The sequence below is a fragment of the Kribbella sp. NPDC050459 genome, from assembly GCF_040655315.1.
GTDB lineage: Bacteria > Actinomycetota > Actinomycetes > Propionibacteriales > Kribbellaceae > Kribbella.
Window position 1 is genome coordinate 449,498 of record NZ_JBFAJQ010000003.1, and the last position, 110,874, is coordinate 560,371.

General features: G+C 70.6%; 116 protein-coding genes (2 of these 116 only partly in view). 48 read left to right on the top strand and 68 right to left on the bottom strand.

All coding sequences use genetic code 11. From position 1 onward, the window contains the following. On the top strand, nt 1-521 hold the 3' portion of the coding sequence (locus AB0I12_RS13320) for an ANTAR domain-containing protein (RefSeq protein WP_359928808.1). The gene continues 412 nt to the left of window position 1, outside the view; only the last 521 of its 933 coding nucleotides appear in the window; its start codon lies beyond the left edge, outside the window; the stop codon is at nt 519-521. Then, entirely contained in the window at nt 514-1,236 is a 723-nt protein-coding gene (locus AB0I12_RS13325; protein WP_359928810.1) for a GAF and ANTAR domain-containing protein, read from the top strand. The genes AB0I12_RS13320 and AB0I12_RS13325 overlap by 8 nt, the downstream gene beginning before the upstream one ends. A gap of 161 nt (nt 1,237-1,397) precedes the next feature. Here AB0I12_RS13325 and AB0I12_RS13330 read toward each other — a convergent pair whose 3' ends face one another. Both AB0I12_RS13330 and AB0I12_RS13335 read right to left on the bottom strand, forming a co-directional pair. Continuing rightward, a complete protein-coding gene (locus AB0I12_RS13330) occupies nt 1,398-1,616 on the bottom strand; it encodes a hypothetical protein (protein WP_359928811.1) in 219 nt (72 codons plus the stop codon). Nucleotides 1,617-1,621: 5 nt separating this feature from the next. Further along, nucleotides 1,622-1,948 carry a hypothetical protein gene (locus AB0I12_RS13335; RefSeq protein ID WP_359928813.1) on the bottom strand — a complete coding sequence of 109 codons (327 nt, stop codon included), beginning with the start codon at nt 1,946-1,948 and terminating at the stop codon, nt 1,622-1,624. 326 nt (nt 1,949-2,274) lie between these two features. Here AB0I12_RS13335 and AB0I12_RS13340 point away from each other — a divergent pair, with 326 nt between their 5' ends. Then, the gene (locus tag AB0I12_RS13340) at nt 2,275-2,559 is read left to right on the top strand and encodes a hypothetical protein (RefSeq protein ID WP_359928815.1); all 285 of its coding nucleotides are present in this window, start codon (nt 2,275-2,277) and stop codon (nt 2,557-2,559) included. 10 nt (nt 2,560-2,569) lie between these two features. Here the strand turns inward: AB0I12_RS13340 and AB0I12_RS13345 are convergent, their stop codons facing one another. Both AB0I12_RS13345 and AB0I12_RS13350 read right to left on the bottom strand, forming a co-directional pair. Further along, nucleotides 2,570-3,271, bottom strand: a complete 702-nt coding sequence (locus tag AB0I12_RS13345; protein ID WP_359928817.1) for a CBS domain-containing protein — start codon at nt 3,269-3,271, stop codon at nt 2,570-2,572. A 16-nt stretch (nt 3,272-3,287) separates the two neighbouring features. Beyond that, entirely contained in the window at nt 3,288-3,869 is a 582-nt protein-coding gene (locus AB0I12_RS13350; protein ID WP_359928818.1) for a hypothetical protein, read from the bottom strand. Between the two features lie 164 nt (nt 3,870-4,033). Here AB0I12_RS13350 and AB0I12_RS13355 point away from each other — a divergent pair, with 164 nt between their 5' ends. The 4 genes from AB0I12_RS13355 to AB0I12_RS13370 all read left to right on the top strand — a co-directional run bounded on the left by AB0I12_RS13355 (nt 4,034) and on the right by AB0I12_RS13370 (nt 7,690). Next, nucleotides 4,034-4,480: a pyridoxamine 5'-phosphate oxidase family protein gene (locus AB0I12_RS13355; RefSeq protein WP_359928820.1), complete on the top strand. Its 447-nt coding sequence runs from the start codon at nt 4,034-4,036 to the stop codon at nt 4,478-4,480. Nucleotides 4,481-4,530: 50 nt separating this feature from the next. After that, nucleotides 4,531-6,273 carry a GAF domain-containing protein gene (locus tag AB0I12_RS13360; protein ID WP_359928821.1) on the top strand — a complete coding sequence of 581 codons (1,743 nt, stop codon included), beginning with the start codon at nt 4,531-4,533 and terminating at the stop codon, nt 6,271-6,273. An 89-nt stretch (nt 6,274-6,362) separates the two neighbouring features. Next, a complete protein-coding gene (locus tag AB0I12_RS13365) occupies nt 6,363-7,337 on the top strand; it encodes a hypothetical protein (protein ID WP_359928823.1) in 975 nt (324 codons plus the stop codon). Then, nucleotides 7,334-7,690, top strand: a complete 357-nt coding sequence (locus tag AB0I12_RS13370) for a hypothetical protein (RefSeq protein ID WP_359928825.1) — start codon at nt 7,334-7,336, stop codon at nt 7,688-7,690. The genes AB0I12_RS13365 and AB0I12_RS13370 overlap by 4 nt, the downstream gene beginning before the upstream one ends. A gap of 41 nt (nt 7,691-7,731) precedes the next feature. On the opposite strand, the gene AB0I12_RS13375 is transcribed toward AB0I12_RS13370, so the two are convergent. Continuing rightward, entirely contained in the window at nt 7,732-10,419 is a 2,688-nt protein-coding gene (locus tag AB0I12_RS13375; RefSeq protein WP_359928827.1) for a GNAT family N-acetyltransferase, read from the bottom strand. A 128-nt stretch (nt 10,420-10,547) separates the two neighbouring features. Between AB0I12_RS13375 and AB0I12_RS13380 the strand changes: the two genes are divergently transcribed. The 8 genes from AB0I12_RS13380 (at nt 10,548) to AB0I12_RS13415 (ending at nt 20,646) form a co-directional block, all read left to right on the top strand. Then, a complete protein-coding gene (locus tag AB0I12_RS13380) occupies nt 10,548-11,948 on the top strand; it encodes a cytochrome ubiquinol oxidase subunit I (RefSeq protein WP_359928829.1) in 1,401 nt (466 codons plus the stop codon). Between the two features lie 10 nt (nt 11,949-11,958). Then, on the top strand, nt 11,959-12,966 hold the full coding sequence (gene cydB / locus AB0I12_RS13385) for a cytochrome d ubiquinol oxidase subunit II (protein ID WP_359928831.1): 1,008 nt from the start codon (nt 11,959-11,961) through the stop codon (nt 12,964-12,966). Continuing rightward, nucleotides 12,966-14,594: a thiol reductant ABC exporter subunit CydD gene (gene cydD / locus AB0I12_RS13390; protein ID WP_359928833.1), complete on the top strand. Its 1,629-nt coding sequence runs from the start codon at nt 12,966-12,968 to the stop codon at nt 14,592-14,594. Before cydB ends, cydD begins: the two co-directional genes overlap by 1 nt. Next, complete coding sequence (gene cydC, locus AB0I12_RS13395; RefSeq protein ID WP_359928835.1) at nt 14,591-16,378, top strand: thiol reductant ABC exporter subunit CydC; 1,788 nt, start codon at nt 14,591-14,593, stop codon at nt 16,376-16,378. The genes cydD and cydC overlap by 4 nt, the downstream gene beginning before the upstream one ends. Continuing rightward, nucleotides 16,306-18,630: a phosphoketolase family protein gene (locus AB0I12_RS13400; RefSeq protein ID WP_359929756.1), complete on the top strand. Its 2,325-nt coding sequence runs from the start codon at nt 16,306-16,308 to the stop codon at nt 18,628-18,630. The genes cydC and AB0I12_RS13400 overlap by 73 nt, the downstream gene beginning before the upstream one ends. After that, a complete protein-coding gene (locus AB0I12_RS13405) occupies nt 18,627-19,448 on the top strand; it encodes a universal stress protein (RefSeq protein WP_359928837.1) in 822 nt (273 codons plus the stop codon). The genes AB0I12_RS13400 and AB0I12_RS13405 overlap by 4 nt, the downstream gene beginning before the upstream one ends. 69 nt (nt 19,449-19,517) lie before the next feature. Continuing rightward, nucleotides 19,518-20,096: a flavodoxin domain-containing protein gene (locus tag AB0I12_RS13410; RefSeq protein ID WP_359928839.1), complete on the top strand. Its 579-nt coding sequence runs from the start codon at nt 19,518-19,520 to the stop codon at nt 20,094-20,096. 175 nt (nt 20,097-20,271) lie between these two features. Beyond that, a complete protein-coding gene (locus tag AB0I12_RS13415) occupies nt 20,272-20,646 on the top strand; it encodes a VOC family protein (RefSeq protein WP_359928841.1) in 375 nt (124 codons plus the stop codon). Nucleotides 20,647-20,654: 8 nt separating this feature from the next. On the opposite strand, the gene AB0I12_RS13420 is transcribed toward AB0I12_RS13415, so the two are convergent. Further along, nucleotides 20,655-21,308: a response regulator transcription factor gene (locus tag AB0I12_RS13420; protein WP_359929757.1), complete on the bottom strand. Its 654-nt coding sequence runs from the start codon at nt 21,306-21,308 to the stop codon at nt 20,655-20,657. 228 nt (nt 21,309-21,536) lie between these two features. Here AB0I12_RS13420 and AB0I12_RS13425 point away from each other — a divergent pair, with 228 nt between their 5' ends. Then, a complete protein-coding gene (locus tag AB0I12_RS13425; RefSeq protein ID WP_359928843.1) occupies nt 21,537-22,178 on the top strand; it encodes a pyridoxamine 5'-phosphate oxidase family protein in 642 nt (213 codons plus the stop codon). Between the two features lie 26 nt (nt 22,179-22,204). On the opposite strand, the gene AB0I12_RS13430 is transcribed toward AB0I12_RS13425, so the two are convergent. The 5 genes from AB0I12_RS13430 to AB0I12_RS13450 are packed head-to-tail and all read right to left on the bottom strand — an operon-like array spanning nt 22,205 to nt 25,401. Then, nucleotides 22,205-22,444, bottom strand: a complete 240-nt coding sequence (locus AB0I12_RS13430) for an SHOCT domain-containing protein (protein ID WP_359928845.1) — start codon at nt 22,442-22,444, stop codon at nt 22,205-22,207. A 15-nt stretch (nt 22,445-22,459) separates the two neighbouring features. Next, a complete protein-coding gene (locus AB0I12_RS13435) occupies nt 22,460-23,011 on the bottom strand; it encodes a hypothetical protein (protein WP_359928847.1) in 552 nt (183 codons plus the stop codon). Nucleotides 23,012-23,025: 14 nt separating this feature from the next. After that, complete coding sequence (locus tag AB0I12_RS13440) at nt 23,026-23,946, bottom strand: universal stress protein (RefSeq protein ID WP_359928849.1); 921 nt, start codon at nt 23,944-23,946, stop codon at nt 23,026-23,028. Between the two features lie 10 nt (nt 23,947-23,956). Continuing rightward, nucleotides 23,957-24,835, bottom strand: coding sequence for a universal stress protein (locus AB0I12_RS13445; protein WP_359928851.1), 879 nt, complete (start codon nt 24,833-24,835; stop codon nt 23,957-23,959). Between the two features lie 5 nt (nt 24,836-24,840). Then, a complete protein-coding gene (locus AB0I12_RS13450) occupies nt 24,841-25,401 on the bottom strand; it encodes a hypothetical protein (protein ID WP_359928853.1) in 561 nt (186 codons plus the stop codon). 183 nt (nt 25,402-25,584) lie between these two features. Here AB0I12_RS13450 and AB0I12_RS13455 point away from each other — a divergent pair, with 183 nt between their 5' ends. From AB0I12_RS13455 to AB0I12_RS13465, 3 genes are read left to right on the top strand one after another with little or no spacing between them, the layout of a single operon-like run. Continuing rightward, the gene (locus AB0I12_RS13455) at nt 25,585-26,208 is read left to right on the top strand and encodes a hypothetical protein (RefSeq protein WP_359928855.1); all 624 of its coding nucleotides are present in this window, start codon (nt 25,585-25,587) and stop codon (nt 26,206-26,208) included. Continuing rightward, the gene (locus AB0I12_RS13460) at nt 26,205-27,170 is read left to right on the top strand and encodes a nitroreductase family protein (protein ID WP_359928857.1); all 966 of its coding nucleotides are present in this window, start codon (nt 26,205-26,207) and stop codon (nt 27,168-27,170) included. The genes AB0I12_RS13455 and AB0I12_RS13460 overlap by 4 nt, the downstream gene beginning before the upstream one ends. Before the next feature lie 13 nt (nt 27,171-27,183). Beyond that, nucleotides 27,184-28,059 carry a universal stress protein gene (locus AB0I12_RS13465; RefSeq protein ID WP_359928858.1) on the top strand — a complete coding sequence of 292 codons (876 nt, stop codon included), beginning with the start codon at nt 27,184-27,186 and terminating at the stop codon, nt 28,057-28,059. 72 nt (nt 28,060-28,131) lie between these two features. Here the strand turns inward: AB0I12_RS13465 and AB0I12_RS13470 are convergent, their stop codons facing one another. After that, the gene (locus AB0I12_RS13470; RefSeq protein ID WP_359928860.1) at nt 28,132-29,181 is read right to left on the bottom strand and encodes a zinc-dependent alcohol dehydrogenase family protein; all 1,050 of its coding nucleotides are present in this window, start codon (nt 29,179-29,181) and stop codon (nt 28,132-28,134) included. Between the two features lie 165 nt (nt 29,182-29,346). Between AB0I12_RS13470 and AB0I12_RS13475 the strand changes: the two genes are divergently transcribed. The 4 genes from AB0I12_RS13475 to AB0I12_RS13490 are packed head-to-tail and all read left to right on the top strand — an operon-like array spanning nt 29,347 to nt 32,264. Next, nucleotides 29,347-30,213 (top strand): universal stress protein, encoded by an 867-nt coding sequence (locus tag AB0I12_RS13475; RefSeq protein ID WP_359928862.1) that lies wholly within the window; start codon nt 29,347-29,349, stop codon nt 30,211-30,213. 1 nt (nt 30,214) lies between these two features. After that, complete coding sequence (locus AB0I12_RS13480) at nt 30,215-31,129, top strand: ABC transporter ATP-binding protein (RefSeq protein ID WP_359928863.1); 915 nt, start codon at nt 30,215-30,217, stop codon at nt 31,127-31,129. After that, complete coding sequence (locus tag AB0I12_RS13485; protein WP_359928865.1) at nt 31,108-31,911, top strand: ABC transporter permease subunit; 804 nt, start codon at nt 31,108-31,110, stop codon at nt 31,909-31,911. The genes AB0I12_RS13480 and AB0I12_RS13485 overlap by 22 nt, the downstream gene beginning before the upstream one ends. A 2-nt stretch (nt 31,912-31,913) precedes the next feature. Next, on the top strand, nt 31,914-32,264 hold the full coding sequence (locus AB0I12_RS13490; RefSeq protein WP_359928866.1) for a hypothetical protein: 351 nt from the start codon (nt 31,914-31,916) through the stop codon (nt 32,262-32,264). A gap of 11 nt (nt 32,265-32,275) precedes the next feature. On the opposite strand, the gene AB0I12_RS13495 is transcribed toward AB0I12_RS13490, so the two are convergent. The 13 genes from AB0I12_RS13495 to AB0I12_RS13555 all read right to left on the bottom strand — a co-directional run bounded on the left by AB0I12_RS13495 (nt 32,276) and on the right by AB0I12_RS13555 (nt 43,124). Continuing rightward, a complete protein-coding gene (locus AB0I12_RS13495; protein WP_359928868.1) occupies nt 32,276-32,767 on the bottom strand; it encodes a DUF2231 domain-containing protein in 492 nt (163 codons plus the stop codon). 69 nt (nt 32,768-32,836) lie between these two features. Next, complete coding sequence (locus tag AB0I12_RS13500) at nt 32,837-33,283, bottom strand: FMN-binding protein (RefSeq protein ID WP_359928870.1); 447 nt, start codon at nt 33,281-33,283, stop codon at nt 32,837-32,839. Next, the gene (locus tag AB0I12_RS13505) at nt 33,280-33,516 is read right to left on the bottom strand and encodes an FMN-binding protein (protein WP_359928872.1); all 237 of its coding nucleotides are present in this window, start codon (nt 33,514-33,516) and stop codon (nt 33,280-33,282) included. Before AB0I12_RS13505 ends, AB0I12_RS13500 begins: the two co-directional genes overlap by 4 nt. Before the next feature lie 319 nt (nt 33,517-33,835). After that, a complete protein-coding gene (locus AB0I12_RS13510) occupies nt 33,836-35,257 on the bottom strand; it encodes a ferredoxin reductase family protein (protein ID WP_359928874.1) in 1,422 nt (473 codons plus the stop codon). A 23-nt stretch (nt 35,258-35,280) separates the two neighbouring features. After that, on the bottom strand, nt 35,281-36,513 hold the full coding sequence (locus AB0I12_RS13515; protein WP_359928876.1) for a HAMP domain-containing sensor histidine kinase: 1,233 nt from the start codon (nt 36,511-36,513) through the stop codon (nt 35,281-35,283). Further along, on the bottom strand, nt 36,510-37,169 hold the full coding sequence (locus AB0I12_RS13520; protein ID WP_359928877.1) for a response regulator transcription factor: 660 nt from the start codon (nt 37,167-37,169) through the stop codon (nt 36,510-36,512). Before AB0I12_RS13520 ends, AB0I12_RS13515 begins: the two co-directional genes overlap by 4 nt. Then, a complete protein-coding gene (locus AB0I12_RS13525; protein WP_359928879.1) occupies nt 37,166-37,915 on the bottom strand; it encodes an FAD:protein FMN transferase in 750 nt (249 codons plus the stop codon). Before AB0I12_RS13525 ends, AB0I12_RS13520 begins: the two co-directional genes overlap by 4 nt. Before the next feature lie 61 nt (nt 37,916-37,976). Then, entirely contained in the window at nt 37,977-38,588 is a 612-nt protein-coding gene (locus AB0I12_RS13530) for a DedA family protein (protein WP_359928880.1), read from the bottom strand. 46 nt (nt 38,589-38,634) lie between these two features. After that, a complete protein-coding gene (locus AB0I12_RS13535; protein WP_359928881.1) occupies nt 38,635-39,300 on the bottom strand; it encodes a CBS domain-containing protein in 666 nt (221 codons plus the stop codon). Beyond that, entirely contained in the window at nt 39,300-40,148 is an 849-nt protein-coding gene (locus AB0I12_RS13540) for a universal stress protein (RefSeq protein WP_359928883.1), read from the bottom strand. The genes AB0I12_RS13535 and AB0I12_RS13540 overlap by 1 nt, the downstream gene beginning before the upstream one ends. A gap of 14 nt (nt 40,149-40,162) precedes the next feature. Further along, the gene (locus tag AB0I12_RS13545; RefSeq protein ID WP_359928885.1) at nt 40,163-41,056 is read right to left on the bottom strand and encodes a fructose-bisphosphate aldolase; all 894 of its coding nucleotides are present in this window, start codon (nt 41,054-41,056) and stop codon (nt 40,163-40,165) included. A gap of 126 nt (nt 41,057-41,182) precedes the next feature. After that, entirely contained in the window at nt 41,183-42,154 is a 972-nt protein-coding gene (locus tag AB0I12_RS13550; RefSeq protein ID WP_359928886.1) for a DUF2157 domain-containing protein, read from the bottom strand. 70 nt (nt 42,155-42,224) lie between these two features. After that, nucleotides 42,225-43,124 carry a universal stress protein gene (locus AB0I12_RS13555; protein ID WP_359928888.1) on the bottom strand — a complete coding sequence of 300 codons (900 nt, stop codon included), beginning with the start codon at nt 43,122-43,124 and terminating at the stop codon, nt 42,225-42,227. A 148-nt stretch (nt 43,125-43,272) separates the two neighbouring features. On the opposite strand from AB0I12_RS13555, the gene AB0I12_RS13560 reads away from it, so the two are divergent. Next, nucleotides 43,273-44,088 carry a sigma 54 modulation/S30EA ribosomal C-terminal domain-containing protein gene (locus AB0I12_RS13560; RefSeq protein WP_359928890.1) on the top strand — a complete coding sequence of 272 codons (816 nt, stop codon included), beginning with the start codon at nt 43,273-43,275 and terminating at the stop codon, nt 44,086-44,088. On the opposite strand, the gene AB0I12_RS13565 is transcribed toward AB0I12_RS13560, so the two are convergent. The 7 genes from AB0I12_RS13565 to AB0I12_RS13595 are packed head-to-tail and all read right to left on the bottom strand — an operon-like array spanning nt 44,063 to nt 52,000. Beyond that, the gene (locus AB0I12_RS13565; RefSeq protein ID WP_359928891.1) at nt 44,063-45,697 is read right to left on the bottom strand and encodes an NAD(P)-binding protein; all 1,635 of its coding nucleotides are present in this window, start codon (nt 45,695-45,697) and stop codon (nt 44,063-44,065) included. The two genes, AB0I12_RS13560 and AB0I12_RS13565, sit on opposite strands and share 26 nt — an antisense overlap. Continuing rightward, nucleotides 45,698-46,687, bottom strand: coding sequence for a thiamine pyrophosphate-dependent enzyme (locus AB0I12_RS13570; RefSeq protein ID WP_359928893.1), 990 nt, complete (start codon nt 46,685-46,687; stop codon nt 45,698-45,700). It abuts the gene before it with no gap. A 21-nt stretch (nt 46,688-46,708) separates the two neighbouring features. Next, nucleotides 46,709-47,884: a transketolase C-terminal domain-containing protein gene (locus AB0I12_RS13575; protein WP_359928895.1), complete on the bottom strand. Its 1,176-nt coding sequence runs from the start codon at nt 47,882-47,884 to the stop codon at nt 46,709-46,711. After that, nucleotides 47,868-48,458 (bottom strand): 2-oxoacid:acceptor oxidoreductase family protein, encoded by a 591-nt coding sequence (locus AB0I12_RS13580; RefSeq protein ID WP_359928896.1) that lies wholly within the window; start codon nt 48,456-48,458, stop codon nt 47,868-47,870. The genes AB0I12_RS13575 and AB0I12_RS13580 overlap by 17 nt, the downstream gene beginning before the upstream one ends. A 5-nt stretch (nt 48,459-48,463) precedes the next feature. Beyond that, nucleotides 48,464-49,429, bottom strand: a complete 966-nt coding sequence (locus tag AB0I12_RS13585; protein WP_359928898.1) for a PEP/pyruvate-binding domain-containing protein — start codon at nt 49,427-49,429, stop codon at nt 48,464-48,466. A gap of 20 nt (nt 49,430-49,449) precedes the next feature. Next, nucleotides 49,450-50,457 carry a type I glyceraldehyde-3-phosphate dehydrogenase gene (gene gap, locus AB0I12_RS13590; protein WP_359928900.1) on the bottom strand — a complete coding sequence of 336 codons (1,008 nt, stop codon included), beginning with the start codon at nt 50,455-50,457 and terminating at the stop codon, nt 49,450-49,452. A gap of 37 nt (nt 50,458-50,494) precedes the next feature. Then, nucleotides 50,495-52,000: a DUF4389 domain-containing protein gene (locus AB0I12_RS13595; RefSeq protein WP_359928902.1), complete on the bottom strand. Its 1,506-nt coding sequence runs from the start codon at nt 51,998-52,000 to the stop codon at nt 50,495-50,497. Between the two features lie 149 nt (nt 52,001-52,149). On the opposite strand from AB0I12_RS13595, the gene AB0I12_RS13600 reads away from it, so the two are divergent. Continuing rightward, complete coding sequence (locus AB0I12_RS13600) at nt 52,150-52,467, top strand: 2TM domain-containing protein (protein ID WP_359928904.1); 318 nt, start codon at nt 52,150-52,152, stop codon at nt 52,465-52,467. A 20-nt stretch (nt 52,468-52,487) separates the two neighbouring features. On the opposite strand, the gene AB0I12_RS13605 is transcribed toward AB0I12_RS13600, so the two are convergent. From AB0I12_RS13605 to AB0I12_RS13615, 3 genes are all read right to left on the bottom strand, one after another. Beyond that, nucleotides 52,488-53,099, bottom strand: a complete 612-nt coding sequence (locus tag AB0I12_RS13605; RefSeq protein ID WP_359928906.1) for a hypothetical protein — start codon at nt 53,097-53,099, stop codon at nt 52,488-52,490. A 107-nt stretch (nt 53,100-53,206) separates the two neighbouring features. Continuing rightward, nucleotides 53,207-54,169, bottom strand: a complete 963-nt coding sequence (locus AB0I12_RS13610; protein ID WP_359928908.1) for a hypothetical protein — start codon at nt 54,167-54,169, stop codon at nt 53,207-53,209. Nucleotides 54,170-54,192: 23 nt separating this feature from the next. After that, nucleotides 54,193-55,629, bottom strand: coding sequence for a DUF779 domain-containing protein (locus AB0I12_RS13615; RefSeq protein WP_359928909.1), 1,437 nt, complete (start codon nt 55,627-55,629; stop codon nt 54,193-54,195). 115 nt (nt 55,630-55,744) lie between these two features. Here AB0I12_RS13615 and ppk2 point away from each other — a divergent pair, with 115 nt between their 5' ends. The 3 genes from ppk2 (at nt 55,745) to AB0I12_RS13630 (ending at nt 58,235) form a co-directional block, all read left to right on the top strand. Next, nucleotides 55,745-56,539, top strand: a complete 795-nt coding sequence (gene ppk2 / locus AB0I12_RS13620; RefSeq protein WP_359928911.1) for a polyphosphate kinase 2 — start codon at nt 55,745-55,747, stop codon at nt 56,537-56,539. Between the two features lie 107 nt (nt 56,540-56,646). After that, a complete protein-coding gene (locus AB0I12_RS13625; RefSeq protein ID WP_359928912.1) occupies nt 56,647-57,456 on the top strand; it encodes a 2-oxo acid dehydrogenase subunit E2 in 810 nt (269 codons plus the stop codon). Further along, complete coding sequence (locus tag AB0I12_RS13630) at nt 57,453-58,235, top strand: universal stress protein (RefSeq protein ID WP_359928914.1); 783 nt, start codon at nt 57,453-57,455, stop codon at nt 58,233-58,235. Before AB0I12_RS13625 ends, AB0I12_RS13630 begins: the two co-directional genes overlap by 4 nt. Nucleotides 58,236-58,248: 13 nt before the next feature. Here the strand turns inward: AB0I12_RS13630 and AB0I12_RS13635 are convergent, their stop codons facing one another. Genes AB0I12_RS13635 through AB0I12_RS13650 form a run of 4 tightly spaced genes read right to left on the bottom strand, consistent with a single transcriptional unit; the run spans nt 58,249 to nt 60,819 of the window. After that, a complete protein-coding gene (locus AB0I12_RS13635) occupies nt 58,249-58,767 on the bottom strand; it encodes a DsrE/DsrF/DrsH-like family protein (RefSeq protein ID WP_355691002.1) in 519 nt (172 codons plus the stop codon). Nucleotides 58,768-58,777: 10 nt separating this feature from the next. Further along, nucleotides 58,778-59,095 (bottom strand): TusE/DsrC/DsvC family sulfur relay protein, encoded by a 318-nt coding sequence (locus AB0I12_RS13640; protein WP_359928916.1) that lies wholly within the window; start codon nt 59,093-59,095, stop codon nt 58,778-58,780. After that, the gene (locus tag AB0I12_RS13645; protein ID WP_359928918.1) at nt 59,092-60,336 is read right to left on the bottom strand and encodes an FAD/NAD(P)-binding oxidoreductase; all 1,245 of its coding nucleotides are present in this window, start codon (nt 60,334-60,336) and stop codon (nt 59,092-59,094) included. The genes AB0I12_RS13640 and AB0I12_RS13645 overlap by 4 nt, the downstream gene beginning before the upstream one ends. Before the next feature lie 57 nt (nt 60,337-60,393). Beyond that, nucleotides 60,394-60,819: an Hsp20/alpha crystallin family protein gene (locus AB0I12_RS13650; protein WP_359928920.1), complete on the bottom strand. Its 426-nt coding sequence runs from the start codon at nt 60,817-60,819 to the stop codon at nt 60,394-60,396. Nucleotides 60,820-60,970: 151 nt separating this feature from the next. Between AB0I12_RS13650 and AB0I12_RS13655 the strand changes: the two genes are divergently transcribed. Further along, nucleotides 60,971-61,981, top strand: coding sequence for a lysylphosphatidylglycerol synthase transmembrane domain-containing protein (locus tag AB0I12_RS13655; protein WP_359928922.1), 1,011 nt, complete (start codon nt 60,971-60,973; stop codon nt 61,979-61,981). Here AB0I12_RS13655 and AB0I12_RS13660 read toward each other — a convergent pair. Continuing rightward, nucleotides 61,936-62,682: a phosphatase PAP2 family protein gene (locus tag AB0I12_RS13660; protein ID WP_359928924.1), complete on the bottom strand. Its 747-nt coding sequence runs from the start codon at nt 62,680-62,682 to the stop codon at nt 61,936-61,938. The genes AB0I12_RS13655 and AB0I12_RS13660 overlap by 46 nt on opposite strands. Nucleotides 62,683-62,878: 196 nt before the next feature. Here AB0I12_RS13660 and AB0I12_RS13665 point away from each other — a divergent pair, with 196 nt between their 5' ends. From AB0I12_RS13665 to AB0I12_RS13685, 5 genes are all read left to right on the top strand, one after another. Then, nucleotides 62,879-63,784 carry a lysylphosphatidylglycerol synthase domain-containing protein gene (locus AB0I12_RS13665; RefSeq protein WP_359928926.1) on the top strand — a complete coding sequence of 302 codons (906 nt, stop codon included), beginning with the start codon at nt 62,879-62,881 and terminating at the stop codon, nt 63,782-63,784. Next, nucleotides 63,781-64,404 carry a glycerophosphodiester phosphodiesterase gene (locus AB0I12_RS13670; RefSeq protein WP_359928928.1) on the top strand — a complete coding sequence of 208 codons (624 nt, stop codon included), beginning with the start codon at nt 63,781-63,783 and terminating at the stop codon, nt 64,402-64,404. Before AB0I12_RS13665 ends, AB0I12_RS13670 begins: the two co-directional genes overlap by 4 nt. Nucleotides 64,405-64,523: 119 nt before the next feature. Beyond that, complete coding sequence (locus tag AB0I12_RS13675; protein WP_359928930.1) at nt 64,524-64,850, top strand: hypothetical protein; 327 nt, start codon at nt 64,524-64,526, stop codon at nt 64,848-64,850. A gap of 5 nt (nt 64,851-64,855) precedes the next feature. Continuing rightward, nucleotides 64,856-65,227, top strand: coding sequence for a hypothetical protein (locus tag AB0I12_RS13680; RefSeq protein ID WP_359928931.1), 372 nt, complete (start codon nt 64,856-64,858; stop codon nt 65,225-65,227). Next, nucleotides 65,224-67,815: a cation-transporting P-type ATPase gene (locus AB0I12_RS13685; protein WP_359928932.1), complete on the top strand. Its 2,592-nt coding sequence runs from the start codon at nt 65,224-65,226 to the stop codon at nt 67,813-67,815. The genes AB0I12_RS13680 and AB0I12_RS13685 overlap by 4 nt, the downstream gene beginning before the upstream one ends. On the opposite strand, the gene AB0I12_RS13690 is transcribed toward AB0I12_RS13685, so the two are convergent. Together AB0I12_RS13690 and AB0I12_RS13695 are read right to left on the bottom strand one after the other, a co-directional pair. Then, nucleotides 67,736-69,700, bottom strand: a complete 1,965-nt coding sequence (locus AB0I12_RS13690) for a heparinase II/III family protein (RefSeq protein WP_359928934.1) — start codon at nt 69,698-69,700, stop codon at nt 67,736-67,738. The two genes, AB0I12_RS13685 and AB0I12_RS13690, sit on opposite strands and share 80 nt — an antisense overlap. Nucleotides 69,701-69,813: 113 nt before the next feature. Further along, nucleotides 69,814-70,089, bottom strand: a complete 276-nt coding sequence (locus AB0I12_RS13695; protein WP_359928936.1) for a DUF1876 domain-containing protein — start codon at nt 70,087-70,089, stop codon at nt 69,814-69,816. A 160-nt stretch (nt 70,090-70,249) separates the two neighbouring features. Here AB0I12_RS13695 and AB0I12_RS13700 point away from each other — a divergent pair, with 160 nt between their 5' ends. The 5 genes from AB0I12_RS13700 to AB0I12_RS13720 all read left to right on the top strand — a co-directional run bounded on the left by AB0I12_RS13700 (nt 70,250) and on the right by AB0I12_RS13720 (nt 75,170). After that, nucleotides 70,250-70,426, top strand: coding sequence for a hypothetical protein (locus tag AB0I12_RS13700; RefSeq protein WP_359928938.1), 177 nt, complete (start codon nt 70,250-70,252; stop codon nt 70,424-70,426). Further along, the gene (locus tag AB0I12_RS13705; RefSeq protein ID WP_359928940.1) at nt 70,426-70,920 is read left to right on the top strand and encodes a flavodoxin domain-containing protein; all 495 of its coding nucleotides are present in this window, start codon (nt 70,426-70,428) and stop codon (nt 70,918-70,920) included. The genes AB0I12_RS13700 and AB0I12_RS13705 overlap by 1 nt, the downstream gene beginning before the upstream one ends. Nucleotides 70,921-71,160: 240 nt before the next feature. Beyond that, nucleotides 71,161-73,713, top strand: a complete 2,553-nt coding sequence (locus tag AB0I12_RS13710; RefSeq protein WP_359928942.1) for a LuxR C-terminal-related transcriptional regulator — start codon at nt 71,161-71,163, stop codon at nt 73,711-73,713. Nucleotides 73,714-73,793: 80 nt separating this feature from the next. After that, nucleotides 73,794-74,000, top strand: a complete 207-nt coding sequence (locus AB0I12_RS13715) for a hypothetical protein (protein ID WP_359928943.1) — start codon at nt 73,794-73,796, stop codon at nt 73,998-74,000. A 69-nt stretch (nt 74,001-74,069) separates the two neighbouring features. After that, nucleotides 74,070-75,170, top strand: a complete 1,101-nt coding sequence (locus tag AB0I12_RS13720; RefSeq protein WP_359928945.1) for a trypsin-like peptidase domain-containing protein — start codon at nt 74,070-74,072, stop codon at nt 75,168-75,170. A 15-nt stretch (nt 75,171-75,185) separates the two neighbouring features. Here the strand turns inward: AB0I12_RS13720 and glsA are convergent, their stop codons facing one another. From glsA to AB0I12_RS13760, 8 genes are all read right to left on the bottom strand, one after another. Beyond that, complete coding sequence (gene glsA / locus AB0I12_RS13725) at nt 75,186-76,166, bottom strand: glutaminase A (RefSeq protein ID WP_359928947.1); 981 nt, start codon at nt 76,164-76,166, stop codon at nt 75,186-75,188. A gap of 1 nt (nt 76,167) precedes the next feature. After that, nucleotides 76,168-77,964 carry an SLC13 family permease gene (locus AB0I12_RS13730; protein WP_359928949.1) on the bottom strand — a complete coding sequence of 599 codons (1,797 nt, stop codon included), beginning with the start codon at nt 77,962-77,964 and terminating at the stop codon, nt 76,168-76,170. Between the two features lie 9 nt (nt 77,965-77,973). Beyond that, a complete protein-coding gene (locus AB0I12_RS13735) occupies nt 77,974-79,641 on the bottom strand; it encodes an AbgT family transporter (RefSeq protein WP_359928951.1) in 1,668 nt (555 codons plus the stop codon). Between the two features lie 3 nt (nt 79,642-79,644). Then, complete coding sequence (locus AB0I12_RS13740; protein ID WP_359928953.1) at nt 79,645-81,153, bottom strand: leucyl aminopeptidase; 1,509 nt, start codon at nt 81,151-81,153, stop codon at nt 79,645-79,647. A gap of 25 nt (nt 81,154-81,178) precedes the next feature. Continuing rightward, nucleotides 81,179-81,661 (bottom strand): DUF1269 domain-containing protein, encoded by a 483-nt coding sequence (locus tag AB0I12_RS13745; RefSeq protein WP_359928955.1) that lies wholly within the window; start codon nt 81,659-81,661, stop codon nt 81,179-81,181. 107 nt (nt 81,662-81,768) lie between these two features. Then, on the bottom strand, nt 81,769-82,608 hold the full coding sequence (locus AB0I12_RS13750; RefSeq protein WP_359928957.1) for a c-type cytochrome: 840 nt from the start codon (nt 82,606-82,608) through the stop codon (nt 81,769-81,771). 8 nt (nt 82,609-82,616) lie between these two features. After that, nucleotides 82,617-83,105: a hypothetical protein gene (locus AB0I12_RS13755; RefSeq protein WP_359928959.1), complete on the bottom strand. Its 489-nt coding sequence runs from the start codon at nt 83,103-83,105 to the stop codon at nt 82,617-82,619. An 11-nt stretch (nt 83,106-83,116) separates the two neighbouring features. Beyond that, on the bottom strand, nt 83,117-84,394 hold the full coding sequence (locus AB0I12_RS13760) for an amidohydrolase family protein (protein ID WP_359928960.1): 1,278 nt from the start codon (nt 84,392-84,394) through the stop codon (nt 83,117-83,119). An 83-nt stretch (nt 84,395-84,477) separates the two neighbouring features. Here AB0I12_RS13760 and AB0I12_RS13765 point away from each other — a divergent pair, with 83 nt between their 5' ends. Then, entirely contained in the window at nt 84,478-84,996 is a 519-nt protein-coding gene (locus AB0I12_RS13765) for a DinB family protein (protein ID WP_359928962.1), read from the top strand. 146 nt (nt 84,997-85,142) lie between these two features. Here the strand turns inward: AB0I12_RS13765 and AB0I12_RS13770 are convergent, their stop codons facing one another. From AB0I12_RS13770 to AB0I12_RS13785, 4 genes are read right to left on the bottom strand one after another with little or no spacing between them, the layout of a single operon-like run. After that, nucleotides 85,143-85,544, bottom strand: a complete 402-nt coding sequence (locus AB0I12_RS13770; protein WP_359928964.1) for an arsenate reductase ArsC — start codon at nt 85,542-85,544, stop codon at nt 85,143-85,145. Further along, nucleotides 85,541-86,275, bottom strand: a complete 735-nt coding sequence (locus AB0I12_RS13775; RefSeq protein WP_359928966.1) for an MIP/aquaporin family protein — start codon at nt 86,273-86,275, stop codon at nt 85,541-85,543. Before AB0I12_RS13775 ends, AB0I12_RS13770 begins: the two co-directional genes overlap by 4 nt. Next, nucleotides 86,272-86,946 (bottom strand): helix-turn-helix domain-containing protein, encoded by a 675-nt coding sequence (locus tag AB0I12_RS13780; protein WP_359928967.1) that lies wholly within the window; start codon nt 86,944-86,946, stop codon nt 86,272-86,274. The genes AB0I12_RS13775 and AB0I12_RS13780 overlap by 4 nt, the downstream gene beginning before the upstream one ends. A 50-nt stretch (nt 86,947-86,996) precedes the next feature. Then, nucleotides 86,997-87,362, bottom strand: coding sequence for a metalloregulator ArsR/SmtB family transcription factor (locus AB0I12_RS13785; protein ID WP_359928969.1), 366 nt, complete (start codon nt 87,360-87,362; stop codon nt 86,997-86,999). Nucleotides 87,363-87,496: 134 nt separating this feature from the next. Between AB0I12_RS13785 and AB0I12_RS13790 the strand changes: the two genes are divergently transcribed. Beyond that, nucleotides 87,497-88,891: an FAD-dependent oxidoreductase gene (locus AB0I12_RS13790; RefSeq protein WP_359928971.1), complete on the top strand. Its 1,395-nt coding sequence runs from the start codon at nt 87,497-87,499 to the stop codon at nt 88,889-88,891. Between the two features lie 420 nt (nt 88,892-89,311). On the opposite strand, the gene AB0I12_RS13795 is transcribed toward AB0I12_RS13790, so the two are convergent. Next, nucleotides 89,312-90,043, bottom strand: a complete 732-nt coding sequence (locus tag AB0I12_RS13795; RefSeq protein WP_359928972.1) for an alpha/beta hydrolase family protein — start codon at nt 90,041-90,043, stop codon at nt 89,312-89,314. Between the two features lie 213 nt (nt 90,044-90,256). On the opposite strand from AB0I12_RS13795, the gene AB0I12_RS13800 reads away from it, so the two are divergent. Next, on the top strand, nt 90,257-93,547 hold the full coding sequence (locus AB0I12_RS13800; protein ID WP_359928974.1) for a hypothetical protein: 3,291 nt from the start codon (nt 90,257-90,259) through the stop codon (nt 93,545-93,547). A 56-nt stretch (nt 93,548-93,603) separates the two neighbouring features. Here the strand turns inward: AB0I12_RS13800 and AB0I12_RS13805 are convergent, their stop codons facing one another. Further along, nucleotides 93,604-94,980: an FAD-dependent oxidoreductase gene (locus AB0I12_RS13805; RefSeq protein ID WP_359928976.1), complete on the bottom strand. Its 1,377-nt coding sequence runs from the start codon at nt 94,978-94,980 to the stop codon at nt 93,604-93,606. A 71-nt stretch (nt 94,981-95,051) separates the two neighbouring features. Between AB0I12_RS13805 and AB0I12_RS13810 the strand changes: the two genes are divergently transcribed. Continuing rightward, nucleotides 95,052-95,960 (top strand): AraC family transcriptional regulator, encoded by a 909-nt coding sequence (locus AB0I12_RS13810; RefSeq protein WP_359928978.1) that lies wholly within the window; start codon nt 95,052-95,054, stop codon nt 95,958-95,960. Nucleotides 95,961-95,982: 22 nt separating this feature from the next. On the opposite strand, the gene AB0I12_RS13815 is transcribed toward AB0I12_RS13810, so the two are convergent. From AB0I12_RS13815 to AB0I12_RS13835, 5 genes are all read right to left on the bottom strand, one after another. Beyond that, nucleotides 95,983-96,843 carry a phosphotransferase gene (locus AB0I12_RS13815; RefSeq protein WP_359928979.1) on the bottom strand — a complete coding sequence of 287 codons (861 nt, stop codon included), beginning with the start codon at nt 96,841-96,843 and terminating at the stop codon, nt 95,983-95,985. Between the two features lie 16 nt (nt 96,844-96,859). After that, nucleotides 96,860-97,495, bottom strand: coding sequence for a DUF2461 family protein (locus AB0I12_RS13820; RefSeq protein ID WP_359928981.1), 636 nt, complete (start codon nt 97,493-97,495; stop codon nt 96,860-96,862). A gap of 31 nt (nt 97,496-97,526) precedes the next feature. After that, on the bottom strand, nt 97,527-98,504 hold the full coding sequence (locus tag AB0I12_RS13825; RefSeq protein ID WP_359928983.1) for a hypothetical protein: 978 nt from the start codon (nt 98,502-98,504) through the stop codon (nt 97,527-97,529). Further along, on the bottom strand, nt 98,501-99,751 hold the full coding sequence (locus tag AB0I12_RS13830) for an MFS transporter (protein WP_359928985.1): 1,251 nt from the start codon (nt 99,749-99,751) through the stop codon (nt 98,501-98,503). The genes AB0I12_RS13825 and AB0I12_RS13830 overlap by 4 nt, the downstream gene beginning before the upstream one ends. A gap of 62 nt (nt 99,752-99,813) precedes the next feature. Beyond that, nucleotides 99,814-100,665: an alkaline phosphatase family protein gene (locus AB0I12_RS13835; protein ID WP_359928986.1), complete on the bottom strand. Its 852-nt coding sequence runs from the start codon at nt 100,663-100,665 to the stop codon at nt 99,814-99,816. Between the two features lie 260 nt (nt 100,666-100,925). Here AB0I12_RS13835 and AB0I12_RS13840 point away from each other — a divergent pair, with 260 nt between their 5' ends. Together AB0I12_RS13840 and AB0I12_RS13845 are read left to right on the top strand one after the other, a co-directional pair. Continuing rightward, entirely contained in the window at nt 100,926-103,019 is a 2,094-nt protein-coding gene (locus tag AB0I12_RS13840) for a SpoIIE family protein phosphatase (RefSeq protein ID WP_359928988.1), read from the top strand. Beyond that, nucleotides 103,016-103,345: an STAS domain-containing protein gene (locus AB0I12_RS13845; RefSeq protein ID WP_359928990.1), complete on the top strand. Its 330-nt coding sequence runs from the start codon at nt 103,016-103,018 to the stop codon at nt 103,343-103,345. Before AB0I12_RS13840 ends, AB0I12_RS13845 begins: the two co-directional genes overlap by 4 nt. A gap of 46 nt (nt 103,346-103,391) precedes the next feature. On the opposite strand, the gene AB0I12_RS13850 is transcribed toward AB0I12_RS13845, so the two are convergent. After that, nucleotides 103,392-104,246 carry a hypothetical protein gene (locus AB0I12_RS13850; RefSeq protein ID WP_359928992.1) on the bottom strand — a complete coding sequence of 285 codons (855 nt, stop codon included), beginning with the start codon at nt 104,244-104,246 and terminating at the stop codon, nt 103,392-103,394. A 593-nt stretch (nt 104,247-104,839) separates the two neighbouring features. Between AB0I12_RS13850 and AB0I12_RS13855 the strand changes: the two genes are divergently transcribed. Beyond that, on the top strand, nt 104,840-105,724 hold the full coding sequence (locus AB0I12_RS13855; protein ID WP_359928994.1) for a phospholipase D family protein: 885 nt from the start codon (nt 104,840-104,842) through the stop codon (nt 105,722-105,724). A 914-nt stretch (nt 105,725-106,638) separates the two neighbouring features. Here the strand turns inward: AB0I12_RS13855 and AB0I12_RS13860 are convergent. From AB0I12_RS13860 to AB0I12_RS13885, 6 genes are all read right to left on the bottom strand, one after another. Beyond that, nucleotides 106,639-107,193: a vitamin K epoxide reductase family protein gene (locus AB0I12_RS13860; RefSeq protein WP_359928996.1), complete on the bottom strand. Its 555-nt coding sequence runs from the start codon at nt 107,191-107,193 to the stop codon at nt 106,639-106,641. Nucleotides 107,194-107,205: 12 nt separating this feature from the next. Continuing rightward, nucleotides 107,206-107,820, bottom strand: coding sequence for a thioredoxin domain-containing protein (locus tag AB0I12_RS13865; protein WP_359928998.1), 615 nt, complete (start codon nt 107,818-107,820; stop codon nt 107,206-107,208). A gap of 188 nt (nt 107,821-108,008) precedes the next feature. Further along, nucleotides 108,009-108,266 carry a hypothetical protein gene (locus AB0I12_RS13870; protein WP_359928999.1) on the bottom strand — a complete coding sequence of 86 codons (258 nt, stop codon included), beginning with the start codon at nt 108,264-108,266 and terminating at the stop codon, nt 108,009-108,011. Nucleotides 108,267-108,281: 15 nt separating this feature from the next. Beyond that, on the bottom strand, nt 108,282-108,668 hold the full coding sequence (locus tag AB0I12_RS13875; RefSeq protein WP_359929001.1) for a hypothetical protein: 387 nt from the start codon (nt 108,666-108,668) through the stop codon (nt 108,282-108,284). Then, nucleotides 108,638-108,925, bottom strand: coding sequence for a rhodanese-like domain-containing protein (locus tag AB0I12_RS13880; RefSeq protein ID WP_359929003.1), 288 nt, complete (start codon nt 108,923-108,925; stop codon nt 108,638-108,640). Before AB0I12_RS13880 ends, AB0I12_RS13875 begins: the two co-directional genes overlap by 31 nt. Further along, nucleotides 108,831-109,226: a metalloregulator ArsR/SmtB family transcription factor gene (locus AB0I12_RS13885; protein WP_359929005.1), complete on the bottom strand. Its 396-nt coding sequence runs from the start codon at nt 109,224-109,226 to the stop codon at nt 108,831-108,833. The genes AB0I12_RS13880 and AB0I12_RS13885 overlap by 95 nt, the downstream gene beginning before the upstream one ends. 43 nt (nt 109,227-109,269) lie before the next feature. On the opposite strand from AB0I12_RS13885, the gene AB0I12_RS13890 reads away from it, so the two are divergent. Both AB0I12_RS13890 and AB0I12_RS13895 read left to right on the top strand, forming a co-directional pair. Continuing rightward, nucleotides 109,270-110,592, top strand: a complete 1,323-nt coding sequence (locus AB0I12_RS13890; protein ID WP_359929006.1) for an MBL fold metallo-hydrolase — start codon at nt 109,270-109,272, stop codon at nt 110,590-110,592. Further along, on the top strand, nt 110,592-110,874 hold the 5' portion of the coding sequence (locus tag AB0I12_RS13895) for an MFS transporter (protein WP_359929008.1). Its footprint extends 959 nt past the window's final position; the window shows 283 of its 1,242 coding nt (coding positions 1-283); it begins with the start codon at nt 110,592-110,594; its stop codon lies off the right edge, out of view. The genes AB0I12_RS13890 and AB0I12_RS13895 overlap by 1 nt, the downstream gene beginning before the upstream one ends.

Below are 110,874 nucleotides of genomic sequence, written 5' to 3' on the forward strand. Positions count from 1 at the left end.
AAGGACCGGTGCACGATTCCACCACCACCGGCAGACCGGTGGTGGTGGCCGCGCAGTCGCTGCGGCATCGCTGGCAGTACTACTCGCCCGCGATCGCCGCTCTCGGCGTGCGCTCGCTCGCGGTCGTTCCGCTCGGGCCGCCGGAGCGGTGCATCGGCGCGCTCGCGGTGTTCGATCCGCCGGGGCCGGCGTCCGCGGAGCCGCTGGTCGGCGAGCTCGAGGAGTTCGCCGACGCACTCACCCATACGATGCTCCTGACCGAGGAGTGTCTCGCCCGGCTGCTCGAGGAGGGAGAGACCGCCGGCGCCGCGAACGTACTCGACTCGCCCAACCACCGGCTGGTCCTCCATCAGGCCGTCGGGATGGTCGCCGCTCAATGCGACTGCAGCGTCGACGACGCGCTGATCCTGATCCGGGCCCGCGCCTTCGCGCACGACGAGCAGGTCACCGACGTGGCCCGGCGGATCGTCGAGAAGCGCCTGCGGCTGGACGTACGGGAGGAGAGAACCTTCGATGAGTGAAGCCGAGTACGCCTCCTGTGTGACGGTGCACGACCTGGTCGCCCGCTTCGTGACGGACGACAATCTGGTCGACGCCCTCGCCTGGCTCACGGCCAGGTGCGCGGAATCGCCCGGCGTGACGGCCTCCGCGCTGATGCTTGCGGACCGCGACGGCGCCCTCGACGTCGTCGCGGCCTCGTCCGCCGCGGCACGCCGCCTGCAGGAGCTGGAGTCCCGGGCCGCCGAAGGACCCGCTCATGACAGTTACGGCAGCGGTGCGCGGGTGGACTGCCCCGATCTGACCGATGCCGACAACCGGTGGCCCCGCTTCGCGCCCGCAGCCCGGCACGGGGACATCCGGGCGGTGCACGCCTTCCCGATGCCGTTGCCGGGGCGGACCATCGGGTCCTTGACGATGTTCCTGAGCCAGCCCGGCGCGCTCTCCGACGGTTCGCTTGAGGCCGGGCAGATGCTGGCGAGCACAGCCGCGCTGGGCGTCGAGGCGCATCACTCGACCCAGCACGAGACCCGTGCCGACCAGCTGCAGGGAGCCCTCGACAGCAGGGTGCTGATCGAACAGGCGAAAGGGCTCCTCGCCGAGCGGCTCGGCCTCGGCCTCGACGACGCCTTCACGGTGCTCCGACAGTATGCGCGCAACAACGGACGCCGCCTCGCCGACGTCGCGGCCGCCGTACTCGACGGCACGCTGGCACTCACCGCGGCCCGTTCCCACTAGTCCCACGCAGCCGAGCCCCCGTTCCGCCGCACCTGCGCCGTTTGCTGTGCAGCGGAACGGAAGCCGACCTCGCCGGGCTCCCCTCCGTTGCCGGACGAAGAGAGGAGCCTCGTCCGGCGACCCGGCGTACCCGCACGCTCAGTGCGGAGTTCAGTGGGACATCACCCGCTCTCGTCGGCAGCGCGTTGGTCCAGCTCGCGTTGCAGGCGCTGCCGGTAGATCTGGAGCCGGATGTTGAGGACCCTCGGCCCGCCCTGCCGCGGCGACCATCGCTCGTCGATCTCCGCGTCCAGCGACGCCAGCGCGGCCGTCAGCTCTTCGGTCCGCCACGCGTCGAAGCGGGTCGAGTGCGCCAGCCGGTCCAGGTACACCGAGGTCATCGTGCTCACCCCTGCCCGTCGTCGCGGCGGCCGGCGGCCAGGTCGAGAGCCAGGTTGAGGGTGGCGATCGCTCGCGCCTGGCGAACGGTGCTGCGATGCCGGGTGACGCTGCGCAGCTGCGCGTGGGCACGCCGGAGGACGGCCGGGTCCGGGATCCGCTCGACCAGCTCGGCGGCTGCCGACGCCGGCATCCAGTCCGGATCGACGACCGATCTCAGGACCCAGACGACGACCCATTGCGGCGACCGGGCCGGGACCATCCGACGGCGCGTCCCGCCGAGCGGGAATGCCGCATTCGCGGGAAGCAGCGAACGATCGGACGAAACGAACATAGGACCCCCTGTGCACGCAGCAGGTGCCGGGTCCAGGGCCCCTAGATAGGGCCTGACAGTACCACCTCGCACTGGGCCCGAACAGGCTGTGACTTGCTGCCTGCGCCGGTCGTTCGCCGCCTCCGATCACCAACGAACACAGGCGAACACAGGCACTCTCAGGCACTCTCAGGCGATCACGGAGGTCGGGACCGATGCCCGGCGATCTCGGGACTTTCGGCCCACCGCCCGGCGGCGACGATGTTGCAGAGTGCTGGTGAGACCCCGTCGATCCCCTCTGGCCCGGTCTGGGGCTGCGTCAGAACTCCGGTTTGGAGACCAGGCCCATGACCACGCACGAAGCCGCCGCCCCCGAACACGGCACCGAACTACACGCGGATGTGGAGACGTACTACGAGAACGGCGCATGGCACACGCGCCGTTGTGACTCACCGGATCCGTTCGCTTCCGGCCCCAGCCGGGTCCGGCTGATCGCCATCGGCGTCGAGGTCGCCCGTTGGAACGGGCTGTGCCACATCATCCGCGACATCGACGGCACCGTCGCCGAGGTCAACCGGTACGCCACCGGCCCGTATCCGAGCCGCTCCCCCGTTCCGACCGGGCGCTCCTGAGCCTGACGCGTCAGGGGCGGCTTCGGTGCTCCGGTGAGGGCGTGATGCCCGGCGTCGACTCGGTGTCGTCGTACGCCCACGTCAGCTGGTTGTCGAGGCCGATCACGCCGTCCACCTCGGCCGTCAGTTTCCCGGCGAGCTCCGCGGTGCTGCGCCGGTCGACCTGGCCGGACAGTGTCACGACTCCGTCCCGGACGGCGAGCTCGATACCGGACGCGGCGTCACCGAGGGTGGTGACGACGACCTCCCGCCGGACCCGCTGCAACAGGTGGTCGTCGGGCTCGAGGAAGATCTTCAGCAGGTCGGACCTGGTCACGATCCCGGTCAGCACCTCACCGTCGGTCACCACCAGGCGGGTGATGCCCCGCGCCGCCATCAACTTGGCCGCCTCGGGAATCGTCGCGGTCTGATCGATCGTCACCGCCGGACGCGACATCAGCTCCGCAACCCGCACACCGGTCGCCCGCGAACGGGCCCTACGCTGCCGCCGGCGCAGCACCCACTGACGCCTGCGGGCTCCCTGGAACTCCTCCTTGCGGACCAGATCCGTCTCCGAGACCACGCCGCCGACGCCGCCGTACGCGTTGATCACCGGCACGGCGGTGATGTGATGCGCGGCCAGCACACCAACGACGTCCTTGTACGGCGTGTCCTCGGTCACCGTGACGACCTCGCGGGTCATCACGTCGGACACCTTCAACGGCTGCGTCATCGCTCCTCCAACGCGCTCACTCCGGATGGATCGAGGTGCCCATGCCGGCCTGGCGGATCAGGTCGGACACCAGGTCCTGGGCCTGCCCGATCGTGGTCTCGAGCGTCTTCAGGCCGTCGTCGGGCCGGCCGGCCTCCAGCGCCCACCGGGCCGCCGCCATGCCTTGGACCAGCGAGTCGTTGATCTCGATCGCCTCGCGGTACAGCAACGCCCCGGACTCCAGCTTGCGCCGCTCGGCCTCGGCCAGGCGGAGCCGGTCCGAGGCGTCGCCGAGCAGGAACCCGAGCAGCAGTTCGGGCAGGCAGCGAGCGATCCAGCCCACCGGGCTCAGTGCCGTGCCGGTTGTCAGGACCCAGGTCACCACCATCAGCACCGCCAGAATCCCCGCGGCCAGACCGGCGCGCCGTCCGAACGCGACCGCGATCAGCGCGACCGGCAGCGTGAACAGCAGCATCGACGCGTCGACGGCGTCACCGTCGGCCAGGCGCACGACCCAGACCGAGGCGAACAGCATCCCCGCGACGACCAAGGCCGCCGCCGGGTGCTGCCGGAACCACGGCTCCCGGGCCAATGCTGTCGATCTGCCGAACACGCTCATTTGCCCAGCGTGCGCCGCACCCGCCGCGCGCACACGGGCCGAAGGTCACCTGCCGCGGTGACAAGTTCCCGACCGCGAGGTCCCGGTGGTCCGGGACCTTCGGCCCTACTGCACACCGTGTGGTTCTGGCGACAGTTGCTTCACGCTGTCAGGAAGGCCCCCCGATGACCATGACCCACCACTTCGATCACTCACGGCTCGAGATCGTCGACCGGGCCGAGTGCCTGCGGCTGCTGCAGTCCGTGCCGATCGGACGCCTGGTCTACACCTCCGGCGGCCTGCCCGCCGTCCGGCTGGTCAACTTCCTCATGGACGCCGACACCGTCGTGTTCAGCTCGGGTCGCGGCGACAAGTTCCGGGCCGCGGAACGGGGCGACGTGGTGGCGTTCGAGGCGGACGAGGTGGATCCCGAGCGGCACGTCGGCTGGACGGTGACCGCGATCGGTCACCTGTCCGTGGTCAGCGACGACGAGGCCGCCGAACTGCGGCGCACCCTGCCGGTGCGCTCCTGGCTGCCGATGGAGGATCCGCGACTGGTCCGGGTCGGCGTCGAATCGGTGCACGGGAGGCGCCTCGTGCCCTGGGGGAAGCGGCCGCGCGACGGGGCCTAGACCGCAAAGAGCTTCCCATGACACCCACCATTCCCTAGGCTGAGCGAGTGGTGGGCGACTCGCAAGCGGGACGTGGAACCTGGGACGAGGGGGCGCTGGAGTACGCCGGGCTGTCCCGGGTACGTCTTGATGCGCTCTTGCAGGAGCTGCTCGGCCGGGTCGACGAGATCATGGAGTACCAGGAACGCCTGCGCGCGCTCCTCGACGCGGTCGTCGGCATCGGCGCGGATCTCGACCTGAACAGCACGCTGGACCGCATCGTCACGGCGGCCTGTGAGCTCGCCAACGCCCGGTACGGCGCACTCGGTGTCGTCGGACCGGACGGCAGGCGACTGGTCCGGTTCATCACGCACGGCGTCAACGACGAGGAGATCGCCGCGATCGGCCCGTATCCCGAGGGCCACGGCATCCTCGGCCTGCTCATCGAGCACCCGGAGCCGATCCGGATGCACGATCTCGCCGAACACCCGCGCTCGTACGGCTTCCCGTCGAATCACCCGCCGATGAAGAGCTTCCTCGGCGTCCCGATCCGGACCCGGGAGCATGCCTACGGCAACCTGTATCTGACCGAGAAGAACGACGGCGCCGACTTCACCGAGGACGACGAGCGCACGGTCACCGCGCTGGCCGCAGCCGCCGGTGTGGTGATCGACAACGCCCGCCTGTACGCCGACACCGAGCAACGCCGCCGCTGGCACGAGGTGAACGCCGAGATCACCCAGCTGATGCTCGGCGAGTTCGACGCCGACCAGGCGCTCCAGCTGATCACCCAGCGAGCCCGCGAGATCTCCCGTGCGCAGGTGTGCGCCGTCCTCATCGCCGATCACGACGAGCTCGTCGTGCGGGCAGTGGACGGTCCGCCGGACTACGGCCGGTACGTCGGCCGCCGGCTGCCGGCCGATCTGCCCTTGCTGCGCCAGGTGGTCTCCGACGACGGGCAGGTGGTCGTGATCGAGGACCTCGCTCAGGTCCTCAAGGACGTCGGCGGCCTCACCGGCTTCCCGGAGGCGGCCACGCTCGGCCGGACGACCATCGCGCCGCTGCCGGCCGGAGGTGGGGACACCGGCGGCCTGCTGGTGGTGGCACTGGAACAGGGGGCGAACAGCCGCCTGACCGAGGGCGCCGACCTGGTCCGGATGTTTGCCGGCCAGGCCACGCTGGCACTCGAGCGGGCCCAGGCACAGCACGACCGGGACATGCTCGCCGTCCTCGAGGACCGCGACCGGATCGCCCGCGACCTGCACGACCTCGTCATCCAGCGGTTGTTCGCGACCGGCCTGCAACTGCAGGGCATGCACCGGATGGCCCGCCCCGAGCATCAGGAGCGCCTCGGCCGCGCGGTCGAGGACATCGACACCACCATCCACGACCTGCGGGCCGCGATCTTCGAGCTGCAGCAGGCACCGGAGTCCAGCTCGCTGCGCAGCGACCTCCAGGCGCTCGTCTCGGAGTACGCCGAAGGTCTCGGCTTCCGTCCGCGGCTGATCTGCACCGGACCGATCGACACCGGCGTGCCGGCCTCCGTCCGCCCGCAGATCCTCGCGGTGGTGCGGGAATCGCTGTCGAACGTCGTCCGGCACGCCAACGCCCAGAATGCGCTGGTGGAGGTCACCGTCGGGAACGGCCAGGTCGTCGCGCGCGTCTCCGACGACGGCACCGGCATCGGCTCCAGTACCCGGCGCAGCGGCCTGCGCAACCTCACCGAACGGGCCCAGTCCCTCGGCGGCACCGTCCGGCTCGCCGGCAACGACCCGCACGGCACGATCGTGGAGTTCACCGCACCCACTGACTAACGGCCTGCCAGGTCGGGACTCTTGCCCGCAGCGCCACTCGCCTCCCACCGGCGAACCTGAAGGAGGAGAACCAGTGGGAGGAGCCTCCGGTGTCCGATCAGCTGCCGGCGAAAGACGTCGACGTCCTGCTCGCGGCGGCCGTGGCCGCACCGAGCATGCACAACACCCAGCCGTGGCGGTTCGAGGTCGAGGGCCACGTGATCGACGTGTACCTGGACGGCTCCCGCACACTTCCCGCCGAGGACCCGACCGGCCGGGCGATGCGGATCGCCGCCGGCGCCGCCACCTTCAACCTGCGCTGCGCGGCCGAAGGCCTCGGGTACGGCACCTGGTTCGGGCTGGCGCCGTACCCGCGGGAAGAACCCGACCTGCTCGCCCGGATCGTGCTCGAACCGACCGCCGCCCGGGACGAGGAGCTCCGCGACCTCGCCGTCCAGATCCCGTACCGGCACACCGACCGGAACCCCTCCGACGCGATCCCACTCACCGAGGACGTCCGCGTGCGGCTCCTGCGAGCGGCGTACGCCGAGGGCGCCGAGCTGACCTGGCTGGGCGAGGACGACGTCCGCGCCGTCCTCGACCTGGTGCTCGACGCCGACCTGCGCGAGATCCACGACTGGCAGCGCCGCGCCGAACGCGCGCACTGGGTCGGCGGCCGGCGCACCGGCGACGGAGTGCCCAGCACGGCGCTCGGACCTCGCGCCGCCAGCTACCCGTCCGCCGTCCGCGACCTCGGGACGCGGCCGACCGACCGGAGCCGCGCCGAGCGGTCCTTCGAGAAGCATCCGGATCTCGCCGTCCTGTCCACCGAGTTCGACGCCCCCAGCGACCAGGTGGCGGCCGGCGCCGCGCTCGAGCGGGTGCTGCTCGCCGCGACCCGCGACGGGGTCAGCGCGTCGTTCCTGAACCAGCCGCTCGAGTACGACGACCTGCGCCGCAAGGTGCAGCGCCTCACCGGCGCCCCGGGTCATGCCCACATGATCATCCGCTTCGGCCACAGCCGCTCCCACACCGGGACCGACCGCCGCCCGGTCGCCGACTTCCTCCCGAAGGAGCAGTCATGACCACCACCCTGCGTCAGGAGATCGACCGGTGGGAGACCGAGCTCAGCAACATCGCGGACTCCAGCCAGACCGACAACTGGTTCCTGGAGGAACGCCGGCTGGCCGAGGCCCAGCACACGCTGGTCGCCTTCCGCGGCCACATCCTGCCGATCCTCGCCGGCGGGGCGGACGCGGTCGTCGTCGACGAGATCGAGCATCTGCTCGATGCCCTCGAAGACTTCCGCAACGACCTGTTCCGCACCGTGCACCCCATCGACTCGCACCGCCGGATCGCGGAGACGGTCGCCGCCCTCCGCGCGCTGGCCAACGTCGCCCTGCGGTTCGAGCAGATGCCGGCACGGCAACCGTCCTGACCTTCCTCGGCTTTCCTCGGCCTTCCTCGGCCCTGCCCCGATCAGTCGCCGCGCATCCGGCGGGCATGCCAGTCGGGCTCGGGAACGGCCGGCGTCAGACGCATCCGTACGTCGACCGCGAACGCACCGGCCGGACCGGCGACGAGCGGGTTGATGTCGAGCTCGGCCAGCTCCGGGATTTGCTCCGCGAGCCAGGCGATCCGGTGGATGACATCGACGACCGCGGCCTGGTCGGCGGCGTCCGCGCCGCGGTAACCGGCCAGCAGCGGCGCACACCGCAGCGAGCGCACCATGTCGGCCGCGTCCAGGTCGGTCAGCGGCAGACCACGCCACTGGCGGTCGGCCAGCAGATCGGTGAGCGTCCCGCCGCTGCCGGCCATCACCATCGGCCCGAACAGCTGGTCGCGCACTGCCCCGATGACGAGTTCCGTGCCGCCCGGCGCCATCGGCTGAATCACCACGTGCGGATCTTCCGCGGCAGCCGCCACATCGTCGTACGCGGCGGCCAACTGCGCCGCGTCCGCCAGGTTGATCCGCACGCCGCCGATGTCGGTCTTGTGCACGACACCCGGCGCGGCCGTCTTCAGGGCGACCGGGTACCCGGCCTGCTCCGCGGCCGCGATCGCCTCCGGGCGGGAGGAAGCGGTCAGCACCGGAATCACCGAGATTCCGGCACGACGCAACAGCTGGTTCGCGTGGCGCGGGTCCAGCCATCCCCCGTCCGGTGACTGCTCGAAGAACCGGCGCACCACACCCTGAGCGCCGGCGACGTCCACGCGCCCCAGTACCGGTACGACGCCCTGCGGCCGGGCGCGCCACTCGGCGTACCGAACGGCGTGGGCCAGGGCGCGGACCGCGCTCTCCGGGAACGGGAACACCGGCAGTCGCCGCCCATCGGGCAGCGCGATCTCCGGCGTGGCGTGCGGTGAACCGACGCAGTTCACGACGACCGGCAGGTCGGCCGGCGCGGCGACGGCGGCGATGGTGTCGTAGATGTCCTCGACCCGGCCGGCCCTGGTCACGGCGTAGTTCACCACGACGCTGTCGGCCTCACCGCTGTCGATGATCACCCGCAGCGCCTGGGCCAGGCTGTGCGGCGACGCGGCCGCGCCGAGGTCGACGGGGTTCCCGCTCGCCACGGCGCCGGCCTCCCCCAGCTGTCTTTGCACGCTTTCGCTCAGCTCGGGTAATTCGAGTCCGAGCCGGCCGGCGGCATCGGCCGCCAGGATCCCCGCGCCGCCCGCGTTGCCGACCACAGCGACCCGGCGGCCCCGTGGCAGCGGCGGCACCGCCAGCACGCGGGCCGTCTCCACCAGTTCCTCGATGGTGTCCATCCGCAGGACGCCGGACTGCGCGAACAACGCGTCCACGGCCGTCTCCGGTGTCGCCGCCGCGGCCGTGTGCGAGGCACCGGCACGCCGGCCACCCGCGGACCGCCCGCCTTTCACGACCAGGATCGGCTTGGTCCGCCCGATCATCCGGGCCAGGCCGCCGAACTTGCGCGGGTTCCCGAAGGACTCCAGGTACAGCCCGATCACGGACGTTCGCGGCTCGCCCCACCAGTGCAGCAGGACGTCGTTGCCGCTGACATCGACCTTGTTGCCGAGGGAGACGAACTCGGAGATGCCGAGCCCGGTCCGGCCGGCGTGCTCGAGCACGGCGATACCGACCGCGCCCGACTGCGCCGCGATCGCCAGCGCGCCGGGCCGGGGCGCGACCTCGGCGAACGTGGCGTTCAACCTGATCTCCGCCGCGGTGTTGACCAGGCCCAGGCAGTTCGGCCCGATCAGCCGGATGCTGTGCCGGCGGGCGACCGCGAGCATCTCGCGCTGCAGCTCGCGACCGGCCGCGCCGAGCTCGGAGAACCCGGCGGTCAGCACGACCGCGCCCCCGACGCCCGCCGCGCCGCACTGCGCCAGTACGTCGGTCACCTGCTCGGCCGGGACCGCGATCACCGCGAGATCGACCGTCCGGGGCACCGCCGCGATCGTCGGGTACGCCGCGACATCGGCGATCCGCGTCGCCCGCGGGTTCACGGCGTACGCCGTCCCGGTGAAGCCGCCGGCGACGATGTTGCGCAGTACCTCGTGCCCGATACCGCCAGGCGACCGGCCGGCGCCGATGACCGCGACCGTCCGGGGCGAGAACAGGCGCTGCAGCGAGCGGTTCTCGGCCGCCCGCTCGCGATCGGCCATCCGCTCCAGGGTCGCCGGGTGGTACGCCGTGTCGAGCACGAGCTCCACCACGCCGCTGTCGAGCCTGCGGACCTGCTCGAACCCCGAGTCGGCGAGCACCCGCAGCATCTTCGCGTTCTCCCCCAGCGTGTCGGCCCGCAGCCGCTGGATGCCGTTCTCCCGGGCAGTCGCGACGAGCTGCTCGAGCAACAGCGTCCCGATCCCCTTGCCGTGCACGGAATCCTGCAGCAGGAAGGCCATCTCGGCCTCGCCCGCCCGGAGGATCTCGTAGCTCGCAATCCCGACGACGTCCTGGCCGTACTCCGCGACCAGTGCGACGTGGCCGTCCTGCTCGGCGGCGAGGTGATGGGTGTACTCGTCGGCCATCAGCCGGCTGATACCGAAGAACCGCAGATAGATCGACAAGTCCGACACGCGGCTGTTCATCGCCTTCAGCGCCGGCTCGTCGTCCTCGCGCACCGGCCGGATCCGCACCACCGACCCGTCCGACGCCAGCACGTCCCACCCCGCGCCCGGGTGCTCCACCGCCGTCATCGCGGCTCCCTTCGACACTCCACCAGCTCACCGCGGGACCCGGGACCGGATCCAGTGCCGTTGGGTCCCGGGCCGCCGGGACCTTTGCCTCTACGGCAGCACCGCCGATTGCCGGGACGCTGAGGGCCATGGATGCGATCGACCTTGCCCGATGGCAGTTCGGGATCACCACCGTCTACCACTTCCTGTTCGTGCCGATCACCATCGGCCTGTCGGCGCTCGTGGCCGGCCTGCACACGGCCTGGTACCGGACCGGGAAGGTCAAGTACCGGCAGCTCACCCAGTTCTGGGGCAAGCTGTTCCTGGTCAACTTCGCGATGGGCGTCGTCACCGGCATCGTGCAGGAGTTCCAGTTCGGCATGAACTGGAGCGCCTACTCGAAGTTCGTCGGCGACATCTTCGGCGCCCCGCTGGCGATCGAGGGACTGCTCGCCTTCTTCCTCGAGTCGACGTTCCTCGGCCTCTGGATCTTCGGCTGGGACCGGCTGCCGAAGAAGGTGCACCTGGCGTCGATCTGGCTCGTGGCCATCGGCACCCAACTGTCGGCGTACTTCATCCTGGCCGCCAACTCGTGGATGCAGTGGCCCGTCGGCTACACCTACAACCGCGCGAGCGGCCGGGCCGAGCTGCAGGACTTCGGCGCGGTGCTGACCAACAAGGTCGCACTGGTCACCTTCCCGCACACCGTCGCCGCCTGCTTCCTGACCGGCGGCGCCTTCATGCTCGGCATCGCGCTGTGGCATCTGCTGCGCAGTGACAAGCACGGGGGGCAGGAACGCCGGGAACTGTTCCGCCCGTGCGTGAAGCTCGGCGCGATCACGGTGCTCGTCGCCGCCGCCGCGGTCTTCGTGACCGGCGACATCCAGGGCAAGATCATGACCGAGACGCAGCCGATGAAGATGGCCGCGGCCGAGGCGCTGTACGAGACGTCGCAGCCGGCCGGCTTCTCGCTGCTGACGATCGGATCGCTGGACGGCCAGCGTGAGGTGTGGTCGGTGACCGTGCCGCACGGGCTGTCGTTCCTCGCGACCGGCACCTGGAGCGGCAAGGTCGAGGGCATCAACAACCTCCAGGCTGCGTACGAGCAACGCTTCGGCCCCGGCAGCTACAAGCCCAACATCCCCGTCACCTACTGGACGTTCCGGTTGATGATCCTGTTCGGGCTGCTGTCCGCGCTGGTCGCGGTGATCGCGCTCTGGTACATCCGCAAGGACGGCCGCAAGCCGTCGCGCTGGCTCGTCCGGGCCGCGATCGCGTTGCCGCTGCTGCCGCTGGTCGCGAACAGCTTCGGCTGGATCTTCACCGAGATGGGCCGGCAGCCGTGGATCGTGTTCGGCCTGATGCAGACCCGCCACGGCGTCTCGCCGACCGTCGGCGCCGGATCGGTGCTGACCTCGATGATCACCTTCACGCTGCTGTACGCCGTTCTCGCGGTGATCGAGGTCCTGCTGCTGCTCCGGTTCGCCCGGACCGTGCCGCAGACACCGCGCGCCGACGCACCCGAGCCCGACACCGCCTTCCTGTACTGAGGAGTCGACCGTGGAACTCACCGACATCTGGTTCCTGCTGATCGCGGTCCTGTGGACCGGCTACCTCGTGCTCGAGGGCTTCGACTTCGGCGTCGGCATGCTGCTGCCCGCAGTCGCCAAGGACCCCGTCGACCGCCAGGTCACGCTCCGGACCATCGGCCCGGTCTGGGACGGCAACGAGGTCTGGCTGCTGGTCGCCGGCGGCGCCACCTTCGCGGCCTTCCCGTTCTGGTACGCGAGCCTGTTCTCCGGCTTCTACCTCGCCCTGCTGGTCATCCTGGTCGCGCTCATCGTGCGCGGCATCGCCCTGGAGTACCGCAACAAACTCCACGACGAGGCCTGGCACCGGCGCTGGGACCTCGCGATCGTGATCGGCAGCGCCGTACCGGCCTTGCTCTGGGGCGTGGCCCTGGCCAACATCGTGCGCGGAGTACCGCTGAACGCGAACCACGACTTCACCGGTACGTTCTTCACCCTGCTCAACCCGTACGCACTGCTCGGCGGGCTGACCACGCTGGTCCTGTTCGCCCTGCACGGCGCGATCTTCCTCGCGCTCAAGACACACGGGCCGGTCCGCGACCGCGCCCGCGCGCTGGTGCTGCCGCTGGGCGGCGCGACCGTACCGCTGGCCGCGCTCTTCCTGATCTGGACCCAGTCGTACGACGGCTCGTGGATCACCTGGGCGCTGGCGCTGCTGGCGGCGGTCTGCCTGCTCGGCGGCATCCTTGCGTCGCGGGCAGGACGCGACGGTCTCGGCTTCCTCGGTACGGCGGCCACCATCGTCCTCGCCGCGGCGACACTGTTCGTCACGCTCTACCCGGACGTGCTGCCCTCGACGACGAACGCGGCGTACAGCCTCACCACGACCAACGCCGCGTCCACGCCGTACACGCTGAAGATCATGACCTGGGTCGCGGTGGTCTTCACGCCGATCGTGCTGCTCTACCAGGGCTACACGTATTGGGTCTTCCGCCGGCGGCTCACCCGTGACGACATCCCCCGCGTGAAGGTGGCCTGATGCCGGCCGTCGATCGGCGATTGCTCCGGCACACCCGCAGCACCAGGGCCTTGATGCTGCTGTCGGTCGTGATCGGCACCGCGCAGGCCGTACTCATCCTGCTCCAGGCCTCTCTGCTCGCAGGAATCATCGCCGACGCCTTCCTCGGCGGGCTCGACATCGATGGGCTCCGCGGTCCGCTGGCGGTGCTGGCCGCCACCTTGCTCAGCCGGGCGGCGCTCGCGTGGGTCGCGGAGGTGGTCGCGCAACGGTGCTCCGCCGCGGTCAAGTCCGAGCTGCGGATGCGATTCCTCGACAAAATCGTTGCTCTGGGCCCGCGGTGGCTGACCGGCGAGCGCAGCGGTGAGCTCACCACGCTGGCGACTCGCGGCATCGACGCCCTGGACGACTACTTCGCCCGGTACCTGCCGCAACTCGTGCTCGTCGGCATCGTCCCACTCGTGGTCGCGGCCCGCATGCTGGCGGCGGACTGGCTGAGCGCCGTCATCGTCGTGGTGACGCTGCCGCTGATCCCGGTCTTCATGGTCCTGGTCGGTCTCACCACCAAGGCCGCGACCGCCCGGCAATGGGAGACCATCCAGACACTCGCGCATCATTTCCTCGACGTCCTCGCCGGCATCGGCACGTTGAAGGTCTTCGGCCGGTCCCGCGCCCAGGTCGAGACGATCCGGCGGCTCGCCGACCGGCAACGACGGACGACGCTCGCCACCCTGCGGATCGCGTTCCTGTCCTCCCTGGTGCTCGAACTGGTCGCGACGCTGTCCGTCGCGCTGGTCGCGGTCTCGGTCGGGCTCCGGCTCGTGGACGGCCGCCTCGACCTCGAAACGGCACTGCTCGTCCTCATCCTCGCGCCGGAGGCCTACCTGCCGCTGCGGCTGCTCGGCACGCACTACCACGCCGGCGCCGAAGGACTCGCCGCAGCCGACCAGCTGATCACGGTGATCGAGCAGGAGACCCCGGAGCCCGGCCACGAGTCGGCCGATCCCGCGGCCGGGATCACCCTCCGAGGTGTCACGGTTCAGGGTCGCGAGGAAGCTGCCGGTCCGGGCGCGCTCGACGACGTGTCGCTCGTCATCGCGCCCGGCCGGGTCACCGGCATCGTCGGGCCCAGTGGCGGCGGGAAGTCCACGCTCCTCGGCCTGCTCCTCGGGACAGTCCGGCCGGATCGCGGCCAGGTTCTTGCCGGGAGCATCGATCTCGCCGGCGCCGACCTCGAGCGCTGGCGGCAGAACGTCGCCTGGCTGAGCCAGGACCCGACCCTGTTCGCCGGAACGGTTGCCGACAACATCGAGCTGGGCGCCTCCTCGGACGAGGCCGCCGTACGACGGGCGGCGCAGGCAGCGCGGGTCGACGTACCGCTGGACCTCGTGCTCGGCGAGCGGGGCGCCGGTGTCTCCGCCGGGCAGCGCCGGCGGATCGCGCTCGCCCGGGCGATCCTCCGCGACGCTCCCCTGCTGCTGCTCGACGAACCGACCGAGAGCGTCGACCCGGCCACCGAGCAGGCGCTCCTCGAATCGCTCCCGGCAGCATTCGCGGGACGCACCGTCGTTCTCGTCACGCACCGCCCCGCGCTGCTGGAGCTGTGCGACCACGTCGTCCAGCTCGACCGTACGGCGGTAGCGGCATGACGACGCTGCGGTGGCTGGCGACCGTCGCACGCCCCGAGCTCCGGCGGCTCAGCGCCGCCGCGCTGCTCGGCGTACTCGCGATGGCCTGTTCGATCGGCCTGATGGCGACCTCGGCCTGGCTGATCTCGCGCGCCGCCCAGCATCCGCCGGTGCTGTACCTGACCGTCGCGATCGTCGCGGTCCGCGCCTTCGGCATCGGGCGCGGCGTGCTGCGGTACGCCGAACGGCTGGTCGGGCACGATGCCGCCTTCAGGGTCCTCGGCCGGACCCGTGTCCAGGCCTGGATCGATCTCGACCGCGCCGCGCCCGCGGGCCTCGGCGGGTCCCGCGCCGGCGACCTGCTGACGCGGGTGACGCGGGACGTCGACGCGATCCAGGACCTGCTCGTCCGGGCACTGCTCCCGATCGCGATCAGCCTGATCACCGGTATCGCCACCGTCGCGTTGCTCACCGCACTCCTCCCGGCAGCGGGTGCGGTCCTCCTGCTCGGGCTCGTCGCGGCCGGAGTCGGAGGCCCGGCGGCCTCGCTCCTGTTGTCCGCCCGGGCCGAGCGCCGTTACGCGCCGGCCAGGGCCACACTCACCACCAGCGTCCACGAGTTGCTGACCGGCCTCGCCGACCTGACCGCGTACGGCGAGACCGACGAACGACTGCAGCGGATCCGGCAGCAGGACACCCGCCTGACGGGCATCCTGCGGCGCTCGGCGTCGTCGGCCGGAGCCGGCGCGGCCGTCGCGAACGCGGCACTCGCCTGCACCGTCACGGCCGAGATCCTCGTCGGCGTCCCCGCCGTACGCGACGGACGACTCGCAGGCGTCCTGCTCGCCGTCCTGGTCCTCACACCGCTGGCGGCGTTCGAGCTCGTCACCCCGCTGCCCGCGGCGGCGCGCTATCTGGTGCGCGGCCGGCAGGCGGCGGACCGATTGCGGGCACTGAGCGATCTCCCGGTCCCATCTGTTGCCTGGGGCACCGAAAAGGCCGACACCGTGGCCGACACCGTGGCTGACACTGCCGCCGGCACGCTGTCGGCCCGGCAGGTCACCGTGCGCTGGCCCGGCGCCGCCGCTCCGGCGCTCAGCACGTTCGACCTCGACCTGCGGCCCGGACGGCGGATCGGGCTGATCGGGCCCAGCGGTTCCGGGAAGAGCACGCTCGCCGCGACGTTGATGGGCTTCCTCGCGCCCGAGTCCGGCCAGGTCACCTTCGGCGGGACAGAGCTCGCCGCGCTCGACGAAGCGTCGTACCGCCGGCAGGTCGTGCTGTGCGGTCAGGACGACCACGTCTTCGACGCCACCGTCCGCGCGAACCTGCTGATCGGCGATCCCGGCGCCACCGACGAGCAACTCCTCGACGTGCTCGACCGAGTCCGCCTCGGGCCCTGGGTCCGACGCCAACCTGAGCGGCTGTCCACCACCGTCGGGGAACGCGGCACCCGCATCTCCGGCGGCGAACGCCAGCGCCTGGTGCTCGCCCGCGCGCTGCTCGCCGATCCCGCCGTGCTCGTCCTCGACGAACCCACCGCCCACCTCGACGGCCCGACCGCCGACGCCCTGATCCAGGACATCACCCACGCCACCGAGGGGCGGACCACGCTCCTCATCACCCACCGGTACCGCGATCTCGAGGCCGTCGACCAGATCGTCGACCTCGCGGAGGAGAACTCGTGCACGAACTCACTGGAAAACCCCTGTCCGCCGAGGAAGTCGCCGACCTGGACGCCTACTGGCGCGCGGCCAACTACCTCGCCGCCGGCCAGATCTACCTACTCGGCAACCCGCTCCTGACCGAGCCGCTCCAGGCGGAGCACATCAAGCCGCGGCTGCTCGGCCACTGGGGTACGACGCCCGGCCTCAACATGCTCTACACCCACCTCAACCGGGTGATCCGCCGCCGCGAACTGACCATGATGTACGTCATCGGACCCGGCCACGGCGGTCCGGCGATCGCGGCGAACACCTGGCTCGAAGGCAGCTACAGCGACACCTACCCGGACGTGTCCCGCGACGCGGCCGGCATGGCTCGCCTGTTCCGCCAGTTCTCGTTCCCCGGCGGCATCCCGAGCCACGTGGCGCCCGAACTGCCCGGCTCGATCCACGAGGGCGGCGAGCTCGGATACTCGCTCAGCCACGCGTACGGCGCCGCACTCGACAACCCGGACCTCGTCGTCGCGTGCGTGATCGGCGACGGCGAGGCCGAGACCGGCCCGCTCGCGGCGTCGTGGCACTCGAACAAGTTCCTCGACCCGCGGACCGACGGCGCCGTCCTGCCGATCCTGCATCTCAACGGGTACAAGATCGCCAACCCGGCGGTGCTGGCGCGGATCGGCGACGACGAGCTCACCCGGCTGCTGGAGGGGTACGGCTACCGGCCGTACCTGGTCGACGGCGCGGAACCCGAGCACGTCCACCAGTCCCTCGCCCTCACCCTCGACCAGGCGCTCGACAACATCGCGGCGATCCAGGCCGAGGCGCGGACGCACGACGGGGTGGCCCGCCGTCCCTGGCCGATGATCGTGCTGCGGACGCCGAAGGGCTGGACGGGTCCGCGCGAGGTCGACGGCGTACCGGTGGAAGGGACGTGGCGGTCGCACCAGGTGCCGCTGTCCGGCGTACGGACGTCGCCGGAGCACCTGCGGATGCTGGAGGACTGGCTGCGCAGTTACCGGCCGGAGGAGCTGTTCGACGCGGACGGCAGACCGGTGGAGCGGCTGCTCCGGCAGGTACCGCAGCCCACGCGGCGGATGGGGTCGAGCCCGCACAGCAACGGCGGCCTGCTCCGGCGCGACCTCGATCTGCCCGACGTCGCGCGGTACGCCGTACCGGTCGAGACGCCTGGTCAGACCGACCACGAGCCGACCCGGGTGCTCGGGGACTACCTGCGGGACGTGATGCGCGCCAACCTGCCGCACCGCAACTTCCGGGTCTTCGGGCCCGACGAGACCGCGTCGAACCGGCTGGACGCGCTCTACGAAGTCACCGGCAAGGCCTGGAACGCCGAAGTGCTGCCGACCGACGAGCATCTCGCCGTCGACGGCCGCGTGATGGAGATCCTGAGCGAGCACACCTGCCAAGGCTGGCTGGAGGGATACCTGCTGACCGGACGGCACGGCTGGTTCTCCTGCTACGAGGCGTTCGTGCATCTCGTCGACTCGATGGCCAACCAGCACGCGAAGTGGCTCAAGGTCACCCGTGCCCTCCCCTGGCGCCGGCCGCTTGCCTCACTCAACTATCTGCTCACCTCGCACGTGTGGCGACAGGACCACAACGGCTTCTCGCACCAGGACCCCGGCTTCATCGACCACGTCGTCAACAAGAAAGCCGAAGTCATCCGGGTCTACCTGCCGCCGGACACCAACACGCTGCTCGCGACGGCCGACCACTGCCTGCGCAGCAAGGACTACATCAACGTCGTCGTCGCCGGGAAGCAGCCGCAGGCCGACTGGCTCGGGCCCGAGGCCGCCGCGCTGCACTGCGCCCGTGGTCTCGGAGTCTGGGAGTTCGCGAGCAACGACGACGGCACCCCCGACGTCGTGATGGCCTGCGCCGGCGACGTGCCAACAATGGAGACGCTCGCCGCCGTCGGCCTGCTGCGCGAACACCTGCCGGCGCTGAAGATCCGCGTCGTCAACGTCGTCGACCTGATGCGGCTGCAGCCCGCGAGCGAACACCCGCACGGCCTGGCCGACGCCGACTTCGACGCGCTGTTCACCACGGACAAGCCGATCATCTTCGCCTACCACGGCTACCCCTGGCTGATCCATCGGCTCACCTACCGGCGGTCGAACCACGAGAACCTGCATGTGCGCGGCTACAAGGAGGAGGGCACCACGACGACGCCCTTCGACATGGTGGTGCGCAACGACCTCGACCGGTTCCACCTGGCGCTCGACGTGATCGACCGGGTGCCCGGTCTCGGGCAGCGCGCCGCCGACGTCCGCCAGTGGCTGATCGACCAGCGGGCCCGGCACCACGCCTACATCCTCGAGCACGGCGAGGACCTGCCCGAGATCCGCAACTGGCACTGGAGGACGCCATGAGCACCAAGAAGGTTGTCGCCGGCATCGACGGCCGGCCCGACTCCGACAACGCGATCCGCTGGGCGGCCGCCGAAGCCGCCGCCCGCGGAGCGGCCCTGCACCTGGTGCACGCGTTCGTCTGGGCGGAGTTCCGGGGCGTCCCCCTCGGCTCGAGCGACATGGCGCCGGGACTGCGGGCGCAGGCCGCCCAGATCGTCGCGGACGCGGTCGAGCTGGCGCGGAAGTTCGAGCCCGGCCTGGAGGTCGTCGGAGAGCGCGTCGACGGCTTCCCGGCCGCCGTACTGCTGACGGAGTCGCGGCACGCCGATCTCATCGTGATCGGCAGCCGGGTCACCGGACGGCTGCTCAGGCTGATCGTCAGCTCGGCCGGTACCGAACTCGCGGCGCGCGCACACTGCCCGGTGGTCGTCGTCCGGCCCACCGACGACGCGCTCGCCGGCAGCCGCGTCGTCATCGCGTACGACGGCTCGCGGGCCGCCGACGTCGCGGTCGACTTCGGGCTCGACTACGCGCGGCGGCGCGGGCTGCCCGCCCGCATCGTCGCGGTCCTCGAAGCGGACGAGGACGACGACCACGAGCTGCTCGCCGGGGTCCGGCAGCACGCGCTCGCCGCCGACACCGAACTCGTCGAGGTGACCGGCCATCCGTCGGAACTGCTGCTCGAATGGTCCGCCGACGCCGAGTTGCTGGTGGTCGGATCCCGCGGTCGCGGCGGCTTCCGCGGCCTCGTGCTCGGCTCGGTGAGCCAGACCATGCTGCACCAGGCGCCCTGCCCGGTCGCGGTCATTCCGCACGCGGCGATCGAACGTCCCGCGTAGCCGGGTCGTTCGGCACTGCCACGCAGCCGGCGCCGGCTGGTGTCCTTGGAGTGACCGAAGGAGGTCCTGATGTCCAAGAACGTACTCGTCGCGTACGCCAGCAAGTCAGGCGCGACCGCCGGCATCGCCGAGGCGATCGGGGCCGAACTGCGGGCGCACGGGCACGACGTCGACGTGCTCGACGTCAACCGCGTGCAGGACCTCGCCCGGTACGACGTGGTGGTGCTGGGCAGCGCCATCTACATCCGCCGGTGGCGCAAGGAGGCCGTACGGTTCCTGCGCCACAACGTCGACGCGCTCCGCGAGCGTCAGGTGTGGCTGTTCCACAGCGGCCCGGTCGGACCCGACAAGGATCAGGACCAGGACATGCCGCCGGCCGTCCGCCACCTCGCGCACGAGATCGGCGCGACGCCCGCCATGACGTTCGCCGGCCGTCTCGAACCGGACACCGCCAAGGGATTCCTGGCCCGCCGCCTCGCCACCGGCAACCTCGCCGGCGACTCCCGCGACTGGGACAAGATCCGTGCCTGGGCAGCCGACATCAGCGCCGCCGTCGAGGCCACCGAACGCAGCACCTGGCACCGTCCCGCAACCAGCCAGTCCCCGAATCACGCCGCCCGTCCCCCGGCCGGGCACTTCCTCGACTGACCGGAGCCGAGGCGGGCACGCCGTCACCATGCGGTCCCCGGTGACGGTGGCCGGTCACGACATGTTGGAGTGGGATGTGGGGCTGGGAGCTCCCGGCTCTGCGCGGGGCGGGGCCGGCGCTGGACGTGTGAGGGTGCGGCGGAGGAGAGTCAGCAGGGGGGGAAGGAGTCAGGTCATGAAGCTTCACGCCACGTGTCTCGACCATGTTGTGCTGAACGTGTCCGACGTCGATGCGAGCCGGCGGTGGTGGTCGGCGCTGACCGGCGTACACGCGACGCTGGACCATGAGGGCGAGGTGTCGTTCGTCGTCGGCGGGCAGGCGATCCGGCTCCGCGCGGGTACGCCGGCACCGCGGGGATCGATCGGCGTCTGCCTGATCGCGGACGCCTCGATCGACGCCCTGTACGAGCGCGCCGAGCAGTTGCACGCCGCCCACGGCTCGGTCCATCCACGCACGACAGCCACCGCGCCCGCGCAGGCGCTCACCCTGGAGGACCCCGACGGCTACCAGGTGGAACTCGCCACCTTCACCCCGGAAGGTCCCGGTTGAGTCGTGCCCTAGCTGCGGTTCTGTTTCTTCGCGTGCTCGACGGCGAAGACGGCGGCCTCGGTGCGGCGTTCCAGGTCGAGTTTGCGTAGCAGTGAGGACACGTAGTTCTTCACGGTCTTCTCGGCCAGGTACAGCGACTGGGCGATCTGGCGATTGGTCTTGCCCTCGGCGATCTCGGCGAGGATGCGACGCTCTTGCTCGGTCAGCGACGCGTACCGCGGGTCCTCGGCCTCGGCCGGGTGCCGCAGCCGCTCGAGCACCTTCACCGTCATCGACGGGTCGAGCAGCGACTCACCGGCCGCCAGCCGGCGGACGGCGTCGATGAGTGCCTGGCCGTTGATCTGCTTGAGCAGGTACCCAGCCGCGCCGGCCATGATCGCGGTGAACAGCGCCTCGTCGTCGGAGAACGAGGTCAGCATCAGGCAGGCGGGCGGATCGTCCATCTGCGAGCGCACCTCGCGGCACACGCTGATGCCGTCGCCGTCGGGCAGCCGCACGTCCAGGACCGCGACATCGGGCCGGACAGCGGGGATGCGGGCGACCGCCTCCGCGGCCGTCGCCGCGTCGCCGACGACCTCGATATCCGGCTCCGCGTCGAGCAGCTGGTGCAGGCCGAGCCGCACCACCTCGTGGTCGTCGAGAAGGAACACCTTGATGGTCATCATCGTCTCCTTGGCTTCACGCCGTATCCCGCCCCAGCCGGGCGCTCGCTTCAGCATGCCGCTGGCTCCACCGTACTGCCAGGGACCTCGGACCCGACCGCCCCGGGACCTTCGGCGCGTGCCGTCCGGCCCGTCCGGGAGTGACCTCGGACCCTGCCCGCACGGACGTCCGGCTGATTGGCTGGACCTGTTGGGTGGAACTGACAGTTCGACCGGAAAGGCAGACCGATGGACACACAGACCGCAGGCGGGCCGAGCAGCCTCGGCACCCGGATCCGGCACCGCCGGCAGGCCCTCGGTCTGAGCACCGCGGAGGTCGCCGAACGCGCCACCCTCACCACCGACCGCATCGACCAGATCGAGACCCGGCCGTTCGCGCTGACCGGAGCCGAGCTGCTCCGGCTGGCCCACGCCCTCGACTGCACGGTCGAGGAGCTGACCGGACCGCGGCACCCGGCGACCTCGCACCAGCCGCCGATCGCCCCTGTCCTCGAGCCGATGCGGCAGGAGGAGTGCATCGTCCTGATCCGGTCCGGCTCGGTCGGGCGGATCGCGTACACCGGGATCGACGAGGTCGTCGTGATCCCGGTCAACTACTGCTACCGCAACGAGCTGATCATCTTCCGCACCGCGGCCGACAGCGCCGTCGCACAGTTCGACCTGGAGCCGATCGCGTTCGAGCTCGACCTGTTCGACGAGGGCATGCGGGACGGCTGGAGCGTCCTGGTCAACGGCCATGTCCGCCCGGCCACCGACGCCGAGACCGACGCCGCCCGCGGCCACGTCGACCCCTGGGCCGGCGGCGCCCGCGAGACCTACATGGTCATCGACCCGCGCCGGATCACCGGCCGCCGCATCCGCTCCTGGTAGTCGCGGGCCCCGCCGGACGGTCGGGGTCACACGTCCAGCTCGTGCTCGCGGAGGCGGGCGCGGGCTTCGTCGAAGTCCTCGCGGGTGATCTCACCGGCGGCGTACCGGCGTTCGAGGATGTCCAGCGGCGACGGGAGGGCCGGCGGCCGGCGGGGTGGTTGCCGGATCATCCGGACCGCCGCCACGGCCGCGACGCCCACCACGAGGATCCACAGGACGAGCACCAGGACCGACCAGAAGGCCGCGTCCGCAGTCGAGTAGTGCATCAACGTCGGTCCCTCCTATCCGGCAACCCGCGCCGAACCGGTCAGCAGCCGGCCGAGTTCCTCGCCCCAGCGCCGGGCGCGCTCGAGCTCGACGTCGCGGATCGGCCCGGTGGTGTCGCTCACGAAGAAGCTCTCGGACGTGCCGAGCATCCGGTAGCCCATCCGGCGCAGCAGCTTCGCCGCCGACCGCGCCGCCGAGCCCGGCAGGTGCCGCACCTTGGCGATCCGGGTGTCGAAGGTCGTCACCCGCAGGCTGTCCGGGCGGCTCCCGTCCGCGCGCTCGAGCGCGCCGAGCCACTCGCGGATGCCGACCTCGATCGGCATCACCACATCGGCCTGCTGCACCGCGCCCTGGCGCGTCGACAGCCGGCTCATCGAGAACGCATGCGTCGGTCCGCCGACGACCAGCAGCCGGACGTCGCCGGGGACGACGTCGGGCGCCCGGTTCACCGGCACGGTGTCGGCCGCGACGTAGCGCCGCAGCCCGTCGCGGATCGCCCGCGCGATCCGCTCGGTGTTGCCGAACATCGTCTCGTACACGATCAGCGCACGACCACGCTCGGACATGACTCCTCCTCCTGTCAGGTCGCCGGAACGACGGAGCCGACCCGCCGGGCCACGACCGGGTGTTCCTGCTCCGCCTCGGTCAGGTGATGCGGGACGATCGCGACCGGGCAGGTCATCGCAGCCGTCGACCGGCGCGCGACCGGGTCGATCGGCAACGGGCCGCTGTGCGCGCCGACGACCACCAGACCGACCTCGCTGCTCTCGTGCACCAGCGCCGCGGCCGGCGGCCGGCTGCTCAGGAACCGGGTCACCTTCACGGTCGGGAACCGGCTGGTCCACGGCGCGAGCCGCTCCGACAACACGTACTCGGCCCGGCTGATCCACGAGCATTCCGGATCCTCGTCGACGAACGGGCGCTCGGCCGGCAGCCCGGCGTGCACCACGATCAGGTCGCCCTCCCGGGCCGCCGCCTCGCCGAACGCGAACTCCAGCGCCTCCGCGGACAGCGCCGTACCGTCGATGCCGACGGCAACCTTCCGGTCGAGCAGCGACGGCTTCCAGGACAGCGGTACGACGACCACCGGGCAACCGGCCCGCGCCGTCAGCGTGAGGTTCGCCTGGGTGTGCACCAGTCGCTGCGGACCGCGGCTCCGGGATCGTCCGACCACCAGCATCCGCGCGTTCCGCGCCGCGTGGGCGAGCACCCGCGAGCGCGAGCCCTCACCGGCGACGGCGGCCAACTCCAGCCCGTACCCGTTGCGGTGCCGCAGGTGGGCGACCGCCGTACGCAACGCCGCGTCGGCCATCTCGGCCGGCGGCTTCGGTGCGTACGCCGTCATCGGCGTGGCCAAGCCGTGCGCGGAGTACGGCGCCACCAGCACCAGCTCGGCGCCGAACCGCAATGCCTCCGCCGTGGCGTAGTCCACCACCCGGAGGTTCTCCGCGGTCCCGTCGACCTCGACCACAACGGGCCCGGTCCGGTTCCAGGCATTCATCTGTCTCACCTCATACTTGAACGGGTACGACGGCCAGGGGGCACGTCGCGTGATGCAGGGCGCCGCGGGTCACCGAACCGAGCAGGACGGACATCAGCCGCGTGCGGTGCCGGCTGCCGACGACGAGCAGCTGCGCGTCGGCCTCCTCGGCGCCGGTGACGACGCCGTCGACCGCATGGCCGCGCCGGGCCTCGATCTGGACGGGCGTGTCCGGGTACTTGTTCTGCCACTCCGCGGCAAGGTTCTCGAGGTGCCGCTGCGCGTTCTCCGCCCATTCGGCACCGGCTCCGGAGGAATTCATCGCGTCCCAGCTGTAGACGGCCGGCAGGTCCCACACGTGCAGCAGACGAACCGGCAGGTTCCGTTCCGCGGCGGCCTCGATCGCGAACTCGATCACCGGGGTGTTGTCGTCCGCGTCGTCGACGGCGACGACCACCGGTCCAGCGTGGTCGGTGGGCTTCCAGCCCGGCGGCACGATCACGACCGGCATCATCAGGTGGGCCGCATGGGTCACGACCGCCTCCGAGGTGGAGCCGATCAGCAACCGCTTGAACGTCCCCAGTCCGCGCCGGCCGACAACCAGCATCCGGCTTCCGGCGGCCGCGTCGACCAGTGTGCGGGCCGGCGGGCCGACCAGCAGGCCGGCCTCGTGGTCGAGCGCCCCCGGGGTGTCGTCCAGGTAGGTCTGGACCTGGCCGACGAGTTCCGTCGATGCGTCGTCCACCGCGTCCGGCTCCCAGCCACGGGCGTGCCGCAGCCGGTCGTCGATCACGTGCACGGCCTGGAGGGGCTCCTGCCGGAGCAACGACTCCTGCAGGGCCCACTCCAGTGCACCGGTGTCACGCCAGGAGCCGTCGACCCCGACCTGGACGACCGGCCGCGCGGTCATCGTGTTCACTGCAGCCACGGGTACTTGCGAACGAAGTTCAGGCTGCTCCACCACCTGCCCAGACCCCACCAGCTGCCGGCGGCGACCAGTGCGAGGGCGACCAGGGTGATCGCGCCGAGGATGTGCTCGTCCAGGGCCGGGTTGTTCTCCGGCGGCAAGTTGGCCGACCACATCAGCAGGTACAGCAGCGCGCCGCTGACGGCGGCGATCCGCATACCGATCCCGAGGGTCAGTGCGAAGCCGATACCGGCCAGGCCGACCATGAACAGCGGGGTGACCCACCAGTCACCGACCAGCGACTGGTAGAAGTCGGCCAGCGGCCCGGAGGTGCCCTTGCCCAGGAAGCCCGCGGTCGGGTCGCCGCCGTCGATCCAGCCCTTGCCGGACGGGGTCGCGTAGCCGAAGCCGAACAGCTTGTCGAAGAACGCCCACAGGAAGGTCAGGCCGAACGCGATCCGCAGGACCGCGAAGGTCCGGCCGGCCGCCGTGGTGATGATCGGGTAGCGATCACCGTCGGGCTCCATGCTCGGAGCGGGGATGTGACGCCGTTGCGTCGTGGTGCTCATGGTCTCGTCCTTTCCATCGATCCTTCATCTCGATCGTGGGCGATCGCGGGCTCGACGTTCAGAGTCGTGACACCCCAGCCGCCGGTGCCGAACGGCCCGTGGGTCCCGGGACGTATGCCGCTGCCCGGCGGGAGGCCCGCGGGCAGACGCTGGAATCCCAGAACCGCAGGCACGGAGGTAGCGATGCTGACCGACCAACTGACGTCCGCCGCACTGGGCGTACTGCTGCACGCGGCCGGGACGGCGCCGGGTCTGCACGTACCGAGCCCGTGGCGCGCCGAGGTCGACGGCCACCTCGTCGACCTCTACCTCGACGACGAGCCGGCGACCCCCGACGTGGTCGCCCGGGTACGCCGGATCGCGACCGGCGCGGCGGTCTTCAACCTGCGCTGCGCCGCCGCGTCGCTGAGCTTCGACAGCTGGGTCAGTCTGTATCCGTACCCGCACGATCCCGGCCTCGCCGCCCGCATCCTGGTCGAGCCCACCGGCCTGCCGGACCGCGAGCTGCAGCAGCTCTACACCGCGATCCTGTCCCGGGACGTCGCCCGCCCGGCGACGCCACCGGACGAGCAGCTCCGCCGAATGCTCGCCCGCGCCGCCGCGATCGAGGACGCGCAGCTGATCTGGCTTCCGGTCGACTCGCTGGCGGTCGTCGTCACGAACGGCGCCGAACCCGCCGACCAGATCCGGGCCGGGATCGCCCTGGAGCGCGTCCTGCTCACCGCCACCGCACACGACGTGCGGGCCGACTGCCTGAACCACACCCTGATCCGCTTCGGGGAGCGGACCGGAACGGACCGGAGATGATCGCCGAACTGACCGAGGACGAGGTCGGCATCCTGCTGACCGCCGCCGTCCACGCCCCGTCCATGCACAACACCCAGCCCTGGCGTTTCGAGGTCCACGGCCCGGTCGTCGACGTACTGCTCGACGAGGAACGTGGCCTGCCCTTCGAGGACGTCTCCGGTCGCGGCGCCCATCTCGGCATCGGCGCCGCGGTGTTCAACCTCCGGGTCGCGGCCGCCATGCTCGGCCACGAGACCCGCTTCGCGACGTCTCCCGATCCGGCCCGGCCCGAGATCAAGGCCCGGGTCTACCTGGACGGCCGTGGGACGCCGGTCCCCGATCTCAGCTGCCTGTACGGCGAGGTGGCGCAGCGACACACGTACCGCGGGCCGTTGCTCGATCACCCCGTCCACCCGGCCGTACGGCGCGAACTCGACGAGGCCGCCCGCAGCGAAGGAGCCGAGCTGCACTGGCTCGAGCCGCCGGACATCTCCGGTCTGCGAGTCCTGCTCCACCAGGCCGACGCCGAGGACGGCTACGACGAGGACCGCCGCCAGGAGCGGGAGACCTGGATCGGCGGCGACCGGTCGGGCGACGGAGTCCCCGAGCGCGCGCTGGGCCCGCAGCCGGTCCGGCAGTCCTTCGTCCGCGACCTGTCCGCCGGCTTCGACAGCACGCATCGCAGCCAGGCTGTCTACGAGACGGCTCCGGCCATCGTCGTACTCAGCACTCACGACGAGGACACCGACGCCTGGACACGGGCCGGTCTGGCCCTGCAGCGGGTGCTGCTCGTGGCCACGTCGTACAACCTCAGGGCGTCGTTCCTCGACCAGCTCCTCGAGCGTCCGGCACCACGCGCCCAGGTCCGCGAGCTCATCGGCGGCCGGTGGCCGCAAATGGTGCTGCGGATCGGTTATCCCGCACAGACCGACGGCCACGCCGGCCGCCGGGACTGGCACGAGTCCTTCGACCGGTGGTTCTAGACAAGGAGATCCCATGACCACGCAGCCCGCCCCGATCGTCGTCGGGTACGACGGTTCGACCGGCAGTCAGAGCGCCCTTCGCTGGGCCACCGCGGAGGCCGTCCGGACGATGGCACCGCTCCGGCTCGTCGAAGCGTTCGAACTCGTCATCATCACCCGGCCCTCACCCGGTCACGTCGTACCGCTTGAGGCGGTCCGGACGGCCCGCCAGACGGGCCTCGACGCCGTCGCCGAGAACGTTCGTCTGCACCATCCCGGTCTCACCGTGGAGACACGGCTCGAGGGGGGACCCGCGGCGCGGGCCCTGATCGACGCCGCCGAGGAGGCCCGCACGGTCGTCCTCGGCTCGCGCGGACTGGGCGGCTGGAGCGGTCTCCTGGTCGGCTCGGTCGCCGTTCAGGTGACCACGCACGCGCAGTGCCCGGTCGTCGTGATCCCGCACGAGCAACAGCAGCGCGCGCCCCGGGCAGCGACCGTGGTCGTCGGCGTCGACGGCTCGAAGGCCTCGGCGAAGGCGATCGACTTCGCGTTCGACCAGGCCGAGGCCATGCACGGCGAGGTCGTCGCGGTGCACGCGTGGACGAGCCCGTTCCTGACCTACGACGACGGCGCGTCGATGCTGCAGTTCGACGAGGCGAAGGTCCGCGAGGAGGCCCGGTTGCTCGTCGCGGAGTCCGTGGCGGGCGCGGCGGCCGACCATCCGGACGTGCACTGGACCACCGAACTGACGATGGGCGCCGCCGCCCAGGCCCTGGTCCGGCGCGCCGAATCCGCGGACCTGGTCGTCGTCGGCTCGCGCGGCCGGGGCGGCTTCACCGGCCTGCTGCTCGGGTCCGTGGGCCAGACGGTGCTGCACCACGCCCACTGCCCGATCGCCGTCGTGCGCTGAGTGCTCCGCAATGAACCGCGGTCCGCGACGACTCGTCGCGGACCGCGGTTCGTTGTGGTGTCAGTTGTGCTGTCAGAAGCCTTCCTCCCCGAACAGCGCGACCTTCAGCGCGCCCGTGGTGGCCGGGTCGGCGAACACGTCGTACGCGTCCTGCATCTCGTCGAGGCCGAACCGGTGGGTGATCAGGCCGGGCAGCTGCAGCCGGCCGGCAGCCAGCATCGACAGCAGACGCGGCGTGGAGAACGTGTCGACCAGACCGGTCGTGATGGTCACGTTCCGGATCCACAGGTCTTCCAGGTGCAGCGTCGCCGGAGCGCCGTGGACACCGACGTTCGCGACGGTGCCGCCCGGGCGGACGAGGCGGGTGCAGAGCTCGAAGGTGGCTGGTACGCCGACCGCCTCGATCGCCACGTCGGCGCCGAGCCCGCCGGTCAGCTCGCGAACCTTCGCCTCGACGTCCTCGTCCGGACCGAGCGCCAGATCGGCGCCGCGGTCGAGCGCGGCCTTGCGCCTGGAGTCGGCGGCGTCGACGACCACGACCCGCGCGGGGGTGAACAGCTTGCTGGTGGCCAGCGCCGCCAGTCCGATCGGCCCCGCGCCGACGATCACGACGGTGTCGCCAGGAGCGACGCCGCCGTTCAGGACGCCGACCTCGTACGACGTCGGCAGGATGTCGGCCAGCAGCACCGCTTCCTCGTTGCTGACGTTGTCCGGCAGCTTGTACATCGACCGGTCGGCGAACGGAACGCGGACCTGCTCGGCCTGGGTGCCGTCGATCAGGTGGCCGAGGATCCAGCCGCCACCGCCGAGGCACTGCCCGTAGTGGCCTTGCCGGCAGTACTCGCACCGGCCGCAGGCCGTGATGCAGGAGATCAGGACCCGGTCGCCGACCGCCACGCCGCGGACGCCGTCGCCGACGGCCGTGATCGTGCCGACCGCCTCGTGCCCGAGGATCCGCCCGGGCTCGACGGTGGGCACATCGCCTTTCAGGATGTGCAGGTCGGTGCCGCAGATCGTCACCGCGTCGACGCGCACGATCGCGTCCTCGGGATCCTGGATCACCGGATCCGGCACGTCGTGCCAGCTCCGCTTGCCCGGACCGTTGTAAACCAATGCCTTCATCACGAACCTCCCTGAGCGTTACGTCCCACCCTCGACTCTGGCGCGCGGGCCGGACGCGGACAGCGGCCGAACAACACGTCCCGGCGGGACCTTCGGCCCTGCCCCGCCCACCGGCGTCCGGCTTGACTGGGACTGCGGTGGTACGACCCCGAGGAGGCGCCCGATATGACCAGCGAACTGCCGGTACTGGCCGGGATCGACGGATCCCGCGACGGCCTGATCGCCCTCACCTGGGCCGCGTCGTACGCCGTCCTGCACGACGCGCCGCTGCACGCCGTGTACATCCTCGACGACGACCAGCAATCGCCTCCCGGCGCACCGATCGAAGGCCCGGACGACGGCACCGAGGTGCTCGACGACGCACTGCGGGAGCTCGAACGGATCGGCTTCCGGTCGGCGTCGCTCGAGGTCCGGCACGGGCATCCGGCGCAGGTGCTGCTCGAGCTCGCGGAGCGGTCGATCGCCCTGGTCGTCGGCCGCCGCGGCATGGGCGGCTTCGCCGAGCTGGTCCTCGGCTCCACGTCCCAGGTCTGTACGGCGCTGAGCACCGACGTGCCGCTGATCGTCGTACCGGACACCTGGGACCCGGCCGCACCCGCGCGCGGCCGGATCGTGGTCGGCATCGACGGATCCGTCGAGGGACAGGACGCCGTGCGGTACGCGTTCGAGCTGGCCGCCGCCACGCACGCGGGGATCGTCGGCGTGCACGCCGTCGAGCTGCGGGAGAACTACCCGGATCCGCGCGTGTGGCTCGACCCGGACCGGCAGCCGTGGATCGACCAGTCCGACGAACTCCTGGCCCAGACGCTCGACGGCTGGACCGCGAAGTACCCCGAGGTCGCGGTGCGGCGGCACGGCGTCACCGACCATCCCGTCCTGGTCCTCGCCCGCGAGTCCGCGGCCGCCGACCTGGTCGTCGTCGGAGGCGTCGGGCAGACCGCGTTCTCGGAGCTGCGCCTCGGATCCGTCGCGCGCGGACTGCTCTACCACTCGCAATGCCCGGTCGCCGTCATCCACCATCGGGAGCCGTGAGATGGACACCGTCATCAAGACCCGCGGGCTGACGAAGCGCTTCGGCCGGCGGACCGCCCTCGACGGGCTCGACCTCGACGTACCGCCCGGTGTGATCGTCGGGTACCTCGGGCCGAACGGCGCCGGCAAGACCACCACGATCCGGCTGCTCGCCGGGCTGATCCGCCCGACCGCCGGCTCCGCGATCGTGTTCGGCTTCGACGCCGCCGACCAGTACGACGCCCTGCAGCGGCGGATCGGCTACCTGCCGGGCGAGTTCGCGGCGTACCCCGACCTGACCGGCACGCAGTACCTGGACTACTTCGCCCACCTGTACGGCGGCGTCGACCGGGCCCGGATCGACCTGCTGGCCAAGCGGTTCGACCTCGATCTCGGTGTCCGCATCGCGGCGTTGTCGCGCGGCAACCGGCAGAAGATCGGGATCGTCCAGGCGTTCATGCACGAGCCGGACCTGCTGATCCTCGACGAGCCGACCTCAGGCCTCGACCCGCTGATGCAGCGCGAGTTCCGCACCCTGCTCCGCGAGACCAGCGACGCCGGCCGGACGGTGTTCCTCTCGTCGCACGTGCTCTCGGAGGTCGAGGCCGTCGCGGACACCGTCGCGATCCTGCGGGCCGGCCGCCTGGTCACCGTCCAGTCGGTGCAGGCCCTCAAGGACCGCGCCCGGCGCCGCCTCGACCTCACCTTCGCCGACGTACCGCCGGCTGCCACGATCCACGCCGTCCCCGGCGTTCACGACGTCACTGTGGACGGCCGCACCGCTCGCGTCACGGTGACCGGATCCACTGCCGAGCTGATCCGGGCGGTCGCGCCGTACGAGGTCACCAACGTGCTGAGCCACGAGGCGGATCTCGAGGCCGCGTTCCTCGACTACTACGACGGCCAGGGGGAACCATGTTCCGCAACGTCTTCCTGAAGTCGCTGCACGACGCCCGCCGCGGACTGATCGGCTGGTCGATCGCGATCGCCGTCCTGGTCCTGCTCGAGTGCGCGCTGTGGCCCTCGGTGCGGGACATGCCCGACCTGAAGGAGCTGTACTCCTCGTTCCCCGAGCAGCTGCGCAAGTTCTTCAACCTGGAGGCGATGACGACCGGCGCCGGATTCCTCAACGCGGAGCTGTTCACGCTCCTGCTCCCGGCGCTGTTCCTGGTCTACGGCATCGGGCACGGCGCCCGGGCGGTGGCCGGCGAGGAGGAACGCGGCACGCTCGAACTGTTGCTCGTGACACCGGTCTCGGGCTCGCGGATCGTCGTCGACAAGGCAGCGGCCCTTGCCGTGTCGGTGACCGTGCTCGGCGTCGCGCTGTTCGCGGCGACGACGGTCGGCAGCCTGGTCTTCGACCTCGGGATCTCGGTGCCGCAGGCCGCGGGCGGCGCGCTCGCGCTGACCCTGCTCGGCATCGAGTTCGGTGTTCTCGCACTCGCGGCCGGTGCGGTCACGGGCCGTCGCGGCACCGCTGTCGCCATCGCGGCGACGGCCGCCACCGCGGCGTACGTCGTCTACGCGATCGGGTTGATCCTCCCGCGGTTCGAGGCTTGGCAGCCGTACTCCCCCATCTACCAGGCCTTTCACGGCGGACCCCTGGGCGCGGGGCTCCAGCTCAGCTACCTGTGGCTGGCCGCCGGGGCGGTCGTGGTCACGCTGTTCGCCCTGCCGGCGCTCGACGGCCGCGACATCTCGACCGCGCACGCGGGCTGACCATGGCCACCGTTCCCCGCCGCGACGTCCTCGCCTCGCTGCTGATCGCCTTCCTGCTGGCGGTCCAGTTGCCATTCGTTGCACTGAGCAACCGTGCGGGCGCCTGCCTGTCGCTGATGGCGATCGGCGGCGTCGTCCTGCTGCTCGGCGGCGCGCTGCGCCAAGACCTCGGCGGATGGCTGGCCCTGTCCCTCGCCGTCGTGTCCGCGGTGACCGGCACGCTGGCGATCCCGCTGCCGTCGGCCCTGCTGTCCACGATCTCGATCGGCTCGATTCTGGTTCTGTGGTCGGTCACGCTCACCACACATCTGACCTTCCGCGCCCCCGAGCTCGACCCAGCCACCCGCCACTGACGGACCGCTGGTCAGGGGCGCGCGGCCCAGTTGCTCCAGCTCGCCTTGGCTCCGGAGTCACCGATCTGGACGACGTCGTACACCGCGGCAACCGAGACCACGACCGCGAGCACCGTCAGCGTCACGGTGACGGCGTTCGAGGACGGAGCGAGAAACGTGCGCCGCGCCGGCGTCCGCCCGGAGCTCTCCCGCTGCCGCCACCAGACCACCAGCGCCAGCGCCGCGACGCCGATCGCCGCGTAGATGGCGGTGTCGCCGAGCTCGGCGTGCCGGTGGACGAGAGGGTTCGCCGCGACCCGGTGCTCCAGCCATTCACCGGCGCTCGTGGTGATCGGCACCAGCACGACGACCAGCACCGACAGCGCCGCGTTCGGCCCGGCGAGCCGCCTTCGGCCCGCGGGCCAGACCGCTGTCAGCGCCAGGAGTGCCGCCGACAACGGAAGCAGGACGACGATGGCGTGCACGAGGAGCACGTGGGCGGGGAGACCGTTGACAGTCTGCATTCAGGTTCCTTCGACTCGACTCGGAGGCCCCACACTGGCAGCCGGATCTTGGGGAATTCTTGGAACCCGTCAGCCCGCCGCACGGAAGTGCGCGGCGTCCAGGGCCGACTGGAGCGACCGGCGGTACCCGTCCGAGGTGAACGTCGCCCCGGACACCGTGTCGATGCGGCCACTCTGGGCGGCGACCGCCTCCTGCTCGAGTCGTGGCAGCGCGAACGAGCTGATCTCGCGATCACGCCCTCCGGACGACGGGTAGGTCACCGCGGTCACCGCCACCAGCCGCCGCCCGCGGATGGTGACCCGCACCTGCACCGGCCCGTACCGGGTGCCTTCGGACGTCCCGTTCACCGTCACCTCACCGGAGCTGGTGCTCACGATGCCTGGTGTCGCGACGGGATGCGCGGGAGTCGACACGTGGTTCCGGCTGGACGGGTAGAGGAACAGCAGCACCAGCAGTACGCCGGTGCTGCCGCCGACCACGATGTTGCGTCGCAGCCGTTGCGAATGCGCCGTCATCGGGCACCGGCCTGGTGCGCGGCGTCGAGCGCGGACTGCAGCGATCGCCGGTAGCCGTCCGAGGTGAAGGTCGCGCCGGACACCGTGTCGATGTGTGCGCTCTGCGCCGCCGTCGTCTCCTGGTCGAGGCGCGGCACGGCGTACGCGTTGATCTGGTCGGTCTGCCCGTCGCCGCTCGGATGCTGCAGCGCGCGGGCCTCGGCGATCCGCCCGCCGCGGACGGTGATCTCCACCTGTACGGGACCGTACTGCGTGTCGGCCACACCACCAGCGACAACAACCGACTTCGTCGGCGCGCTGGTGCTCGGCCTCGCCGACCTCGTCGACCTCGCTGGCTTCGTCGGCTTCGTCGACTTGGTCGGCCTGGCCGGTCGCGGTGCCGAGCGGGGCGTTGCCGCCGGCCGGGTCCGTGGTGCGGCTTCGGGACTGACGATCGCTGCCCCTGGAGCGGTTGCCTGCGGCTGCAGGCTCGACCGGAAGGCCACCGCCACCACGGCCGTTGTCGCGATCGTCATCAGCAACCTGATCCCGCGCCTCACCCGCGCTCTCCTCTCACCACGAGAACCGTTCCTGGTGCAGTTGTCCGGCGGGCAGCCCGGCGGCGAGCACAGCCGCGCAGGCCGCATCCATCCAGCGGTCCGGACCGCAGACATAGACGTCGTACTGCGGGAGTCCCGGCACCAAGCGGCGTACGGCGTCCGCGTCGGACCAGGACGCGGCGCTCTCGGGCAGCCACGACGTACGCCCGCGCAGCCGCGGGCCGAGCAGATAGTGCAGCGTGATGCCCCGGCGGCGGGCGAGCTGCTCGAGCTCGTCGCGGAACACGAGGTCCTCGACGCTGTGCGCGCGGTACACCAGAACCGCGTCACCCGGCGCGTAGTCGAGCTCCTCGAGCAGCGCCCGCAACGGCGTGATACCGATGCCGCAGGCAAGCATCGCGACCCGGTCGGTGGCCCGCCGCTCCGCGGTCAGCCGACCGTACGGCCCCTCGACCGCGACCCGCGTTCCGGGCCGTAGCCGGGCGAGCCGGCTGCTGCCGTCGCCGGCGGCCTTCGCGGTCACCCGGAGCCGGTCCGGGGCGGGTGACGCCGACAACGAGTACGGGTTGCCCCGTGACCAGCCCGGACCGTCGAGGAACCGGAACACGAAGTACTGCCCCGCCCGGACCGGCATCCGGTGCAGTCCCCGTCCGCCGAGCGTCACAGTCACCACTCCCGGCGCTTCGTGGACGACCTCGCGCACCGTGAGGCCGTGCCGCAGCGTCCGCCAGAGCGGCAGCAGCACCCGGTACAGCACGATCGCGCCGAGCGCGGCGCCGTACGCCGACCACCAGTACACCTGCGCGAGCCGAGAGGTCGTGAAATCCGCACCGGTCCAGATCTCGTGCGGAATCGACAGCCCGACGCCCACGTACGCGTAAAGGTGCAGCAGGTGCCACGACTCGTACCGCAGCGCCCGCCGCGCGACCTTGATCGACGTGAGCACGACCACGGTCAACGCGACACTCGCCGCCGCGGCCAGCAACATCCCGCCGTACGTCGTGACCACGGTCCACGTCTCACGCAGGACGTTGTTGTGATCGCGCATCGTGTAGCCGACGAGGATCGCGGCGATGTGGACCAGCAGGAGGTTGAACGACCAGAAGCCGACCAGGCGGTGCCGCCGCGCCAGCTCGTCCTGACCGTAGCTCCGCTCGATCATCGGCACCCGCGCCATCAGGAACACCTGCACGAGCAGCAGATCCGCGGCCACCAGCCCGGACAGCCGCCCGAGCGACGTGAACAGATCAGCCGGACCGTTCAGGAGCGTCTGGACGCCGCGCCCGGACACCCACAGCGCCACGACCACCAGCACGCTCGCCCAGCAGAGCACACCGGTCAGGTCCCGCCACCAGGACGGCGTCCGTCGCGGTCGCCTGCGGACATGCGCGATGCGCGGCCGGTTCGCCACCTGTGCAGCACCGCGGTTCGTCATACTGCGACGATGACCGCGGAATCTTAGACCTTCCTTGGACCGTCGTCCGCGAGCGCGGGCAGCACGAGTTCGAAGGTCGCGCCGATCTCGCTCGGAACGAGCCGGAGCTGCCCGCCGAGCCGGTTCGCGACGTCGTGGGCGAGCGCCAGCCCGAGGCCGTAGTGTTTCCGGCCGGACCGGTGGCCACCGGAGTCGAAACGGCGCAGGACACGCTGCGCGGCCTCCGGACCGATCCCCGGGCCGGTGTCGCTCACGGCGAGGATCACCTCGCCGCGCCGGCGGCGGACGTCGATCCGGACGTCGCCGTCGCGTGGCGTGTGGTCGATCGCGTTGTCGACGAGCGCCATCGTGGCCCGCCGGACCGCGCTCGGCGACCCCAGCGCGGCCGCAGGGCCGTCCTCCGCGGTCCACCGCAGCCGCACCCCGGCCTGCTCGGCGTGCGCGCCCGCCGCCGCGGCGACATCCTGCGCGATCCGTGCCAGGTCGACCGGCTCGTGGTCCTCGGCGCCGCGCGGATCGGCCGCGGCCAGCAAGTCGTCGACGACCTCGGCGAGCCGGCGCGTGTCACCGACCACGCCGCGCGCGTCGTCGAGCAACTGGTCCTCGGCGCCGTTGCGTCGCAGGGCTCTCTCGAGGACCTGCGCACGCGTGCTCAGCAGCGTCAGCGGCGTCCGCAGCTCGTGCCCGGCGTCGGCCACGAACGCACGCTGCAGACTGAGGGCCTGCGCCAACGGCCGGACGGCGCGCCGCCCGATCAGCACGCCCAGCAGGCCGGCCAGCAGCAGCGCGAGGACGGTCGCGAGCCCCATCGCCTGCAGAAGGCGGGCGCGCTCTTTGTGGGCCGTCGCGAGGTTCAGTACCGCTTGCACCGGCCGGTCTTTCACGAGACCGGTGGCGATGCGGTACTCGCCGTCGTCGTTCTCGACCGTGATGACCTTGATCTGTTCCGTGGCCTGGCCCCGCAGCGCCTCCAGCTCCGGCGCCAGCTCGTCGGGCAGGCCTGGTGAGCTCGACGTGCCGGACGGCCCACTCATGACCAGCCAGGTCCCTGCCGGTGGATCGCCTACGTCGTCGGCGGTCGTGATGGCCGACCGGAGCAGGTCGTCCGCCGCGCCGGCCTGACCGCGCACGACGACCACGGTGACAAGGGCAATCAGCAGCAGCATCGCCAAGGCGACCAGAGCCGCTGCTTGGACGGCGACGCCGCGACCGGCCCGGCGTACCAGGACCTCGTCACCGATCGGGCTGCCGCTCACAGCTTCCCCAACCGGTAGCCGAGCCCACGTACGGTCTTGATGACGTCACGCCCGAGCTTGCGGCGGCAGTAGTGCACGTAGGTGTCGACGACGGTCTCCGACTCGGCCGCGTCGAACACGCGGTCGAGCAACTCCGCCCGGCTGAACACCGCCGCGGGCCGCGCCGCCAGCAGCCCGAGCAACGTGGCCTCCCGCTCCGACAACTCCACGGATCCGCCGTCGGTCCGCCTGACCGACCGGGCGGCCAGGTCCAGCGCACCACCCGGTACGGCGAGCTCGACGGCATGATCCAGATGACGCCTGAGCAACGCGCGCACGCGGGCCAGCAGCTCCGTCAGCTCGAAAGGCTTCGTCAGGTAGTCCTCGGCGCCCGCGTCGAGGCCGTCGACCCGGTCCGCGGTGCTGTTCCGTGCCGACAGCACGAGGATCGGCGTACCGACGCCGCGGCTCCGCAACCGCGCGATCAGGTCCAGGCCCTCCACAGCGGGCAGGCCACGGTCGACGATCATGGCGTCCACCGGCTGCGTCAGCGCCAGATGCAGTCCCCGTTGACCGTCGGGCGCCCACGTGACGGCGTACCCCTCGTCGGTGAGCACCCGCTCCAGGAGGCGGGCCAGGTCGGCGTCGTCCTCGATCACCAGGATCCTCGACGTCACACCTGCCCCCAGCCCGCCGTGGCGAACAAGTTGCCGTCAGCAAGAACACCGAGCCCCTCGTAGCCCGGCGGCAACACGGTGGGCCAGTCGTCACCGGCCACGAAGGCCGCCGTCGCGAGCACGTCGGCGCACTCCAGCGACGGACCGGTCACCGACACCGACAGCCACCGCGTGCCGGCCGGACGGCCGGTCCTCGGGTCGTACAGGTGCGCGCCCCGGGCAGCCGTCCCACTCGTCGCGACCGCTCCCCCGGTCCGCGGCACCCCGGCGATCACCTGGCCGGGATCACGCGGATCCTGGATGCCCACGGTGAACGGCTCGCCGCTCGGACACACCACGAGGACGTCGCCGCCGGCGTTCAGGCACCAGTCCACCCCGCCGGCCACCCGCAGTCGTTCACCGGCCCGCTCGACAGCCCACCCTTTCACCAGCCCCGAAGGGTCCCAGGCGGCGCCGGGCACCTGCGCGTCGAACAATCCACCGGTCGCCTCCCGCGCGGCCAGGCACCGCTCGGCGACCTCTCGCACCACCGCGTCGACGGAGTCCCAGCTCACCTCGCCCCGCGCCAGCAGACTCACCGCACTGTCCTCCCGGTACGGCGAGAACACGCGATCGATCTCCACCAACTCCGCGAACACCTCTCGCGCCGCGGCCTCCGCCCGCGCGGACCCCGCCGCCCCGCCGCGCGCGAGCACGCTGATCGGCAGTCCCATGATCTGCTCGACCCAACTCCGACGCGGCACCATGACGCAACGGTACGACGGTCACCGAACGCCCGGCGGAACCCGATCCTCCCGCGCGGCGTGCTCAGGGGTCACGCCGGCGCCGACGGCGACGGTGGGCCACGAGCAGGGCAACGGTCACGGCGACGACGAAGGTGCCCAGCAGGAGCCCGCTCACGAGGCCGAGGCGTTGTTCGAGGGCGCGGTACGAGGCTCCGGCGAGGTAGCCGCCGGCGGCGACGAGGACGGCCCAGGCGACGCCGCCGATCACGTTGGCGACGGTGAAGTGCGAGCGCCGCATGCGACTCATGCCCGCGATTCCCGGCACAAGTGCGCGGAAGGCCGCGGTCCAGCGCCCGAGCACGACCGCGGCGGCGCCGCGGCGGGCGATCAGTGCCAGCGTTCGATCGATCTGCTCACGACGGCGAAACCTGCCCGGCAGCCGGCCGAGCAGCGCCGGGCCGTGACGTCTGCCGACGACGAATCCGATCTGGTCGCCGACGACCGCACCGACCGCGGCGGCGACCATCACCGCCCACAGCGGCAGGGCGCCGGAGTGGGCCGCGACTCCGCCGATGATGACCGCGGTCTCACCAGGGACGACCAGGCCGAGGAAGGTCGATGCCTCGAGCGCCGGCAGTAGACCGGCCACCGTGATCACCAGCCACGGCGGAAGGCCGGCCAGCCAGTCGAACACCGCGTTCAGCGTCGGGACCGCCTCCTTCCGCCCGGCTCCGGATATGTCAGTAGAACGGTCCGGCCGCGCGGGCCGTGTCGTCGAACTCCCAGGTCAGCTCGTTGCGAACGCCGACCACGCCGTCCACGCCCGCGACCAGGCTGCCGGCCAGCGCGGCGGTGCTGCGCTGCGGGACCTGTCCAGACAGCGTCACGACACCTTCGAGTACGTCGATCTGGACAGCCAGCGGTTCGTCCCACAGTTGCCGTTCGACGACATCGCGGCGGACCCGGGCCAGGATCTCCTGATCCGGAGCGAGGAAGGCGCGCAGCAGATCGGACCGGGTCACGATGCCGGCGAGCTCGTCGCCGTCCATCACGACCAGCCGGGTGATCCGGCGTGCCGCCATCAACCGGGCGGCCTCGTCCAGCGTGCAGCCGCCTTCGATCGTCACGGCCGGGCTGGACATCAGCAGCTGGGCCGTCGTCGCGTCCGCCTTGGTCCGCGTCCCGCCGCGCTGCCAGGGTCGGCGCGGCCGGCGCTGGAACTCCTCCTTCCGCAGCAGGTCGGTCTCGGAGATGATGCCGACGACACCGCCGAACGTGCTGCGCACGGGCACCGCGCTGATGTGGTGCTCGGCCAGGACGGCGGCGACGGTCTTGAAGGGCGTGTCCTCGGCAACGGTGACGACGTCCTTGGTCATCACGTCCGAGGCCGTCAGGTAGTGACGCATCATGACTCCTTGGCCCGGCGGACGATCGCGACCGGCGACGCCGCATGGTGGAGAAGACTCTGACTGACCGAGCCCATCAGCAGCCCGGCCACGCCGCCGCGGCCCCGGGAGCCGACCACGACGAGCGAGGCGGTCGCGGACCACTCGATCAGTCGCGCAGCGGCCCGGCCCGCCACGACGGACGCGTGCACGGTGACCGTGGGGAACTTGTCCCGGTACGGCTCCAGGCTCTCCGCGAGCCAGTTCGTCAACAGCTCCTCGGTGCTGTCGATCGACGCCGTGTGGTCGGCCTGCGGCTGCCAGCAGTACACGACCTCCAGCCGCTCACCGGTCCGCGCCGCCTCCTCGAAGGCGAAGCTCAGGGCGTTCTCCGAGTCCGGCGACCCGTCGTTGCCTACGACAACGGGTCCGGCGCGGCGTTCGCCGCGGACGACGACAACCGAGCACGGCGCCTTCGCCGCGACCGCGGTCGCCACCGAGCCCAGGAACGCGGCCGACATCTTGTTCCGCGAGCGGGTCCCGACGACCACCAGCTCGGCGTGCTCCGCCTCGGTCAGCAGCGCGTCCGACGGATCGGTGTTCGCCAGCCATCCCGAGCCGCGCTCGTACCCGAGCCGGTCGCGGGCGTACCGCACCGCGGCGTTCAGCTCGTGCTCGAACCTGTCGAGCGGCATCGGCGGCGGGAGATACCCCTCGGCCCCGACAGCCGGCCAGCGGCTGGCCTCGTCCAGGTACGCACGGACCACCCGGACCGGCAGATCGCGCTCCGCGGCGGCCTCCACGGCCCAGTGCAGCGCGATCTGCGCCTCGGGCGAGTCGTCCACACCGACGAGGATGTACTTCGACATGACGGGAATTCCTTTCATCGACTGGGGTGCTGGACGAGGATTTCCTTGAGGCCGTCGACGAAGGCCAGCGACTCGTCGTACCCGCGCTGCCAGACGTTGCGGCCGAAGATCAGCCCGAGCCCGCCGGCGTCCATCGCCTGCTCGGCCTTGCGGTACATCGCGTCGTCGCCGGCCCGCTCGCCGCCGGAGACCAGCACCAGCGTGCGGTTGGCGGAGCGGACCACGCCGTCGATCGCCTGCTGCGGCGAGAAGATCTCCTCGTACGGCGGCTTGACGGCGTCGCGCTTGTCCGGGTGCGGGAAGTTCACCTTCACCACATCCGCGCCCAGCTCGCTCGCGACCCGCGCGGCGTAGTCGACGGCGTAGAACGAGTCCTTGCCGCCCTTCGCCTCGATCGCCGAGCCCCGCGGGTACGCCCAGACGACGAGCGGCATGCCGAACCGCTCGGCGTCGGCACGGATCGTCCGGTACTGCGCGAAGTCCGCCTCCTGCGCGGGCGATCCGACGTACAGCGTGTAGCCGACCGCGTCGGCGCCCAGCCGGACGGCGTCCTCGACACTCGCGTGCACCGGGGACAGCGCGGCGGCGTCCGGCGGGATGTCGGTCTTGCCGTTCAGCTTCAGGATCAGCGGGATCTCACCGGCGTAGTCCCAGAAGAACTTCTCCGCCAGCCCGATCTGCAGCGCGACCCCGTTGAACTCGCCGGCGATCGCCAGTTTCATGATGTATGCCGGGTCCGACGCAACCGGGTTCGCGAAGAAGTCGCGCGGCCCGTGCTCGAGACCCTGGTCGTACGGAAGGAACAGCGCCGTACCGTTGCGCAGGCCGTGGTCGAACAGGATTCGCCGCAACCGCGCCTTCTTGCCGGCGTTCAAGCCGAGTTCGTTCAGAGCCGGCCTGGTCTGCATGATGCTTACCTCCACTCACTCAGCCCCACGTCCACTGTCGTCCCGCCGCATTCCGGACGGCAGAGGCGACGGGCCCGGTTCCGCCGGGACCTTGGACCGATGGGCAGTCGACGTTGATCGAGGGGCTCAGTCACGGTTGTGGCCCTTCCCTCGCTTGGCTGTGTAGACCGCGGCCGTGACGAGCAGGGCGCCGACGACCAGCAGCACCAGCGGGGCCGCGAGTTCGCCCGGGAACCACTCGTTGACCACGACCGGCAGGACGTTCAGGGCGCCGAGCGCACCCACCGCGAGCAGCAGCAGGTCGCGGACGACCACTGCCAGCACCACGACGGCCACGACAGTGCACAGCGCGAGCACCATCCCGACGGTCGTCGGCAGTGTCATCAACGCGCCGATCAGCGCGGCGGCGGCCGCCAGCGCCTGGACCTCGCGGCGCGGCTGCACCGTTCCGAACCACCCGAGCAGGAACCAGATCCCTCCGGTGGTCCAGACGGCCAGCCCCGGGAGGTGAGGGTCGGTGGTCAGCTGGGCGACGGTCGCCCCGGCCGCGACCATCGTGGCCACGAAGAAGGCCGCCTGCTGCGCGAGGCCGGGCAGGCGCCACCAGAGCACCGCGGCGAGCACGGCAGCTCCCCCACCGGCGACCATTCCGATCGCGCTACCGTCCAACTCCAGGACGAGATCGGCGAACAGCGCGAGGAACGCCCCGGTACCTGCGGTGCACAGCAGCCACAGCACGGACCGCAGCCGGACACCAGGAGCGCTGTGGACCGGGACCAAGGCTCCGGCCAGCAGCAACGCGGCCGCGGCACCTCCGACGACGGCGAGTTGACCTGTGTCTCCCAGCTCGCTCCAGTACTGCGCACTGATCAAGCCGGCGGCCACCATCACGATCACGCCGCCGAGGTACGCGAGGGCTTCCACCACCAATGACGTACGGCCGCGGCCGTCGGCCGGAATGTCGTGCGCGACGGGGTGCGGACTACCGTCGAGTTCGGCGCGCATCCGGTCGGCCTGCGCGGACGTGATGAGGCCATCGGCCAGCCAGTGGTCGACGAGATTCGACATCGACCGTCGATCGCTGGCGGATGTCTTCATATGTCCAGCGTCTGTCGTACGGTCCGCGCTCGGCAGGGCCGAATGTCCTGTGCTGGGTAGGGCCGACGGTTCAGCGCACGACAGCTACCGGGCAGGTCGCGTGGTGCAGGACGGCGCGGCTCACAGATCCGAGCAGGAAGCCGCGGATCCGGCCTCGGCCGCGCGATCCTACGACGAGCAGGTCGGCGTCGCGAGACTCGTCCTCCAGCACCCTCGACGGCGCCCCGTGCACGACTGTCTCGGTGACCTTGACGTCCGGATGGTCGACCGTCTGACCGGCGACCGCCTCGCTCAGCAGGACGGCGCTGTCCTCCTCCAGTGCGTTGAGGTCGTGGACCGGGAACAGCATGTCGCCGGGGCCGGTGCTCTGCGGGTCGTGCCACGCGAGCACGGCCGTGACCGAGGCGTCGGTCTGCTCGGCGAACTCGAACCCGAACGCGACCGCGTTCCAGCTCTCCGCCGATCCGTCGACACCGACGACGACCTGGCGCGGGCCTTCCGGCCGCGGCTGCCAGTCCGCCGGTACGACGACGACCGGGCTGGTCGCATGGGTGGCGATATGAGCCATCACCGAGCCTCCGGCGAGCTCACGCAGTTCGCCCAGACCGCGGGAGCCGAGCACCAGCAACGAGGCGCCGGCGGCTTCCCGCAGCAGCACCGGAACCGGGTCGCCGATCACGACCTCGGCGTCGATCAGCACACCGGGGTATGCGTGACGGATGTCCCGGCAGGACTTGTCCAGCAGCCGCTCGGCCGCGCGCCCGAGGGCATCCGTGCCGAGCGCGACCGCGGCGCCGCCGCTGCCGCGCAGGGCCGGCCAGGGCATCACATGGATCATCCGCACCCGGCGCCCGACCCGCTGCGCCGCCCCCGCGGCCCAGCGCGCCGCCGCGTCGCTCGCCGCCGAGCCGTCGTAGCCGACCACGATCGGCCGCCCCTCGAACCGCCGTACCTTGCCGGACCCGTCCACGGAAGCTCCTCTCGCCGTGCCCCCGATCCTGACCGCCGGAACGCCCGTCGTGGCAGGGACCAACGGCCCTGTTTCGGGGCCCAACGGACCTGCCCTCCGGGCGGGCACGGTGCGACCGTGGGGGCTGTGGCCGAGATCAGGGGGGACGATGAGCACTGAGAGTCATGGCGCGGTGCCGTTACGCGTGGTACCGCTGCGGGCGGTCGCCGCGATCTCGGTCAGTACGGCGGGGATCCTGCCGACCGACGCCGCGGCGGTGGTCCGCGAGCACCTGGCTCCGATCCTCGGGACCTGGGCGCCGCACAGCCGGGTGCGACTCACGCGCTTGACCGAGCCCGGTCTGCTCCGGCCGCTGGTCGCCCAGATCGACGTCCAGCTGAGCGGCGGTCATCGCGTCCGCGCGCAGGTCGCCGCCGCCACGATGTCCGACCTCGTCAGCCTGCTCGCGACCCGCACCATCGAGCAGTTGCACCTGTTCCCGTCCGTGCTCGCCGAGTGCCTGCGGCAACAGGTCACCACCCTGCCGCCGCCCTCGCCGCCCGAGCTGCTGCCGCCGGCCGGCCGGCGCGTGACCCGTCACAAGGGCTGCCACCCGACGGCGATGACGGCGGCCGAGGCGATCACCGTTCTGGAGGCGATGGACTACCGCTTCCACCTGTTCCGCGAGAAGTACAGCCGCCAGGACAGCATCGTGATGCGCTCCGGCCCCGGCCGCTACCGGATCTTCCAGTCCCGGCCGAACCCGCTCGGCCTCGAGGCCACCTCACCCCCGATCGCGCTCGCCGTCGCCGAGTGGAGCACCATCCCGCAGGCCGTCGCCCGGCTCGACCTCACCGGCGCGCCCGTCGACATCTTCACCGAGAAGTTCACCGGCCGCCTTCACGCCCTGTACGCCCGCTTCGACGGCCATTACGCCCTGCTCGGCTCCACCGCGCCCGTCACGAACGCTCACGGACCATGGTGATGGCTCCGCTCGGGCACTCGGCGGCACAGAGGCCGCAGCCCTTGCAGAAGTCCAGGTCGATCTCGTAGAGCTTGCCGGGCCCGAGCTTGATGACGGCGTTGTCGGGGCAGACGCCGAAGCAGTTGTCGCACTCCAGGCAGTTGCCGCACGACAAGCAGCGCCGGGCCTCGAACAGTGCGGTCTCGGCGGTCAGTCCGGCGGTCACCTCGTCGAACGTCGTGATCCGGCGCGCGACGTCCAGCTGCGGCCGTACGGTCGCCGGCGCGTCCGAGTAGTACCAGGTGTTCAGCCGCTCGTACGTCGCGAGCTCCGGCCGGTCCGGATGCGTGTACGCCGTACCCCGCAGCCACGCGTCGATGTTCCGCGCGGCCTGCTTCCCGTGGCCGACGGCCACCGTGACGGTCCGTTCGCCGGGCACCATGTCGCCACCCGCGAACAAGCCCGCCCGGCCCGTCATCATCGCGGAGTCCACCTGCACGACGCCGTCGGCGACGGTCACCTCGGGAAGGTCCGCGACGAGCGCCAGGTCGGCCTGCTGCCCGAGGGCGAGCACCACCGAGTCCGCGTCCAGCTCCTCGAACTCGCCGGTCGGCTGCGGGAACCCGGACTCGTCGAGGCGCATCTTCTCGATCCGCACCCGGTCGTCCCCGGCGTACACGATGGTCGACAGCCAGCGCATCCGAACGCCTTCCTCGAGCGCCTCCTGGACCTCGATGTCGTGGGCCGGCATCCGCTCGCGGGTCCGCCGGTACACCACGACCGCGTCCGCGGCGCCGAGCCGCCGCGCGGTCCGGGCGACGTCCATCGCGGTGTTGCCGCCGCCGTACACCGCGACCCGGCGACCCAGCAACGGCCGCTCGCCCTTCTCCAGGCCGGCCAGCATCGACACCGCGTCGACGATGCGCGCGGAGTCGCCGGCCGGGATGTCGGCCCGGCGGCCGATGTGCGCGCCGACCGCCAGGAACACGGCGTCGAACGCGTCCAGTTCATTGTCCAGGTCGGTGACCGCGCGGCCGAGCTCGAGCCGGACGCCGAGGTCGGCGATCCGGCGGATCTCGGCGTCGACGACGTCCCGCGGCAGCCGGTACGACGGGATGCCGTACCGCATCATGCCGCCGGCGTCCGGCGAGTCGTCCCGCACCGTCACCTCGTGACCGAACCGCGCCAGGTGGTACGCCGCGGAGAGCCCGGACGGGCCCGCACCGACGATCAGCACCCGCTTGCCGGTCGGCGCGGCCTCGACCGCGACGGACCAGCCCTGCTTGATCGCCTCGTCGCCCAGGAAGCGCTCGACCGAGTTGATCCCGACCGGTTCGTCGAGCGTCGCCCGGTTGCAGGCGGTCTCGCACGGCCGGTAGCAGACCCGGCCCATGACCGCCGGGAACGGGTTGTCCACCATGATCCGGCGCCAGGCGGCCTCGTAGTCGCCTTCCTCGGCGTGCGCCAGCCACTCCTGGATGTTCTCCCCGGCCGGGCACGCGTCGTTGCAGGGCGGCATCCGGTCCAGGTACACCGGCCGCTCGGTCCGCCACGAACCGGTCTTGTTGGCCAGGCTCGATCCGACGTCCAGCGTGATCGCGTACGGGTGCACGCTGTTTGCCTCAGGCATCTACATCACCTCGTCGGGTTCGGTCAGGCCGAAGGTGCGGACGGTGCGGTCCGCCTCGGCCTGGATCCGGCTGATCAGGTCGTCGCTCGGGGTGTCGCCGAACAGGTGCGCGAACCGGCCCTGCGGCCGCAGGTAGTCGACCACCGGGCGGAGCCTGCGGATCCGCGTCACATCGGTCACCTCACCGTCGACGGCCTCGAACACCGGGAAGATCCCGGTCTCGGTGGCCAGCCGGGCGATCCGGATCGTCTCGTCGGACGCGGTCCGCCAGCCGAGCGGGCACGGCACGAGCACGTGCAGATAGCGCGCGCCGTGATACCCCATCGCCTTGGTCACCTTGTACTCCAGGTCGCGCAGGTCGGCGACGGTCGCGGTGGCGACGTACGGGATCCGGTGCGCCATCGCGATCAGCGGGAGGCTCTTGCCCTGGCCGAACGAGTTCCCGGCCGGAGTCGTGGTGGTCACGGCCCCGTGCGGAGTGGCCCCGGACCGCTGGACACCGGTGTTCATGTAGCCGCCGTTGTCGTAACAGACGTACAGCACGTCGTCGTTGCGCTCGAACATGCCGGACAGGCACGCCATACCGATGTCGACCGTGCCGCCGTCACCGCCCTGGCCGACCACGCGGACGTCGGTGCGGCCCTTCGCCTTCAAAGCGGCGGCGACACCGGTAGCCACCGCGGGCGCGTTGCCGAACAGGGAATGCAGCCACGCGACCCGCCATGACGACTCGGGGTACGGCGTGGAGAAGACCTCCAGGCAGCCGGTGGCGTTCACCGTCACCGCTCGGCTGCCGGCAGCGCGCATCACGGCGTCCAGCACGTACCGTGCGCCGAGCGCCTCACCGCAGCCCTGACAGGCGCGGTGGCCCATGGTCAGCGAGTTGGTGCGGTCGGCGTCGGCCTGTACCGCGCGCTGGTCGGGGGCGAGCAGCCGGTTCCCGACCGCGAAGCTGCCGGTCTGGTAGAACTTGATCCGTTCCGCAGGCATGATGCCTCCTCCGATCGCTGCTCAGCCCGTACGGCGCAGTTCGCGCTCGACCACGTCGTCCTTGAGATCCAGGAAGGTCAACGGGTCGAGACGGCCGGCGGCGGCATCGGTCAGCATCGCCCGCAGCGACGCCTTCGTCACCGGCCGCCCGCCGAGACCCGCGATCACCGTCGCGATCGACGCCTCCGGCACGCTCCCCCGGACGTCCGCGGCGACGATGCCGCCCATCCCCACCGCGAGCGCCCGCTCGAGCACGACCACCCGGCGAGCGCCGCGCAGCACGGCCCGCACGGCACTCGACGGGAACGGCCGGAACGTCGTCACACCGAGAACCCCGATGCTCAGACCTTCCGCGCGGAGCTCGTCGACGGTGTCCTTCAGCGTGCCCAGCACCGAGCCGAGCGCCACCACCACCGTGTCCGAGCCCAGGCATCCGTACGGCCGGACCAGACCGCCGGAGCTCCGCCAGAACTCCTGCGCGAACTCGTCGGCGATCCTCGGAATCACCGTCAGCGCCTCCCGGTGCCGCTGGTGCGCGAGGTAGCGGACCTCCATGAACGCGTCCGGCCCGACCATCGCGCCGATCGTCATCGGGGCGTCGGGATCGAGCACCTGCCGCGGCCGGTACGGCGGCAGGATCGCGTCGACCTGCTCCTGCGACGGTACGTCGACGCCCTCGACCGCGTGCGTCAGCACGAACCCGTCCATGCACACCATCACCGGAAGCGACAGCTCCTCGGCGATCCGGAACGCCTGCACATGCAGGTCGGCCGCCTCCTGGTTGCTCTCGGCGTACAGCTGGATCCAGCCGGAGTCGCGTTGCGACATCGCGTCGCTGTGGTCGTTCCAGATGTTGATCGGGGCGCCGATCGCCCGGTTCGCCACCGTCATGACGATCGGCAGGCCGAGCCCCGACGCGTTGAACAGCGCCTCGGCCATGTAGAGCAGGCCCTGACTGGCGGTCGCGGTGTACGCGCGGGCGCCGGTCGCCGACGCGCCGATCGCGACCGACATCGCGGCGAACTCCGACTCGACGTTCACGAACTCGCACGGTGCGAGCCGGCCGGAGGCGACCAGCACGCTGAGCGCCTCCACGATATGGGTCTGCGGCGAGATCGGGTACGCGCAGATCACCTCGGGACGGCAGCGCGCGACGGTTTCCGCGACTGCGCGCGAGCCCTCAATCTGTGAGCGCATGAGCTGCCTCCTCGAGGGTCGCCCGGGCCAGGTCGTAGGCCGCGCGAACGGCCGCGACGTTGCCCTCGGCAACCTGTCCGGTGAAGCGTTCCCGGACGACGGCGACGACCGACTCCGGCCGCACCTGCCCGGTCAGCGCGGCGAACGCGCCGAGCAGGACGGCACCCGGCAACGGACGGCCCAGATGGGTCAGGGCCAGCTCGGTGGCCGGCACCGTCAGCACCCGTCCGGGACGGAACCGCCGGACGAAAGCATCCAGCCCGAGCTCCGCGAGCGAACAGGACGTGTTGATCAGCAGGTACCCGTCGTCGCCGAGACCGCCGAACACGTCGATGTGATGGATCAGCGTGGCGTCCTGGACGATCAGCGCGTCCGGCTCCGCCACCGGTTCGTGGGTCCGGATCGGACGGTCACCGATCCGGCAGAACCCGACGACCGGAGCGCCCGTGCGCTCGGAGCCGAAGGTCGGGAACGCCTGCGCGTGCCGGCCCTCGGTGAACGCGGCGACCGACAACAGCTCGGCGGTCGTCACCACTCCCTGGCCGCCGCGGCCGTGGATCCGGATCTCGAACACGGCCGTCACCCGCGCCGCGGGACGGCGGCGGACCGGCCGCGCGCGGCGATGGTCACCGTGGGCACCGCCCACGGACGGACCTCGACCACGAAGAGGCTCCCGGTCACCCCGTCCTTGGCCCACTCCAGCGCCATCGGGCGCCGGAAGTGCTGGTCGGCGGCCACCGACCAGGCGGCGATCTGCTGCAGCTCGTCGTCGGTCAGCACCAGAGCCATCCGCTCGTCGTACGTCGTCGGAACGGTCCGCGTCCCGCGCGGGTCGCCATACACGACCTTGGTCAGCTTGGCGCCGCGGTGCCGCACGATCAGCGGCCGGCCGCCGGGGTGGACCGAGTACAGGTCGGCGTCACCGGCGGGCGGCTCGCCCAGACCCCAGGTCGCCCGGATCCGGACGAACGTGCTCTCGCCCCGCGCCGTACCGGAGGCGCCGAGGTCGGCGCGCACCATGGTCTGCACGGTCACCGGCATCACGGCGTCGAGGTGGTCCAGGCCCATGGCCTCACGGTTGCCGACGGCGACCGTGCCGAACAGCGACGCGAAGCACCGCCGGCAGGCCGCGACCACGTCCGCGCCGGTGCGCAGGTGCAGGAACACCTCGTCCTGCACACCGTCCGCCCCGTCGACGGGGCTGCACCGGACCGCGACGTCGGTGCCGTCGCCGCCCAGCTCGTCGTACGCGGTCAGGATCTCCTCGGCGAGCGCCGGCGGCATCGGCGCGTCGCGGAACGCCGTGCGGATCTCCGCGGCGGCCACGACCAGATCGCAGCCGGCCCGGAAGCGGCGGATCCACTGCGCGATCAACGGGTCGAGCCGGGTCTCGCGGACGAACTCGCGGTACGCCGCCGCGGTCAGCGCGAACCCGTCGGGCACGCGGATGCCCTCGCCGGCCAGCGCAGCCAGCCGGGCAGCCTTCACCCCGACCCGCTCCGATCCGACGTCGCCGTCGAGCCGTACGACGTACTCGGTGTTCATCTCTCCTCCAGAGCTGCTGGTCAGAGCGAGGCGGCGACGAGCTCGGTCAGGTCGACCAGACGGCTCGTGTAGCCCCACTCGTTGTCGTACCAACCGAAGACCTTGACCAGGTGGTCCTGGACCTGGGTGAGCTGCGCGTCGAAGATGCACGACGCCGGGTCGCCGACGATGTCGCGCGACACGATCGGATCCGTGGTGTAGCGCAGGATCCCCTTCAGCGGACCGGCCGCGGCCTCGGCGAACGCCTGGTTCACCTGCTCGACCGTGACCGGCCGGGAGACCTCGGCCGCGAGGTCGGTGAGCGAGCCGTCCTCGATCGGCACCCGGACCGCGACGCCGTCGATCTTCCCGGCCAGCTCCGGGATCACCAGCCCGACCGCGCGGGCCGCGCCGGTGCTGGTCGGGATCAGGTTGACGGCGCCGGACCGGCCGCGCCGCAGGTCCTTGTGCGGGGAGTCCAGCAGCACCTGGTCGTTGGTGTAACTGTGGATCGTCGTCATCAGCCCGCGCTCGACGCCGAACGCCCGGTGCAGCACCGACACCATCGGCGCCACGCAGTTCGTCGTGCACGAGGCGTTCGAGACGACGTCGTGCGCCGCCGGGTCGTAGTCGTCCTCGTTCACGCCGAGGACGACGGTCGCGTCGACGTCCTTGCCGGGCACCGACAGGATCACCTTGCGGGCGCCGGCGATCAGGTGCGCGCCGGCGCCGTCGCGGGTGCGGAACTTCCCGGTCGACTCGATCACGATGTCGGCGCCGACCGCGGCCCAGTCCAGCCGGGCCGGATCACGCTCGGCGGTCGCGCGCAGCCGCCGGCCGCCGACCGTGATCGTGTTCCCGGTGTGACCGACCTCCACCTTCAGGGGGCCGTACGTCGAGTCGTAGCGGAGCAGGTGCGCGAGCGTCTCCGGTGCGGCGATGTCGTTGACCGCCACCACCTCGATGCCGCTGGATCCGCGCTCGAGCACACAGCGCAGGTAATCCCGCCCGATCCGCCCGAACCCGTTGATCCCCACTCGTACGCTCATGATCGGCCCCTCCGTCGGTCGGCTGTGTTCCTCCTTCTCATTGCATCGGCGAAGGCGGCGGTGCTTGCAGGGCCGAAGGTCCCGGCTGCGGCCGCCGGACGACCGCGAGCACCACCATGGCCAGCCCCAGCAGCAGCGTCAGACCGGCGCTCACGAGCACCACGATCCAGACCCACTCCAGCGCGGGTGCGGTCGCGCCGGCATCCGCGCGGACCGTGACGTTCCCGCTGCCGTCGGCGGCCATCACGACGAGCGTCCACTCGCCGTTGTCGATCGGCCAGGTGATCGACTGCTCCCCCGGACCGGAGGCCTGGACCCGCCAGATGCCGGCCTCGGTCGGCGGCACCGGCGGCGGACCGCCGGCGTGGTCGACGTACGCCGGCCGGTTCATGCCGATCGACCGGACGGTCGCGTAGCCGACACCGTTCAGGTACGTCCGCACGTCGGCCGACCTCGCCAGGCCGACGAACACCGGGATGCCCTCGGTCGAGGCCACCCGAACCCGTGCGTCACCGAACCAGTCCCGTGGGACGTTCGTCGCGCCGGCGTCGATCGTGATGTTCTCGCTGACCAGCGCGTAGCCGCTGGTGCTCAGCGTCACGTGGCCGGAGTTGACGAAGCCGGCCGAGTCCCGGCGGCCCTCGTCGAGCCAGGCCAGCGTCCCGCCGACGGTCAGGCCGAGGACCGAGGCCAGCGTCACGACGATGCCGAGGACCAGCGCGACGACCCGTCCGGCTGTCATCCGCGGCCCTGACTGCCCGGGCGGCGCCGGCGGCGGCCCTGACTGTCCCGGCGGGCCTGACGGCCCGGACTGGATCGGCCGGTCCTGCGGCCGGTCGGCGAGCGGCGGGCCGCCGGGCGGCGGCTCGTGCAGCCTTGTGGTCCCGGGGTCGTCACCGCCCATGTCGAGGCGGAACGGCGGGTACTGGTCGACCATCAACCCGGCGTACGCCGCCACCCGCAACACCCAGCGGTTCATCCCGAGCACCAGGTCGAAGACCGAGCGCGGGTACTGCCCGGTGAACAGCAGCACGATCGCCGCCACCAGGACGAGCAGACCCACCAGCCCGCCGCTCCAGGCCCAGAACCGGTCGTCCGCCTGCGTCGCGAACCAGGTCCCGCTGCCGACGAAGAAAGCGACCACGATGTACTGCGGGATCGCCAGCAACCACCACTTGACCAGCACCAGGCCGCGCGACAGGTGCTCGGGGTACTTCACCTCGAGGTGCGCCGGGTAGTCCGGCACGTCCTGCAGCGTGAACGGCGGGTACTTGTCCGTGCCCAGAGCGCCGTACGCGTAGAACTGCACCCGCCACGACCAGCGCAGTACCCCGACGTTGAACTCGAAGATGCCCCGCGGGTACCGGCCGGTGAACAGGATCGCGAAGAACGCCACGAAACTCAGCAGCGCGAACGCGATCCACAACACCGCCAGCACGAACAGGTGCGGGATCACCAGCACCCACTTCACCAGCCACAACCAGCGATTCAGCCGGTCGTCGAGTGCCCCGTCCACCCGGACCGGGTACGTCGTCGTACTCATCACGTCCTCCCCTGCGTCCGTTGTCTGTGCGTCATCCGTCCCTGCCAGCGTCGAACCGGATCGGGCCGGACCAGCAGGGCCGAAGGTCCCGCCGAAGGCACGTCTTGCTCCCCTGACCGCCCACCCGGCGGCAGCGCACGGTGGAGATGATGAGCAAGGAGGCAGTGATGGACGAGAAGGTCGTCGATCGGCCGCTGCCGGCCGACGCCGACGAGAAGTTGCGCGAGCAGGCGGTCGAGGAGCTGCACAAGCGTCGTGACCTGGCCGGTCACGTCCTCGCCTACCTGATGGTGAACACGTTCCTGGTGGTCATCTGGTACCTGACCGGCGCAGGGTTCTTCTGGCCGGCCTTCCTGCTGTTCGGCTGGGGCATCGGCCTGACCTTCCACGCGTGGGACGTGTTCTGGCCGCAGCCGAGCGAGAGCGCGGTGCGGTCCGCGATGGACCGGATCCAGCGCCGCCGCTGACGCCGCTCATTTCTGGCCGCCTATTTCTGGCCGCGCAGCCAGCGTGGGGCGATCGTCCTCCACTCGGCGTCCCAGGCCCGCAGGCGGCGACGGTCCAGCGGGACCCGGGCAAGGCGGAACAGGCCCCACAGCAGCAACCACGAGCCGAGGACGGTGAACGTCCCCGCGGTGGCGCCGTACGCCGCGTCGTCCGACGTGGAGCGCGGCGCGGCGACGATGGCGCCGGACCGGTCGAGCCACACCGTCACGCCGGCGCCGGACTTGGTACCGCGGACGACGGTCGTGTAGCCCTCGCGTTGGGCGCCTTGGGCGTCGACGTACCCAACCTTGATGACGGTCAGTACGTCCCCGGGCACACTCGGCACGTCGTGCTCGGCGCTCTCCAGGGTCTGCGCCCGCACCTCGTGCAGCGCCGCCCGCTGCCGCTGCGACGAGGCGTCGAGCGTGTTCCGTACGGCGTTGCCGGTCGCCGCTCCGATCGGAAGCATCAGCAGCGCAGCGATCAGCGCACACCACAGCAGCGTGCTCTCGAGCCTGTCGGACCGACGCCGCATGGCGTTGCGGCCGATCCCGAGCCGACGCGTCTGCATGAGCACCCACAGTTCCCCGGACCGTTGCTTGGCGGCACTCATGAACACACCCCTCCTGGCTGCGGCTCCCCCTGCACACCAGGTTCGGCCTTCCGGGCCCCCGTGGTCAGGGCCCAAGGTCCCGACCTTGGCGGACCACCGGGCCCACCTCAGTCGCCGAGCAGTACGTCCTCGGCCGGGCGCCTCGGCGTCGGCCGGACCTGCGTGCCGTAGCCGAACCGGATCACCGACTGCGGACGCTGCCACGGCCCGAGGGGATCGTTGATCTCGCCGCGGAGTTCCTCGTGCTCGATCGCCTGGTTCAGCATCGAGGTCGAAACCCCGCGGGCGGTGGCCTCCAGCAGGACGTGTTCCAGGGCCTGTCCGGCGCGCAGCCACTCGATCGGCCCGTCGAACCGGGTCGCGAGCACCGCCAGCTGCGGCTCCCGCTCGAAGTCGGCCGCCGGCCGCGCCGCGTCCGCCTCGGTCGCGGCCAGGTCCCGGACGACCGGGGCGCCACCCGCGGCCCGTGAACCCAGCGCGCTCGACGGGACCCCGTCGGCGGTCCGGTCGCCACCGACCCAGCGCCGGCGCTCGGCCGTCCGCGCCTTGTCCTCGTCGTCCGCGGTCACCGCCTCGTTCGTTGCCATCTGCAACCACCAGCGCCGGGTCGGCTTGTCGATCCACTGCAGGACCGCGCCCTCGACGCGGGCGCACAGGTCGAGCTCGACCCGCAGCTGCGCCGGCAGCCGCTGCTCGGTGAACGGCTCCCGGTTCGTCCGGCGCTCGGTCAGGTACGGCGCGAGCGCCGCCATCGGATCGTTCGGCGCCGCCTCGAGCTCCACGACGGCGACCAGGTCCGGCCGCCGCTGATCGACGAGATGCCTGACCACCGACCCCATCCCCCGGGCGGCCGCGGCCACCCGGAGGTTGAAGATCGCCGCGCCGAGCGACACGAACAGCATCCGCCGCGACGGATCCTCCGCCGGCAGCTCGCGCTCCCGGTCCCGGTACACCTCGACCGCCCGGTCCGCGAACCGGAACCGCCACGGCTGCGTGTTGTGCATCGACGGCGCCAGCACCGCGGCCGCCAGCAGCGCCTTCCGGTCCTGCTCGCTCAGCATCTCGTCCATCCCGACCACCTTCGTCAGCAGGTTCAGAACCGGAACACCACGCGGGCCGGGATGTCGCCGGCCAGGACGGCCTCGATCGACTGGTTGACGTCATCGAGCGTGCGGTCGACGGCGATCACCTTGGTCCGGCCCGCCGCGTGCAGCGCGAAGACGTCGGCCAGATCGTTGCGGGTACCGACGATCGAACCGATCACGGTCTTGCCGTTCAGCACCGTGTCGAAGATCGGCAGGCTCAGTGCGCCGTCGCCGGCCGGCAGCGCGACGCAGACCAGCCGTCCGCCCCGGCGCAGCGACCGGAACGCCTGGTCGAACGACCGCGGATCAGCCGCCAGAGCGACCGCGACGTCGGCGCCGCCGAGTGCCTGGATCGCCTCGACCGGATCGGTGGTGGCCGCGTTCACCAGGTGATCCGCACCGAGTTGCTTGGCCATCTCGAGCTTGCTGTCCTCGATGTCGACGGCGACCGTCACGCCGCCGGCGATCCGCGCGTACTGCAGCGCCAGGTGCCCCAGTCCGCCGACGCCGAAGATCGCCACGGTCTCGGCCGGCGCGACACCGGCCACCCGGATCGCCTTGTACGTCGTCACGCCGGCGCAGGTCAGCGGCGCGGCGTCCCGGGAGGAGACCTCGTCCGGCACCGGGTTCGCGAACGCGGCGGGCAGGACGGCGTACTCGGCGAAGCTGCCGTTCACGGAGTAGCCCGAGTTGCGCTGCTCGAGGCAGAGCGTCTCCCACCCGCCGATGCAGTAGCGGCACTTCCCGCACGCGTAGCCGAGCCACGCGATCGCGACCCGGTCACCGACCGCCCGCTCCGTCACGCCGTCGCCGAGCTTCTCGACGATCCCGACGCCCTCGTGTCCGGGCACGAACGGCGGACTGGGCTTCACCGGCCAGTCACCGTGCGCGGCGTGGATGTCGGTGTGGCAGAGCCCGCTGGTCTCCATCCGTACCAGCACCTCACCCGGCCCGGGCTCGGGAATCGGTACCTCCTGGATCTCCAGCGGTTTCGTGAAGTCGGTGACGACAGCTGCTTTCATGACAGTCCTTTCAGACCTTTCGGACGGACGGGAATCGGATGCGCGCACACGACCGGCCGGCCGGGTGACGAAGTGGCCGCCGAGCCCGGCGGGAAGCGAGAACCCCGCCGGACCGCCGGACGCGATGTCGAGCAGGACCGCGTCCTGGCCCCAGGCCTGGTCGAGCCGCCGGTCGATGTAGAACGGGCTGCCCTCGATCTCGCCGAGCAGCACGTCACCCGGACGGACCGGGAACTCGTGCTCCGGGTAACACATCGGGGTGCTCCCGGCACCGCGGTCGGCGAACTGGACGAACATCACCGGCGCCCCGCGGGTGTCGGTCAGGTGACGGATCGCTTGGCGGGCAGCCTCGGTGGCGGTGATGCGACCGGCCGGCCTCAGGGACTCGGGGGCCTCAGAACGGTTGGGTGCGACGTACTGCATGGCCCTGCTCCTTCGGATCGGCGCGTCGTGCCCTTCGAGCGAACAGCCGCCGGGACGTCGCTCGTAGGGCCGAAAGACCTGTCCGGCGGGTGCCGGAATGCGGCATTGTTCAGGGATGGAGAAGTTGCCGAAGAAGGCCTACGAGCGCGAATTGCTGCGGCTGCAGGCCGAGCTGGTGAAGTTGCAGGAGTGGGTGCGCGTGGAGGGCGCCCGGCTCGTGGTCGTCTTCGAGGGGCGCGACGCCGCTGGCAAGGGCAGCACGATCAAACGCGTCACGGAGTACCTCAATCCCCGCGTCGCGCGGATCGTCGCGCTGCCCGCCCCGACCGAGCGGCAACGCACCGAGTGGTACTTCCAGCGGTACGTCGAACACCTGCCGGCGGCCGGCGAGATCGCCCTGTTCGACCGCAGCTGGTACAACCGCGCCGGGGTGGAACGCGTGATGGGGTTCTGCACCAACCAGGAGTACGCCCGGTTCCTGCACCAGTGCCCGATCTTCGAGCGGCAACTGGTGGAGGACGGCGTCCTGCTGCGCAAGTACTGGTTCTCGGTCAGCGACAGCGAGCAGGAACGGCGGTTCCGCAGCCGGCTCGAGGACCCGATGCGGCGCTGGAAGCTGTCCCCGATGGACCTGGAGTCGATCACCCGCTGGGAGGACTACTCGCGTGCCAAGGACGAGATGTTCGTCCACACCGACATCCCGGAGGCGCCCTGGTACGTCGTGGAGAGCGAGGACAAACGCTCCGCGCGGATCAACATGATCGCGCACCTGCTGTCGACGGTCCCGTACCACGAGGTGCAGCGGCCGCCGCTCGCGCTGCCGCCGCGGCCGCCGTCGAAGGGGTACGAACGTACGCCGCGGGAGATGCAGACCCAGGTGCCCGACCACGCGGCCCGCCTGCGCGACTGAAGATCCGTCTGAGAGTCCAAGGTCCTGCACGGAGAGGACCGACGGCCGGTGCGGACGGCGGCCCCGGAGGCCGATGCTCGGGTCAGATCGGCTCCAGGAGGTGGACCGTGGGCGCACAGATCAGAGCTGTGCCGTGGGTACGGCAGTTGGTCATCGATACCGGGCGCGCCGCACGGCGCAGGCACGCCATCCACGGCCTGTTCGAGGTCGACGTCACGTCGGCGCGCGACGCCTTGCGCCGCGAGCAGGCCGACCAGTGGTTCACCGCCTTCGTGATCCATTGCGTCGCCGCGGCGGTCGCCGCGGATCCGGGCATTCAGGCGTACCGCAACCTGCGCGGCCGGGAGGTCGTGTTCGACCAGGTCGACGTGGGGCTGCCGATCGAGGTCGAGGTCGACGGGCAGCCGTTCGCGTTCACGCATGTGCTCCGCGACGCCGGCCGCCGCGCGATCAAGGACCTCCACCAGGAGATCCACGCGGTCAAGACCGACCCGCATCTCAGCCCGTCGGTGCACAAGGCGCCATGGGTGCACGCGTACCTGTTGCTGCCCGGCTTCGTCCGGGTTCCCCTGCTCGGAGCCCTCCACCGGCTCCCCCACCGTCAGCAGTCGCTGGCGGGCACCGTGGGTGTCACGGCGGTCGGCATGTTCGGCGCCGGAGCGGGCTGGGGCATCGGCTTCCAGCTGCACACCCTGAGCGTCGTGGTGGGCGGAATCGCCCGGCGGCCGATCGTCTTCCAGGGCACGCTGGTGGAACGCGAGTTCCTGCAGCTGACGGTCAGCGTCGACCACGACGTCGTCGACGGCGCGCCGGCGGCGCGTTTCATCGGCCGGTTGCGGGAACTGCTCCAGGCCGGCGACGGCATCCCCACCGGCCGCGCGGGCACCGCGCCCGTCCACTCCCGGAGGATCGGATGAAGCACCTCCCGGTCGTCGTCGGCATCGACGGCTCCCCCGCGGCGGACGTCGCGATCAAATGGGGCACGCAGGAGGCCGCGGCGCTGCGGAGCCCGCTGCATCTGGTCTACGCCCTCGCCCCGGGCAGCGCGCCGGCGCAGGCCGGGGAGGTCGTCTACAAGGCGGTCGCCCAGGCCCGCGGGCTGATGCCGGGGATCGTCATCGACTCCCGGATCGAGAGCGGCTCGCCCTCCGCGGCGCTGGTCAAGGCGTCCGGCTCGGCGGCGGTCGTGGTGATCGGCAGCCGCGGCCTCGGCCTGATGATCGGCGCCCTCGTTGGCTCCACGGGGCTCGACCTGGCCGCGAACGCCCGCTGCCCGGTGGTCGTCGTACGGCCCGATCTCGGCAGCATGGCCGGCGTCCGGGTGGTCATCGGGTACGACGGTTCGCCGGCCAGCGACACTGCCCTGGACTTCGGGCTGGAGCACGCGCGCCGGCACGATCTCGCCGTCCGGGTGATCGCCGCCGAACCCGCCGGGACCGCGTTGCACCGGATCAGCGAGAACGAACTCCGCGAGGCCGTCCACGCCCGCGGCGGGCACGACGCCGAGCTGGTCCACATCACCGGCCATCCCGCCGAGCACATCCTGCGCCTGTCGTCCGACGCCGCGCTGATCGTGCTGGGCGCGCGCGGCCGCGGCGGCTTCGCGGGCATGCTCATCGGCTCGGTCAGCCAGACCGTTCTGCACCACGCCGACTGCCCGGTCGCCATCATCCCGGCCGCCGCGGCCGGCGGCTGACACCTCCGGGTACTCAGATGAAGATGATCTGGGCGCCGTCGGTCTTCTCGATGAAGTCGGCGGCACTGATGATGCCTTCGACGTCCTCGGACAGGTCCGACTCGTCGAGGTGCATCATGTCGGCCGACATCCGGCACGCCCAGAGGTGACCGCCGGAGGCGACGATCTGCTCGAGGAACTCGGGGACGTCGGGGACGCCGATCTCCTGGATCTGCTTCTTCATCTGGTGCGTCGCCATCGCGGTCATCCCGGGCAGGCCGCCGAGGCCCTGCGGCAGGTGCGTCGCGGTGTTGCCGAGCATCGTGAACTTCAGGTCGTGCATCCGCGACTTGGTGATCATGTCGAAACCCCAGAACGTGAAGAACAGGTGCGTCTCCACGCCTTCGCCGAGCGCGGCGTTGGCCAGGATCAGGCCCGGGTAGGCCATGTCCAGGTTGCCCTTGGAGCAGATGATGGCCAGCTTGCGGCCCTCGGTCGCCGCGTCGCCGAAGTCCGGCGTCACCAGCGACGAGGTGTCAATGGTCGTGGTCATGGTGTCCTCCTCAGACACAACCGCGGGGTTTCGGCAGGCCGGCGACGTACGCCATCTTCTTGGCCGGCTTGCCCGGGAACAGCACGAACAGTTGCTTCACGGGGATGCCGGCCAGGGTCGACACCCGGCGCAGCGTCGCGGTCTCGCCGTGCGCCGGGTAGTCCTGACGCAGGAACCGGATCGCCTTCCAGTGCTCGTCGGTGAGCTCGATGCCGATCCGCGCGGCGAGCTGTCCGGCGAGTTCCTCGGTCCACTCGTCGTACTCGGTGAGGAAACCTTCCGCGTCGGTATGGATCGAAGGGTGGATCGAAGGCTGCACGGTGGTCATGGTCGGACCTCCTCGTCCGGTCGGTGTTTGCCGCTCATCGACATCCGGGTGGGGACCGGCAGGCGGTGCCCCGGGAGCAGCAGGTTCCAGTAGATCCAGCGGAACGCGAGCTTGCCCCAGTGGTTCGCCTTCGTCTCGCGGAGCAGAGACAGCGGCCCGAGTCCGCCCAGCGGGTAGCGGCCGGGCAGCGGTTCGGTGTCGTAGTCGAAGTCGATCAGCAGGCCCTTGCCGTCGCCGGTCTCGACGAAGCAGTTGGCGTGTCCGTCGAAGCGGTGCGTCATCGCGCGCCCCTCGACGTACTGGCAGAAGTTCGCCACGAACACCTCGGCGGAGAAGTGCGCCACCGAGCCGGCCTTCGACGTCGGCAGGTCGTTGGCGTCGCCAACCGCGAAGATGTCCGGGTGTGCCGTGGACTGCAGGGTGCCCTTGTCCACCGGGACGTAGTTCAGCTCGTCGCCGAGCCCGGAGGCTCCGACGAAGTCCGCACCCATGTTCAGCGGCACCGTGACGAGCAGGTCGTACCCGATCTCACGCTCGTCGTAGCTGACCAGTACCTTCCGGTCGGCGTCGACCCGCTCGACCAGGAAATCGGTCTCGACCGCGATCTTGCGGTCGTCGAGCAGCCCGCCCAGGTACCGCGCCGCGATCGGCTTGGTGAACGCGCCGTCCAGCGGTGTCACGTAGACCAGCTCGACCTGGTCGCGCATCTCCCGCCGGCGGAAGAACGCCTCGGCGAGGAAGGTGAACTCCAGCGGCGCGACAGGGCACTTGATCGGTTGTTCCACGACGTGGACGACGAGGCGGCCGCCGGTGAAACCCTGCAGGGCGTCGCGGAGCGCGAAGGCGCCGTCGTAGGTGTAGAAGTCGTGGATCGTGCGATGCCATTGGCTGCCCAGCAGGCCGGGAGTCTGGTCCGGCCGCGGGCTGGTGCCGGTGGCGACGACCAGGTAGTCGTAGCAGACCACCTCGCCGTCGGACAGCCGGACGGACTTCCGCTCCGGGTCGACGGCGGCGATCTCGCCGATCAGCAGCTGGATCCCGTTCCGCAGCAGCCGGCGGCGCGGTTTCAGCAGATCCTCCCGCCCGCCGAAGGGGACGAACAGCAGACCGGGCTGGTAGAGGTGATCGCGTTGGCCGTCGATCACGGTGATGCGCCAGTCGTCGAGCGGCAGGCGGCGGCGCAGCTTGTTGGCCACCATGGTGCCGGCCGTCCCGCCACCGAGGATCACCAACCGTCTCATGGTCAGGTCCTTTCTGGGCCCGGCCCGGTGCACCGGGCCGGGCCGGGTCGGAGGGCTTCAGTCGGTGTGCTCGATCGTGATGGTGCGGGTCTCGGCGGCCTTCGCCGAGATCGGCACGGTCACTTCGAGGATCCCGGCCCCGTACTTCGCGACGACGGCCTGCTCGTCCGCGCCCTCCGGCAGCAGCACCCGGCGGGTGAGCGTGCCGTAGTGGAACTCCGAGCGGGTACCTTCGCGCTCTTCCTGCTGACGGGTCGCGGTGACGGTCAGCATGCCGTTCGCGACCTCGACCTTGATGTCCTTGTCCGGATTCAGGCCGGGCAGCTCGGCACGGACGACGTACTTGTCGCCGTCGGCGAACTCCTCGATCCGGACGCCGCGCAGCGTCGCCGGCATCGTGAACAGGCTCGGCAGGCCCTCGGCCCAGTCGAACAGTTCCGCGAACTGCCGGCGGTTGTCCCTGTGCTGCAGCGTGCTCGCCATGGTGTCTCCTTCCTGTCGCCTTCACTTGCACTTCCACCACACCTCGCGGACGGTCACCGGAGCAGGGCCCTCCGCACCGGAACGCCCCGGACCTTCGGCCCTCCCCCGGCGGCGTTCGGAGAACGAAGCTGCGGAGAGGAAGGAGCGACGCATGCGCAGCGCGACGGGGACCGTGCCGGTCCGGTACCGCCGGGTCTGGTCCGCGGTCTCCCTCGTCCTGCTGGTCGCCCTGATCGAGTACGTCGTCCTCCCGAAGCTGGCTCCCGCGCGGGACTCCCTCGATCGGGTCACGCGGCTCGGGCCGCTCTGGATCGTCGCCGCGGTCGCACTCGAGGCCGCGAGCCTGGTCAGCTACTCGCTCGTGACCCGCGCGCTGCTGGGTGGGAGCCGGGTCCGGTTCTCGTGGATCCTGCGCTCCGACGTCACCGGGTACGGCGTGAGCCACGTCGTACCCGGCGGCGCGGCGACGGCGACCGCGCTCCGCTTCCGGCTGCTCCAGTCGGGCGGGGCGCGAACCACGGACATCACCGCGACGATCACGGCCGAGGCCATCGGTTCGTACCTCGCGCTGCTCCTGATCGCCTGGCTGACCTCGATCCCGGCCCTGTTCCTGCGCGACGCGACGCCGGCGTACCTGGCGATGTTCCTGATCGGGCTCGTCACGATCGCCGCCGGCGTCCTCGCTGTCCGGGAACGTTCCGCCGTCGAACGGTTCGCGGCGCGCGTGCTGCGGGTGCTCCTGCGCCGGCTCCCTCGCCGCGTGCGGCCGTGGGTGACGTCGGTCGCGCTCCGGCTGCGTGACCTGGTGGCCGCCCGCGCGGTCCGCAAGGCCTTCCTGATCTGGGGAACGCTGAACTGGCTTCTGGACGCGGCCGTGCTCTGGACCTTCCTGCTCGCGTACGGCGAACTCGTCGGTCCGGTGCCGCTGCTGCTCGCGTACTGCGCCGCGAACCTGGCCGCCGCCGTTCCGCTCACGCCCGGCGGCATCGCGATCGTCGAGGGGATCGCGATCTCGACCCTGATCGGCTTCGGCGTCCCTGGCGAAACCGCCGTCCTCGCCGTCCTGTCCTGGCGGCTGCTCCAGTTCTGGGCGCCGGTCCCGGCGGCGGGCCTGTGCTATCTGAGCCTGCGAGCCCAGCGCGGCTTCCTGCCCAGGCGGTAGCCGACCAGCAGCCCGAGCAGCGCGATCGCTCCGCCGGCGAGGCCGTCGACGATGTAGTGGTTGGCGGTCAGCACGATCGCGCAGAACATCAGCACCGGCATCAGCCAACCGAACAAACGGATGATCCAGTGCGCGCCCAGGCTCGCGACCGCGATCCCCATCAGCAGGTTCCAGCCGAAGTGCAGGCTCGGCACGGCCGCGTACTGGTTCACGAAGGCCGGCGGCTGCAGGACCCGGTACGCCGACGTGCGCTCGGCGACCGTGTCGACGAAGCCGTACGCCGTCAGGAACCGCGGCGGCGCGACCGGGAACGCCGCGAAGATCACCAGCCCGATCGCACCGGACAGCAGCATCGCGTTGCGGAACATCCGGTACGCCTCCCGTTGCCGGATCAGCAACCACAGCAGCGTGACCAGCAGCACCGGCCAGTGCCCGTAGATATAGATGTATCCGAACAGTTCGGCCAGCCAGCCGTGCTGGATCACGGTCTCCTGCAGCCGCGGTTCGACGAAGATCCCGGTCGACTGCTCCAGGGCGACGACGTTCTCGGCGTTGCGGTAGGCGGTGTCGATCCGCGTCGTCATCAGTCCGCGAACCGCGAAGTACAACAGGATCGCCGCCGTGATCACGAGCAGCTCGCGAGCCACGTGACGCATCCGGTCCGTCGCCCGCAGCACCGCTGTCAGATCCCCTGCCACCATCGGCCGCACCTCCTTCGTCCACGCTGGCAACCGGCCGGTCCCGCGACCTAGAGGCATAGCGCCCGGCCGGGCCGGGACGAAGGTCCACGACAGGCGCCGAGATGCCGGATTTGCATCGGCCGGTTATGGTCCTGGCATCGCATTGCCGGGTGGCGCGTCACCGTGCGTCGCACCGGAGGCCCCGGAAGGACCCCTCATGCAACTGGGCCGAGAACATTTCACACGTCTGGGGCGTGGCGGCCGAAAGATCATCACTCATCGCGGCGTGCGCCTCGTCGCGCTGGTCACAGCGGTCGTTGTCTCGCTGTGGAACGTCGAACGCGTCCCGCACACCGCCGTACTACCGGCGGTGCTCGGTCTGCTGCCGTTCGCGATCGGCAAGTACATCCTGTGTCCGCTGCGGTGGCACGCGATCTCGACCAGCGGCCGGACCCGCCGCTGGCACCTGCGTGCGTACGCGGAGAGCGAGATCCTCGGGCTGATCACGCCCTGGCACGCCGGCGCCGACCTGTGGCGGGTGCATCGGCTCGAGACCACCGGAGTACGCCGGGCCAGCGCGGCCGCCGAGGTCGCGCTGGACCGCTTCGTCGGCGCGGTCGGTCTGGTCGTCGCGGTGGCGGTCACCGGAGTGACGCTGCCGTGGACGGTGCTGGCGATCGCTCTCGGCGCCGCGGCGCTGGTCCTGGTGGCGGCCCTCGTCGTACGACGCCGGCGTCCGAGCCTCACCGGCCGCTGGCCGTGGCCGTCGCCGAAGGTGTTCGCGCTCGGCGTGCTGCTGTCGATCGGCTACCAGGCGACGATCCTCGGTCTGCTCGTCGGAGCCATCGCCGCGGTCGGCGGCCCGGTGCCCGGGCTGCAGCTGGTGGCGGTGTTCGGCGCGAGCCAGGTGGCCGGCGTACTGCCCGGTGTCCACGGCGCCAGTCCGCGGGACGGAGCCCTCGTCGCCGGCCTGGCCGCGATCGGCGTCTCGTGGCGCGAGGCGTTCGGTGCGGTCGCACTGACCACGTTGCTGTACTGGATCCCGGCGTTGCTGATCGGCGGCAGCCTGATGTTCCTGCGCTGGCGCGGCTGGTTCACCGAACGGCACCCCGAGACGGCATGATGCGACCACTCGCCATCGCACACCGCGCCGGCAACGACCTCGGCCTGCTGCGGTCCGCCCTCGACGGCGGCGCCGACCTCGTCGAGGCCGATATCCATGCATATCGCGGCCGCTTGGAAGTGCGGCACCGCAAGACGCTCGGGCCGTGGTGGCTGTGGGAGCGCGGCGAGCTCGTGCGGCGCCGCGACGTACGGGTGCCCGAGCTCCACGAGCTGCTGACGGCGGCCGACGGCGATCCGCGGTTGATGCTGGATCTCAAAGGGATCCATCCGTGGCTCGCGCGGCGGCTGGCGGCCGAGCTGCCCGGGACCGCGATCACCGTCTGCACCCAGCACTGGTGGATGCTCCGCGCCTTTCGCGACCTGGCGAATGTGCGGCTCGTCCTGTCGGCCGGAAGCCGCCGCGGCCTCAGGCGGGTGCGCGCCCGGCTCCGGCGGCGGCCGGCGTACGGCGTCTGCGTCCACCGGCGGCTGCTCACACCCGAGACGGTGACCGAGCTGCGACGGACCGCCGACGTCGTGTTCACCTGGCCGGTCGACACCGCGGCCGACCTCGCCGACGCGCAACGCCTCGGAGTCGACGGAGTGATCGGCAAGAACCTCGGCGTCCTGGCCCGCTGACCGGCCCGCTGAAACAGGTCCAACGCCCCCTGTGACGGCGCGCCCCGCGACGGATGCTCGAAGTGAGGACGGCGTCGTCCCCTGCGGCCGCCGCCCCGAGCCTGCCGAAGGGAGTCGCCATGTCCAAGCCGTCGACCGCCAACGCGACCCGCGGAGTACGGCGGGTGCCTCCGTCGTCGACCGGATGGTTCGTCTGGATGACCGGGCTGTGGATCGTCTTCTTCGTCCTGCTCTCCCAGGGCCGTCTGGACGATCTGGCCGCCTGGATCCGTGACCTGCCGCTGGTGGCCGAGATCCTCGTCTGGATCGCGTTCTTCCCCCAGGTCCTCGCCACCGCCGTCTGGACCAGTGACTGGTCCGACGCCCTCCGGACCACACTGGTGGTCCTCTTCGCCGCCGGCTGGACGATCGTCTCGATCCCCCGGCCGCGGTCCGGTCGGAGGTGAATGCGATGCGCCTCCGCGTCCGCGACATCCTCGCCGTGGTGCTGCTGCTGGCCGTCCTGGTGCCGTACGTCGGCTACCTGGTCGACAGCGACGTACCGTTGATCGACGACCCGCGCGCCATGGCGTCCACCGGTTTTTTCCTGGGTGGCCTCGCCTTCTGGGTGATCCGTGGCGGTCAGCGCACGACCCGGCTCGGACGCGTCGAGGCCGGCGCAGCCGGGCTGGCCCTGGTGCTCTACGTCCTGACCATCGCGCTCGCCGCGACGGGCGGCGTCGAGCTGCTGCTCGCCGCCTTCATGTGCAGCCTGTTGCTCGTCCTCGCACTGGACCTGCTCGACCGGGGCCGCCCGCGGCATGACGCCGTAGTTCGCCGATGACCGTTCAGCAGACCTCTCCGCGTGGCTTGTCCGCGGAGCAGGCCGCACTGCGGCTTGTCGAGCACGGACCGAACAGCATTCCGGCACCGCGGCCGCCGTCGCCGTGGCTGCGGGTCCTCGTCCAGCTGCGGGATCCGATGATCCTGCTCCTGATCGCGGCCGCGATCCTCACCGCGAGCCTGCGCGACTACACCGACCTGGCGGTCATCCTGGTCGTCGTCATCCTCAACACCACCGTCGGCGTCGTCCAGGAGATCCGCGCCGAGCACGCGCTCGCCGCGCTCAGCCGCCTGGCGGCGCCGCACGCCACCGTACGGCGCAGCGGCCACACCACCGTGGTGCCCGCCGCCGACGTCGTACCCGACGACGTGGTCCTGCTCCAGGCGGGTGACGTCGTACCGGCCGATCTCGTCCTGTTCGACGCGGTCCAGCTGCAGGCCGACGAGTCCACCCTCACCGGCGAATCCGTTCCGGTCGAGAAGGACCCAGCCGGCGAGGTGTTCGCCGGAACCGTCGTCACTCGCGGCCGCGGCACCGGCACCGTCACCCGGACGGGACCTGGCAGCGCACTCGGCCAGATCGCCGCACTACTGTCGAACCAGCGCCCACGAGCGACGCCGTTGCAACGCAGGCTCGCTGGGCTCAGCCGGACGCTGAGCATCGTCGTCGTCGCGCTCTCCGCGATCGTCGCCGTAGCCGGCCTGGTCCGCGGGCTGCCGCTCCTGAGCATGGTCGTGACCGCGGTGAGCCTGACGGTGGCCGCCGTCCCCGAATCGCTCCCCGCGGTGGTCACCCTCGCGCTCGCGATCGGCGCGCACCGCATGGCGCAACGCGCCGCGGTCGTCCGCAAACTGCCGGCCGTCGAGACACTCGGCGCGGTGACCGTGGTCGCGACCGACAAGACCGGGACGCTCACCGAGGGCATCATGCAGGCCGAGCAGCTCTGGACCGAGTCGGGCGCAGCCACCGCGACCGGCGTCGGCTACGAACCTGCCGGCGAGCTCCGGCCGCCCGGTTCCGGCGCCGTCCGGCGACTGCTGCGTGACGTTGCCTTGTGCAACGACGCTGCGCTCCGGCCGCCGGCCGCCGACCCCGCCGACACTGCCGACACTGCCGACACTGCCGACCGTGCTGCCTGGCAGCCGATCGGCGATCCGACCGAGGCCGCGCTCCTGACCCTCGCGCACCGCGGATCGGTCGACCCCGACGAGCTGCGCGCCGCGTATCCGCGGACCCACGAGGTGCCGTTCGACAGCACCCGCAAACGGATGACCACGTTCCATGAACAGCCCGGCAGCGACGACCTTCTCGTCATCGGCAAGGGAGCACCCGAGGTCATGCTCACCGCCGACGTCACGCCGTACGGCGACATCGCGCGGGCGAAGGCCGTCGCCGCGGAGCTGTCGGAGGCCGGGTACCGCGTGCTGGCGGTCGCCGACAACGCCCTGCCGCCCGGTGCGCCCCGGACCGAGAACGGCCTGCGGCTGGCCGGGCTGGTCGCGATCACCGATCCCGTGCGGCACAACGCCGCCGAGGTGGTCGCGTCGTTCGGCCGGGCCGGCATCGGCCTGCTGCTGATCACCGGCGACGCCCCCGGCACCGCGCTCGCGGTCGCCGAACGCGTCGGTGTCCACGACGGCCAGGTCGTCACCGGAGCCGACATCGACGCCGGCCAGGACCCGACCGCCGGCCGGGTGTTCGCGCGGATCCGGCCCGAGCAGAAGTTCGGCATCGTCCGCGCCTGGCAGGCCAAGGGGCACGTCGTCGCGATGACCGGCGACGGCGTCAACGACGCGCCCGCGCTGCGGCGCGCCGACATCGGCGTCGCGATGGGCCGCGGCGGCACCGAGGTGGCCCGCCAGGCCGCCGACCTGGTGCTGACCGACGACGACCTCGGCACGGTCGAGGCCGCGATCGAGGAAGGCCGGCGGATCTACACCAACATCCGCACCTTCCTGCGGTACGCGCTCGGCGGCGGCCTCGCCGAGGTGCTGGTGATGCTGATCGGTCCGCTGCTCGGCTTCGCCGTACCGCTGCTGCCCGGGCAGATCCTGTGGATCAACATGCTCACGCACGGTCTGCCCGGCGTCGCGATCGGCGCCGAACCCGCCGATCCGCGGGCCATGCGGCAACCGCCGCGGTCGCCGCAGGAGCAGATCCTCGGTGCGGGCCTGTGGCAACGAATCGCGTGGACCGGCGCCCTGATCGCGACCGTGACGCTGACCGCGGCCCTCTGGGCCCGCAGCGCCGGTGCGCCGTGGCAGACCCTGAGCTACCTCGTCCTCGGGCTTGCCCAGCTCGGTGTCGCGCTGGCGTTGCGCCGGCCGACCCCGTCGGGCGGCCGACGCTTCCGCTTCCTCGACCTCGCGGTCGCCGGCGCCGTGGCGGCCCAGGTGCTGCCGCTGATCCTCGCTCCGCTGCGCGACCTTCTCGGGCTGCAGGCAGTGACAGGCACCGAGGTCCTGTACGCGGCCGCACTGGCCTCGGTGCCTGGTCTGGTCACCGCCGTCAGCCGGCTCGGTAGAGCGAACCGCCGCCGGAGATCGCGATGGCTGCCGCCTTACCGCCCACGTTCAGCGAGACGATGAAGGTCGAACCGGACGAGCGCGCCTTGAAGGTGACCGCTCCGGACGCCCGGACCGGGACGACGAACGACAGGATCGACGCCGTCTTGCCGGAGCGAGCCATCATGATCGTCGGTGCGGACCTCCGAACGTAACTGCTCGGGTAGGTCCAGCCCTGGATCGGGCTGCTCTGCCCCTGCTTCACCAACGTCGCTCCGGCCGGCAGGGCCTGCTTGAACGGCACCTGGAACAGGACCGTCCTCGTGCTGTCACCTGCCGCGATCGCGGTTGCGGTCGTCCGCGAGTAGACGGTCGCGCGCTGATCGGACGGCAGGTGCCACAGCGTCTGGAACGACTGAGCGGTCCGCGCGGAGGCAACGTCCCACGTCACGATCAGGTCCGGGTTCTTCAGCACCAGAACCCGCCGTACCCGGCTGATCCCGCTGCCCGGTGCGTCGGTGAACACGTAGGACTCCGACGTGGCTTTCACCGAGTACGCCGCCAGCCTGGTGGTCGGGTTCGTGTACGTCGACATCGGTGTCGTCATCATGCTGTGCGCACTGGGGCCGAGCGTCCAGGTACGCCAGACTCCCGCGTTGTACGCCGCGTACCCGCCGTTGATGACGATGTCGCGACCACGGGCGGTGTAGGTGATGCCGGTGTGGTCGAAGTGTCCGTGGAACGCGCGCGGCGGGCCGTACCTGATGCTGTACGCCGACTCGCCCCTGAAGCCCCTCGTGGGATCGGTGCCCCACCCGGTCCGGCCGAACACGTAGCCCGCCGAGTAGACCCCGACCCGCCACAGCGGCGCGGTGCCCTTCGTACCCAGTGAACCGGCGTACTCCATCGGCGTCCCCGCGTACGGGTAGGTCGCCTGGAGTTCGGTGTCGCCGATCTGGGGCAGCCGGCCGACTGAGTTCGTCGCCAGCGTCAGCCACTTCGCCAGCAGTGCGCGGCGCGTCTGGATCGTCGTACCGGGAGAGACACCGCCGTTCTGCAGGACGGCGATCGCCCGGCCCCACAGCTGGTAGTTGAACGCCGCGTACCCCGTCGACTGCTCGTTCGTGGAACCTTGCGCGTCGATCGAGGTGGTGATGCCGGCCGCGAGACGTTTGACGGCGAGGTTCTTGTAGTCGCTGCGATTGAGGGTGACGCCAACGCCGAAGAGCGCGATGCTCTCGTCGGTGCCGTGGTTCCACGCGCCGCTCCAGTAGTTGGTGAGGAACCGTGCGTGACTGAGCAGGGCCGCGTCCACCCACGCGTACCGAGCCGGGACTGTGGTGACTTTCAGCCCGGACAGGATCGCCTGCCGCAGGCAGATCAGCACGTTCGTGCGGTGCATGGTGGACTCCCACGCGCCGACGTTCGCCTTCCACGAGTACGGATTGTCGCGGTACCAGTCGTAGGCGATCGTGTTCACCCGCGTCAGCGCCGTCAGGTTGCCCGTGCTCGCGGCCGCGATTCCTTGGCCGAGCCAACGAAGCGAGTGGAACCACATGTACCAGCTGGCGTTCTTGTACGGATTCAGCGACCAGTTGATGTTGCCGCCGCCGTTACCGACCTTGTACGCCGCGTACGGTCCCCAGGTGAACTTGTCGGCGTACAGATTCGCCAACGGATTCGTCTTCTCGAGCCCGCTGTAGCCGGGGCACGCGTAGAACGGTGCCGCCAGGCTCTGGACCGCCGCGGTGCCGATGTCCGTGGCCGGCGCGGCCGTCGCTGGTACGACGTTGCTCGCGCCCGGCACGAACTGGGACTCCCCCGGGTCCTCCGATGCCGGATCGATCGTGATGCCCGTCGTGGTCGCCGGCGTTGCTGACGGTGCCCGGCTGGCACCGGCCGTCGTTCCCGCCCCCAGCAGCAGAACGGCGATCCCAACGATGACGCAGTACGCCCGTTTGAATCTCATCGTTCTTCCCCCCTTCTGCACCGCCGCCGAACGGCAGCGATGCAGATGAGGGTCGAACGGGTTATCTACGGGTCCCAGAGGCCAACGTCCCGATCGGAACGGGCCGGTCGGCGTCAGCCGTGCAGGCGAACGCGCTCGTGGGTGATCGCCTCGATGTCCGAGGCCGCGGCGTGCAGCAGCTTGTGCGCGAGGTCCGACAGCGCCCTCGCGACGGCCAGCTCGTCGCCGATCTCGGCGATCTCGGTGTCGGTCGGGTTCCGGTGCGAGGCGCCGGTCCCGACCAGGTGGGTGTTGTCCCCGGTGTGCAACCGGGCCTCCGCCCGCGTCGTCCGGTCGTCCTCGTGCTCGTCGACGTAGATGTCCACCCGCCATCGCCTACTGATGATCATGATCTCGTCCTTCCGCCCCGGCAGACTTCCGCTGTCCCGGCCATCCTCGGAGGACCGCCGGCGACCTGCCAGGGCCGTCCGGACCTGAAGCGCGGGAACTTCTGCCCTGCCGCGCGTACCCGGCCGGGCGTGTGCTGGAGGCGTAAGAGAGGAGGCAGCCATGAGCGACTACGAGAAGCACCGCACCCAGGCCGACGCCCGACGCGCCGCCGCCCGCCGGCGGTACAGCTCGCCCGTGGCCGAACAAGCCGTCCTGCGGCACCTCGGCGCCGAGCTCTACAAGGAACGGCGCCAGGCCGAGGAGGGAGCCGGGCAAAGCACGAGAAGGAGCCGCTGATGTCCGAGAAGGTGCTGGTCACCTACGCGACCAAGATGGGCGCGACCGCCGGGATCGCCGCCGCGGTCGGCTCCGAACTCCGCGCGGCCGGTCTCCAGGTCGACGTCCGCGAACTCGGCGCCGTCCAGGCGGTCACGCCGTACGACGTGGTCGTCCTGGGCAGCGCGATCTACCAGGGGCACTGGCTGCCCGAGGCCGTCCGCTTCCTCCGCCGGCACGAGCGCCGGCTGCGCGCCCGGCGTGTGTGGCTGTTCCACTCGGGCCCGGTGGGTGTCATCAGCCACCAGGACCAGCCCGTCCCGCCGGACGTGGCCCGCCTGGCCCGCCTGGTCGCCGCACCCCCGATCAAGACGTTCGCCGGGAACCTCCAGCCTGACGCGGTCGTCCACCACCCCGACCTCGAACGCCTCACCACCGACTCCAGGGACTGGGCCGAGATCCGCGCCTGGTCGCACGAGATCGCCGCCTCCCTACCGGCCGGCGCCGAAAACTGAGCCGTCAATCAACCCCGCCACGCCGGCCTGCCGCGCGGGCTCGATGCCTCCCGCAATCGATCCGGACCAGTTAGTCTCGATCGAAGAGATGGCGAGCGAACCGCGGAGTTGGACAGGCGACGAGTCTCAGGGGGGAGGCGGACGGCGATGGCGCCGCAACCGGAGGTGGCCGGTCGCCGGTCGACTCACCGAACCGTGCGGCCTCCTTCGGGCCCGGCGCCCCGCCCGCCGCGAACGCTGGTGACCCGCGAGCGTCTGCACAGGGCGCTGGACCGGGGATTCCGGCAACCGCTGACGATGCTCGTCGCGCCGGCCGGAACCGGCAAGACCGTCCTGCTCGCGGACTGGGCGGCGCGGTCCGAAAGCCCGATCCGCTGGGTCAGTGCGACCGGCGTCCCGGCGGCGCTCGACGAGTTGCTGATGCCCGCGGACGACTCGGAGCTCGTGATCATCGACGACGCGCACCTCCTGCCCGCCGGCGCGCTCGAGCAGCTGTCCGGTCTCCTCGCGGCCCTGCTGCCGGGCGCCGCGAGTCACGTCCGGCTGCTGATCGCGAGTCGCTACGACCTTCCGCTGCCGGTCGTCGAACTCGAAGTGCACGGCATGGCGTCGATCCTGCGCGCACGGGATCTGCTCTTCCGGGACGCCGAGGCGGCCGCCCTCGTCCGCGCTCACGCCGCGGGAGCCAGCCAGGTCGAGGTCGACCTGCTCCAGGAGAAGGCTGCGGGCTGGGCGGCGGCGCTGGTCCTCGGAGCGCGCGCGATCGGGGGTTCGGGCGACGCGCAGGCGCCGGTGCTGACCGAGCGGCCGGTGCTCGACCTCCTGCTCGGCGAGAGCTTCAACATGCTCGACGAGCGGACCCAGAACGTCCTGGTCTGCACCTTCGGCGAGCCCGACGTCACCTCGCGGCTCGCCACCGTGCTGAGCGGGGACAAGGACGCCGGCGCCTTGCTCGCCGACCTGGCCGCCAGCGGTCTCCTCGTCACGGCGTACGGCGAGGAGCCCGACACGGGGACGACGTACCGCTACCACCCGCTGCTGGTCGAGTTGCTCAGACGCCTCGTCGCGGTCGGGTCCGACGATGCGAAACGCGTCCTCGCGGCGCACCGCCGGGCCGCCGTCTACTTCGAGCATCACGGCGACGCCAACCGGGCGCTCGGGCATGCGCTCGCGGCCGCTGAACCGGTTCTGATCGCCCGGACGTTGCTGGACCACGGTCCGGCGATCCTGGCGGCCGGCGACCTCGACCTGGTGGCGGCGGCATTCGACGCGCTGCCGGACGACTACCTCGACACGCACACGCATCTTCTCGGCGTCCGCGGGATCCTTCGGCGCCTGACCGGCGATCTGACCGGGGCCGTGATGGACGCGAGCCGCGCGACCGCCCTGCTGTCCGCAGCCGGGTCAGGCCCGGAAGAGAGCGCTCTCGAGGCCGACGTCCTGCTGCTGCGCCTGTGGCAGTCACGCTTCGGCTGGGACGACGTCGACGACGCGATCGAGGCGGCCAAACGCTTGCTCGAACGCGCCTGGGGCCAGAGCGACCGGCGCGCGATCATCGGGCTGGAGCGGCTGGCCTGGCTGCTCGTGGAGCTCGCCGAGGCGGAGATGCTGGCGAATCGCGTCGACGACGCGCTCAGCCACCTCGACGACGTCCTGGTGACCGCCCGGATGGCACATCATCCCCAGCTGGTCGCCGCCGGACTGGCGGACCGGGCGGTCCTCGAGCTGACCCGTGGCCAGGCCGGGAGCGCCGCCCGATCGGCCCAGTCGGCTCTCGACGCCGCGGCGAGCCACGGGTTGTCGGACGAGTACGTCGTCCGGGCGCAGCTCGTACTCGGGCTGGCAGCGTTCAACCGCCTCGATCTCGACGAGGCGCGGCGCTGGCACCACGCGACGACGGCGGTGGACGCGTCGAGCACCGACATCCTCGTCGCCGCGCTGCGGGAGACGCTGCGGACGATCACGGTGATCGAGGACGGCGAGCTCGACGAGGCCCGTCTGCAGCTGGCGTCCGACCCGCCGAACTCGGGGCCGATGCCGGCGTTCCTGGTGCGTGACCTGGCGCTGCTGCGCCTGTGGGTCGCGGTCCTGGTCGGTGACCGGGCCTCGGTCGCGGCGCAGATCGGCGTCCTCGAGACCTCCGGCAACACTGCCGAGGCCGCGCTCGCGAAAGCCGTCGACTCGATCGGCGAGGGCGACGTCCGCAGCACCCTGGACGCGGTGGACGCCGCGCTGGTGCTGCCCGGGGTCCATCCGGCGCTCGCCGCGTCGGTCAAGGCCTTCCGTACGATCCTCCTGCTCCGCATCGAGGAGGACGCGGCGGCCGAGGAGGCGCTGGCGGACCTCCTCAACGACGTCGCCCCGCAACACCTGCTGCACCCGCTCGCGATGGCCGGCCTCGAACCGAGGTTCATGGACCTGCTGCAGCGACACACCGCGGCGCCGGCCGCGCACCCGTTCGCGTCCACCGCGCTCGACAAGCTCTCCCATTACCAGGCGCACCGGCGCTCCCGGGGCGGATTCGTCCCGGTCATCCCGACCGTGGACATCGCACCGGCGCAGCCGCCGCGGCCGCTGGACGCCGTCGTCAACGGAGCGACGATCCGCTTCACCGCGCGGGAGGCCGAGGTCCTGGACGAACTGGCCCTCGGAAGCTCGTACGCCGAGATCGCCCAGTCGCTGTTCATCACGGAGAACACCGTGAAGACGCATCTGCTGTCGCTGTACCGGAAACTGGGCGTCGACAAGCGGTCGGCGGCCCTGCGCACAGCTCGCTCCATCGGTCTGCTCTGACCGCTCCCCCGGCACGGGTGATGTTCTCGGGCGGTCCACGCAGCAGAGTCATGCTGTCGGACGTGGAAGAGGGCAGTGTCATGGCTCATTACGTGATTCGGGTCAAGGGCGACCTGTCGCCGGAGCTGACCAAGGTGTTTCCCTCCCTGATGGCGAATCGGGAACCCGCCCAGACGGTCCTGCACGGCGACCTCGAGGACCAGTCGGCCCTGACCGGCGTGCTCAACCACCTGGACACCCTCGGGATCACGATCATCGAGGTGGTCCAGCTCCCGTCCTCCACCTGACCCGGCGGCGCGGTCACCCGGACCGGGTGAGGTGCCCCCGCGCGACGAAACTCTTCCGAGGAGGTCGAGATGGCCCAGCCAGACAGCGGATCGCCGGCCCCTGGGTCCCACGCCTGGTGGAGCCGTCTCGCCCACCGGCCGCTGCTCACGCTCATCGCCGGTGCCGTCGCCGGCGCGCTCGTCACCGCGGTGATCTTCGTCGCCGTACGGCGGGACAGCGGCGCCGCGACGGCGAGCGGCAGCGACACCGGTACGGCGATGTGCCGGGCCGTTCCGGTCGCCGACCAGGTCCTGCCGTCGATCGTCACGATCTCCGCCCGGCGCGGCGCCGCGGCCGGTACCGGTTCGGGGCAGATCTTCAAAGAGGGCGGCTACATCCTCACCAACGACCACGTCATCTCGGTCGCCGCGGGCGGCGGCTCCGTCGCGGTCCGGTACAGCGACGGCCACAGCTCGGACGCCACGATCGTCGGACGCGACCCGAGCACCGACCTGGCCGTGCTCAAGGCGGCCGACGAGGCCAAGAAATATCCCGTGATCGCCACCGGATCCTCACAGGCGCTCGAGGTCGGTCAGCCCGTCGTCGCGCTCGGCGCTCCGCTCGGCCTGGCCAGTACGGTCACCTCCGGGATCGTCAGCGCGCTCGACCGCTACGTCCCGGTACCCGGCGACAACGTGACCCATCACCTGATCGGCGCGATCCAGACCGATGCCGCGATCAACCCCGGCAACAGCGGCGGCGCGCTGGTGGACTGCTCGGGACGTCTCGTCGGCGTCAATGCCGCCATCGCGACGGTCCCGAACGCGGCCGGCGTCAGCGGCGGCGGGAGTGTCGGGCTCGGTTTCGCCATTCCCGTCGACCTGGCGAAACCGATCGCCGACCAGCTCATCGCCACCGGCCGGCCGGGCCATCCGACCACCGGGCTCCAGGTCCAGGAGCTGCCGTCCGGCGCCGGGTTGTTCGTCCTGTCCGTCGACCCGGGCGGTCCGGCCGTGGCGGCCGGGCTCCGGCCGGGCGACATCATCACGCAGATCGACGGCGAGCCGGCCGTGAGCAGCGAGCAGATCGTGGTGGCGACGCTGACCCGGAAGGCCGGAGACACCCTGAAGCTGTCGTACGTACGCGGCGAGACCCCGGCGACCACGACGCTCACGCTGGCCGACCAGTAAGCGCTCAGTGGGCGCTCACACGGGCGCGACGGGCTGGGAGGCGAGCAGATCGAGACCGAGGCTGCTCGCCAGGAACCGCGCCGCGAGCCCGCCCGTGACGCTGTTGCCGGCGGCATCGAGCCGCGGGCCATAAGTGCCCAGCGCACCCTTGCCGGGCGAGACGGTGACGATGCCGCCGCCGATCCCGCTCTTGCCCGGCACCCCGACATCGAGCAGCCAGTCGCCCGACGTCTCGTACAGGCCGGCGATCGTCATGACGGCCAAGGTCACGCGCGCGACGTCCGCACCGACGACTCGCTGCTGCGTGGCGGGGCACACGCCGCCGTCCGCGAGCGTCGCGCCCATCATCGCGAGGTCCGCTGCCGTGACGCTCAGACAGCTCTGTCTCGTGTAGAGGTCGACAGCTTCGGCCGGATCACCGGCGAGGCCGCCGACACTCGTCAGCAGCGCGGCGAGCGCCCGGTTGCGATGGTTGGTCGCCAAGGCGGACGAGAGTATGCCGGAATCGAGCTCGAGCTCCCGGCCGGCGAAAGCGGACAAGCCGTCGGCGAGGAACTGCCAACGCCCGTCCGGCGAGTCGCCCGGCGTGAGACTGGTCGTCGCGATCGCGCCCGGGTTGACCATCGGGTTGGTTCGCCCGCCCTCCGACTGGTCGACGGCCTGGACCGAGTTGAACGGCAGCCCGGTGGCGTTGACCCCGACCAGTTGCCGCACCGCTTCGACGCCGAGCGCCTGAGCCACCAGCGCGAACACGAAAGGCTTCGCGACACTCATGATGGTGAACGGCCGCCGCGCGTCGCCTGCCTCGAAGCACCGGCCGTCGGTCGCCGCGATGCAGACGCCGAACGCGTCCGGGTCGACCTGGGCCAGCGCCGGGTAGACCTCCGACACGGCTCCGTCGGCGACGTCACGGAACCGCTCGTACGCCGTACGCACCAGACGGTCGACCGTGGCGGTGCCGGGCAGGCCGCCGGTGGAGACGTACCGGTCGAGCATGTCAGAACCGCCACACCAGCGGGACGATCAGCAGCGCCATGAGCAGCCACCACGCCATGACGATGATGCCCAGCCGCCAGTAGTCGCCGAAGCGGTAGCCCGCCGGGCTCATGATCATCATGTTCCCGGGAGTGGAGATCGGGGTCAGGAGCGAGGCGGCACCTGCGACGGCGACGACCATCAGCACCGGCTTGACGGAGGTGGCGGTGCCTTGTGCCGCCGCGACCGCGATCGGTGTCACGATCAGCACGGTGGCGGTGTTGCTCACCATCTGGCCGAGCGTCGCGGTCAGCGCGAACAGCGCCAGGAGCAACAGGTACGGGCGGCCCGCGCCGACCGCGTCGATGACGAGATCGGCGATCCGGTCCGCCGCGCCGCTGGACTGGATGGCGCCGGACAGCGGGATCAGGGCGCCGATCATCACGATGATCTGCCACGAGATCGCCCGGTACGCCTGGCGCGGGACGACCACCTTCGTCAGGATCATCGCGAGGGCGGCCAGCAGTCCCGCCATCGCCGGCGGGACCAGACCGGTCGCCAGCAGCACGATCATCGCGGCCAGGATCGCGACCGCGACCGACGCCTTGGATCCCCACGGGATCGCCTGCCGGCGGACGAGTTCGGGCGAGTCCACCAGCAGCACGTCGCGATCGCGCATCAGCTCGTCCAGGGCGGCCCACGGCCCGTGCACCAGGATCGCGTCGCCTTCGGCGAGCTCCGTCTGCCGGTTGCCGCGGTCCTTGCCCATCCGCTGGACCGCGATGATCGCCAGGTCGCGGCTGCGGAGCATCCCGGGGAACACCGTTTCGCCGACCAGCGACGACCGCGGCGGGATGACGGCCTCGACGACACCTGCTTCCCGGTTCATCAGCTCCGCCGCGGGGGCCGTCGTCGTACTGACGGCCAGCGACGCGGCCGCGGTCAGGCTGTGCACCTGGTCGTTCGGCCCGGTCACGACGAGCATGTCGTCGACGTCGATGGCGGAGTCCGTCCGGGCGCGGCCGCGGCCGTCCTGAAGGCCCACGATGGTGACTGCCGGGTACGCCGCGAGGTCGACCTCCTCGACGCCGAGGCCGAGCAGCGGCGAGAGTTCGCGCACCCGCAACCGGTAGAACCTGTCGGTCAGCGCGTAATGGCTGTCGAGCGTCTCCGCATGGACGGCCAGGTCGGCCGCCGGATGCGCCGGGCGGGTGGCCGGGAGCAGGCGGGGCCCGAGGAGCACCGAGATCGCGATGGTCCCGACGACGAGCGGAACACCCACGATCGCGAACGAGAAGAACCCGAAGGGCCCGGCGCCGGCGTCCCCGGCCGCTTCGGAGACGATGATGTTCACCGGCGTACCGGTCAGCATCAGCAGGGATCCCGCGCTGCCCGCGAAGCTCAGCGGCATCAGCAGCCGGGACGGCAGTTCACCGATGCGTGTCGCGAGGACCACGACGAGCGGAAGCAGTGCGGCGACCGCCCCGTTCAGGGTGATGAATGCTGTCAGCACCGCGGACAGGAGCGTGACGGCGACGAGCACCCGGGCCCGCGTCGTTCCGGCGTGCTGCACGATGACCTGACCGGCCCAGGCGGTCACGCCGGTCGAGTCGATGCCCTCGCTGACCACGAACAGCGTGGCGATGAAGATCACCACCGGGTCCCCGAAACCCGCGAGGATCTCGGGGAACCCGACCACGCCGGTCGCCCACAACGCCAGCGCCGTCAGTACGGCGACCACCTCGACCGGCAGCCGGTGCCATACGAACAGCGCAACGGTGAGGCCGAGGATGACCAGGCTCAGCGTCCCGTCGTCCATCGCCGCCGCCTAGCCGAGGTGCACCGGGGCGTCCGGGCCCCACGGAATCCCGAGGACGTACCAGAGGACGTAGAACAGGGTCCAGGCGACCAGCACGATCCCGGTGTAGGGCAGCATCATCGACACCACCGTGCCCATACCGGCCTTCTTCCGGTACCGCTGGCAGACCAGCACGATGAACGGCAGGTACACCATCAGCGGCGTGATGACGTTGGCCGGCCCGTCACCGACGCGGTAGGCCGCGACCACGGTCTGCGGCGCGATGCCGAGCCGGAAGAACAGCGGCACGAAGATCGGCGCCAGGATCGCCCACTTCGGGATCACACCCGGCATGATCAGGTCGATCAGGAACACGAGCAGGATGAAGCCGATCAGCAGCGGCAGCGCGCCGATGTCGGCCCGCTCGAGCAGGTCGGCCAGCCCGGTCGCGGCCAGTGTGGACATGTTGGTGTAGTTGAAGTAGGCAATGAACTGGGCGATCAGCAGCATCAGGAAGATCAGCCCGCCGAGCCCGTTGAAGGTCTTGACGATCGCGTTGATGACGTTCGTACTGCCGGTCAGGGACTTCGCTCCGCGGCCGTAGCCGAGCCCGGCGGCCAGGAACAGCATCGAGATGATGAACAGCAGGCTGCCCATGAACGGCGAGGACCCGAAGATCTCTCCGGTCTCCGGGTTGCGCAGCGGGGCCCCCGGGATGAAGGTCAGCGCCGACACGATCGCGATCGCGACCAGCAGGTAGTACACCGACCACCGCAGCCCGCGCGACTCCAGCCGCATCTCCTCCTCCGTCGGCTGGTGGTCGACCGGTGCGTCGGACGGCGCCTCGGCGGGGTCGTACTTGCCGAGCCGCGGCTCCAGCAGCCGCTCGGTGATCACCGTCATCACCACGGCGCAGAACAGCGTCGCGGCGATGCTGAAGTAGAGGTTGTGGGTGACGTTCAGGTCCACGTCCGGCGCGACCAGCCCGATCGTCTCGTTGGTGACCTCGGTGATGATGCCGTCGGCGGGCGTGATCAGGATGTTGACGAAGAAGGCGGCGCTGACACCGGCGTACGCCGCCGCGATGCCGGCCAGCGGGTGCCGCCCGAGGGACGCGAACGCGGCCGCGCCCAACGGGATCAGCACCAGGTAGCCGGCGTCGGACGCCACGCTGGAGATGCCGCCGAGCAGCACGATGATGAAGGTGATCAACGCCTTCGGTGCGACCTTCACCATCTTCCGGATCAGCGCGGCGATCAGGCCCGCCTCCTCGGCGACGCCGACGCCGATCATCGCGACCAGGATGACCGCGACCACACCGAAGTCGTTGAAGTTCTGCACCGCGGTCGTGAAGATGAACCGGATCCCGTCACCGGTCAGCAGACTCTCGGCGGTGATGGTCTCGTGCCGCACCTCGAATTCCGGCACGGGCGGCGCCGGCGGGGCGTCGTTGCCCGGCACACTCGTGCCCCCGGGGTACTCCGGCGCGACCTGGGCCGTCCCCGGTTCGGCGATCTCGGTGGTGACGCTGGTGCCGGCCCAGGACAGGATCTGGGACAACACGATGACGATCACGATCAGCGCCAGGAAGATCAGCGCCGGGTGCGGGACCTTGTTGCCGACCCGCTCGATCCCGTCCAGCAGCCGTTGCATCGCGCCCGGTTTGGCGTGCTTGTCCTCGACCCCTCTCGCGTTCACGGCTCAGTCCCCGGAAGGCCGCGTGAACCCGAGGGCGAACTCGATCAGCAGCTTGGTGCCGAAGCCGGTCGCGCCCTTGTTCCGCCAGGTCCGCGGCGCCGGGAGTTGCGCCGTACCCGCGATGTCGACGTGCGCCCACGGCCGGCCGGCGACGAACTCCTCGAGGAACAGCGCCGCGGTGATGGACCCGGCGTTGACGCCGCCCATGTTCGTCAGGTCGGCGATCGACGAGTCGAGCTGCGTGCGGTACGGGCGGTGCAGCGGCAGCTCCCAGACCTGTTCGTCGACGCTGTCCCCGGCGCGCCGCAGCTGCTCGACGACGTCCTGGTGGTTGCCCATCACGCCGGCGATCTCGACGCCGAAGGTGCGCAGGCAGGCGCCCGTCAGCGTGGCGATGTCGACGATCGCGTCCACCGGCTCCTCGGTCGCCAGGGCGAGGGCGTCGGCCATCACCAGGCGTCCTTCGGCGTCGGTGTTCAGCACCTCGACCGTGGTGCCGTTGCGCATCCTCAGCACGTCGCCGAGCTTCATCGCCGATCCGGACGGCATGTTGTCGGTGCACATCAGGTAGCCGGTCACGGCTGTCGTGCACCCCAGCGCACGCAGCGCGGTCATCGACGCCAGGACGGCGGCGGCGCCGGTCATGTCGTTCTTCATCTGCGCGTGCGACTCGTCGCTCGGCTTCAGGCTGATGCCGCCGGAGTCGTACATGACGCCCTTGCCGACCAGCGTGATCCGGCCGGTGGGTTCGGCCGGCTGGTACCGGAGCCGGACCATCCGCGGCGGGTCCACGCTGCCGCGGTTGACGCCGAGGATCCCGCCGCACCCCATCTCGATCAGCTGGTCCTTGTCGAAGACCTCCACCTCCAGGCCCGCCGCCGGACCGACCTCGAGCGCGACCTCGGCCATCCGGACCGCGGACAGCGTGCTGGCCGGGCAGTTCGCCAGGTCACGGCCGAGGCTGCACGCCGCGGCGACCACCCGGCCGCGCTCGACACCCGCCGCGGCCTCGTCGGCCTCGTCGTCGCCGGCGATGACCAGCAGCGAGTCGAGTGTCGGCTCCTCGGCGTCGCGGCCCACGAAGTACCGCCAGCGGGCGAGCAGCACGCCCTCCGTCACGGCCTGCGCGTACGCCGCGACCGGCAGCGCGGAGTCCCGGGAGGGGACCTCGATCGCGAGCCGCTTGTGCCACGGGACGGCCCGGGCGAACTCGGCGGCCAGGTCCCGGACCAGCGTGCTGTCGAGCCGGTCCGGCGAACCGATGCCGACGGCGACGCGGACCGGTCCGTCCACCGTAGGCCGCACCAACGTCTGACCACGCTGCGCGGTGAAGCCGGCCGCCGCGAGACCCGCGGCGTCGACGCCCAGCTCCTCGGCGGGCGGCCTGCCGACCGCCACCGGAACGGCGAGCGCGTCCGCCTCGGCCACGGCCTGTTTCAGGGTGCCGACGCCGACCGCCGGCCGGCGACGGGTGGAAGGAATCGGGTCGAAGTCGTCTGGGGTGGTCGTCACGACGTCTCCTCCGGACGGGGCTTGATCAGCTCTGCAGGGCCTGGACGAGCTCTTCCTCGCGCTCCTTGGTCAGGTTCGTCTGGATGACCGTCGGGCCGAACGGTTTGAGCGCGTCGATCACGCGATCCACGGTCGCCGACCTGGCGAGCAGGAACACCGCGGCGTGGTCGTCCTGCAGCTCACGGCCGACGTCCTTGATCAGCTGGTCGTTGATGCCGATGTCGGTGAGCTTGCCGGCGATCGCGCCACTGGCCGCGCCGACGGCGAACCCGGCCAGCGGGTTCAGGAAGATCAGCCCGAGCAACGTGCCCCAGAGCGCGCCGCCGGCCGCGCCGGCGCCGGTCAGGTTCATCGTCTGCTGGATCCGCACCTTGCCCTTGCTGTCCTTGTAGGCGATCGCGGCGTCCTCGCGCTGCAACAGTTGCTGCTTGGCGAGATCGTCGGTCACCTCGAGCACCCGCTCGGCGTCGTCGCGACTGTTCAGGCCGAGCACCACAAGATGGGTCATGCCGGTTCCTCTCCTGGGGCTGATGGCTCGACCCGGGGCGCCGAGCGCCTCATTCCATCAACTGTCGGTAGTGGGACGGCTCCACCGATTGAGGTGACTTCGCAACCTCACCCTTTACGGGGGATCCGGGGCACCTTGGCGCCGATCCAGACGGCGGCGACGACGAGCAGGCCGATGCCGACCAGCCATCCCCACAAACCCTCCGACACCGGGCCGACCCGTCCCAGCGGGAAGCCTCCGGGGTTGTCCTGCTGCTGCAGCTGCGTCACGTAGGCGATGATCGCGCGCTTGTCCTCGGGGAGCAGGACCGCGTCGGAGAAGACCGGCATCTGCTGCGGACCGGTCAGCATCGCCTGGTACATGTTGCGCGGCGACGTGTGCATCAGCGACGGCGCGTAGCGCCCGTTCGGCAACGCGCCGCCCCGCCCGGCGAAATTGTGACAGGCCGTGCAGTTGGTCCGGAACAGCTCGCCGCCGCGGACGATGTCCGACTGCGTCGCCTTGCTCACGTCGTACGCCTCCGGCGGCGGGATCGCCGGGCCGGGGGCGAGCGAGGCGACGTACGCCGCCAGTGCCGCGGTCTCCTCCTCGGTGTAGACCGGTGGCTTCTGCGGGATCTGGGCGCCGGGCTGGGCCGCCGGCATCCGCCCGGTGCTGACCTGGAAGTCGACCGCGGCCGCACCGACCCCGATCAGCGACGGGCCGGCCTGCCGTCCCTCGCCGTTCGTCCCGCCTTCGGCGTGCAGTCCGTGACAGCTGGCGCAGCCGACCGCGAAGAGCCGGCGCCCTTCCTCGATCTGCTGGGACTGCGGCCCATCGGCTCCGGCCGCGCCGTTCGGCACCACGGCGGAGTACGTCAGGCCGACCAGCACCAGCGCGGCCACCAGCGCGACGGCCTTCATCGCCCCGTGCCTGCGCAGCGGTCGCCGGTCAGTCGCCTCGCCCATCCGCCTGCTCACTTCTTGTCGCGCTTGGCCTGGCGGCGTGCGCCGGCGGCCCGGGTTGACGCGTCCTTCTTCAACCCACCGGTGGTCTTGGTCGCCCGCGGCGGTCCGTCAGCGGCGCGCGCCGGCCGGGACGTCGTACTCCTTGCCGCCGGAGCGGGGCCGGCGGCAGTCGTCTTCGACGCCGCGATCCGCTCGCTGCGCAGTTCGTTCGCAGCCCGCCGGGCGGCCGTCGCCACCTCCCTGCTGACCCGCGCCAGCGCGTCCTCGAAGAGCTCGGCCTTGCCGCGGTCCCGCTGGTTCGTGGGATAGGCCATGCCGCGCCCCCCGGCCGTGGCGACGGACAGGCTGGCGCCGCGGCGGTAGTTCTTCACGTACTTCGTGCGCGCCCGCCGGATCCGCTGGTGCAGCTCCAGCAGCTCGTCCTCGTCCAGCGCGCTCAACGCGTCCCGATCCGTCTCGGCGATCAGCAGCCGCTCGGCATCGGTCAAGGAATTCATCAGCGCTTGGTTCACAGGAAGCCTCCTGCGTCGGAGACGACGTCTCCTTGTTTCATGATCAGTGCGAAGGCGGTCTCGGGTGCGGCCAGGAGCTGGATGTCGTCCAGCGGGTTGCCGTTCACGAGGATCAGGTCGGCCAGTGCGCCCTCTTCGACGACACCGAGGACGCCTGGGTACGGATTGCGCGCACCGGACAGCGCCAGGAGCTCGGCGTTCGTGACCGTCGCCATCGCCAGCACCTCGGCCGGTGAGAACCAGCGGGTCAGCTTCGCGAGCTGTTTGCCCTGCTTCGCCGCCAGGGCGGGTTCGAACAAGGTGTCGGTCCCCCAGGCCACGCGGACGTCGTGTTTCCTGGCCAGTTCGTACGCCGTCTCGGTGCCGACCACCATCTGCTCGAACTTGGCCTGGCTGTGCGGCGGCACCGCAATCGCGTCCTCGTCGTCCAGGAACGGCTGGAGCGACCACCAGACGTCGTTCTCGGCCATCAGCTCGACGGTGTCGTCGTCGAGCAGTTGACCGTGCTCGATGCATCTCACCCCCGCCCGGATCGCCTGCTGGACGGCCCGGGGCGTGTAGGCGTGCACCATCACGTAGGTGCCCCAGTTCTCCGCGGCGTCGACGGCCGCGTGCAGCTCGGCCTCGGTGTACTGCGTGACGTCCAGCGGGTCGTACGCCGATGCGACTCCGCCGCCGGCCATCAGCTTCAGCTGCGAGGCGCCGAGCATCAGCTGCTCCCGGGCCGCCTCGAAGACCGCGTCCACGCCGTCGGCGATCCGGACGGCGCCAACCAGTTCCGCGTGACTCAGCTGACCGGCCCGGCCACGCGGGATCTCGTGCCGGGAGCGGAAGTCGCCGTGGCCGCCGGTCTGCGAGATCATCGCGCCCGACGGGAAGATCCGCGGACCGGGGACGAGGCCCGAGTCGATCGCCTGCTTCAGGCCGAACGACGGGCCGCCCGCGTCGCGGACCGTGGTGAAACCCCGCAGCACCGTGTCGCGAGCCGTCGTGGCCGCGAGGATGTGCAGGAATCCGACGTCACCGGTCATCGCCAGGGTCAGCGGCGCGGCGGCGAACAGCGAGTGCCAGTGCGCGTCGATCAATCCCGGAATCAGGGTGCGCCCCTCCCCCGCGATCACGCGCGCGCCGGAGGGCACCTCGCCCCCGGCGTCGACGCTCTCGATGATCCCGTCGCGCACGACGACCTGCGCCGGGTCACCGACGCGGCCGTTGCGCACGTCCACGACGCGCACCTCGCGAAAGACGATCGGCAAGTCCCGGTCCGAAGCCACGACGGCACCCTTCTTCTGCTCATCTCGAACAGTAGGACCAGTTCGCGCCCGGCCAATCACCCGATATGGAGGATGATGAATCCGTGGACAGGCTGTCCGTGCACGACGAACTCGAGCGTGCCCGTGCGGACTTCCGGCGCCTGGTCGAGTCGTCGGACGACGCAGCCCTGCGGAAACCGTCCAACGGCACGCGCTGGACCAACCGCGAACTGCTCTTCCACATGCTGCTGGGCTACCTGATCACCCGCGCACTGCTCGGGCTCGTCCGCGTTTTCGGCCGGCTACCGCGCGGGGCCAGTCGCGGCTACGCCCGGCTGCTGAACGCCGTGACCCGCCCCTTCGACGAGATCAACTACCTCGGCTCGTACGCCGGTGGGCGCACCCTGAGACCCGCTCGCATGGTCGCCCTCTTCGACCGCGTCGTCGACAAGCTCCACCGCCGCCTCGACGCCGAGACCGACGCGGACCTGGAGCGGGGCATGCACTACCCGACCCGCTGGGACCCGTTCTTCGAGGACTACATGACGCTGGCCGACGTCTACCACTTCCCCACCCAGCACTACGACTTCCACCGCCGCCAGCTGACGCTCGGACAGGGTTAGCCGCAACGCCGTTCGGCGGGAAGCCCCGAACCGGGACCCGAGACAAGCAACGGTGGCTGGAGACAGGTAATACCAGGTCCCCACCCACCACGGCTTGTCTCGCCACCAACAGCTTGACAACACCCCCGCCGCCCCCGGCGTTGCGGTTAGCCGAGCTGCAGTTCGGTGAGGAGTTTCTCGATGCGGGCGCGGATCTCGTCGCGGACCTGACGGACGACCTCGATCGGCTGCCCGGCCGGGTCGGTCAGCTCCCAGTCCTCGTACCGCTTGCCGGGGAAGACCGGGCAGGCGTCGCCGCAGCCCATCGTGACGATGACGTCGCTGTCCTTGGCGGTGTCGTACTCCAGCAACTGCGGCACGTTGCCGGTGATGTCGATCCCGACCTCGCGCATCGCCTCGACCGCGACCGGGTTGATCTCGTCCTTCGGCGCCGACCCGGCCGACCGGACATCGACCGCATCCCCCGCCAGCTGCCGCAACCACCCGGCAGCCATCTGGGACCGACCGGCATTGTGCACGCAGACGAACAGAACCACAGGCTTACTCACGAACCGACTCCAGACTCTGTGCGGGGTACGACGACCTCGCCCGCCGCGCCACCCGCGACGGGATAGAGCACGACGAGCAGCAGGGTGCCGACGATCGCGCCGACCACCTGGAAGACCACGAAGGCCGGCACTGATCCGGGCGCGATCCCCGCGAAGGTGTCGCTGAACGCCCGTCCGATGGTGACCGCGGGGTTTGCGAAGGATGTCGACGACGTGAACCAGTACGCCGACCCGATGTACGCGCCGACGGCCGCCGGCGCCGCGGCGGACCGGCCTGACCGGGCCAGCGAGAAGACGAGCATGATCAGTCCGGCGGTCGCCACCGACTCACCGATCCACAGCTGACCTGCCGATCGCTGCGTGACCGACCACGAGACCGCTTCCTCGCCGAACATCAGATTCGCCAGCACGGCGCCCGCGATCGCCCCGAGGACCTGCGCGGGGACGTACGCGGCCAGGTCCCGCACGGCCAACCCGTCGCCACTTCGCCGGCCCAGCCAGCAATCGACGGCGGACACGACCGGGTTGAAGTGCGCGCCGGACACCGGGCCCAGCATCAGGATCAGCACCGCGAGCCCCAACGCGGTCGCGAACGCGTTCTCGAGCAGCTGCAATCCGGTATCACCCGGGGACAGCCTTGCCGCCGCAATGCCCGAGCCCACGACCACTGTCACCAGCAGTCCGGTACCAAGCGCTTCGGCTACCACCCGCCGCGTCAACACCCCCGTCATCGGGTGCTCCGGGTCAGGGCGGGCGCCAATCGGTCGATGCGGCCGGCGAGTTCGGTGTAGGCGGCATCGAACGCGGCGTCGGTGTCGACCGGTGCCGGGTCCGGGATCGACCAGTGCAGCCGCGGACGCTCCTCGGGCCGCAGGTCCTCGTACGCGTTGTCGCACACCGCGATCAGCAGGTCGTCCCGGCTTACGACGTCGCGCAGGCGCGCGGTCCGCCAGCCGGCTGGATCGAGGCCGTGGCGGCGGGCGATCTTCAGCGCCCGCGGGTGCACGCGCTCGGCGGGCGCGGTGCCGGCGGACGCCACCGGGATCTCGCTGCGGCGGGACCAGATGGCTGCGGCCAACTGGGAGCGGGCCGAGTTGTGCGTACAGACGAAGACCACCCGGTTGGCCGCCGTCGGCACCGGGGTGGCGATCGCGGCGATCGCCTCCGGACGCAGCCGCACGTAGGTACGCCGCTTGTCGCCCTCGGACCGTGTCCGGACCACGACGCCTGCGCCTTCCAGGACCTTCAGGTGATGCGCGACGAGGTTCGTCGGCAGGTCCAGCGCCACACTCAGCTCGCCCGGAGCGGCGTCGCCGGCAACCAGCGTGTCCACGATCGCCAGTCGCGCCGGATCCCCGAGGGCCGCGTGCACACGCGCCCTCCGCATTCGCTCAGTACTCATTGAGTCAATGATGGTTGAGCTAGTAGATGAGTGTCAATCCACGCCAGCACCTACCGGGGTGCGGCGACCGGCGCCGGAGCGGACAGCAGTGCGGACAGCCAGCGCAGGCGGTCGGGCATCGGCCAGTAGTAGACCCAGGTGCCGCGGCGCTCGCAGTCGACAAGGCCGGCTTCGCGGAGCACGCGGAGGTGGTGGGAGATCGTCGGGCCGGACACCTCGAACTGCGGCGTGATGTCGCAGACGCACAGTTCACCGCCGGCCGACGCGATGATCGACATCAGCCGCAACCGGATCGGGTCGGCCAGGGCCTTGAACACCGTGGCGCCCTCGGCGGCCGCGGCCGGATCCAGCGCCGCCTCCGAGATCGGCGCGCAGCAGCCGCCACCGGTCACGAGCGAGATCTCCTGTTTCGACATATATCTATCTTGACTCTTGTCGAATCAAGAGGCAAGGTGGGTGACGTTGATTAGATGAACATCAAGTCAAGGCCGCCGACACCCGGCGGGCCGCACCTGATGCGCTGACAACCCCTGCACACCTGGAGAACCCTATGAACACCACTACGCCTGACCTGCCGGTCGTGGTTGTCGGCGCCGGGCCGATCGGCCTCGCCGCGGCTGCGCAGCTGTCCGAGCGCGAGCTCGACTTCATCGTCCTCGAGGCCGGCCCCTCGGTCGCGTCCGCGATCGACGAGTGGCGGCACGTGAAGCTGTTCAGCCCCTGGCGTTACGACATCGACTCCGCGGCCCGGCGCCTACTGGAGCAGGCGGGCGGCTGGACCGAGCCGGACCTCGACACGCTCCCCACCGGTGGCGACCTGATCGACAGCTACCTCGCCCCGCTGTCGAAGACCGCGGCCCTGACCGACAAGATCCGGTACAACTCCCCGGTGGCGGCCATCACGCGCGTCGGCTTCGACCGGATCCGCACCGCCGGCCGCGAGAACGCGCCGTACCTCGTCCGCCTCGCCGACGGCACCGAACTGCTCGCCTCCGCAGTCGTTGACGCCGCCGGGACCTGGCGCCGCCCCAACGTCCTCGGCGGCTCGGGAATCCCGGCGCGCGGCGAGCAGCAGGCGGCCGCGTTCATCTCACCGGCCCTGCCCGACGTCCTCGGCCGCGACCGGGAGCGCTTCGCAGGCCGTCGTACGGCGGTTGTCGGCGCCGGCCACTCGGCCGCCACCACGCTCCTCGACCTGGGCGAGCTCGCCGAGCAGGTCCCGGGCACCGAGATCGTGTGGGTCGTGCGCGGTTCCGACCAGGCGCGGACGTACGGCGGTGGCGACGCCGACGAACTACCCGCGCGCGGCGCGCTCGGCAGCCGGCTCCACGCCCTGGTGCAGTCGGGCCGCGTCGAACTGGTCAGCTCGTTCCGGATCGAGTCGATCTCGACGAACGCCCGGATCGAACTGGCGGCCGGAGACCGTCGCGTCGTCGCGGACACGGTGGTGAACTCGACCGGCTTCCGGCCCGACCACGACATCGTGTCCGAGCTGCGCCTCGACCTGGACCCGATCCTCGGCTCGACCCGCGCCCTCGCGCCGCTCATCGACCCGAACCAGCACTCCTGCGGCACGGTCCCGCCGCACGGCGCCGACGAGCTCACCCACCCCGAGCCCGGCTACTACGCCATCGGCGCGAAGTCGTACGGACGGGCCCCGACCTTCCTGCTCGCCACCGGCTACGAACAGGCCCGCTCGGTCGCCGCCGCGCTGGCCGGCGACTGGGACGCCGCCCGCGACGTCCAGCTCGACCTGCCAGAGACCGGCGTCTGCTCCTCCAACCTCGCGTACGGCGGCTCCGACGACGAGGCCGGCGGCTGCTGCGGCCCGGCGCCCCAAGCCGTCTCCGCGCCGACCAGCCGCGGCCTGGCGACGGGCATCAGCGGCGGTCTGCTCACGATCATCGACGAGAAGCCCGCCAACCAGTCCGGTTGTTGCGGCTGACAATCAGTTCCACGCCTGATCTCGCTAACTCGAACACCTCTGTCCGAACTGCCTGTTAGGCTATCTCGTACACCACTGTTCGAGATAGCTGCGCAGGAGTGCCGAATGACCGAGTCGGAGCAGCCGGCGGCCGGGTGGCGGAGGTTCGTGCCGTGGGACGGTTCCGCCGGCCGCGGATCTGTGGCTGGTCGTCGTCGCCGGCGCGGCCGGGATGGTGAAGTTCGACTGGCTCACCTGGTGGACCGGCCGCCGGTGGGGCCTCGGCATCATCAAGATGTTCACGACGAGCGAGCGCGCCGTACGCTTCGCCGCCCGCGCCAAGGACGTCGAGCCATGGACGCTCCGCGCCACGGTCCTCCTCGCCGTACTGCCCGGCGTCCCCACCGCCGTCGTCTACTCACCCTCCTCGCCACCGCAGCCCTACTCCCCTTCCTCAAACGCCTCCTCAACCGCCGAACCCGCTGACCTCTGCCGGCCCCCGGTCAGGATGGACGTGAGGTCGTCGGGGGCTTCGTTGTAGACAGCGTGGCCTACTGGCAGGTCGTGGACTTCCCAGGCGGGGTCGGTGCGGAGGCGTTCGTACTGGTTCTGGAACGGCGTGGCCTCCCACGCGGAGGCGTGGATCAGGGTTCGTCGGGCCACCCGATCGATGCCGTCGCCGAGCCGGAGTCGTTGGAGGAACGAGGCGACGGGATGTGGCCGCCTCCTCGGGTCCGTGTCGGCGGACGGAGCCACTGTGCGGCCGTCCGTCCCGACCCCCGCGATGATGCGGTCCCGGTAGTGGTCGTTGGCCAGGTCCCACCAGGAGTCCCCGTCGGCCGGCACGAACGCGTCGCAGAAAACGAGCCGCTCGACAGCGCGCTCGGATCGGTCCGCGGCACCGGCGATCACCAGCCCTGCATAGCTGTGGCCGCACAAGGTGATCGGCCCGGGGCCGCAGCTCTCCAAAGCCACGAGCACTCGATCGATGTGGGTGTCCAAGTTCGCCCTGGCGCCGTCGGGTGACGGATCCGGCTCCAGGCCGTCGAGCGTGACGGCGACGGTCCGATGACCGGCTCGTCGAAGCCGGGCCACGATGCCGTCCCAGGCCCACGCCCCATGCCAGGCTCCAGGTACCAAGACAAACGTCCGCTGCTGGTCTTCCGTGATCATGAAGCAAGCCTCCGCTCGCCACCCGGTGGCGGTCCACCGTTACGCGGCCACTTGATGCCTGTTGCACGCCAACCTCGACCGCACCGCCCGACCGATGCGGAAATGTGACGTCACCACGGGCCAATCCAGCGCGGGAGCCGTATCAGTCGGTCGTCTCGTCGCTCTTATCAGTGAGCACGAACGCGTGCCGACAACCCCCGGGGGTGCAGCATCATGGCGATTCTTCTGGATCCGCCGACCGGCGGACTTGCGCCGGAGACGGACGTCACGTTCCACTACGGGCGCCGCGTGTTCTGGCTGATCGTGGGCCTCGCCGTCTTCGGGGTCGCCGTGGCTCTGCTCGGCGATCGGCTCGGGGACTTCCTGCCGGACGCGTTCTGGATCGTGCTGCTGTTCGTCACCATCCTGCTGACCGGGATCGTCCTCCTCGCGGCTGCCCGCATCGAGGGGCGCACCATCCCCGTCTGGGCCGGACGGATCCTCGCGCGCCTCGAGAACCTGCCCTACTGGTTCGCCGTACTGCGCTGGGCCGCGCTGGTTCTCGCCGCGCTGACGGCCGCGCACTTCGGCGCCGCGGCGAGTCTCAAGGATCAATCGACCTCGATGGTCGACATCGAACTGTCCGGCAGCAGCAAGGCGTGGAGGGAGTGTGGGTGCGACGCCGCGTTCACGCGAGCCGTCCAGCAGGACTTCTGGTTCATCATCTCGTACGTTCTCCTGCTCGCCCTGCTGGTCTTCTGGGCCGGCGCGTACTTCCGCCTGCCCGCGCTGCGCCGGGCACGCATCACCGTGCTCATCTCGGTCTTCGTGGCCGGCGCCTTCGACATCGTCGAGAACATCCTGATGCTGTCCGCCGGATCGTCGGACCGGGCGTGGCAGTTCGTCGCGATCTGTGCCTGGGTGAAGTTCGCCATCCTGCTCGTCGCCGTCGTCTACGTCACGGCCGGTGCGTTCGCGTGGTGGTCGACGCCGCGCTGGGTCCGGCTCGCCTCGTGGGCGCTGCCCAGGTACGCGCGCAAGGCGGCCGCCACGGTCGCGAAGGAACCACCTTCGCAGGAGGTCACCCAGCAGGCGGAAGGCAAGCAGACGCAGCGCGGCACCGCCCCGCTGGGTACGGCGCAGTACGGCATCGCGCTGTCCGGCGGCGGGATCCGGGCATCCTCGATCAGCCTCGGCGCACTGCAGGCGCTCGACGACGGCGTACTCGGCTGGTCCGGGGCGCGCGCGGTCACCGCCGTGTCCGGAGGCTCGAACCTGGCTGCGGGCTGGAGCATCTCTCGCTCCAGCTACCAGACCACCGACGGCGGGAATCCTGCCCGGATCGGTCCTGACGCGCTCAACCCGGTGCCGTGGGAGTGGCAGGACAGCGGGTGGCTCACCGCGGAAGAGCGGCATCTCGTCGACAACCTCGGGTACCTCGCATCGAACGAGCCCCGCGGCTCCGACACCGACCCGGCGGCGACGAATGCGACCAGGAAGGCCGAGAGCGCGGCGAGCCAGGCGTCGTACCGGCCGGCCGTGTTCGCGACGATCATCGCCGGACTGACCGTCAACGTGGTGGTGCTGCTGAGCATGCTCTGGGCGATCACCCGGCCGGTGGGCTGGGCGCTGCGCGCATTCACCGGCGAGGACGGCACGCTGCCGAAGGGCTCGATGCACGACCTCGTCACGGAGCATTCGCTCGCGCTGCCCGGAATCGTCTTCCTGGTCGCCGGATTCGCCGTGCTGCTGCTCTGGGTGCTGGCGGGCCGGCTCCTCATCGGCACTGCCCAGAACCAGGCGTGGGCGCGACTGACGCTGCGGACTCTCAAGAGAGGCGCGTACGCCGCGCTCGCCATCGGGGCGTTGCTCGCCCTGACGATCTGGGCCTTCGTCGAACTCGTCGGCGCGGTCGCCTACCTGTCCTTGCCCGCGCTGGTCGCCACCGCGGCTGCCAGCGCCGGCGTCGTGGGCTCGGTCGTCCGCATTCTCCGGAAGCCGGCCGCCCGCTTCGCGCCCAAGCTCGGCGGGTTCGCGTTCATCGTGGTCGCGCTGGGTCTGGCGGCGCTGTCGACCTGGACCGCGGCCAAGAACGGCGTGACCTGGTCGGGGAACGACCTGGTCAGCTGGCAATCCGGCTGGAACTGGGTTCTGGCGGTCGGGCTCGTGGTCCTGGCGGTCCTCGGCCCCAGCCCCGAGACCTGGGCGCTGGCGCCGTTCTACCGCGGCAAGCTGCGCCTGGCCTACGCGACCTACCGGACCGCGGACGCGGACGGCGACGCCACCGTGCATCCGTACGAGAACGACGACGTCGCCGGCGCCGACCAGACGAAGCGTGAGCCCGGCCTGTTCGCCTTCAACAACGGCACGACGGCCGTCCGTACGCCGCTCGTGGTGTGCACGACCAGCACCGTGAGTTCGCGCGCCGTCCGGACCCACTACGGCACTCCGGCGCTCAGCGTGACGTTCGATCCCGAGCGGACCACGTTGCACCTGCCCCAGGACGGCCGCGGCAACACGCTGGAATTCGCCGCGTCCACCCGGGTGCTCGACCGGCTCGGCGCGAAGCTGCACAAGCGGATCACGACGATGATGGCGGTGGCCATCTCCAGCGCCGCCGTCTCACCGGCGATGGGCCGGTTCCAGATCGGGCCGACCAGCATGCTGCTGACGTTCTTCAACATCCGGCTCGGCGTCTGGATCGCCAACCCGCGGTTCATCACCCAACTCGAGGCCGCGAACCTGCAGGACGCACCCGACCTGCGCTATCCGAACACCGGGCTCGGCTACCTGTTCAAGGAGTTCTTCGGGATTCACGACCTGGACGACCCGTACCTCTACCTGACCGACGGCGGCCACTGGGAGAACACCGGCCTGGTCGAACTGCTCCGGATGTCCGAGATCACCGAGATCGTCTGCGTCGACGCCGACTCCGGCCCGGGCGACGCGACCACGTCGCTCGGCAAGGCGATCGCGATCGCCCCCAGCGAGTGCGACATCCGGATCGACATCAGCCTCGACCCGCTCCGCGCGGCGCCGAGCGGCTCCCGCGTCCCGGCGTACTCGCCGCGAACCGTCAACATCGGCTTCTTCACCAAGGGTGCGGGCACCTTCACCTACGACACCCCGGTCGGCGTCCTGTGGTACGCGAAGCCCGGGCTGGCCAAGGAGATGCCGGCGGCCCTGCTCGCCTTCCACGAGCGCTACCCCAGCTACCCCCGGGAGTCGACCCTCAACCAGTTCTTCGACACCGCGAGCTTCGTTGCCTACCGCAACCTCGGCCGCTACAACGCCCGCGAGATCCTGGTCGCCCGGACGAAACTCCGGGAAGCCCTCGACGAACTCCTCACGATGACCGCCACCGATCTCGACGAGTGCCTGAAGATCATGGCCTGCGCCGCGACCACCCACTGGGCCGTCACCGAACTCTCCCGGGCCGCCCGCAGCGCGGTCCCGCCCGGCTCTCCCAACGCACCCCACCTGGTCCTGGCATACTGCCAAGCAGTGCGAACCTCCCTGGTCTGACACGGGAGCCCGGCTACGGATCGATCACGATCGTGCAGGTGTACGTACCGGGCCTCTCACTGCCCCCGGGGCGGCGTGCCGAGCACCTCGTTGAATGCCTCGGTGGACGACGGGTGGGTGTAGATCGCGTCGCGCAACTCACGCGCGGTCACGTCGTGACGCATCGCCAGCGCAACCGTGTTGATCAGCTCCTGCGAGTCGACGCTCAGCAACGCCGCGCCGAGCACGCGGTCGGTCTCGCGGTGGACGACGAACTTCATCCGCCCGCGGGTCTCCTCCACGATCTTGGCGCGCGGCATCGCGGCGATGTCGGCGATCGCCTTCTCCAGGATCTTCACCGGCAGCCCGCGCTCCCGCGCCTGGTCCTCGGTCAGGCCGACCCGCGACAGCGCCGGGCTCATGAACACCGTGTACGGCACGACCGTCCGGTCGGCGGTGGAGCGCCGGCCGTCGCCGATCAGCTGGTCGGCCACGATCCGGCTGTCGTCGAGCGAGATGTAGGTGAACTGCGGTCCGCCGTTCACGTCGCCGACCGCGAAGATGTGCGGCCGGCTGGTGCGGAGCTGGTCGTCCACGGCGACCGCGCCGGTCGGCGTGGTGCGGACCCCGGCCTTGTCCAGCCCGAGTCCTTCGGTGGCCGGAGCCCGTCCGGTTGCCACCAGCACCTTGTCGGCCGCGAGCGTGTGCGCCGTACCGCCGGCGTCGTACGTGATCTCCACGCCGTTGTCGAGGTCGCGCACCCTGGTGACCCGTACGTCGAACAGGAACTCGGCGCCCGCGCCGCGGAGGATCTCGGTCGCGGTCTCGGCGATGTCTGCGTCCTCGCGCGGCATCACCCGCGACGCCGAGTCCAGTACCGTCACCGCGCTGCCGAACTGGGCGTAGATCGAGGCGAACTCCACCCCGACGTACCCGCCGCCGAGGATCGCCAGCCGCTTCGGCAGGTGCTCGATCGTGATCAGGTCGGTGCTGACCAGGGCGTGCGCGCTGTCGCGCAGCCCGGGGATGTCCGGGACGGTCGGGACCGCGCCGGTGTTGATCACGATGGTGTCCGCGGTCAGCGTGAGGACGTCGTCGCCCGCGGTGACCCGCACCGACGTCGGGTCGAGGAACTCGGCGCGGCCGGTGATCACCGTTACCGTGTCGATGGTGTCCAGCATGCTGAAGTTCGCGCCGCGCAGCTTGGTGGTGAGTTCGCGGGTGGCCTCGACGGCGGTCCGGTGCTGCTCGCCGGGGGCGGCCGCGGTGCGGTGCTCGGCGTGGTACACGAGTGACTTGGTCGGCACGCAGCCGATGTTGATGCAGGTCCCGCCGTACATCTGGTCCGACTGCTCGATCATGGCGACCCGGCGGCCGAGCCGCCCGAGCGTGGCGGCCAGCGTCTTCCCGCCCTTGCCGAACCCGATGACCAGGAGATCGAAGTGCGTGTCCATCTGACCAGCATTTCGCGACTGCCCGGCCCGCGGCCACCCGCCGGCGGATCATCTCTGCCCGGAATCGGCTCATGGACAGTCTGAGCCGCCTGATCCGGCTGGCCCGCCTCGAGGGCGTCGTCGACGTCCGCTGCCTGCTGGCCGGTCACTACGCGTCGAATCATCCGGCAGCGGCCCCCGGGGCGGTGCCGTTCCACCTCGTCCTCGACGGGAGCTGCACCGTGACGACCGGTGCCGTGAGCATCGAACTCAGCCGGGGCGATCTCCTCCTGCTCCCGCACGGTGACGCGCACCGGGTCAGTGCAGCCGGGCCTGACTTACCGACGACCGTCGAGCAAGGCGCCGGCTTCGTGACCCGGCAGACGGTCGGCGCCGAACCGACCTTGGATCTGTTCTGCGGTCACTACTTGTTCGGTCCGGGTGCCGGGGCCTTGCTGTTCCGGCTGATGCCGTCCGCGGTCGAGGTGTCACTCGACCCGGCCGCGCTCGAACTGGCCGAAGTCCTCCGCACCGAGGCCCGCTTCAACGGCCCCGGCACCGCCGCGATCGTCGCCGCCCTGCTGGACGCGCTGCTCGGCATGGCCTTGCGCAGCCGACCGGACCAACGGCTCGGTACACCGGCGTTGTGGACCGCCATGGGCGACGACGCCCTCGGCCGGGCGATCTCCGCCGTCGTCGACCGCCCGTCCGAAAAATGGACGATCGACCGGCTGGCCGCCGAGGCATCGATGTCCCGGGCAACCTTCGTCCGCCACTTCACCGCCCGAACCGGTAGCACAGTGGCGACCGTACTCACCACGATCCGCATGATGGCCGCAGCCGACCTCCTCCTGCACTCCGAGCAGTCAGTGGCCCAGGTAGCCCGCGCCGTCGGCTACCACTCCGAGTCGTCCTTCACCGAAGCCTTCCGCGCCGCGCTGGGAACATCCCCTTCCACCCACCGCAAGATCGCCGCTTCGGGACCGCCGACCACCTCGTGAATCCCTGCTGCGGATGAGGACCTCAGCCGAGGGCCTTCTCTGCCCGTGCGACGTCGAGCTCGACGCGCTCTGGCGGGAAGCCTTTGAGGACCGAGTCGTGCACCTGGTCGACCACCCAATGCGCCTGGTAACTGAGCCTCGTCTCCGGGGTGAGCTGGGCGAGTTCCGCGTCGATCTGATTCATGTTCGACTGCATCTGCAGGAGCGCGTAGCGCCGGTCGCCGCGTGCGACGCCGGAGTTCCAGTCGACCACGCCACTGATGTTGCCATCGGCATCGAAAAGGACGTTGCCCGGTGTGTAGTCGGTGTGCACGAGATCATCGCCCGTCATCCGGAAGGGCTGCCCGCCGTCGGCCTCGAGCAGCCGTTCCAGCAGTCGCCGACCTCGTCCGCCCAGCTGCCCGACGGTGCGCTCGAACGCGCCGTACCCCGTCGTGCCGTCGGGAAACGCTCGTGGCCGGGGCACGCGTGGATGGTCGCGGAGCAGATCGGCGAAACGGTTGTTCATCGCAACGAACGCGGCACTCGTGGCCGCGTCGAGCGCGTCCACATGCCGGCCCGGCAACCTCTCCTGCACAACGACGACGTACCCATCGGCCAGCTCCACCACCAACTGATGCTCCGGAACGGGCAGACCTCGGCGGCGTACGTCGTTCAGCACGGTCGCCGTCTGCCGCATGATCGGCAGCCTCGTCCGAGTTCGCGTCATCGCGGCCGCACGCCCATCCGGCCACGCCACGAACGCAGCGCTACTGGTGCCGCCGACCTGATCCGCGATCCCGGTCAGCACCAGCCCACTGCCCGTCCGCGCGTTGACCTCTTCGATGACGGCGGCCGGCGCCCACGGATTCTCCGAGAGCCGAAACTCGGCCTTGTGTGCCATCTCGCGCCCTTCCTCGTCACACACCGGCCGACACATTCCTGACGAGCCACCGCGCCAGCGGGCGCAACTGGGCGAACGCCGCAAGCACTCGATCCGCGGCAGCCGGGGTGTGCACCCAGTCGTCACAACCGAGCGCCCGCGACGCGATCACCGACCTGTGCCGCAGCAGCTCCGCCCGCGGATGATCCACCGGATACCCACGCAACGGCCGCTTCAGCAGATCCCCCGAGATCACGAACTCTTCCTGCTCGAGCCGCCTGAGGATGGCAACCAGCCGAGGCCCGGTACCGGCGTCCGCAACCGCCGCCCGATACCGCTCGATCTGCTCCGACGGCGCGTACCACCACGCCAGGCCGACCTCCACCCCGTCGAGATCGAACCGAATCCCCAGCTCGACGTTCCGGGCCAACCGGACAATCGCACTCTGCCGCTGCCACGCCCGCAGCAGTACATCGCCGTACCCCCACACCGAGAAGTCCTCGTACGCCGGATCCGCGGCGGCCACCACGTCGAGCAACTCGACCATCGGCCGCCGTACCAGCTCCTCCCGCTCCCGCCGGCATTCCTCCCGAACCCCCACCGAAGGCTCCCCCTCGAGCCGCAACAACACGTCGAACGCGTCGCGCGGCCATCCTTCGAAACCCCCGGTCACGCCAACCACCCTAACGAGGCGACCGGGTCCTTCAGCCGAGGGCAGCCGGGGACTCGGCGTGTGGGATGAGGAGGCGCGGGCTGCCGGAGCCGTCGGCGGGGACGGTCCAGACGTCCGAGTCGCCCGCGGCGCGCGGTACGGCGTACCCGATAGTGTTCGGGTCCAGCCAGGCGGGCTGATCGTCCACGCTGCGGGTTTCAGCCAGCGGCGTTCGCGCGCCCGAGGACAGGTCGAGCACGGACAACTGCCAGCCCTTCGCGGGATCGCCGTCGACCGCCGACTTGAACGCGATCCGCCGGCCGTCCGGTGACAGCGACGGACACTCGACGTTCTTCGCGACGGTCCGCACGGTCTTCGCCGCGATGTCGCCTTCGACCAGGTACCGGTGCCCGCGGGTGGACATCGTGGCGTAGAAGTGGTTGTCGTCGGCGGTGAAGGTGATCCCCCAGAAGTTGAGGTCGGGAGCCGTGTAGGGGTGGCCGTCCAGTGTGACCGAGAGGAACTCGAGCGAGTCGACCATGTCTCCGGACCCCAGGTCGATCAGCCCGGCGCGGGTGGAGAAGCGGCCGTGGTTGTAGGAGTCGCCCGCGACGAACACGGTCCACGCCACCAGCCGCCCGTCGCCGGACACCCTGGTGCGATTCGGTACCCCGACCAGCGGGATGGCTTTCGCCACGTTCAGGCTCCGGTCCAGGATCGCGATCTGGAAGGTGGTCAGCGCGCCGTCCTGACGAAGGCAGGTGCCGGTGCCTCCCGCCGCGTAGACCCGTAAGCAGGTCAGCGCGGACACCGAGCGCGGCCCAGCCGGATCGTCCTTGGCGATCAGCGCCAGGTGACCCTTGCTGTCCGATGCCGTGCTGCGAAACATGATCCGCGGGCCTGTGAGGCTCGGCGTGTTGGCCGCGGCCACCGTCGTACGGTCGCGCGCGGTCGTGAGTACGCCGTACCCGACCGCGACCGTGGTCAGCACAACGGCCCCGACCACGGCGAGCACCGTCCGCCGGGTCATGCCGGCTGCTCCGTTGCGGAGATTCCACGCAACAGCAAGCCGACCACGAGCAAGGCGACCGCGACCAGCGCCGCAGCTACCTGGATCGCTGTAGTGGGACCCCACACCGTCCACGCCAACCCGAACAGCACCGATGACACCAGGTACGACAGCGCCTGTCCGGTCTGGATCAGCGCGATTCCCGTCGTCCGTACACCGCTGGGCAGCACCGGCCCGGCCAGCGCGATCAGTACGCCGTCCGTGGCGGCGTAGAAGACGCCGTACAGCGTCAATACGACAACCAGCAGCGGCCACCCGCCGAGCGGGCCGAACAACAGCAGGTACACCAGCAGCAAAGCGGAGTATCCAGCCAGCACCACCTTCTGCCGGCCGATCCTGTCGGCCAGCACACCCAGCGGTGCGGCGAGCAGGAGATAGGAGAGATTGGTGCCGACAGCAAGCAACGGGAACCAGCCGACACTCAGCTCCTCCCGCCGCTGCAGCAATAGGTAGACGAAGCCGTCGCCGATGGTCACCGTTCCGGCCAGGCAGGCCGCCAGCACGAGCCGTCGTACCGGCGAGATCCGCAGCAGATCGCCCAGCGCCGTCGGCTTCACGACGCCCTTCGGCGGCTGCGTGCCGCGGCGATCCCGTACGAACAACACCAGCACGAGGACGCCGAACGCCGCGATGCAGAAGCTCGCCACGAACACCGCGTCGTACGCCTGCGCCGTTGCCGCCAGGATGCCGAGCGCGACGAGCGGTCCTGCGAATGCTCCGACAGTGTCCATCATCCGATGCACCCCGAACGCGCGGCCGTAGTACTGCGGCTGCGTCGACAGAGTGATCAGCGCATCCCGGGGTGCGGTCCGCAGGCCCTTACCCGTCCGGTCGATCGCGATCACGGCACCGATCGCGCCGACGGTACTGCCGGCCGCGAGGAGGCCGAGTTTCGCCACCGCCGAGAAGCCGTAGCCGAGTCCGGCGACGAACTTGCGCCGGCGCGTCCGGTCGGCGACGTACCCGCCGACGAGCCGCAACAGAGCGGTCGCGCCGGTGTAGGTGCCGTCGACCACGCCGTACGCCGCGGGGCTCAGGTGCAGGCCGATCATCAGGTACACCGGCAGCACCGCGGTCACCATCTCCGACGAGATGTCGGTGATCAGGCTGACCGCGCCCAGCGCGAGGACATTGCCGCTCACCAGGAACAGCGATCGCCGGCGGGACGGGCCTGCGATGTGCGGACGGTCGATCGAGGACAGGTACACGAGGATCACCTCCGGGGCGATGGGGACCCCGCTCGCGACCGCGCCGCGAGCGGGGCCGGTGATCAGTTCCAGACGTTGGTGATCTCCGCGGCCGAGTTCAGGTGCGTCAGGCCGTACGCGCTCTCGATGGTGCTCAGGACGTTGTAGTGGTTGATCTGGTTGGAGAAGCTGCCCGCCTGGGTGTGCGCGCCGACGAAGGCGGTGAAGATGTGGTTCGACGACCCGCCGTTGTCCTCGTCGAAGGTGATGATGAGCAGGCTGTTGTGGGTCTTCGCCCAGGACGCGTACGCGCTCAGGTTGTTCTTCAGCCAGGTGTCACCGGTGCCGACCGAGCAGTCGTGCATGTCGTTGCACATGTTCGGGCTGACGAACGACACGGTCGGCAGGCTGGCGTAGTTGGCCGAGCTCGGGAAGACGGAGTACCGCAGGTTGCTCCCCGCGGGCACGGTGCTGAAGTTGACCCAGCCGTTGTGTTTACGCCGGTACTCGCCGCTCGAGCAGCCCGTGTAGCCGTCGGACGGCATGCTCTCGGAGTAGCCCTTGAACGTCTTGCCCGCGTCGATCAGCTGGCTGCCGAGGTTGTTGCCGCTGAAGGTGTGCGGGCAGCTGTCGTCGGTGACGCCCTGGGTCTTCCCCGAGAAGATCGCCAGGTAGTTGGGCTCGCTGGGATGCGTCACGCCGTACGCCTGCGTGAACTTGGCGCCTTGGCTTGCCAGGCTGTTGAACGTCGGGGCGCTGGAGCTGCCGTTGATCTGCGAGTACGCGTGGTTCTCGAACATCACCAGCACGATGTGGTCGAAGACCGGGACGGCGGCCGCCGCCTGCGCGGTGGACGAACTGCCGTGAACGACCGTCACCGAAGCGACGACAGCAGCCGCAGCACACACCACGGCCGCGATGCGCTTGCGTATCACGATTCCTCCTCACACGATGGGGTGGCTTCGCTACTCGGCGGAGCCGGCACCCATCGTGTGAGCCGCCGGCCGACCTGGCCCGAATACCGAAAGCACCGCAGATGTGCGCGAGGTAAACAAACCGCCATCACTCTCAGGAACGCCTTCGTCGCACAAGGAGATCAGCTGCGCTTGGTGGCTTGACGTAGCCCGGTTTTCCATCGTGCTATGAGCTAAGGCGACGTGGCGCTCGGCCCGGGCCGGAGAGTTGGGCAAGGTCCATGGCTGGGCGCGCGGGAGTTCCCTCGATCTGGACGGCAACCAGGCTGCGTCTGCCGGCAGATCTGGGCCGCAGAGCGGCAGCCGGGGTCCTGGTCGGCGTGGCCTACTACCTCGGCGCGCGCCTGGGCCTCAGCCTCTCGCTGGTCGAGCAGAACGTCACGCCGCTGTGGCCGCCCAGCGGCATCGCACTGGCGGCGTTCCTGGTTCTGGGCAGGTCGATGTGGCCGGGCGTCGCGCTGGCAGCTCTGGCCGTGAACCTGCCGATCAGTGCCGGTTTCGTACCGGCGCTGCTCACCGCCTTCGGCAACACGATCGCCCCGCTGGTGGCGGCGACCGTACTCGAGCGAACCGGGTTCCGGCGTCAGCTCGATCGCCTCCGGGACGTGCTGGGGATCGTCTTCCTGGGCGCGCTGGCCAGCATGACGATCAGCGCCACCATCGGCTCCGTCACCTTCATCGCCTCGCAACGCACCGGTCAGCTGGCCTCTGCGTGGGCGGTCTGGTGGACCGGGGACGCGATGGGCGTTCTCACCGTCGCTCCGTTCCTGCTGTGTATCCCGCTGTTCCGGGAGCTGGAGCCGTGGCCGGCCGCACGCTGGTTCGAAGCCGCGATCGTCCTCGCGCTCACCACGGCGGTGACGATGTGGACGACGTACACCGACCCGCAGCTGATGTTCCTGGTGCTGCCACTGCTCGGCTGGGCCGCGTGGCGTCTGCAGCTGCGCGGAGCAGCGCCCGCCGCCCTGACGGCCTCGCTGATCGCGACCTGGTCGGCAACGCACGGACTCGGCCCGTTCGCGGGGAGGTCACTGCTCGCGCAGATGCTGACACTGCAGGCGTTCAACGCCACCGTCGCGCTCACGTCGTTCCTCCTCGCCGCGCTCGTGAGTGAGCGGATGCGGTTCATCGGCGCGCTGATGGCCGCGGCCGCCGAGCTGGAGGAGCGCGTCAGGAGTCGCACCGCGCAGCTGGGCCTCGAGGAGGCGCGGGCCCATCGAGAGCACCAGATCGCGGAGACGCTGCAAACCAACCTGCTGCCGGACCGAATGCCCGACATGCCCGGCGTGGCCGTGGCCGCCCGCTACGTTCCGGCGACCGCTGACCTGCACGTCGGCGGCGACTGGTACGACGTGATCCAGTTACGCGGCGGCCTGATCGGACTCGTCATCGGTGATGTCGCCGGGCACGGTCTGCAGGCCGCGGCCGCCATGGCCCAGCTCAGGATGGCGGTCCGGGCGTACGCCGTCCGCGATCCCTCCCCCGCCGCGGTGCTGCATGGTCTGCACGAACTGGTCCGCGAGCTGCCGATGGCCGAGATGGTGACGTTGCTGTACGTCCTGTACGACCCGGCCGCCGGCACCGTACGGTTCACGAACGCCGGGCATCCACCCGCCCTCCTCGTCGACGGCGACGACACGCGCTACCTGGACGGCGGGCTGGCGCCACCGCTCGGCGTACTCGCGCACTGGGACCATGCCGAGGAAACGCAGCAGCTACGGCCCGGAGCGACCTTGCTGCTCTACACCGACGGGCTGATCGAGAAGCGCACGGAGTCGATCCAGGACGGCCTCGATCAGTTGCTCACCGAGGCGTCCGCGGTCGCGGGCTCCGACCTCGGCGCGCTCTGCGACCATCTCCTCAAGGCCCTCCCGGAGGACGGCCAGGTCGCCGACGACATCGCGTTGATCGGACTCCGGCCCTTGGTGCTGGCCGGAACGCCGCTGTCCCTCGCAGTCCCGGCCGACGCACGCGTGCTCTTCCAGGTCCGGCACGCGCTGCGCCGCTGGCTCCGCGAGTCAGGGATCGGCGACCGCGACGCCGGAGAGATCACGATCGCCTGCGGGGAGGCGTGCAGCAACGTCGTACGCCACGCGTACGGAGCCTCGTCCGGCGACCTGCAGGTCGAAGCGAGACTCCTGGACGGCGCCGTCGAACTGACAGTCCGCGACCACGGCCGCTGGCGCCGCCCGGCAGACCGCGGCGGTGGACTGGGCCTGACCCTGATCCGCGGCCTCATGACCTCCGTCGACGTCGCTACCGGCCTGAACGGCACGACGATCCGCATGCGGCACACCGTGGGGATAACACGATGACCGAGTACGAGGTCGTCGACGTCCGAACGACCGACGACACACAAGTTGTCAGACTCTGCGGCGAAGTGGACCTCACGAACGCGATCGAAGTCAGAGACGCGATCAGCGACATCGTCTCTCCCGACGCAACCACCATCACCATCGACCTGACCCCGACCACCTACCTCGACAGCTCCGGCATAGCCATCCTCTTCCACCTCGCCGAACGCCTCAACGACCGCCGCCAGCAACTCCGCCTCGTCGTCCCCCCGAACTCCCCCTTGCAAACCGCCCTCAACCTGACCAACCTCCCCCGAACCATCCCTGTCCTACCGACCCTCGACTGACGGGCTGGGGTTGTTCGGCTGGTCCAGGCCAGGCAGTGCGTCAGCGTCAACCTTGTGGGCGACTTGTTTGCGGCGCGTCGCGTTCGATCTGCTCCAGCGCTGCCGACTCCTGACCGTGGAGGAATCGCAGGAAGTACCGCTCAGAGAAACCGGCCAGGAAGGCTGCGATGGCAAACGTCCCCTTGCTGGTGACCTCGATGCCGTTGATCGTTCCCCAGGTCAGGAACAGGCACACGCAGATCGCCGCAGTCGCGCCGATCAACGGCCTCAGGCCGACGTTGAGCGTACTGGTTCGGTAGTCGTTCAGCTTCGCACGGGAATTGCGCACGCTGAACATGCCGGAGAGGATGCCGCCGGTGGCACCCACCAAGGCGAGCCCGATCGCTCCGAGCACAAGGAACATGATGTCGTTCAGACGGCCGTCACGGAGCACCTGTGGCGCGTAGAGGACCGGCCACACAACGTGATCGTTGACCTTCTTGATCTCGGTCGTGATCGGTACTGCGACAAGGATGATCAGCAACGCACCGATCAGGTACCACCAGGCCCTGGACAGCCGGGCCTCCTGCAGCTCCTCCTGGATCAGGACCTCCGCCTCCACCTCGTCGAGCTTCCGCCGCGCATCCTGCAGGACGTGGCGCGTCGCCTCAGGGGTCCGGCCTTCTCGCGCGGCCTGGATCCGTGACTCGAGGTCGTCGATCAGTCGCCCCTGTTCCGGCGCGACCTCTTTCAGTTCCTCCACCACCAGGCCGGCCTTGTGTGCCAGGATCCTCTCCGGATACAAGGCGATGAGGGACCGCTCGGCCTGGGACAAGTAGTTGGCGACGAGCGGAAGATTCGGCTTGTTCGGCCGGTCGAGTTCCTTCTTTGCCGCCTTGAGGCTCTCCGAGACCTTCACCACATCTCCGTCGCTCTCCGGATCCGCCGTCCAGCCGCGACCAGGTCCGATCGAGACGATCAAGTCGCCTCGGAGCTGCGCGTAGCGAGCGACCAGAACGTTCGTCTGAGACTTCAGGTACCGATTCCGCACGTAGGCGGGAGCGGTGTCGACCGGTTCCGGGACGAGCTCGCCCCATGACGTCTGTTTCCGCTGCGCTTGATCACCGTTCGGCGAGTGTGCCTCCGCGGCCGTCGGAGCCGCGTGCCCGTTCATGTCGACGCGACTTGAATTCGTTGACTCGACCATCACTACCCCCTGGATTGCACCGGTACCCACACCGGTCACCTGTCGCCTCCGGCGACACATTGTGGGTCCGCCAGCATGACGTCGGAGAGCAACTCTCCTAGCCCCCAGGGCATGGCGCACCACTCGGACAGCACCGACAAGGCCGGCCGTCTTACCAACTTGGCCGGCACCGCCAACCAAGCTCCATACCCACCTTGATGCGAGACTCTCCAGTTTTGTTGCTGCACTTGCGACATGCTCCTCCAGCAGCCGGGCGGCGTCAGCAACCCGACCCCTCACATCGAGTGGCTTCCTGACAAGCTGTGCGAATGCAGGAACTCATCGGCGGATCCGACATCTGGTCCCGTCTGCGCCCGTATCTCGTATCAGCACAGCGCCGAGACATCGCAATCGCCTACGTCACCTCAGCCGGCGTGCTGCCCTTACAGGGAGAGGACCGGATCGTTGTCGACGCAAGCGAGGAGGCGATCGCGGGGGGCGCCACGGATCCGGCACTGCTGCTGCGCTGGATTCGCTCAGGCGTGAAGGTCTGGTCGCACCCAGATCTTCACGCGAAGATGATCGTCACGGACTCGCACGCGATGATTGGCTCCGCCAATGCCTCGATCAACTCCACGAACCATCTGCAGGAAGCTGCCCTGCTCACGGACGACAGCGCGGTACGTCGGTCGAGCTTGGACATGATCGACCGATGGGCCTCGGCAAGCGCTCGCCTGACCGCGGGGGAAGCCGAGGATCTGATCCCGCTGTTCAGAATCCGGCCGCGATCGACCCGACCTACCCGGTGGACGACGATCGTCCCGCGACCGCTCCATCGGCTGATGTTCGTGGATTCGGCGGTCACACACTCAGTTCCCAAGAGCGTCGCTCGTTCGCAGCAGGCTGCGGAGCAAACAGTGTCGGCATCCGACCGCCTCGTGCTCGAGTGGCTAGAGGTGTACGCCGAGGACGAGTTCGACGACGGCCACCTGGTCTGCCAGATCGAGGCAGGCGTTGGCGTCTGGGCACCGCAACAGGTCGTCTACATCATCGAGAACCGTGGCCGAAAGTGGCTCGGCCTCCTCACGGACCCCGACCTGCCCCCACACCCAAGAGCCGACCTCCGCCGCCACCTCGGCACCCCGATCAACCGCGACAAGTGGATCCACGACCCTGCCCACATCGGCGCCATCCTCGCGTACTGGAACCTCTGACCATGACGCCGACTGGCCGGCTGGCGCCAATCCAGTGCGCCAGCAGGCCGGTCTCCCTTCGGCTCTTCGATTGTCAGCACCCATTGACCGGCAGCGCTCACCACCTCGGCTCGCCGCAAACCCGGCGGCCGGAGCGCCAACTGCTCGTTGCTGGACCAATGATCATGAGCGCCATCGCACCTGCGGCCCAACAGGCAGCGCCGCGACGTTGTTCTCTCGCCGATCGCCGGGAACTCCTGACCCATGCGGCGTGGCCGGTGAAGGCGGCCGGGCGTGGGTGCGGCCCAAGGTGTGATTGTGGAGATTCAGCTTCTGGCTTCACTCCCAACTGGCGCTGCATTGCGTCTCTCAACAACTGGCGGCCGGCGCCCGCAGGTCGTTGGGAGATCTCCTGGCCTTCGATGGCGGTGACCTGTGCCTCCACTTCCCAAAGGTCGGCTGCTGAGCGTCTGAGCTCAGCCGGACCGACAGCCGGGGAACTCGGCGATGGATCGGCGTTCAGGACGCGTGCCTGTTTGACGAGCTCGAGTAGGAGGCGAACGTAGAACCCTCGGAGCTCGGTGCGGAGCGCTTGCGCACATCGTCGCCCCTCCTCCCTCGGCTCAAGGAGGGCGAGGCACGCAGATGTGTCACTCGCGGTCATTCTCCCCACGCCCCGCGGCCGTCCCCGCCGTTTCACCGGGAGCACTTCGCACACCTCACTGCACCCGGCGATGCCCCCACCCGAAGCCGGGTCCGCTTAACGTTTCGGTGCCCGAGTTGACGCTGCCTGAGCACATCGCGTCGCGGGCGGCGGGTCCGAGGCCGACGTCGGGTCGAGTCTCCTTTTGTGTACCGGTTGGCCGGGGGTGGGAGGGAGCGGAGCGACCGGAGCGGCCGCGTAGCACGCGTGGGTCTGCTCCGCTCCGCTGCTGCTACAGGAGAGTTCGCCAGTAGGGCCAGAATCTCTCGGTGATCAATGAGATGACGGTGACAGTCCACAGGGTGAGTACGACGGCGTGGTAGCGCGCGGCCGGAAACCTCGGGAAGTTGTGGAGGGTGACGTACCAGAAGATCGGTATCGTCACCGCCCAGACAGCCATGCAGTACGGGCAGAGGGCGCCGATTCGGTACAGGCTCTGGAAGATCAGCCAGTGGACGAACGCCGCGCCGAAGGTCACCCCGGCCTGAAGGCCGAGCCAGAACCACCGTTGGAACGACGCGCCGGCGAGGAGCGCCGCTCCGATCGTGGTGACGATCGCGAATCCGGCGATGCCGAGGAGCGAGTTCGGGACGCCGAAGGCCGAGGCCTGGGGTGTCGACATGACCGATCCGCACGACAGCACCGGGTTGATGCTGCACGACGGCACGTACGACGGGTCGCGCAGCAACGCGATCTTCTCGACCGTCAGGACGATCGCCGCGCTCAGCCCAACCGCCCCGCCGATCACCAGGATCCACGCCGGTGGGCGGTTACTCGAGGGCGGCATCGATGCTCGCGATCAAGTCCTCGGCCGATTCCGGTTCCAGCTTCTCGCCGTTGAGGTAGAAGGTCGGGGTGCCCGTGACGCCGAGGGATTCGCCGTCGGTGATGTCTTTCTTGATGCGTCGAGGGTCGCAGGGTCCTGGTAGGCCTTGGCCCACGCGGCCAGGTCCAGCCCGAGCGCATCGGCGTACCCGCGGAAGCGGTCGTCGGCGGGCACCCGCTGCTCACCCCACTCGGCCTGGGTCTCGTACATCTTCTGGTACATCGCCTCGAACTTGCCCTGGGCGGCCGCCGCCTCGACTGCTCGTGCGGCGCGCTCGGCGTTGAAATGGCCGGGGAGCGGGAAGTAGCGGACGACGAACGTCACCCGCCCGGCGTAGGTCTTGCGTAGTTGCTCGACGGCCGGGAACGCCGCCCGGCACGCCTCGCACTCGAAGTCGAGGAACTCGACGAAGGTGACCTTGCCGTCGGCGGCCGTGCCGAGTCGATGACTGTCCGGCCGTACGAGCCGTTCGTTCGGTGCCGCGGCCGCGGGCGTCTCCTGCTCGCGGCCGTTCACCGCGAACAAGACACCGAGTACGACGGCGAACGCCACCGCGATACCGAGAGAGATCCGGGCATTGGTGCTCATAGTTGAGTCCTTACTGGGAGAAAGGCAGGAGGAGGCCGCCGGTCGTGTAGCCGACCACCGCGCCGACCTGGATGCCGGCGATCACGCCGGACAGGTTCACGATGTCGTCGTTCACGCCGGGCAGGCCGGTGCCAGCTCGAACGGAACCGGCAGGTCCTGACGGCCGCCGATCCCGTGCAGCGGCAGCGTCACGAGACTTGGAGACGGAAGGCGAGCTTGCCGCTCTCGCGCGTCTCGACCTCGAACGACCCCTTGGTGTCGGCCGTGAACTGGAGCGACGCCGTCTTGCCCGGCTTCAGGTCGAGCGTCTTGTCGTAGCCGTGGACGTGCAGGGAGTCAGCCACGTCGCTGGTCGCGGCGACCCGGACGGTCTGCCCGGACTCGGCCTTCACCAACGCGCCGCCGTCGCCACAACCAGCCAGCAGTACGGCGGCCAGCACGGCCACTCGCGCGATGCCGGTTTACGTCCGGAGTACGCAGAGCTGCGTCAAAGAAGGAGCCGTCGACCGCGGCGGATCGGCCGCGCCCAACCACGTCGGCGTACGCCACAGATCGTCGACGGCATAAGCGACCAGGCCCAACGCCTTGGCCACCAGTGCCAGCAGCAACACCACCGACGCACCCAGCAGGATCGCGCCCAGCAGGTGCGCGTGCTGCTCGGCTGCCGGGACCGCGCTCGGCACGTCGTTCGTGTCCAGGTGCAGCGGGCCGATCAGCTCCGCCACGACCACGGGCGCTGACAACTCAGCCGGCTCCGAGGCAGAACTGTGGAACGCGCACACGGCAACGAGGGCAGCAACCAACGCCAGCCCACGCATCACCAGCCGCGCTGCCCCGAACCTGTCCATGGTGTCGCCAAGCGTAGCCAACGCAGTGTCACGGCCGGTGTTCGACCGGCAGACCCGCCGCCGCGGACCTCGTCAAGGCGTTCGCGTAGCTGATCGATCGGCAACGAAACCGCACCGGGCAGGTGTCCGGACGCGTACTCCGGTGCCGGCCGGATGTCGAGGTCACCCGCCTGCAGCCGCTTCGTCAACTCGTCGCGGGTCATGTCCGCAGCTCCGCACGGTCGCGGAGGTCCCGGGCCAGCCGAGTCCGACCACATGCGCCTCACCCGCCGCGCGCAGCGACAGCCACAGAGTGACGACCGACGGACTCGCGAGCGCGTAGTAGATGTGCGTCCCGGAACGACGGGTGCGGACGAGACGCGCGCGGAGAAGCCGCTGCAGGTGATGCGACGTGTTCGCGACCGACGGGCCGATCTCGGCAGCGAGTTCCTCGACCGGCCGCTCCCCCTGGGCCAGGACGTCGACCAGCTCGGCCCGCCGGCCGCTCGCCAGCGCCTTCGCTGCGTGCTCGCCCAGGCCCCAGCCTCCTGACCAACATATCCAAACCTTCTCTTGCAATACTCCAAATGTGGGGGTCCTCTTGAAGAGGACGGAGGGGAAGATGACCGTAGTACCGGTCGTGGACGAAGGACTCGGCAACTCGTCGTACCTCGTCGATCTCGGCGACGGGCGGGCGCTGGTGGTGGACGCCGGTCTCGACCTGCGCGCCGTCGGCGCCGCGGCCGAGCGTCGCCGGCTGACCGTGGCGTTCGCGGCGGACACGCACCTCCATGCGGACTTCCTGTCCGGCGCGCGTCAGTTCGCCGTAAGCAACGGCGCCGAGGTGCTCGCCTCCGCGGCCGGCCGGCGTACGTTCGGGCATCGCGGTCTGCGCGACGGCGACGAGGTCGACCTCGGCGGCCTGCGGATGCAAGCTCTCGCTACGCCGGGCCACACGCACGAACACCTCTCGTTCCTGCTGCTCGACGGCGAGCGCCCGCTCGGCGTCTTCACCGGCGGCTCGCTCATCGTCGGCGCCGCGGCCCGGACCGACCTCGTCTCCCCCGACCGGACCGAGGCGCTCGCCCGCGCGCAGTACGCCTCGCTGCGGCGCCTCCTCGAGCTGCCCGACGACGTCGTGGTCTGGCCGACCCATGGAGCGGGTTCGTTCTGCTCGGCGCCGCCCGGTGCGGACCGGGTCAGCACGATCGGCCGCGAGCGGGCGACGAATCCGTTGCTGCAGGTCGACGGCGAGGACGAGTTCGTGGCGGCGTTGCTCGGGTCGCTGGGCAGCTTCCCGCCGTACTTCCTCCGGCTCGCAGAGCGCAACCGGCGAGGCCCGTTGCTCGACCGGACTCCTGCTCTGCAGCCGCTCGCGATCGGCAAGGTACGGGCGTTCCTCGCCGAAGGCGCCGAACTGGTCGACGTACGACCGATGCGCGACTTCGCCACGGGCCATGTGCCGGGCGCGTTGTCGATCCCGTTGCGGCCGGGTTTCGCCACCTGGCTGGGTTGGCTGGCACCGGACGACCGGCCGCTGATCGTTGTCCGGGGCACCGATCAGGATGCCGACGAGATCGCCTGGCAGGCGGCCAAGATCGGCTATCGGCTGGCCGGAGACGTCGGCATCGACCAGTGGGACGGTCCGCTGACCCGCACCCGGCTGGTCGCCGCGCACCAGGTCGACGGCGCGGTTCTCGACGTACGGCAGGAGTCCGAATTCGCCGCCGGTCACCTGCCCGGCGCGCAGCACATCGAACTCGGCGCCGTCCCCCAGCGAGCCGTCGAGGTACGAAGTGAGCCGCTGGTTGTCATGTGCGGACACGGCGAACGCGCGATGAGCGCGGCGAGTGTGCTCGAACGCGCCGGGCACCGAGACCTCGCCGTACTCACAGGTGGCGCCGACGACTGGGCCGCCGCGACCGGACGTGAACTGGTGACGTGATGCGGCTCGGGATCCGTGCGAACCTCGCGCAGTTCAGCCTGCTCGTCGCGGTCAACGCGCTCGTCGGCGGCATGCTCGGCCAGGAACGCACCGTGCTGCCGCTGCTCGCCGGCGAAACCTTCGACCTGACCGGCTACACCTTCCTGCTCACCTATGTCCTGGCCTTCGGACTGACGAAGGCCGCGACGAACTACTTCGCCGGCACCTGGTCCGACCGGTTCGGCCGCAAACCCGTGCTGGTCGCGGGCTGGCTGATCGCGGTCCCCGTTCCGCTGCTGCTGA

Bases quoted from the DNA above. Each gene is read 5' to 3' on its own strand.
- AB0I12_RS13880 (WP_359929003.1), bottom strand. From the start codon at position 108,925: ATGTGGTCGGACTCGGCTGGCCCGGGACCTCCGCGACCGTGCGGAGCT.
- AB0I12_RS13525 (WP_359928879.1), bottom strand. From the start codon at position 37,915: ATGGTGCCGCGTCGGAGTTGGGTCGAGCAGATCATGGGACTGCCGATC.
- AB0I12_RS13730 (WP_359928949.1), bottom strand. From the start codon at position 77,964: ATGGACGACGGGACGCTGAGCCTGGTCATCCTCGGCCTCACCGTTGCG.
- AB0I12_RS13715 (WP_359928943.1), top strand. From the start codon at position 73,794: ATGGCTCATTACGTGATTCGGGTCAAGGGCGACCTGTCGCCGGAGCTG.
- AB0I12_RS13825 (WP_359928983.1), bottom strand. From the start codon at position 98,504: ATGACCCGGCGGACGGTGCTCGCCGTGGTCGGGGCCGTTGTGCTGACC.
- AB0I12_RS13805 (WP_359928976.1), bottom strand. From the start codon at position 94,980: ATGGACACGCACTTCGATCTCCTGGTCATCGGGTTCGGCAAGGGCGGG.
- AB0I12_RS13595 (WP_359928902.1), bottom strand. From the start codon at position 52,000: ATGAGTACGACGACGTACCCGGTCCGGGTGGACGGGGCACTCGACGAC.
- AB0I12_RS13775 (WP_359928966.1), bottom strand. From the start codon at position 86,275: ATGACGGGGGTGTTGACGCGGCGGGTGGTAGCCGAAGCGCTTGGTACC.
- AB0I12_RS13785 (WP_359928969.1), bottom strand. From the start codon at position 87,362: ATGTCGAAACAGGAGATCTCGCTCGTGACCGGTGGCGGCTGCTGCGCG.
- AB0I12_RS13815 (WP_359928979.1), bottom strand. From the start codon at position 96,843: ATGGCACACAAGGCCGAGTTTCGGCTCTCGGAGAATCCGTGGGCGCCG.
- AB0I12_RS13615 (WP_359928909.1), bottom strand. From the start codon at position 55,629: ATGCAGTACGTCGCACCCAACCGTTCTGAGGCCCCCGAGTCCCTGAGG.
- AB0I12_RS13445 (WP_359928851.1), bottom strand. From the start codon at position 24,835: ATGACCGCGCGGCCGGTCGTCCAGGTCGGGGTCGACGGCTCCTGGCGT.
- AB0I12_RS13375 (WP_359928827.1), bottom strand. From the start codon at position 10,419: ATGACGGCGGTGGAGCACCCGGGCGCGGGGTGGGACGTGCTGGCGTCG.
- AB0I12_RS13475 (WP_359928862.1), top strand. From the start codon at position 29,347: ATGACCAGCGAACTGCCGGTACTGGCCGGGATCGACGGATCCCGCGAC.
- AB0I12_RS13440 (WP_359928849.1), bottom strand. From the start codon at position 23,946: ATGAATGCCTGGAACCGGACCGGGCCCGTTGTGGTCGAGGTCGACGGG.
- AB0I12_RS13480 (WP_359928863.1), top strand. From the start codon at position 30,215: ATGGACACCGTCATCAAGACCCGCGGGCTGACGAAGCGCTTCGGCCGG.
- AB0I12_RS13470 (WP_359928860.1), bottom strand. From the start codon at position 29,181: ATGAAGGCATTGGTTTACAACGGTCCGGGCAAGCGGAGCTGGCACGAC.
- AB0I12_RS13780 (WP_359928967.1), bottom strand. From the start codon at position 86,946: ATGAGTACTGAGCGAATGCGGAGGGCGCGTGTGCACGCGGCCCTCGGG.
- AB0I12_RS13405 (WP_359928837.1), top strand. From the start codon at position 18,627: ATGAGCACCAAGAAGGTTGTCGCCGGCATCGACGGCCGGCCCGACTCC.
- AB0I12_RS13670 (WP_359928928.1), top strand. From the start codon at position 63,781: ATGATGCGACCACTCGCCATCGCACACCGCGCCGGCAACGACCTCGGC.
- AB0I12_RS13540 (WP_359928883.1), bottom strand. From the start codon at position 40,148: ATGTCGAAGTACATCCTCGTCGGTGTGGACGACTCGCCCGAGGCGCAG.
- AB0I12_RS13380 (WP_359928829.1), top strand. From the start codon at position 10,548: ATGGATGCGATCGACCTTGCCCGATGGCAGTTCGGGATCACCACCGTC.
- AB0I12_RS13690 (WP_359928934.1), bottom strand. From the start codon at position 69,700: ATGAGATTCAAACGGGCGTACTGCGTCATCGTTGGGATCGCCGTTCTG.
- AB0I12_RS13860 (WP_359928996.1), bottom strand. From the start codon at position 107,193: ATGCCGCCCTCGAGTAACCGCCCACCGGCGTGGATCCTGGTGATCGGC.
- gap (WP_359928900.1), bottom strand. From the start codon at position 50,457: ATGAGCGTACGAGTGGGGATCAACGGGTTCGGGCGGATCGGGCGGGAT.
- AB0I12_RS13585 (WP_359928898.1), bottom strand. From the start codon at position 49,429: ATGAACACCGAGTACGTCGTACGGCTCGACGGCGACGTCGGATCGGAG.
- cydD (WP_359928833.1), top strand. From the start codon at position 12,966: ATGCCGGCCGTCGATCGGCGATTGCTCCGGCACACCCGCAGCACCAGG.
- AB0I12_RS13605 (WP_359928906.1), bottom strand. From the start codon at position 53,099: ATGAGTGCCGCCAAGCAACGGTCCGGGGAACTGTGGGTGCTCATGCAG.
- ppk2 (WP_359928911.1), top strand. From the start codon at position 55,745: ATGGAGAAGTTGCCGAAGAAGGCCTACGAGCGCGAATTGCTGCGGCTG.
- AB0I12_RS13420 (WP_359929757.1), bottom strand. From the start codon at position 21,308: ATGACCATCAAGGTGTTCCTTCTCGACGACCACGAGGTGGTGCGGCTC.
- glsA (WP_359928947.1), bottom strand. From the start codon at position 76,166: ATGCTCGACCGGTACGTCTCCACCGGCGGCCTGCCCGGCACCGCCACG.
- AB0I12_RS13415 (WP_359928841.1), top strand. From the start codon at position 20,272: ATGAAGCTTCACGCCACGTGTCTCGACCATGTTGTGCTGAACGTGTCC.
- AB0I12_RS13510 (WP_359928874.1), bottom strand. From the start codon at position 35,257: ATGACGAACCGCGGTGCTGCACAGGTGGCGAACCGGCCGCGCATCGCG.
- AB0I12_RS13645 (WP_359928918.1), bottom strand. From the start codon at position 60,336: ATGAGACGGTTGGTGATCCTCGGTGGCGGGACGGCCGGCACCATGGTG.
- AB0I12_RS13665 (WP_359928926.1), top strand. From the start codon at position 62,879: ATGCAACTGGGCCGAGAACATTTCACACGTCTGGGGCGTGGCGGCCGA.
- AB0I12_RS13570 (WP_359928893.1), bottom strand. From the start codon at position 46,687: ATGCCTGCGGAACGGATCAAGTTCTACCAGACCGGCAGCTTCGCGGTC.
- AB0I12_RS13890 (WP_359929006.1), top strand. From the start codon at position 109,270: ATGACCGTAGTACCGGTCGTGGACGAAGGACTCGGCAACTCGTCGTAC.
- AB0I12_RS13355 (WP_359928820.1), top strand. From the start codon at position 4,034: ATGACCATGACCCACCACTTCGATCACTCACGGCTCGAGATCGTCGAC.
- AB0I12_RS13680 (WP_359928931.1), top strand. From the start codon at position 64,856: ATGCGCCTCCGCGTCCGCGACATCCTCGCCGTGGTGCTGCTGCTGGCC.
- AB0I12_RS13370 (WP_359928825.1), top strand. From the start codon at position 7,334: ATGACCACCACCCTGCGTCAGGAGATCGACCGGTGGGAGACCGAGCTC.
- AB0I12_RS13855 (WP_359928994.1), top strand. From the start codon at position 104,840: ATGCAGGAACTCATCGGCGGATCCGACATCTGGTCCCGTCTGCGCCCG.
- AB0I12_RS13410 (WP_359928839.1), top strand. From the start codon at position 19,518: ATGTCCAAGAACGTACTCGTCGCGTACGCCAGCAAGTCAGGCGCGACC.
- AB0I12_RS13450 (WP_359928853.1), bottom strand. From the start codon at position 25,401: ATGAGCACCACGACGCAACGGCGTCACATCCCCGCTCCGAGCATGGAG.
- AB0I12_RS13465 (WP_359928858.1), top strand. From the start codon at position 27,184: ATGACCACGCAGCCCGCCCCGATCGTCGTCGGGTACGACGGTTCGACC.
- AB0I12_RS13660 (WP_359928924.1), bottom strand. From the start codon at position 62,682: ATGGTGGCAGGGGATCTGACAGCGGTGCTGCGGGCGACGGACCGGATG.
- AB0I12_RS13810 (WP_359928978.1), top strand. From the start codon at position 95,052: ATGGACAGTCTGAGCCGCCTGATCCGGCTGGCCCGCCTCGAGGGCGTC.
- AB0I12_RS13610 (WP_359928908.1), bottom strand. From the start codon at position 54,169: ATGGACGAGATGCTGAGCGAGCAGGACCGGAAGGCGCTGCTGGCGGCC.
- AB0I12_RS13865 (WP_359928998.1), bottom strand. From the start codon at position 107,820: ATGAGCACCAATGCCCGGATCTCTCTCGGTATCGCGGTGGCGTTCGCC.
- AB0I12_RS13790 (WP_359928971.1), top strand. From the start codon at position 87,497: ATGAACACCACTACGCCTGACCTGCCGGTCGTGGTTGTCGGCGCCGGG.
- AB0I12_RS13330 (WP_359928811.1), bottom strand. From the start codon at position 1,616: ATGACCTCGGTGTACCTGGACCGGCTGGCGCACTCGACCCGCTTCGAC.
- AB0I12_RS13425 (WP_359928843.1), top strand. From the start codon at position 21,537: ATGGACACACAGACCGCAGGCGGGCCGAGCAGCCTCGGCACCCGGATC.
- AB0I12_RS13630 (WP_359928914.1), top strand. From the start codon at position 57,453: ATGAAGCACCTCCCGGTCGTCGTCGGCATCGACGGCTCCCCCGCGGCG.
- AB0I12_RS13800 (WP_359928974.1), top strand. From the start codon at position 90,257: ATGGCGATTCTTCTGGATCCGCCGACCGGCGGACTTGCGCCGGAGACG.
- AB0I12_RS13565 (WP_359928891.1), bottom strand. From the start codon at position 45,697: ATGCCTGAGGCAAACAGCGTGCACCCGTACGCGATCACGCTGGACGTC.
- AB0I12_RS13325 (WP_359928810.1), top strand. From the start codon at position 514: ATGAGTGAAGCCGAGTACGCCTCCTGTGTGACGGTGCACGACCTGGTC.
- AB0I12_RS13745 (WP_359928955.1), bottom strand. From the start codon at position 81,661: ATGACCCATCTTGTGGTGCTCGGCCTGAACAGTCGCGACGACGCCGAG.
- AB0I12_RS13335 (WP_359928813.1), bottom strand. From the start codon at position 1,948: ATGTTCGTTTCGTCCGATCGTTCGCTGCTTCCCGCGAATGCGGCATTC.
- AB0I12_RS13600 (WP_359928904.1), top strand. From the start codon at position 52,150: ATGAGCAAGGAGGCAGTGATGGACGAGAAGGTCGTCGATCGGCCGCTG.
- AB0I12_RS13655 (WP_359928922.1), top strand. From the start codon at position 60,971: ATGCGCAGCGCGACGGGGACCGTGCCGGTCCGGTACCGCCGGGTCTGG.
- AB0I12_RS13490 (WP_359928866.1), top strand. From the start codon at position 31,914: ATGGCCACCGTTCCCCGCCGCGACGTCCTCGCCTCGCTGCTGATCGCC.
- AB0I12_RS13495 (WP_359928868.1), bottom strand. From the start codon at position 32,767: ATGCAGACTGTCAACGGTCTCCCCGCCCACGTGCTCCTCGTGCACGCC.
- AB0I12_RS13675 (WP_359928930.1), top strand. From the start codon at position 64,524: ATGTCCAAGCCGTCGACCGCCAACGCGACCCGCGGAGTACGGCGGGTG.
- AB0I12_RS13575 (WP_359928895.1), bottom strand. From the start codon at position 47,884: ATGCGCTCACAGATTGAGGGCTCGCGCGCAGTCGCGGAAACCGTCGCG.
- AB0I12_RS13750 (WP_359928957.1), bottom strand. From the start codon at position 82,608: ATGGGCGAGGCGACTGACCGGCGACCGCTGCGCAGGCACGGGGCGATG.
- AB0I12_RS13545 (WP_359928885.1), bottom strand. From the start codon at position 41,056: ATGCAGACCAGGCCGGCTCTGAACGAACTCGGCTTGAACGCCGGCAAG.
- AB0I12_RS13560 (WP_359928890.1), top strand. From the start codon at position 43,273: ATGAGCACTGAGAGTCATGGCGCGGTGCCGTTACGCGTGGTACCGCTG.
- AB0I12_RS13500 (WP_359928870.1), bottom strand. From the start codon at position 33,283: ATGACGGCGCATTCGCAACGGCTGCGACGCAACATCGTGGTCGGCGGC.
- AB0I12_RS13550 (WP_359928886.1), bottom strand. From the start codon at position 42,154: ATGAAGACATCCGCCAGCGATCGACGGTCGATGTCGAATCTCGTCGAC.
- AB0I12_RS13700 (WP_359928938.1), top strand. From the start codon at position 70,250: ATGAGCGACTACGAGAAGCACCGCACCCAGGCCGACGCCCGACGCGCC.
- cydC (WP_359928835.1), top strand. From the start codon at position 14,591: ATGACGACGCTGCGGTGGCTGGCGACCGTCGCACGCCCCGAGCTCCGG.
- AB0I12_RS13795 (WP_359928972.1), bottom strand. From the start codon at position 90,043: ATGATCACGGAAGACCAGCAGCGGACGTTTGTCTTGGTACCTGGAGCC.
- AB0I12_RS13685 (WP_359928932.1), top strand. From the start codon at position 65,224: ATGACCGTTCAGCAGACCTCTCCGCGTGGCTTGTCCGCGGAGCAGGCC.
- AB0I12_RS13635 (WP_355691002.1), bottom strand. From the start codon at position 58,767: ATGACCACGACCATTGACACCTCGTCGCTGGTGACGCCGGACTTCGGC.
- AB0I12_RS13535 (WP_359928881.1), bottom strand. From the start codon at position 39,300: ATGCGTCACTACCTGACGGCCTCGGACGTGATGACCAAGGACGTCGTC.
- AB0I12_RS13695 (WP_359928936.1), bottom strand. From the start codon at position 70,089: ATGATCATCAGTAGGCGATGGCGGGTGGACATCTACGTCGACGAGCAC.
- AB0I12_RS13705 (WP_359928940.1), top strand. From the start codon at position 70,426: ATGTCCGAGAAGGTGCTGGTCACCTACGCGACCAAGATGGGCGCGACC.
- AB0I12_RS13460 (WP_359928857.1), top strand. From the start codon at position 26,205: ATGATCGCCGAACTGACCGAGGACGAGGTCGGCATCCTGCTGACCGCC.
- AB0I12_RS13845 (WP_359928990.1), top strand. From the start codon at position 103,016: ATGACCGAGTACGAGGTCGTCGACGTCCGAACGACCGACGACACACAA.
- AB0I12_RS13840 (WP_359928988.1), top strand. From the start codon at position 100,926: ATGGCTGGGCGCGCGGGAGTTCCCTCGATCTGGACGGCAACCAGGCTG.
- AB0I12_RS13755 (WP_359928959.1), bottom strand. From the start codon at position 83,105: ATGAATTCCTTGACCGATGCCGAGCGGCTGCTGATCGCCGAGACGGAT.
- AB0I12_RS13340 (WP_359928815.1), top strand. From the start codon at position 2,275: ATGACCACGCACGAAGCCGCCGCCCCCGAACACGGCACCGAACTACAC.
- AB0I12_RS13720 (WP_359928945.1), top strand. From the start codon at position 74,070: ATGGCCCAGCCAGACAGCGGATCGCCGGCCCCTGGGTCCCACGCCTGG.
- AB0I12_RS13345 (WP_359928817.1), bottom strand. From the start codon at position 3,271: ATGACGCAGCCGTTGAAGGTGTCCGACGTGATGACCCGCGAGGTCGTC.
- AB0I12_RS13640 (WP_359928916.1), bottom strand. From the start codon at position 59,095: ATGACCACCGTGCAGCCTTCGATCCACCCTTCGATCCATACCGACGCG.
- AB0I12_RS13650 (WP_359928920.1), bottom strand. From the start codon at position 60,819: ATGGCGAGCACGCTGCAGCACAGGGACAACCGCCGGCAGTTCGCGGAA.
- AB0I12_RS13350 (WP_359928818.1), bottom strand. From the start codon at position 3,869: ATGAGCGTGTTCGGCAGATCGACAGCATTGGCCCGGGAGCCGTGGTTC.
- AB0I12_RS13435 (WP_359928847.1), bottom strand. From the start codon at position 23,011: ATGTCCGAGCGTGGTCGTGCGCTGATCGTGTACGAGACGATGTTCGGC.
- AB0I12_RS13430 (WP_359928845.1), bottom strand. From the start codon at position 22,444: ATGCACTACTCGACTGCGGACGCGGCCTTCTGGTCGGTCCTGGTGCTC.
- AB0I12_RS13485 (WP_359928865.1), top strand. From the start codon at position 31,108: ATGTTCCGCAACGTCTTCCTGAAGTCGCTGCACGACGCCCGCCGCGGA.
- AB0I12_RS13875 (WP_359929001.1), bottom strand. From the start codon at position 108,668: ATGGACAGGTTCGGGGCAGCGCGGCTGGTGATGCGTGGGCTGGCGTTG.
- AB0I12_RS13455 (WP_359928855.1), top strand. From the start codon at position 25,585: ATGCTGACCGACCAACTGACGTCCGCCGCACTGGGCGTACTGCTGCAC.